The sequence below is a fragment of the Rhodococcus sp. MEB032 genome (genome assembly GCF_030208925.1).
Lineage (GTDB): Bacteria > Actinomycetota > Actinomycetes > Mycobacteriales > Mycobacteriaceae > Rhodococcus_F > Rhodococcus_F qingshengii.
This window is the reverse complement of record NZ_JARVSY010000007.1, coordinates 114,199-229,096: the sequence shown is the minus strand read 5'-3', so window position 1 is coordinate 229,096 and position 114,898 is coordinate 114,199. Positions and strand designations below refer to the sequence as shown.

Below are 114,898 nucleotides of genomic sequence, written 5' to 3'. Positions count from 1 at the left end.
GGTGCTGCATACGCAGCGGGCCTCGCCATCGGTTATTGGGCCGATACCGAAGACATCCGCAACAACTGGGCCGTCGGCAAGACGTGGGAACCGGCGATGGACGAGTCCGAAAGGTCACGGCTGTACGCGGAGTGGAACAAGGCCGTCGAGCGGACGTACAACTGGTCCGAGTAATCACCCCGATCCTTCCATACCGGAAGAGCTGATCATGGTCGCCTATTGATACTCCTGAGGTATCAATAGGCGACCAAGTTGGTATTGGACGTGACCTACACCACTCTGCGAATCTCATTCAGGCACGCCACGTTTCGGCGCCGCGAATGTTGCAGAGAAAGGTCGCCACGCATGAGTTCACCCACTCGCAGTTCCGAGGAGATCAACGCCAAGGCGCGAAGAGCCGGTATCGCTTCGTTCATCGGAACCACTATCGAGTGGTACGACTTCTACATCTACGGCACTGCCGCTGCCCTGGTATTCGGCGACATCTTCTTCTCCGACACTCTCCCGAACGGAGTCGGAACTCTCCTCGCCTTCATCACACTCTGGGCAGGCTTCCTCGCCAGGCCGATCGGCGGGATCATCTTCGGACACCTCGGCGACCGGATCGGACGCAAGAACACTCTCGTCATCACCTTGATGATGATGGGTGTCGCCACGGTCGGCATCGGACTCCTCCCCACCTACGCACAGGTCGGGATCTGGGCGCCGATCGGTCTGGTCACCCTTCGCGTCATCCAAGGAGTCGCGGTCGGTGGCGAGTGGGGCGGCGCAGTGCTCATTGCCAGCGAAAATGCACCGAAGGGCAAGAGCATCCTCTACTCCGCGTTCGCCCAACAGGGCTCACCCGCCGGAAATCTGTTGGCCACCATCGCGTTCTTCCTTCTGTCCTCGATGCCGACGCCGTCGTTCCTCCTGTACGGATGGCGCATCCCGTTCATCATCTCGGCGGTGCTGGTCATTCTCGGGATGATCATTCGCCTCAAACTCGAAGAGTCGGACGAGATGAAGGCCGTTCTCGCACGCAAGAAGGTCGTCAAGCTTCCGCTCGCCGAAGTCTTGCGCAAGCATTGGGTACTGGTTCTCCTCGGCGCCGGCGCACTTCCCCTCGCCCAGGTCACCTATTTCAAGAACACCTTCGCATTGTCCTGGGCTACAAAAGAACTCGGATACGATCGAGGAACCTTCCTGGCCGCCATCGCGATCGCGCTCGTCGTGCAGTTCATCGTCCAACCTTTCGGTGCCGTCCTGGTCTCCAAGATCGACATGCGAAAAGCCATGTGCCTGATGGTGATACCGGAGTTCGTCCTCATGCCCGCCATGTTCTTCGCGATCCGAACCGGGAACTTCACCATCGCAGTCGTCGCGATGTGTCTGGCCACGATCCCGCACTCGATGTTCTACGGCGCCATCGCCGGCGTTCTCGCTCGGGCCTTCCCCGCCAACATCCGTTATACCGGTCTGTCGACGGCGTACCAATTGTGTTCCCTTGTCGTCGGCGGCGGAACTCCCGTACTGGCGCAGTGGATGCTCAACACGTCAGGCAATATCGTCGGGGTCGCGATCGTATCCGGGCTGTACGCCCTTGTCTCGCTGATCTGCACCCTGCTCCTGCTCCGACGTACCGGCTACAACGCGGGCGAACTCTCGACGGCCGAACAAGCGGACTACGACGAACTCGAACTCGAAAACACTCTTGTCGATATTGCGAACTCGCCGAAGTCCGAAGCGGGTGAGATTCCTACCGGTCGGGCAACCGTCTAGGCCAGGGACGGCAGCGCCTGCTCGGACAATTTCAACACTTCGAGAAGTGCAGGTCTGTCGTCTCCCTCTCGCCAGGCGATACGCAGTTGAAGAGGAGGAGGTGGGTCCATGACCGGAACAAAGACAACATCAGGATTCACGATGCTCTGGGCCACCGAGGAAATGGTCAACGAGCATCCGATTTCCGCGGACACCAGCGCGATCAACGACATCGAATCCGGTGCCGTCTGCACGATGCGAGCCAGGAACCCTGCGTTCTTCGAGGCAGTGAGCAGAGACTCCCGCAGAATCGAACCTGGCTCCGCCGGAAGCGTCACCCAATTCTCGGACTCCAATTCGATCAACCGAACCGAGTCCCTCGACGCCAACGGGTGGTCTTTGGACATGGCCACCAGAAAGTTCTCCTCGGCGATCAATCTCGACGTGATCCCGAGCGGCGGTACGGTCCACCGCACCATCCCGATGTCGAGTCGTCGATCGAGCAGCATCAACAACGCCTCGTTCGCGAAAGCAGAACTGTCGAGCACGAATTCGATACCGGGATTGGTCTTTCTCACCAATTTCGCCCACCGCCCGACGAGCAGATGCGAAGAAGTCCCCGCGAAACCCAGGCGAACGCGACCTGTCGTTCCCTTGCCTGCCGCAGACACCGCGATCTCGGCCATCCGGCACGCGTCCAGAATCTCGCGCGCCGGAAGCAGCAGCGCTTCACCGGCAGCAGTGAGCCGCACAGTTCGAGTGCTCCGATCGAACAACGGCGAACCGAGCTGTTTCTCGAATTGCCTGATCGTTCGACTCAGCGGCGGTTGCGCAATCCGAAGCCGCTGCGCCGCACGGCCGAAATGTAGCTCCTCAGCCACCGCGAGAAATGCGTTGATCTGATGAATTTCCACCCGACATTGTTGCGCCACACCGGCCGAACATGTCAAGTTCCGAAACCGACCGAGTGCGCGAAAGAACAAGAAGAGGTACACACGTGGACAAGACCCTCTCGATGAAAGAGGCCGTCGGCCGATACGTCGAAGACGGGATGACCGTTGCGCTGGAGGGATTTTCACATCTCATTCCTTTTGCCGCGGCACACGAGATCATCCGGCAGGGCAGAAAGGACCTCACGCTCTGCCGGATGACGCCGGACATCGTTTCCGATCAACTCGTCGCCGCCGGCTGCGTCCGAAAGCTGGTTGCCTCGTTCTTCGCCAGCGGCTCCGCAGGTTCTCTGTACGAGTTACGCAGACGCATCGAGAACCAGGACCCGCTCCCCCTCGAAGTCGAGGAATACAGTCATTACGGCATGGTGTGCCGGTATCAGGCGGGAGCGGCCAGGCTTCCCTTCTTCCCGCTGCGGTCGTACGCCGGTAGTGATCTACCCGCACTCAACCCACAACTGAGACTCGTCGAGGATCCGTACGGCGGCGGGAGCGTCTACGTTGTGCCGCCGTTGAATCCGGATGTGACGATCATCGGCGCACAGCGAGCGGACACGTCCGGGAACGCACAGATCTGGGGCATCGCCGGGGTGCAGCAAGAAGCCGTTTACGCCGCGAAGAAGGCGATCGTCGTTGTGGAAGAGCTGGTCGACGACGAGGTCATCAGGTCAGATCCGAGCCGAACTCTGATTCCCTCGCATGCAGTCGACGCGGTTGTCGTCTGCCCGCGCGGCGCGCACCCGTCGTACGCACAGGGATACTACGACCGCGATTGCGGCTTCTACCGACGCTGGACCGAGATTTCCAAAGACCCTTCGTTGCTGAGAAATTGGCTCGACGAATGGGTGTACACACTCGGCGATCACGACGAATATCTCGCCAAGCTCGGAGCTGACTACTGGTCGGATCTCGAGGTCGAATCAAAACTCTCCACACCTGTCGACTACGGGAGCAGACTGTGACCACCACGATTGTCAGCGGTAACACCACCTCCACCGAAACGATCGTCGCCGTCGCGGCACGCGAGTTGGCGGGTAAGCGCCGTGTTTTCGCCGGAGTCGGGCTCCCCACGCTCGCAGTCGATCTCGCGCGCCACACGTCGAATCCGGACGTAGAACTGATCTACGAATCCGGAGTGTGCGGCGCGCATCCGTCGGCGATGGCCGAAGGTATCGCCGACTCCGTCGTGGTCTCCGGTGCCGAATCCGTGCTCAGTATGGCCGCGCTCTTCGGTTATGTCCTGCAAGGTGGCAACGTCGACGTCGGATTTCTCGGGGCCGCTCAAATCGATCGAACGGGAAGCCTGAACACAAGTTTCATCGGTGACTGGAAGAACCCGACGGTCAGACTGCCCGGCGCAGGCGGGGCCGTCGAGATCATCGCGAACGCCGCCGAGATCTTCGTCGTGATGCGTCGCCACGACCTCAGTTCCTTTCCGGCCGAGCTCGACTTCTGCACCTCACCCAGCCCCGCCCGCGCCCACGCCAGCGGAAAGGGCATCATGCCGGCAGGTGCAGGGGTGACAAAGGTGTTCACCAACCTCGGTGTCCTGACACACCAGGGCCCCGGCGGCGAGTTGGAGCTGACCAGTGTCCACGAAGGCATCTCGGTCGATCAGGTGCGAGAGGCGACGGGATGGGATCTGGCCGTCGCCGACCACGTCACCGTCACCACCCCGCCGTCCGGTACGGAGATCGATCTGCTCCGCAACACTATCGACAAAGTCAGGCTGTACCTGCGGTGACACTGTCCCGGAGCCTGCCGACGGCGTCGACCAGCACCGCTTTGGGATACGTCGCGAAACACAGTCGAGCGCTTCGACCAAGGTCCGCTTCGACCGCGAAGGCCGAACCTGGGACAAATGCCACGCCATGCGCGAGCGCGGCACCCAGGAGTTCGGTGGTGTCGACGTCGTCGAGGAAATCCATCCAACAGAACATCCCGCCGCGGACCTCGGAAAAGCGTGCACGCCCACTCAATTCCGTCTCGGCGGCCGTGACCAACGTCTTCGCCCTCGCGCCGTACCCCGCTCGAAGCACGTCGAGATGCGCGTCGAACCATTCGACGTCGGAGAAGAGGTCTGCGGCGATCTGCTGGGTGAGCGAAGACCCGCACAGGTCAGCGCCTTGCTTGATCAGTTCGACCGCCTCGCAGACCTTTCGGTCGCCGTGCAGCCAGCCGACGCGCAGCGCCGGTGCCAACACTTTGGAAGCACTGGACAGCCGAATCACCCTGTCCGACAACGCCGCCAGCGGTGCGGGCGGTTTCTCGCCGAAGTACAGTTCGCCGTACGGGTCGTCCTCGAGCACCCAGAACCCGTATCGGTCCGCCAGTGCCGCCAAGTGCGCTCGCCGCTGCGCCGAAAGCACCGCGCCGCGCGGGTTGTGGAAATTGCTCACGGTGTGAACAACTTTGGGCCGAAGACCGGCGGCGAGTTTCGCCTCGAGCGCGTCGGTGTCCATTCCGTCCTCGTCGAGCTGGACGGGAACGAGACGGGCCTGCGCCGTTCGAAAGACCTGCAGCGCACCGGTATATGCCGGTTCCTCCACGACCACGACGTCACCGGCGTCGAGGAGGACCTGCGCGAGCAAGCTCAAACCTTGCTGAGAACCGTGGGTGATCACGACTTCGGACACGTCGAGTGTCCGCCCGATCTTGGATGATTCGCGCTCGGCGATCACCTCACGGAGGCGCCGCAGGCCTGACGTCTCGCCGTACTGGACGGACGAGGGGTCACCGAGTGCGTCGTGGGCTGCCTTCGAGATTCGCTCCCGCGGAATGAAATCGGGATCGGGCAGTCCGCCGGCCAAGCTGATGACGTCGGGCCGGGCAGTCAGGGTGAGCAGATCGCGAATTGCAGAACTACGGAGTCCGTCCATGCGAGCGGACAGCGCGGCGTGTGTCATATGAAGCTCCCAGGCACGCAGAATGAAGGTCAGAGGAAAAACACCCTGAGCCGTCCTGGGTCAACGGGGCGGGAGAGCGCCGAGATACCGACCCTTGATTCGGTCGGTACCTCGACTATCCCACCAATACTTCAGTATCTGAAACAGAGTTCCCACATTGTAAGAAGACTCTGGTCGGTTGTCAGTCCAGGTCGTCGTGACGCATGAGCTGACGAGCAGCCTCGGTGATCGATCCGGTCAGCGACGGGTACACCGAGAACGTCTGCGCCAGGTCGTTGACCGTCAGGTTGTTCTGTACGGCGATCGCGATCGGCAGGATCAGTTCCGAAGCAGTGGGTGCGACCACAACACCGCCGATGACCACGCCGGTAGCCGGGCGGCAGAAAATCTTCACGAATCCGCGACGCAAACCGGACATCTTGGCGCGCGGGTTGGTGTTGAGCGGCAACATGACGGTGCGCGCAGGCACCTCTCCGTTGTCGATCGCTGCCTGCGAAACACCCACCGTTGCAATTTCGGGGCGTGTGAAGACGGCCGACGCGACGGTCTTCAACTTGATCGGGCTGACGCCTTCACCCAGTGCGTGGTACATCGCGATACGTCCCTGCATCGCAGCCACCGACGCGAGCGGGAGCAGTCCGGTGCAGTCACCGGCAGCGTAGATACCGGAAACCGTGGTGCGCGAGACCCGGTCGACACGCAGGTATCCACCCTTGTCCAACTCGATGCCGACCCGCTCCAGGCCGAGACCGTTGGTGTTGGGGACGGAACCGACGGTCATCAGAGCGTGGCTTCCTTCGACCGTGCGGCCGTCGGAGAGCTTGACGACGATGCCCTTCTCGGTGCGCTCGACGGCGTCCGCGCGGGCGTGCTTGACGAGGGTGACACCGCGCTCGGCGAGGGCGTCCTCGAGCACGAGCGCCGCATCGGCATCCTCGCCGGGCAGAACACGGTCGCGACTGGACACGAGCGTGACCTTGACGCCCATCTCGGTGTACGCGGAGACGAACTCGGCACCGGTGACACCGGAACCGACCACGACCAGGTGCTCGGGAAGCTCGTCCAAGTCGTAGAGCTGGCGCCACGTCATGATTCGCTCACCGTCGGGCTCGGCTCCCGGGATGATGCGGGGGCTGGCGCCGGTGGCGATCAACACGACGTCTGCGTCGATGGTCTTCTGCTCGCCGCTTCCGAGCGTCGCGCGAACCTGGTGTGCTGCCATGCCGAGGAGTGGATCGGTCAGTTCGGCGGTGCCGGAGAGAACCTCGACGCCTACCGTCTGCAACCGTGCGCGAATGTCCGAGGACTGGGACAACGCGAGACTCTTGACTCGGGAGTGGATCTTCGGCAGTGACACCGAAGCCTGCTCCGGATCCAGAGTGATGCCGAGGTCGGATGCACGACGCATGTCGGTGCGGATTCCGGTGGACGCGATGAACGTCTTCGACGGGACACAGTCGAACAGCACACACGCACCGCCGACGCCGTCCGAATCGACCAGGGTGACCGTGGCCCCGTGCTGCGCGGCTACCAGTGCCGCCTCGTAGCCGGCGGGTCCGCCACCGATGATCACGATCCGGGTCATGTGTCCTCCAAGTCCTCGCGTGGCCGGCAGGGGTCTCCCGTCGACCAGTGTCACGCTATTCGAGCACCACGTGTCGCGCAGTGCTTGTACCAGATTACTTGCGTCCGGTGGTCCGCTTCGCCACACCCTCGGACCACGGTTTAGGCTTGCGCCCGTGTCGATTTATGCCGCCTACGGTTCCAACATGCATCCCGAGCAGATGTTGTTGCGCTGCCCACACTCCCCCATGTCCGGGACAGGGTGGCTGCGAGGCTGGCGCCTGACCTTCAGCGGCGAGGACCTCGGCTGGGAGGGTGCTCTCGCCACCGTGGTCGAAGATCCCGATTCCAGTGTTTTCGTGGTGCTCTACGACGTCCCGGAAGAGGACGAAGTGAGTCTGGACCGCTGGGAAGGTGCCGAACTGGGTCTGCACCGCAAGATCCGCGTGCGGGTCGACACCGCCGGCGACGCGGTACTTGCGTGGCTCTACGTCATGGATGCGTACGAAGGCGGACTGCCGTCGGCCCGCTACATCGGTGTGATGGCCGACGCCGCCGAGATTGCCGGAGCGCCGGCCGAGTACGTACGAGAGTTGCGGACGAGAAACAGCCGCAATGTCGGTCCGGGTAACGGTGTTACCGATTAGATAGCTGTCCTGCTCAAAGCAGCAGGAAATACGCGAGCACTGCCAGTGCTGCGAGCACCACCACAACCGTCACGCCGATGAGCACACGCTTGGAACCGCGCGACTCCGATTCGCCTGCGACAACTGCAGTTTCCGGCTCGGCGGTCGCCACCCCGGCAGCGGTTTCTGCCGCCACCTTCTCGCGTCCCAGGGTGCCGAACACCTCGGTCACGTCGTGTGAAGGCGGCAATCCGATCGGCACGATAGTGTGCGACGTCGAGGTGAATCCGGCAGCCAGAATTGCGGCTCCCAGCGCAGCCGACTGCTCAGGTCCGGGACCGAGTTCACATCTGACACCGAGCTTTTCGGCGATTCCGGCCGCTATGGACATCATGGCCGCTTTGTCTGTCGCCGGTTCTCCGTCACCGGTGACGACTACGGCGTCCAGGTTCTCCGGCATCCAACCGAACGCACCCAGTGCCGTCGCGAGGCGTGAACTCGGCGAACTCCCGTCGCCGGCAAAGCCGAATGCACGGCCGGCCGCGACACCAGAACGCACGAGGGTGACCGCTGCCCCGGTGTCGTCCACGTGATAGATGCCGATGAGCGTGCCGGCGAGTGCCGCGATTTCCGACTCGAACCACGCCGACACGGCCTCGGCATCCGAGACGAGTGTGACCCGTTCGAGGCCCGCGTAGACCAGCGAATCCTGCATGAGGGCCGCTGTCGACGAGTCCCAGCGTGACGGGTAGGTCGCGACGATGTCGGGCGCTCCCCCGCTTCGACCACCACGATCGGGCAGCGGCTCGCATTCCTGCAACAGACAGCGAATCGAGGTCGCCACCAAATCCTCGGCGCGGTAACGAGTATCGGCAGTTCCCGCGACGCCACTCGGGTCCCCGACGCGACCGACAAAGCCCGACCAGCTCTCGGCGAACTCACGGCCGGCACCCAGTTGCTCGGTGCCACCGAGCACCGTCGTTCCGTCCTTGCGTTGATTGAGGATCGTGTCCCGAACCAATACCACCGGATCGGCCGAACCCGGATCGTTCGACGCAACGACAGCCGTCGACACCAATGTGCCGATTCGCACTCCCACACCTATGGACATGCCCGTACCTTCACTCGAACGACACGAAAAACGGTACCCCCGACGGGAACCGGAACTATCCCAGAACCAGGCTCGTCAGAACCTTCACACCGACGCCGAGTGCTCGCTCGTCGAGATCGAAAGTGGGTTGGTGGATGTCGAGCTGATCGCCCTCACCCGACCACACGCCGAGCCGCGCCATGGCACCCGGCACGGTTTCGAGGTACCACGAAAAGTCTTCGCCACCACCGGATTGCGGGGTGTCCGCCAAAGCATCTTGTCCGACGGTCGCGATGGCGTCCTCGAACATCCGAGTGGACACCTCGTCGTTGACGACCGGAGGCACTCCGCGACGATAGTTGAGTTGGTAGCGAACTCCGGTGGGTGCGAGCAGTCCGTGGACGATTTCTTCCACGAGCGGTTCGAGCAACTCCCAGGTGTCGTGATCGCCGGTACGTACCGTGCCCGTCATCATGCCGGTCTGCGGAATCGCGTTGGGCGCCTGACCTGCACTGACCGCGCCCCACACCATGACGGTTCCGGTACGCGGATCGATACGACGGCTGAGCATTCCCGGCAGCCCGGTCACGACGGTGCCGAGCGCGTAGATCAGATCCGTGGTCAAATGCGGCCGCGACGTGTGCCCACCCGGAGAGTCGAGGACGACCTCGATCGTGTCGGCAGCAGAGGTGATCGCACCCAGGCGCATTCCCACCTGGCCTGCCTCGAGTCGCGGATCGCAGTGCAGAGCAAAGATTCTGGACACACCGTCGAGCGCGCCCGCGGCGATGACGTCGAGTGCTCCGCCAGGCATGACTTCCTCGGCGGGCTGGAATATCAGCCGAACCCCGACGGGAAGTTCGGGCAGCGTGGCCAGAGCCAGTCCGGCGCCGAGCAAGATGGTGGTGTGGGCGTCGTGGCCGCACGCATGGGACACACCGGGGACCGTGGACGAGTACGTCGCTCCGGTCGCCTCCTGCATCGGCAAAGCGTCCATGTCGGCGCGCAGTGCGATTCGTGGACCCTCCGGTCCGATATCGCACGTGAGACCGGTGCCACCGGGAAGGATCTTCGGCGACAATCCAGCGGCAGTGAGGCGGGTGGCGACGAATTCGGTGGTCGCGTATTCGCGGCGAGCCAACTCCGGGTTGGCATGGATGTGTCGACGCCACGCGACGAGGTCGTCGGTGTGCGCGTGAATCCACGTGTCGATTGCCGCGTTCACCGGCGATCTACCCCTTCCAACAGACGGGCGCGTTGTTCTGGATCGGACGCTACCCGGACAGCAGTGCGGGCCAACGCAATTGCACCGTCGACTACCGCTCGATCTGCGGAGGTGGTGATACACGCAGCCGCGAACTCCGGCTGATGTGTCACTGCCCCCGATGAATCCAAGCCTATGACCGGGTGAATTCCCGGAATCACATTGGTCACATTACCCATATCCGTACTACCCAGTGGACGGGAGCGCTCCCATTCCGCTGCCAGTGGCACCCGCCCGAGATCGACGATCTGTTCACGGTACGCCGCCGCCAGCCACGGATCGGGGGTCAGCTCGGTGTAAGTAGGCGATACCGTGCGGATTTCGTGGGTGCACCCGGTGCCGAGTGCACCCGAGGCGAAGCACGCGTCGGCACGCTCGGACAGATTGGCCAACGACGCGGCCGTTTCGGCACGCAGGTAGTAGAGCAATTCGGACCGAGCCGGAACGATGTTGGGAGCCGTGCCGCCGTCACTGACGATTCCGTGAATCTGCTGACCTGGCTGCAGGTGCTGACGCAACAGTCCGACCGCCACCTGAGCGAGCGTCGCTGCGTCGGCGGCGTTACGACCGAACTCCGGCGCAGCAGACGCATGCGCCTCGCGACCGTGATAACTCACGGCGATGTCCGCCAAGGCCAGCGAGGTCGCACCGATGATGTCGATCGGCCCTGGATGAACCATCATGGCCGCGCCGACGCCGTCGAAGGCACCACGCTCGAGCATCAGGACCTTGCCGCCACCGGTTTCCTCCGCCGGAGTACCGATCACTCGGACGGTGATCCCCAGTCCGTCGGCCACGGTAGCCAACGCGATGCCGGCCCCGACCGCGGCGGCGGCAATGATGTTGTGCCCACAGGCATGACCGATCTCGGGCAACGCGTCGTACTCGGCGCAGATCGCGATGACCAACTCTCCGCTGCCGTAGGTGGCATCGAAGGCCGTCGGCAGATCGACGATCCCGCGAGTGACCGCGAAACCGTGCTGCGCCAGCAGGTCCGACACTTTGGCAGCGCTGCGGAACTCCTCGAAGGCGAGTTCCGGGTCGCTGTGAATCGAATGCGACAGCGCAATCAGATCGGCCTCTACGGACCTGACTGCGCTGTCGACATTCTGGTTCACGCGATCATTGTCTCACCCGAAGGAGAAGTTGCTCTTGTCAGTCACCTGAGCGAGGTCTGCAAGAGCATCGCGGTGGATGCCTGCCTTGATTCCCGCCAAGTTCTTGCCGTGAGTCGACGTCAGTGCCGACGCCTTGGCCACAGCAGCGGCGAGCACTCCGTCTCCATCGACCGTTTCCTGCACGATGCCCGCAGCGAGTGCGTCGGCGCCGCCGAAGCGACGCCCCGTCGTCATGGCATCGACTGCCGTCTGCTTGGGCAGACGACTGTTCAGCAGTGCAGACATCCCGACAGTGAACGGCATGTTCAGTCCCACCTCGGGCAGGCAGTAGAAGCCGCGGTCCGCGCGCATGATCTGGAAATCGTGCGAGGACGCGAGCATGGCGCCGGCGCCGAACGCGTGCCCCTGCACGGCCGCGACCGTGGCCATCGGGAAGGTCAGCAAACGGCTGTAGATGGTGTGGACCTTGTCCAGGTAGCCGGGCAGACCGTCGAGATTGCCGAAGATCCACGTCGTGTCCAGGCCGTTCGTGTAGAACTTGCCCGTCGCCGTCGTCACCAGGGCTGCGGGCCCCTCGTGCGCTTCGATCTCGTCCAACTTGCTGTGAACAGCGTCGATCCACTCAGGGCCGAAGCGGTTCTCGTTGTCCGTTTCGCCCTCGTTGCCGAGGTACAGGATGAATACGTCGCCGTCGCGTTCGAGATAAGGCATGGATGGGAGAGTAACGCCCGCCAACTCACCCGGCGAACCGACCCGACTCCTCAGTAGGGTTGCTCACATGGGAACGATCGCCGAGGCCGCCGCCGCTGCTCTGTCCGCCATGACTGGCTCTTCGTCACCGTCAGTCGCCATCGTGCTCGGGTCGGGGTGGACCGATGCCGCAGACGTGTTCGGCGACGCCGGTGCGGACGTGACAGCCGAAGTCTCGATGGCGGATCTTCCTGGCTTCGCCCCACCGTCGGCGCTCGGGCACGCGGGCACCATTCGTTCGGTGCGCGTCGGGAATACCGAAGTCCTGCTGCTGCTCGGGCGCGCGCATGCGTACGAGGGCCACGATCTCGCCACCGTCGTCCACCCGGTCCGGACGGCCATCGCTGCCGGCGCCGACACCGTCATCCTCACCAACGCGGCCGGCGGTATTGCTGAAAACTACACAGTCGGTCAACCGGTGCTGATCAGTGACCACCTGAACCTCACGGCCCGCTCTCCCCTCGTCGGCGCAGAGTTCGTCGACCTGGTCGACGCCTACTCGCCGGAACTGCGTGCGCTGGCTCGCTCGATCGACCCGGACCTTGCCGAGGGTGTTTACGCCGGGCTTCCCGGTCCGCACTACGAGACTCCAGCCGAGATTCGAATGCTTCGTACACTCGGCGCCGATCTGGTCGGCATGTCGACGGTTCACGAGACCATCGCGGCCCGCGCGCTCGGCGCCCGCGTTCTCGGCATCTCCATGGTCACCAATCTGGCCGCCGGAATCACGGGCGCCCCACTGGACCATCAGGAGGTGCTGGCGGCAGGCAAAGCTTCGGCGGCCCGGATGGGAGTGCTGCTGCGCCAACTGGTCGAGCAGCTGTGACACCGCTGAACGTCAACGAGTGGATCGACGCCGATCCGGACCCGGTTACCCGCGCAGAATTAGCCGCCCTTTCCGAACATGAACTGGCCGAACGCTTTTCCTCACCGCTGACGTTCGGCACTGCTGGGCTTCGCGGGCCGGTACGCGGCGGACCCAACGGCATGAACCTCGCGGTCGTCATCCGGACCACGGCCGGTCTGGCGGCCTGGCTGACAGCTCGCTGCCAGGGCGGGTCCCGCGTTGTGGTCGGCCGCGACGCCCGGCTCGGTTCAGAGGCATTTGCTCTGGCCGCCGCCGAGGTCATGGCAGCCGCCGGGTTCGAAGTGACCCTGCTCCCCCGCCCACTGCCGACACCGCTGGTGGCGTTCGCGGTGCGCAGGCTCGGGGCAGCGGCAGGTATCCAGATCACCGCCTCCCACAATCCTGCCGCCGACAACGGTTACAAGGTGTATCTCTCGGGCGGAGCGCAACTCGTCTCCCCCGCCGATCGTGAAATCGAGAGCGAGATCGCTCGCATCGGTAGTGCCGCCGACGTCGCGCGAGCATCGGTGATTCCGGCCGACGATTCTCTGGTCGAGGAGTACATCGCCCGCATCGCGACCCTCCCGCACGGCGACGCCCGCTCGATCCGGATTGCGCTCACGGCAATGCACGGCGTCGGCGGCGAGACTGCGGCCGCGACTCTGCGAGCAGCAGGATTCGAGGACCTGCACGTCGTGGCGGAGCAGTTCGATCCCGACCCCACGTTTCCGACCGTCGAGTTCCCCAATCCCGAAGAGCCCGGCGCCGCAGACCGCCTGCTCGCCCTTGCCCGACGTGTCGACGCGGATCTGGCGATCGCACTCGACCCGGATGCCGACCGCTGCGCCGTCGGAATTCGCGACGGTGATCAGTGGCGCATGTTGCGCGGCGACGAAACCGGGGTGCTCCTGGCCGACCACGTACTGAGCACGGCGCCCGAAGATTCGTTGGTGGCGACGACGATCGTCTCCTCGACCCTGCTCTCGAAGTTGGCGAGAGCCCGCGGAGCCAGGTTTGCGCAGACACTCACCGGTTTCAAGTGGCTCACGCGTGCCGGCGACGGACTCGTCTACGCCTACGAGGAAGCGATCGGGCACTGCGTCGATCCGGATGTGGTGCGGGACAAGGACGGAATCTCGGCTGCCGTGCTGGTGGCCGACTTGGCTGCCACCCTCGCGGTCAGCAACAGAACCCTGCTGGACGTTCTGGGCGACTATGCCGTCGAATTCGGACTGCATCGTGGGGACCAAGTATCCCGCCGCGTCGAGGATTCGAGCGACATCGCCGAAATGATGAAACGACTACGCACCGATCCGCCAAGCCAACTCGCGGGCGAGCCGGTCACCGTCGAGGACTTGGCCGAGGTTCGCGGTGGTATGCGCACGGACGCAGTGATATTCGACGGACCGTCGATCCGCGTGGTGGTGCGACCGTCCGGAACCGAGCCCAAGCTCAAGTGCTATCTCGAAGTTGTCGTCCCGGTGGCGAACCGCGACGACCTCGCGAACGCAGTAGAGCCGGCGAAGGCCCGGCTGGCCGAACTCCGAACCTTCGCCCTTTCGCTCTAGCGGGGTCCGAACTGCCGATCGCCGGCGTCACCGAGACCGGGGACGATGAAAGCGTTCTCGTCGAGTCCGTCGTCGATGCTCGCGATGACCAGACGAACCGGGTGGCCGGACGCTGCCAGCGCGTCGACGCCGGCCGGAGCGGCCACGACGCACACTGCCGTGACATCCGTCGCGCCACGCGCAACCAGCAAGTCGATGGTGTGCACCATCGAACCACCGGTGGCGAGCATCGGATCGAGCACGAACACCGGGATCCCGGACAGATCCGCCGGCAGGGATTCGAGGTACGGAACCGGCTGATGAGTCTCTTCGTCACGTGCCATTCCGACAAAGCCGACGCCGGCCGACGGAATCAGCGCACTCGCCTGTTCGACCATGCCCAGACCGGCCCGCAGCACCGGTACCAACAACGGCGGCTTCGCGAGCCGGATGCCCGTCGTCGCTGCTACCGGGGTATCGACCGGAAATTCCTCGACCTCCGCGTCACGCATGGCCTCGTAGACCAGCATGTGCGTGAGCCTGCGAAGTGCGGAACGAAAAGTCGCGTTCTCACTGCGTGCGTCACGCATTGTCGTCAAGAGGGCCGCCGCGAGCGGATGGTCGACTACGTGCGTTTGCATGACCATCAGAATAGTTCCTCGGGAACCGGAGCACCCCGCGCGGCGTCCAAGAAGGAGTAAGCGCAACGGGGGGAAGACAAGTTGACAAATCTGGATCTGGACACTGAAAGCATCGCGGAGTTCGCCACGCGGTTGGGCACTGTTGCCGACAACGTCGCGCAAGCTCGACAGGACGCGGCGGGTGGCGATCACTTGGCTCTGTCCACTGTGCTGGGGCTGATCGGCGGCGACTTCGTCGATGTCGCGAGCCGAGCACAGCAAGCGCACATCGACGACATCGATCGACTGTCCGCTGTGATCTCCAGCGTCCAGTCAGCCACCCGCGACGCTCACGCCGTCTATCTCGACTCCGAGGAATCGGTAAGAAGGACTCTCGCTGAAGCCGCACGCTCATGATCGACGTCGACGCACTCGCACGACCGATCATCGACCTGGTCGACACTGTCGGGACTGGTGTCCCCAGCACAAATGGACCTGATGTCGGCATCCGAATCGCCACGGACGCCCTCGAGATCGCCTACCAACTGGGAAGCGCGGCACTGAGCGAACTGGCGTCCTCTCAGAGTTCGTCCACGGCACTCACTGCTGCGGTGACCAAAACCGAGCAGACGCAGACGTCGACGCGAAACCTCGCCGATCGCGGAAACGACATCGCCGGCGTCGTGGACGAAGCGACAACGTCCGTGTACGCGGGAATGACCGAACTCGGTGAGATTCTCCAGTCCTTTCTGACACTCGCGATCAAGGCCGGGCCGACGCTGATGACACCGACGGGCCAATTGATGTTGTTGTCGGCCGCGTTGGAGCACCTCGGACGCGCGGTATCGGTTATCGAGCGGGTACGCGGTGAGCTGGCCGGGTCGACCGACAAGATGTCCGCACTCGTCCCGTCCGTCCCGATACCGGATCCCGCACCTGGAGTCTCCGAGTCGGCGGGTGGTTCCGGTTCCGTCGGTGGTTCCGGTTCCGCAAGTGGTTCCGGTTCCGCAAGTGGTTCCGGTTCCGTCGGTGGCGTTGAGGTCGAACTTCCCGACGGTTCGATTGCCACCGCACCGAACGCCGAGGCCGCTGCTGCCGTACGCAACGCGCTCACTCAACAGGGTGTCCCGTACGCCTGGGGAGGCACGACACCCGGAGTCGGTCTGGACTGCAGTGGTCTGACGCAATGGGCGTACGGCCAGGCCGGAGTCGATATTCCGAGGTTGGCTCAGGAACAGGGAATCGGGAACCAGGTCGATCAGAACAATCTGATGCCGGGCGACCTCGCGGTCTGGGACGGACACGTCGCCATGGTGATCGGCAACGGTCAGATGGTCGAAGCCGGCGATCCTGTCGAGATCAGCGCCATCCGAACCACGAACAGCGGCATGGACTTTCACGGCTTCTACCGTCCGACGGAATGACAGGGAATCATGCCCGAGAACAAGCGCGAATCACCGCCGATCATCACAGCCGTAGCCGTCAACCGCGCCGGAACCATCGCGGTCCGCGCCACGGAGCACGCCGTGCCCGTGGACCTGCGGATCAGCCAGGACGAACTGCGGTACGGCGGGCAGCGGTTGGCGCAACAGATACTCACGCTGTGTTCGAAAGCAGCAATCGAAGCCGGCGCCCGCCATCGTGTGGAGCTCGAGGAGACCGGAGTCCCGGCAGCGATCCTCGATCGGCTCGGTCTACCGACCCGAGACGAACTGGCCGATGTCGACGCCGCCGAGGGCCAGAACCTTCCGTCGAGCTGGATGCGTTCGATATGAGCGAGATTGATCGAATCATGGAGCTGGCGAAACACCGGACGGGACTCTTGCAGGACGCCGTCGACGGGGTCGGCGCTCTTCGGGTAGTCGTCTCGAGCGAGGGTGGGATAGTCACGGCGACTGTCGACGGGCTGGGCGCTCTGGTCGACCTACGGATCACCGACGCAGTCACCGCGATGAATTCTCAGACGGCGGCCGCATTGACGGTGGCCACGATTCACCAGGCAGTTCAACAGTCCAACGACGAACGCGAGCGACTGGTCAGTGAGCTCCGAGTAGCCCTGAAACAAACGTGACGAACCCCCGCTATGCCTTTCGCGCTGCGGTGGATAGGCTTCCGCCCATGGCTGGAGACATCGTCCCTATCGAAATCGGACTCACCGACGGAGACCTCGTCACTTTGTGGGCACCTCGCTGGCGCGAGGGCGACGACGAGTGGGAAGCGTTTCTCGGCCATGAGGAAGACCTCTACGGGTTCTCCTCCGTCGCGGAACTCGCGGCCTTCATCCGAACGGACTCCGACAACGACCTGGTCGAGCATCCGGCGTGGGCCGTCGTCTCCGGACTGTCGGCAGCCGAGTTGGAACCGGAAGAGAACTTCACGTTCGACTTCGTCGGCGTGCCGGAACTGGCCGCAGGTGACCCTGAGGCACTGGTGGTCTCGGAACTCGAAGACACCCTGAACATGGCTCGCAACATCGGTGAGGTGTGCGAACTCGACGCGGTCATCCGCTTCTTCAGCGGCCATCCGGTACTCGGCGCGCTTGCCACCGGCGCCGGCACCTTCGAAGGCCGCGAAGGCCTGGAGCTGTGGGACCAGGTCGGCGCTGCGATCGTCAAGGACTGGGACGCCGTTCTCGACGCCATCGACAAGGTGGTCACCTCCCCGAAGGTCGATGCAGCCGCCGTCGCGGTCGCCGAAGCTGAACTGCTCGCTGCCGCCGAGAACACCGTCGACGCCGACGATGTCGCCGAGGAGGGCGAGGACGAGGAATTCGACGAAGACGACCTCGAAGAGGACGAAGACGAAGTCGAGACCTTCTGGGGCGAGGTCGGTGTCGACCCGATCCGCATCATCACCTCGGCCGAGACGTTCTACACTCTGCGCTGCTACATGGGAGATCAGGCGATCTTCCTCGGCAAGGACGGACTGATCACCGTCTTCCGTAGCGAGCGCGCACTCGCTCGCTACCTCGCCGACAACCACGAACACGATCTCTCGCAGGTCAGTACGTACGGCGAAATTCAGAATGCGGCCGTCGACGGTTCACTCGAAATCGAGGTCACGGACGAGAACGTCTACGTTCTGCCCGGTATCGCCGACGACCTCGCCCAGGGCCCGGACGTCGTAGATGCCGAGCAGCTGGAACTCGCAGTCGAATTGTTCACCGATGCAGCAGATTTCGCCGACGACGACTCCACCGAGGAGGCTCTGTCCGCGTCGAACGAGCTGGGTTGGTACGTCTCGTACCTCCTCAACCCCGATCCGTCGCGGATGGCTCCGAGTGCGCCGTTCACCAAGGAATCCGAGGCCTGGCGCGAACTCGAACGCGAGTTCGAGGCCCGGCTTCGATCTGAGTAGTCGGGCGCACGTCATCTAGCCGATGAGCACGGCGTAGCCCGGCTTGATGACGTCGTCGATCAACGCGAGGCGCTCGTCGAACGGGATGAAGGCCGACTTCATCGCGTTGATGGTGAAGCGTTCGAGATCGGTCCATCCGTAACCGAAGGTCTCGACCAACGCGGCCATTTCCCGGCTCATGGTGGTGTCGCTCATCAGCCTGTTGTCGGTGTTGACGGTCACTCGGAAGCGCAAGTCCGCCAAGAGTCCGAACGGATGGTCCGCCAGGGCGGCTACGGCTCCGGTCTGCACGTTCGAACTCGGGCACAGTTCCAGGGGAATGCGCATGTCACGGACGTAGTTCGCGAGCCGACCCAACTCTGCCCCACCTGGCACGCCTACGTCGATGTCGTCAACGATCCGCACGCCGTGGCCCAACCGATCCGCTCCGCAGAAGGCGATGGCTTCGTGGATCGACGGCAACCCGAAAGCCTCACCCGCGTGAATCGTGAAGTGGGCGTTCGCGTCACGCATGTACTCGAACGCGTCGAGGTGCCGGCTCGGTGGGTTTCCGGCCTCGGCGCCGGCGATGTCGAAACCGACAACCCCGCGGTCCCGGAATCGCACAGCGAGTTCGGCGATCTCCCGCGACCGCGCGGCATGCCTCATCGCCGTGAGAAGACAGCCGATGCGGATCTCCCGTCCCGCGACCCTGGCAGCGGATTCGCCGGCCCGGAAACCTTCGAGAACGTGCTCGACGACCTCGTCCAAACTCAGGCCTTGTTCCAGGTGCTGCTCGGGCGCAAAACGGATCTCGGCATAGACGACGTTGTCGTCGGCCAGATCCTCGGCACACTCACGTGCCACCCGTGCGAGCCCTTCGGGGGTCTGCATCACGGCGACTGTGTGCGCGAACGTTTCGAGGTAGAGCTCGAGCGATCCACTGTCAGCGGCAGTTCGGAACCATTGCGCCAGTTCGGATGCCGTATTCGCCGGCAGCTCGTCGTAGCCACATTGCTCGGCCAGTTCGAGAACGGTCTCGGGTCGGAGTCCTCCGTCGAGATGATCGTGGAGAAGAACTTTGGGTGCGCTGCGGATCGTGGTCAACTCCGGTGCGTTCATTCGCCAACGCTAACGCGAATCACCCACAATTCGCTCGATGAGCAACGGTCGCGAAACGGTGTCGGAATCGGTCCCGATCGACCATCCACCGCCGAGGCTTCGTCGCGCTGCATCAAATCTCTCGGGAGTGTCGGTGTGCAATGTCATCAGCTTCTGCCCGGCACGGACCACGTCGCCAGGCTTTGCATGCATCTCGATGCCGGCACCGGCCTGAACGGCTTCGCCCTGCCGTTCGCGTCCGGCTCCCAGTTTCCAGGCCGCGATGCCCACCGCCATGGCGTCGAGTCGGGTCAGTACGCCGTCTCGGTCCGCGGTGACGACGTCGCTGTGCCGGGCCACCGGCAGCGTCGCGTGTGGGTCCCCACCTTGTGCGGCGATCATCGCGCGCCACCGGTCCATTGCCGTGCCGTCGGCCAGTTTGTCGGCGGGGTCGATACCGTCGATCCCGGCCGCTGACAGCATCTCCCGAGCCAGGACCAGGGTCAGCTCGACGACGTCCGACGGCCCGCCGCCTGCCAGCACCTCGACGGATTCACGTACCTCGAGGGCGTTGCCCGCCGTCAATCCGAGCGGGGTGTCCATCCCGGTGATGAGAGCGCTTGTACGCACGCCGGCGTCGTTGCCAAGCTCGACCATCGTGCGTGCCAACTCTCGCGCGTCGCCGAGGTCCTTCATGAACGCTCCGGAACCGACCTTGACGTCGAGCACCAGGGCGCCGGTTCCCTCGGCAATCTTCTTGCTCATGATCGAACTTGCGATCAGCGGAATGGATTCCACCGTTCCGGTCACGTCGCGCAGCGCGTAGAGCTTCTTGTCCGCGGGGGCCAGATTCGCTCCGGCAGCGCAGATCACCGCGCCGATTTTCGGATCCGAGAGAATGTCGACCATCTCCGTCGCCGTGAGCTCGGCTCGCCAACCTGGAATGGCCTCGAGCTTGTCGAGAGTTCCACCGGTGTGGCCGAGTCCGCGGCCCGACAACTGCGGGACTGCAAGACCACAGGCAGCGACGAGGGGTGCAAGCGGAAGGGTGATCTTGTCCCCCACTCCACCGGTCGAATGCTTGTCGACGGTGGGCAGCGGCAAGTCCGAAAAGTCCATCCTCCCGCCGGATTCGATCATCGCCTCGGTCCATCGACCGGTCTCTGCTCGCGACATTCCGCGGAAGTAGATCGCCATCGCGAGCGCCGACATCTGCTCGTCACCGACGATCCCCTGTGTGAACGCCTGAACTATCCAGTCGATCTCGGTTCCCGACAGCTCGCGGCCGTCACGCTTGGCGCCGATGATGGAAACTGCGTCAAACATGGCGGAGCCCCTCTGCTTGTTCCGGCCCGAAAGCATCAGGCAACAGCTCGAGCAGCGGCTTGAACCCACTGCTCGTGTCGACAAGCATCTCACCCCCGCCGTGCTCGAGAAGAAGCTGTCTGCACCTGCCGCATGGCATCAGAATCGAGCCCTTCGCGTCGCAGCACGTGAAGGCAATCAGCCGCCCGCCCCCGGTGGCGGCCAAGTTACCGACGAGTCCACATTCGGCACACAGGCTCAAACCGTATGAGACATTTTCCACATTGCATCCTGAGACGATCCGACCATCGTCTACCAGGGCAGCTGCACCCACTGCATAGCCCGAGTACGGTGCATAAGCCTGCCGCATGACCACTTGCGCGTTGTGCCGCAACAACTTCCAGTCGATGTCACCCATGGTTCGTTATCCAATCACGCCGACTGAATGGATGCAGAAACCACGCCGAAACCGTCTCGGCGAGATTGGAAAGGCAAACCTTACAAAGAGTTTGGTACGCGTACGAATCCCGCATCTGATTAGTTCCCGGTTTCACATAGGTTTAGAGTCTGAGTCAAGTCGGTTCAGGATCCCGTCGAGCCCGGGCTGAGGTACATCGAAGCTCTCTGCAGGCTCGACGCGTCCACCAATGACGTTGGAGGCACAGCACTCGATGAGTACTACGACTGAAGCCGCTCCTCAGAAGGAGCGCACGAGGTCGCTTTACCGGGGCGACCCCGGAATGTGGTCCTGGGTTCTACACCGGATCACAGGCGTCGCTACTTTCTTCTTCCTATTCGTACACGTTCTCGATACGGCACTCGTTCGGGTCAATCCCGATACGTACGACGCCGTCATCGACACGTACAAGAACCCCCTCGTCGGCCTCATGGAGATCGGCCTCGTCGGCGTAGTCCTCTACCACGCCCTCAACGGCGTGCGCGTGATGTTGGTGGACTTCTGGTCGAAGGGCCCGAAGTACCAGCGCGTCATGCTCTGGACCATTCTGACGATCTGGTTCCTGGTGATGATCCCAGGCGCCGGACGCATCCTCATCAACATGTTTGCGGAGCACTGACATGGCGACTACTCACGGACCCGAAGCCAAGAGCCTGGGCACCTCATACGACCGTCCCGCAAGCCTGGACAACCCGCGGTCCCCGCGCGCGAAGGCTCGGAACAACTTCGAGTTGTACGCATGGCTCTTCATGCGCTTCTCCGGCGTCGCCCTGATCGTTCTGGTCCTGGGCCACATGTTCATCATGCTGATGCTCGACGGTGGCGTTCACCGTTTGAACTTCGCGTTCGTCGCAGGTCGCTGGTCCAGCCCGTTCTGGCAGTTCTGGGATCTGACGATGTTGTGGCTGGCACAGCTGCACGGCGGTAACGGTCTGCGCACGGTCATCGCGGACTACTCCCGCAAGGACTCCACGCGCTTCTGGCTGACCACGATCCTCGTTCTCTCGATGATCCTGATCATGGGCCTGGGCACGTACGTCATCTTCACCTTCGACCCCAATATCTCGGCGAGCTAGGGGAGCACAGACTTCATGCAGGAACATCGTTATGACGTGGTCATCGTCGGCGCCGGTGGCGCAGGCATGCGTGCGGCAATCGAAGCTGGCCCCCGTGCCCGCACGGCCGTACTGACCAAGCTCTACCCCACCCGCAGCCACACCGGCGCGGCCCAGGGCGGCATGTGTGCCGCACTGGCGAACGTGGAGGAAGACAACTGGGAGTGGCACACCTTCGACACCGTCAAGGGCGGCGACTACCTCGCCGACCAGGACGCCGTCGAGATCATGGCCAAGGAGGCCATCGATGCGGTGCTCGACCTCGAGAAGATGGGTCTGCCGTTCAACCGCACGCCCGAAGGCAAGATCGACCAGCGTCGATTCGGTGGCCACACACGCGACCACGGCAAGGCACCCGTCCGCCGTGCGTGTTACGCCGCCGACCGCACCGGTCACATGATCCTGCAGACGCTCTACCAGAACTGCGTCAAGCACGACGTCGAGTTCTTCAACGAGTTCTACGCGCTCGACATCGCCATCACCGAGACCGAGGACGGCCCGGTTGCCACCGGTGTCATCTGCTACGAGCTCTCGACCGGCGAGCTGCACATCTTCCACGCCAAGTCGATCGTCTTCGCGACCGGCGGCTCGGGACGCATGTACAAGACGACGTCCAACGCGCACACCCTCACCGGTGACGGCATGGGCATCATCTTCCGCAAGGGCCTGCCCCTCGAGGACATGGAGTTCCACCAGTTCCACCCGACAGGACTCGCCGGTCTCGGCATCCTGATCTCGGAAGCCGTTCGCGGTGAAGGTGGCATTCTCCGTAATGCCGACGGTGAACGCTTCATGGAGCGTTACGCACCCACCATCAAGGACCTCGCTCCGCGTGACATCGTGGCTCGTTCGATGGTCCTCGAGGTTCTCGAAGGCCGCGGCGCCGGCCCGAACAAGGACTACGTCTACATCGACGTGACGCACATCCCCGAGGAAGTTCTCGACGAGAAGCTCCCCGACATCATGGAGTTCTCGCGCACCTACCTCGGCGTGGACCCCGTCAAGGAGCCCGTGCCCGTCTACCCGACGTGTCACTACGTCATGGGCGGTATCCCCACCAAGATCAACGGTGAGGTGCTGCGCAACAACGACGAGATCGTCAAGGGTCTGTACGCGGCCGGCGAATGCGCCTGTGTCTCCGTACACGGTGCAAACCGTCTCGGTACCAACTCGCTCCTCGACATCAACGTGTTCGGCCGCCGCGCCGGCATCGCTGCCGCCGAGTACGCGAACTCCACCGAGTTCGTCGACATGCCGGAAACCCCGGCCGCCATGGTCGAAGACTGGGTCGGCGTCATCCTGTCCGATCACGGCCACGAGCGCGTTGCGGACATCCGCACCGAGCTGCAGCAGTCGATGGACAACAATGCCTCCGTCTTCCGCACCGAAGAGCGCCTCACACAGGCACTCAAGGATGTGCGTGCTCTCAAGGAGCGCTACAACCACATCACGGTCCAGGACAAGGGCAAGCGCTACAACAGCGACCTGCTCGAGGCCATCGAGCTGGGCTTCCTCCTCGAAATGGCAGAGGTCACCGTCGTCGGCGCCCTCAACCGCAAGGAATCGCGCGGCGGCCACGCTCGCGAGGACTTCCCGGACCGCAACGACGCCGAGTACATGAAGCACACGATGGCGTACAAGGAGGGTGACGGCCTGCTCTCCGACATCCGTCTGGACTACAAGCCGGTGATCCAGACCCGCTACGAGCCGATGGAGCGTAAGTACTGATGTCTGCGCCTGCTGTAGATGCACCCAAACTCCCCGCTGTTCCCGAGGGGGCCGTCATGGTCACTCTCAAGATCGCGCGGATGAACCCCGAATCGGGCGAGGGCCAGCACTGGGACAGTTTCCAGGTCCCGGCACTGCCCACCGACCGTCTGCTCAACCTGCTCCTGTACGTGAAGGGTTACCTCGACGGCACCCTCACGTTCCGTCGCAGCTGCGCACACGGAGTCTGTGGATCGGACGCGATGCGGATCAACGGTGTGAACCGTCTGGCCTGCAAGCTGCTGATGAAGGACATGCTGCCCAAGGACGGCAAGCCGGTCACCATCACGGTCGAGCCCATCAAGGGCCTGCCCGTCGAGAAGGACCTGGTTGTCGACATGGAGCCCTTCTTCGACGCATTCCGCGCCGTGAAGCCGTTCCTCATCACCAGTGGCAACGAGCCCACTCGTGAGCGCATCCAGAGCCAGCACGACCGTGCTCGTTTCGACGACACGACGAAGTGCATCCTCTGCGCATGCTGCACCACGTCGTGCCCCGTGTACTGGAGCGACGGCAGCTACTTCGGTCCCGCTGCCATCGTGAACGCACACCGGTTCATCTTCGACAGCCGTGACGAGGCCGCTTCCGAGCGTCTCGACATCCTGAACGACAAGGACGGCGTGTGGCGTTGCCGCACCACGTTCAACTGCACCGACGCGTGCCCCCGCGGCATCCAGGTGACAAAGGCTATTCAGGAAGTCAAGCGAGCACTGCTCTTCGCTCGATAGTCAGGCCTTCGGCCCTGTGCGCGGTTAGGGAGTCTCCGGACTCCTTGACCGCGCACAGCTATGTCGGGGGCATGTTGAGCGGTGTCACGACTTGAACCGGTGACGTCGTAAAGCCGAAGTGAGCGCCCATGGCGCCGTGTTCCTTCATGACCACCTGACAGGCAGTGCGAACATCCGCACGCAGATCGTGGTGGAGCACCGCTGATATTCGCCTCTCCCCCAGCAACTTTCGATTGTCACCGTCGAGATCGTGGGCGATGAAGACACTGCACTCACGGTTCAGTTCGTCGAACGCGTCGACCGTGGCCAGGTTGCCACCACCGATCGAATACACGGCACGGATCTGCGGATCGGATTCGAGTGCCGCTCGCACCAGTTTCCTACTCGTCTGATCCAGACCGTCACTGTTCGGAATGTCGATCAACCGTCGATGCGGAGCCGAGACTCGGATGGCGGAGCGAAATCCCATCTCCCGTTCTTCCTCCCCGCGGAAGAACCCACTGCTCATGCTGACCAGCACGTTGCCTTCCCGATCCCCCAGCCACTGATCTATCAAGTACGCGGCGGTGGCTCCAGCGGCTCGGTTGTCGATGCCGATGTAGGCGGCTCGCCTGCTGCCGGCAACGTCGGTCACCAACGTGACGACCGGAATCCTTGCCGCCACCAACCGGTCGATCGCCGCCACGACTTCCGGAGTGTCGGGAGCCTTGACGATGACTCCGTGGGAGCCACGCCGGCGAATCTTGTCGAGCGTCGACGTCATCGCTTCTACCGAACCGGTTTCACGAAAGTGAAACCTGGAACGAACTACAGCGGGTGCAAGGGTGGGCAGTTCGGCCTCGAGCGCGTCACGGACGGCGTCGGAAAACCTTGCAGGAGTTTGCAACACGACGTCGACGATGAACGTGCGACCGACCAGTTTCAGTTGCGAGCGTTGACGTTCCAGGTCCGTGATCGCCTGGCGAACCTCCGATCGTGTGCCGTCGCGAACTCCAGGACGGTCGTTGAGCACCCGGTCGACGGTGGCCTCACTCAGGCCCGACTGCTGAGCGATCTCCCGTACTTTGAATCGATGCGCCACAACTACCTCACAATGATGGATATTTGATGGTTTTTTGCTGTTGCTCGAGGTCTTCGTCACAGCCAGACTAAACCCATGACTTCTACGCCGGGCGTAACCAGGCCCGCACTCCTGGCCGACACCGTCTTACTGGTCAGTGGCGGCTCGCAAGGCGTCGGCGCCGGAATCGTACGCGCCGCAGTCCGTGAGGGCGCTCAGGTGGCTTTCACCGGCCGACGCCCGGACGTCGGAAAGGCTCTCGAGACAGAACTTCCGGGAACTCACTTCATCGAAGCCGATGTGGCACAAACGGATTCCGCGCTCGACAGCGTGGCCGAGACGATCTCTCACTTCGGCCGCGTGGATGCTCTGGTCAATTCCGCCGGGCTCACTTCACGTGGAACGCTGCTCGACACCACCGAAGAACTCTTCGACCAGCACATCGCGGTGAACCTTCGCGGTCCGTTCTTCACGATGCAGGCAGCAGTCAAAGACATGCGCGAGCGTGCGGTCCCCGGGTCCATCGTCAACATCATCTCCACGTCCGAACTCGGCGGGCAACCGTATCTCGCGCCGTACGTGGCAGCGAAGGCCGGGCTGGCGGGGCTGACCCGCAACGCCGCCCATGCGCATCGCTGGGATCGTATCCGGATCAACGGTCTCGACATCGGGTGGACACAGACCGAGGGTGAAGACCTCACGCAGAGAGCTTTTCACGACGCTGGTGACGACTGGCAGGAACGTGCGGGCAGCACCCTCCCCATGGGCAAGCTCGGACAGGTCGACGAAATCGCCGACTTCGTCGTCTTCCTGCTCTCCGATCGCAGCGGAGTCGTGACGGGTTCGATCATCGACTGGGACCAGAACGTCTTCGGAGGGCTGGACTGATGGGCGCTCGTATCGGAGTCGTCGGCCTCGGACGAATCGGCAGCTACCACGCCCGAAACCTGCTGACGCTAAACGGCGTCGACGCGCTGGTTGTCACCGATGTCGACGCACGTCGAACCTCGGACGTGGCAACCGAACTCGATGTGCAGTCCGCTACTGACCCGGCGGCTCTTCTCGCGTCGGGCATCGACGGCGTTCTGATCGCCGCGTCGTCGAGTTCACATGCCGAATTGATCGAAGCCGCTGTCCGCCTAGACATCCCGACGTTCTGCGAAAAGCCGGTAGCCGACTCCATCGAATCCTCCGTTCGTGTACTCGCGACTGCCGAACAGACGTCGGTACCAGTCCAGATCGGATTTCAGCGCCGATTCGACCCGTCATTTGTGGCGGCGTACGACGCGGTTCGATCTGGAGAACTCGGTTGGATCCACACTCTCCGATCGACCACCCTCGACCCCGCTCCCCCGCCGATCTCGTACATCGAACACTCAGGCGGCATCTTCCGCGACTGCTCGATCCACGACTTCGACATCGTCCGGTGGATCAGCGGCCGCGAAGTCACCACTGTTTTTGCCACCGGCTCGAATCAGGGTGATCGCGGGATCGCCGATGCCGGTGACGTCGACACCGCCGCAACGGTTCTCACTTTCGAAGGCGGAACCATCGCGGTCGTGTCGAATACCCGCTACAACGGCCGCGGCTACGACTGCCGACTCGAGGTACTCGGCTCGGCGGACTCCGTCGTTGCCGGGCTGGACGACCGCTTGCCACTCCGCTCTCTCGACCCCGAAACATCGTTCCCCTCGAAGGAGCCGTACACGTTCTTCATGGACCGCTTCACGTCCGCCTACCGTGCGGAACTCGAAGCATTCCTCGGCGTTGTCGCCGGGCGTCGGGAATCACCGTGCACGCCCGCAGATGCGGTCGAGTCGGCCTGGATCTCCGAAGCTGCAACGCACTCTCTGCGCGAGGGTCGGCCCGTCACGATCACCGAAGTCAAAGATCTGTTCCTTCACGACAAGAATGAGGCACACACATGAGCACTCCTCGCATCGCCGGCGCACCGATCTCCTGGGGCGTGTGCGAAGTCCCGGGCTGGGGCTACCAACTCGACCCTGCGCAAGTCCTCCGGGAAATGCGCGAAGTCGGTCTGGCGGCAACGGAAATCGGACCGGAGGGCTTTCTGCCGACTGCACCCGCCGAAATGGCCAAGGTGCTCGCGGATCACGATCTGAGCGCAGTCGGCGGGTTCGCACCGGTACTGCTGCATGATCGCGATCATGATCCGGTTCCCGGCATCTCCCCCATCCTCGATGGTTTCGTCGCCTCGGGTGCCGAAGTTTTGGTCCTGGCCGCCGCGACGGGTTCCGACGGCTACGATTCACGCCTGGAACTGGACGAGCAGAGTTGGAAAACCCTGCTGCACAATCTCGATCGCCTCACCGACGCCGCGGCCGAGCGCGGAATCAGGGCAGTTGTCCACCCTCACGTCGGAACGATGATCGAGCAGCGCGACGAGGTCCTGCGAGTGCTCGACGGCTCGGCCATCCCCCTGTGCCTGGACACCGGCCACCTGTTGATCGGCGGCACCGATCCGGTCGACCTGGCGCGTCAAGCTCCCGAGCGCATCACCCACGTGCATCTCAAGGACGTCGACGATGCCCTCGCATCACGCGTTCGCAGAGGTGAGCTCACCTACACCGACGGCGTGAAGGCGGGAATGTACCGTCCACTCGGTGGCGGCGACGTCGACATCGCCGGTGTCACAGCCATATTGCAGCGCCACGGTTTCGACGGGTGGTACGTGCTCGAGCAGGACACCATTCTGGCCGAAGCGCCGTCGGACGAGGGACCGGTGCGCGATGTGCGAGCGAGCGTCGAGTATCTGCGGTCGGTTCTGTGACACCTCCTACCCCGCTGCGGATAGGCATTCTGGGAGCCTCACGCATCGCCGAGAACGCGATGATCAAACCTGCAACGGCCACCGGGCACCGCCTGGTGGCCGTTGCCGCACGCGACCCCGAGCGGGCCAGAGCCTATGCGGCCCAGCACGGGATCGAACGGGTGGTCGGTTCGTACGCCGAGCTGATCTCGGATCCGGAGGTGGATGTCGTCTACAACGCGCTGCCCAACAGCCTGCACGGACCGTGGAATCTCGCCGCCGTTCAGGCCGGCAAGCACGTGCTGACGGAGAAACCGTTTTCGAGCAACGCGGTGGAAGCGCGTGCTGTAGCCGAGGCAGCACGCGTGAGCGGCGTGACGCTGCTCGAGGGGTTCCACTACCTCTTTCATCCGGTGAACCGGCGCCTGCTGGATCTGGTTCGAAGCGGCGCCGTCGGCGCGGTCACTCGGGTGGAAACCGTACTGCGGATGCCCACACCATCCGAGAACGACCCGCGGTGGGAGCTCGCCTTGGCAGGCGGGTCACTGATGGACCTGGGCTGCTACGGGTTACATGCTTCCCGGACGCTGAGTGACGTCTGTGGTGGTGCGCCAGTGGTGACCGAGACCCGCCACGAGGAATATGCTCCGAGGGTTGATTCGTGGTTCGACATCGAACTCGAATACCCCAGCGGCGCCACGACATCCGTGGTGACCACGATGTTGGACGAGCGGTATCACTTCACCTTCCGAGTATTCGGCACTGAAGGAGACGTCCTGGTACACAACTTCCTGCAGCCGGACATCGACGACCGTGTCTCCGTCACGGCCGGTGGGCGCACGAGCGTCGAGCATCTGGGCACGAAGTCGTCGTACACCTATCAACTCGAAGCGTTCGCCGATCATCTGTCCGGGGTCTCGGCGCTGCCGATCGGGCCGGGCGACGCGGTAGCCAACATGACGATGATCGACGAGGCGTACATGCATTCCGGCCTCGGGGTTCGGCCGACGACCATCCTGTGACGAAACGACTACAGCCTCGGTTCGATTCGAACCGAGGCTGTAGTCGCGAGGTTCTGATCTAGCGGCGAAGCTCGTGGGTCAGCGTCTCGAGCTCGTCACCGCCCGCCATCTCCTTGGTCAGTTCTTCGAGTGAGATGTCGTCGTACTTGGCGTCGAGCTTCTGCCTGCCTCGGTTGAGGAGCACGAAGTGATCGCCGACCATGTACGCGTGGTGCGGATTGTGCGTGATGAAGATGACGCCGAATCCCTGTTCCTTGGCAGCGGTGATGTAGCGCAACACCATTCCCGACTGCTTGACGCCGAGCGCTGCTGTCGGCTCGTCGAGAATCAGCACGCGCGCGCCGAAGAAGATGGCGCGGGCGATGGCAACACACTGACGCTGACCGCCCGAGAGACTACCGATCGGTGCGTCGACGTCAGGTAGTTCGATGCCCATCTTCGACAGTTCCGAAAGAGTCGTCGCGCGCATGGCGTTGGCGTCGAGCGACTTGATCAGACCACCCTTGCGCAGTTCCTGCCCGAGGAAGAAGTTGCGCCACACCGGCATCAACGCAACGACGGCGAGGTCCTGATAGACCGTCGCGATGCCTTTGCCGAGAGCTTCTTTCGGCGAGTGGAACGTTGTCGGTTCGCCGTCGACGAGTAGTTCACCTTCGCTCTGCTGGTGCAGACCCGCGATGATCTTGATCAGCGTGGACTTGCCTGCACCGTTGTCACCGAGCACGCCCGTTACTTCACCCGCACCGACGCGCAGGTTGATTCCCTTGAGCGCGATGATGTTTCCGTATTGCTTACCGACGTCCTTGAGCTCGATCAGTGGCACGTTGCCGCCCGAGTTCGAGAGAGCGGGAACTTCAGCTGTGGTACTCATGTGTCACCTTTTCGCAGCGTAGTTGCGGAATGCGTTGTTGGCGATGACCGCGAAGAGCAGCATGGCGCCGAGGAAGAACTTGAACCAGTCCGGGTTCCAGCCTGCGTAGACGATGCCCTGGTTGGTCATACCGAAGATGAATGCACCGATCGCAGCGCCGATCGCGGTTCCGTAACCACCGGTGAGCAGGCAACCGCCGATGACTGCGGCGATGATGTACAGGAACTCGTTACCGACACCCTGACCGGACTGAACGGTGTTGAACGAGAACAGCAGATGCATGCCCACGAACCAGGCAGCAAAGCCGACGGTCATGAACAAGCCGATCTTGACTGCGGTTACCGGCACACCGATCGCGCGGGCACTGTCCTGATTGCCGCCGACCGCGAAGATCCAGTTGCCGATCTTGGTCTTGAACAAAACAAATGTTGCAATCGCGGTGAACAGCAGCCACCACACGACCGTGATCTTGACGGACACCCCGAAGACCGAGAACGACGACGCGAATACCTTTTTCGCGGAATCGAATCCGGCCATGTCGGAGACGCTGGGTGTGGCCACCTGACCACTCACGAGCTTGGTGACGGCCAGGTTGATGCCGGTCAACATCAGGAACGAACTCAAGGTGATGAGGAAGCTGGGAATCTTCGTCTTCATGACGAGGTAGCCGTTGAAGAATCCGACGGCGAGCGAGACGACCAGCGCCAGAATCGCGCCCACCCACAGGTTGAGGTGCAGGTTGTAGGCGATCATCGACGCGGCGAGCGAGGACGTGGTGACTGCGACGCCGGCGGAGAGGTCGAACTCGCCGCCGATCATGAGCAGGGCGACCGCGCAAGCCATGATGCCGATCGTGGAGCTGGAGTAGAGCACTGTCGCAAGCGCTTCCGGCGTACGGAACGGTGCCGCGACGATACAGAAGAAGACGAAGATGGCGATGGCGCCGACAAGTGAACCCATCTCCGGGCGGAGCAGCAGACGCTGAATGCGCTTTTGCTCCTTCACCCGTTCATCGGTCACGACTTTATGGGCGGCAAGGTCGAGATCTGCCTGAGTGGACATGATTTCCCTTCCGTGCTGGACAGGCGCACGGAGGGCGGACTCTCAGCCCTCCGTGCGCCCGGATCAGCGAGTTCCGTTCTTGGCGTACTCGGCGACCGAGTCGATGTTGGTGTTGTCGATGAACGCGGGTCCGGTCAGGGTGGGCAAGCCACCACCGATCACGTTGCCGTTATTGAGGTAAAGCCACAGCGAATCGATGGCGAGGTAGCCCTGCAGGAAGGGTTGCTGGTCCACTGCCCACTGCACGTCACCGGATTTGATGGCGTCGACGAGCGCCGCGTTGGTGTCGAAGGTGACGACCTTCGCCTTGCTGCCCGCATTGCCGACCGACGTCACGGACGTCAATGCGAACGGCGCACCGAGCGCGAGAACTCGATCGATTGCCGGGTCCTGTTGAAGTTTCGCGGTGATGGTCGACTCCACCGACGGCATGTCCTTGCCGTTGACGTTGAGAATCTCCGTCGTTCCCTTGAACGACTTCTTCACACCGGCGCACCGTGATTCGAGGCTCACGTTGCCCTGCTCCTGAATCACGCACAGCACCTTGGTGGCACCTTCGGTGTTGAGTCGCTCGCCGGCAGCTTCACCGGCAATCGACTCGTCCTGACCGAAGTACTCCTTGACGCCCATGTCCTTCCAGGTTTCGAGGCCCGAGTTGAGGGCGACCACCGGAATGCCCGCGGCGGTGGCACTTTGGACCGCGGCAACCATGGCGTCGGGCTTCGCGAGGGTGACGGCGATCCCGTCGACCTTGCTGTCGATCGCACTCTGAACCAAGTTGGCCTGATTCGGCGCCTCGGGATCGGCGGAGTACCGAAGTTCGATGTTGTCCTTGGCCGCTGCGGTTTCGGCGCCCTTGCGCACCAGATCCCAGAACGTGTCACCGGGAACTTCATGGGTGATCATCGCAATGGTGGCGCGGGGCGTGTCCGCCGTACCCGCGCCCATTCCGGATCCGGAAGAATCCGGCTTACCGCCGGTGCTGGAACAGGCGGCCAGACCCAAGACCACGACTGAGGCTCCGGCCAGTACGGCAACGCTCTTGCGTCCCGTGAGAAACGACATGTGAACTCCCTCTCGACATCAACCAACGGCCCGCGAACGGATGGTGCTCGGTTGTATGTGAAAGATGTAATACCCGTCACAGTCGAATGTCAATAGTTTGTTCTGACATTAGGACTGCTTATCAAAGACCGGACAACCTAGTTTAGGTCGAAACGCCAGGTCAACGCCCTACGAGTCCAGTTGAACCTCGAACTACAAGTTGTGGTTGCGCGACTATGTCCCTGCCCAAGAGTCCACTTCCGGCGTCGAGACGTTCGGAGATTCGCTCCACCGCGGCGCCACCCAGAAACGCCGTGTCCTGCCCGACACTGGTCAGATCGATGTGCGCCAAACCTGCCAATGCACTGTTGTCGAATCCGATCACGGAGACGTCGCCGGGCACCGAGACTCCCGCACGCAAGAAGACGTCCAGGACTCCTAGCGCGCAACGATCATTGAAAGCGAAGACCGCACCGGGAATCCCTTGTTCGACCATCGACCGCGCGGCGTCCGCGCCGAACTCCTCCGTGAGGCCGCCGGGAAGTATCCGCGATTCCAGCCCGGCCGCCCGCATGGCCTTCCGGTAGCCCTGACGCCTCTCCTGGGCGCCCGGACCGCGTCCGCCGTCGACATGGACAATCGAGCGGTGCCCGAGTCCGACGAGATGATTCACGGCCATCACGGCGCCCGCCTCGTCGTCCGTGCGGACAACGTCCACCTGTGCTGAGGGCATCTTCCGGGCGAGCACGACGACGGGAACCTTGGCCGCCAGGTCGACGATCTCCGATTCCGGCGCCTGCGAACCCAACAGCAAGATCGCCTCGCATCGGTCGTCGAGCAGGGTGCGCACGGCGCGCGAGCCAGGCCTGCGGTCCGAGACGGCGCTGAGAACGACGTCGTAGCGCAAGCGTTCGGCTGCGTCGTAGATCTCGTCGAGCAGCTCCGCGTGAAAGGTTTGCGCGGCAACATAACTGACACCGATCAGGCGGCTGCGATGCTGGCGCAGCAGTCGCGCCGCGTTGTCGGGTCGATAGCCGAGTTCGTCCGCGGCCGCCTTGACCCGTACCCGCGTCGCATCGCTGGCACCCGGGACATCGCGAATGACGATGGACACCAGTGCGCGTGACACACCGGCCAGGTCTGCTACGTCTTGCAAGGTGGGGCGTCGACTGTTCACCTCCACAGACTAGATCGTTCCAGCGAATACACGCCGAAACGTTGACGCACGAGGCAACCAGCGCTTTACTGACACGACTAGAACGATCTAGTTCCTCATCCTCACTCCGAACGGAGCCCCCATGTCTGCCTCTGTTGCAGTCGGTCTGATCGGCGCTGGATGGATCGGCCGTTTCCACGGCGAGTCCGTCGCGCTGCGTATCCCCGGCACCCGTCTCGTCGCCGTCGCCGATCCTGCGCCCGGCGCTGCGGCGTCGTTGATCGAACGTGTCAGTCCCGACGCCCGTGCGTACGCCGACGCCCTTGAGCTGATTGCCGATCCGACCGTCGAAGCGGTGCTCATCAGCACGCCCGCATCAACTCACACCGATCTCGTGGTAGCAGCAGCGGAGGCCGGCAAGCATGTCTTCTGCGAAAAGCCGATGGCTTTGACACTCGAGGACGCCGATCGCGCAATCGGCGCATGCGCCGCGAACAATGTTGCGCTGCAGGTCGGTTTCAACCGGCGCTTCGCCGCCGACTTCGCCGCGGCACACGACGTGATCACCTCCGGTGGGATCGGGACACCGCAGCTACTTCGCTCTCTGACTCGCGATCCGGGAATCACCGCCGACGTCGCCTCTCGAGTCAAGCCGTGGACGATCTTCAACGAGACACTGATTCACGACTTCGACGCCCTGCTCTGGCTCAACCCGGGGGCACGCGTCGTCGAGGTGTTCGCGCAGGCCGATGCTCTCGTCCATCCGCAGTACAAGGAGCAGGGGTACCTCGATACGTCGATGGTTCAGTTGCGGTTCGACAACGGCGCCTTCGCGTCGGCCGAGGCCAACTTCCAGGCCACCTACGGTTACGACGTTCGCGGCGAGGTTTTCGGTTCCGGTGGAATGGTGAGTGCAGGCGAGGTCACGCGGACCGCGATGCGTCATTACAGCTCACCGGGCGTTCGGGCCGACACACCTCGGGTGAACATCGAACTGTTTCACGACGCCTATGTTGCCCAGCTAGCGCACTTCGCAGACTGCATCCGCTCCGGCAGCGCGCCGTCGGTCGACGGTCTCGATGCTCGCAACGCCCTGGAAATCGCACTGGCTGCAAAAGAATCCGTGGAAACCGGACTGCCCGTATCGCTGCTGTCGGTGCCGCAGTGAGCCCCTTCGATTTGGCGGTCTCTGCCGAGATGACGTTCACCGAACTCCCTGTCGTCGAACGCATTCGGCGGATCTCGGAGGCGGGGTTCGCAGCCGAGATCTGGAGTTGGCAAGACAAGGACCTCGATGCTCTGGTCGCCACCGGGGCTCGGTTCTCCTCGATGACCGGCTATCTTCACGGCGATTTGTTCGACGAAGCGGGCAGCGCCGAACTCGTACGTACAGCGGCGCTATGCCTCACGCCGGCAGCGAAACTCGGCGTTCCTCGGCTGAACTTCCATACCGGCGAGCTGATCGACGGACAGGCCGCGCGCCCGCAGTATCGAACTACGGGAGCGATGTGGCTGACGGCCCAACGCGCTCTCGAGAAGATCGCGCGACTGGGTGAAGACGCCGGAGTCGTCTTCTGCCTCGAGAATCTCAATACGATCGTCGATCACCCTGGCGTACCGATGGCCAGAGCCAAAGACACTCTGGCACTGGTGGAATCCGTCTCACACCCCAACCTCAAGATGATGCTCGACCTCTACCACGCACAGATCGGCGAAGGAAACCTCATCGAACTCGTGCGGCGTTGTGGTGACAACATCGGCGAGATTCAGGTGGCCGACGTACCCGGCCGATGCGAACCCGGAACCGGCGAGATCAACTACCCAGCCATCGCACGCGTTCTCGCCGAGCAGGGTTACACCGGCACGATCGGATTGGAGGGCTGGGCATCCGGAGACAGTGACACCGCACTCACTGCTTTCCGGAACGCCTTCACTCTCTAACTCTCACCCAGGAACGTGATCCCGTCGTAGCGCGCAGATCTTCCGTCACCGGTCGAGTCCACGGGGAGCGCTTCCTGAGGTCTTTTTGATGGATTTCAGGGGTAGTTTCGATGGCTTTTCCTTGGCAGTCTTTGAGTCACAGCACATCGTGAACTCCGCAGGAAGGCCCCCGAATGACTCCAGCACTGACCGACCACACCGTGCCGTTCGCGGGTAGATTGCACCGAGAAGATTGCAACATCGAAGACTTCGCCGCTCTGGTCGCACACGAGACAGACCCCGTCGATTACCCGTACGCCCATTCGGTGGCCGACGGCGTTCTTCTCTACCGCTCGGATGCTCTGGTCGACAAATTGTCGAATCCTGAAATCCGGGCGGAGATTCAGGACGAGATCGCCCGGGCGTTACTCACCGGTCCAGGCATCACGGTCTTCCAAGGCGCGTTCGACGCGGAGGTATTGGATCGCGCCAGTGCGGTCTTCCGTGAACTCATTGCGCGCCAACACGAAGCCGGCGCGGTGTCCGGAGATCACTTCGCCAAACCCGGAGCCAATGACCGGATCTGGGGAGCACAACTGAAGTTGGCGCTCGAAGATCCCAAGGCTTACGTCGACTACTACGCAAACAGCATTGTCGCTTTGGCTTCGGAAGCCTGGCTCGGCCCCATGTATCAGGTGACGTCGGACGTCAACGTCGTCAATCCCGGTGGCGCCGCACAGAATCCACATCGCGACTACCACCTCGGTTTCATGTCGAGCGACGTCGCTGCGAAGTTCCGAGCGCACGTTCATCGCTTGACCCCCGCCCTCACCTTGCAAGGTGCAGTCGCCCATGTGGACATGCCGGTCGAGACGGGCCCGACGAAATATCTGCCTTACTCCCAACAATTCGAATCCGGATACCTCGCGTTCGAGCGTCCCGAGTTCAAGGAGTTCTTCGAGGCCAATTACGTCCAATTACCTTTGGAGAAGGGAGATGCCGTCTTCTTCAACCCTGCACTGTTCCACGCCGCCGGGCACAACAAATCCGCCGACGTCCTGCGCATGGCAAATCTTCTTCAGGTGTCGTCAGCCTTCGGTCGCGCCCTCGGAACCATTGACCGGGAGGCGCTCGTCAACGCGATCTATCCGGCACTGCTCGCCCTCAGCGAAGCAGGTTCCGACGAGTCCGTTCGCTGTGCCGTCGCCGCTTCCGCTGAGGGCTACGCCTTCCCGACCAATCTGGACCGAGACCAACCGATCGACGGCCTCGCGCCTCAGACGCAGGCCGAACTAGTGATGGAGGCGGTTCGCGAGCGGATCTCGCCTGACCATCTGGCCGAGTTGCTGAAGGCACAGTCCGAGAGACGAATGGCCTGAGGGACGACAGCGCTGACGAGACTTGGACCGCCCAATGCCGGTCAGTCGGTACGCTCGTGGCATGGGGTGGGACTTGTTAGTGCTGTTCGCCATGATCGGCCCGTTGGCGGTGTTCGGGTGGGCGGCTGTTCGGGCAAGGCGCCGCGGGCTTGGGGGGTCGTTCGTCGGGCCGTTTCAGGAGATGTTCGATCCCGGTGCGGCGCGAGCACAGACTGTCATCGAACAGATCGCGGAACTTCCGGATCCTGCGGACTCCGGCGACCCGGACAACGACGACGATGTGCCGTACACAGTCGCCTACGAGGGTGTTCGGCTCCACATCAACCCCGGTAAGGCTCGACAGCGCGGAGGCGACGGGACCACCAAGCGAGCTCAGTGAAAGTCGGACCGGATACAACGCGAGGGAGAACTGGTTCAGTCAGGGCCGGCGAAGTTGATAGGTGACACCGTTCTCCAACTCATCTGAGCTGAAGGACTCCGGAGAGAAGTGGCCCAAGCTCACCTCATAGTTTCTCTGGTTTGCGGGGACGGCATCAAAATGTGCGGTGTAGGAGCAGGTGCTCATTCCGTCGGGAAGTTGATCGATTGCCTCGACCTCGAGTGCCGACCTTGTGGATGCAGCGCCGCTGCCCCCGAAAATCTGAATCTGGTCGTTCGGAGCAACACGAATCATGTCGATCACGCACTCTCCAGAGACCGTCTCGGCCTGCTCTGCCTGACCGGTCACCGTTATCGTGGCGGCAAAGGTTTTCGGCACATCGACATTGGTCGTGCAGCTTGTCAGCATCAGCGCTCCCACAGAGCCCGCTGCCGCAGCCGCAACCTGTGCTGACCTTCGCCTCATAGTCGTCAACGGTAGTGCGTCCGAGTCGCCACGGTGCTCGGTTGCCGAATCCGAAGAGTCACACGGGGCCCGTCGCCGGCCGGCCGAACCACGTGGACAGCTGAGTATCCAACTCCGCCTGCGAATCCCCGACCCATGCCACATGACCGTCCGGCCGAAGCAGGACAGCCGGAGCGTCCAATTCAGTGCTTGTGTCAACGATGTGGTCGGCGCGATCGCTCCAACCATCGACGGACAGTTGGCCACCCTGGTCGAGAAGAAGTCCGCGGCCGGATCGCATCAGGTCGTACAGGTTGCCGCGCGTCAACGCGATGTTCCGCAGCCGCCGACCGAGTAGGTCGTCACCTTCGCCGAAGTCGTAGCGAATCGAGATCGCAGTGATCTTCTCGGTCAGATAACGCATGACGTCTTCGAAGTCCATCAACTCGGAGATCAAGCGTCGCACAGCTTGTGGACCGGCTGCGGTGGAGATCAGCTCCGCCTGCGCGCGCGTGTTGTCGAGAACGTCGGCAGCCACCGGACGCCGTTCCGATTCGTACGTGTCGAGCAGGACGTCCGGTGCCCAGCCGTTGATCTCTGCGGCGAGCTTCCAGCCGAGGTTGAAGGCATCTTGGACACCGAGATTGAGGCCTTGTCCGCCCATCGGTGGGTGGATGTGTGCGGCATCGCCGGCGAGGAACACCCGGTCACGCCGGTAGTGCTCCGCCAGACGGGTGGCGTCACCGAAGCGCGAGAGCCACCGCGGTGAGTGCACACCGAAGTCGGTGCCCGCAATGGCCAGTAGCTGTTGCTTGATGTCGTCGAGGGTGGTGGGAACCGCGCGACCGTCGGCAACTTCGGCCGCGGGTACCACGACGCGAAAAGCACCATTGCCGGCGGGACCGACTCCGAATCGTTTGTGCGTTTCCCGGATTTCGGCGACAACGGCGGCCAGTTCATCAGCCGGCATGGTCACGTCCATTTCGCCGATCAACGTGTCGGCGCTCGACGGCTCGCCGGGAAACCCGACGTCGATCAGCTTCCGAACAGTGCTGCGGCCGCCGTCGCAGCCCACGAGATAACGCGCGTGAAGTGTTGTGCCGTCGGACAATTCCGCTGTGACGCTATCGGTATCTTGACGGATCGCGACGACGCGCTTCCCTCGCTGAATGTCCGCACCGACTTCGGTGGCATGTTCGGCAAGAATCCTGTCGATCTCGGGCTGAGGAATGCCCAGTACGTACCCGTGCGCAGTATCGAGGTGCGCCGGTGCCGGTTTGCTGATCCCCGCGAAGAATCCACCGAGCGGATATTTGCGGCCGTGCGCGAGGAACTTGTCCAGCAACCCGCGCTGCTCCATGATTTCGATGCTGCGCACATGGATACCGAGGGCACGGACGAACTGAGTCGGCTCCTCGTCCTTGTCCACGACGACGACATCGACGCCCTGCAGCCGGAGCTCACCTGCCAGCATCAATCCAGTTGGTCCAGCACCGACAATGATGACATCACTCATGCGATCCCCTCCTTCGGGCAAGGCTTTTGCTTGCTCGCAGCAGACGAGTGTGCACCATCACCGGGGCCTTGCCGCAAGCCCCGGGTCCCGCGTTATGATGAAAGTGGCGGAAGACGCTTCATCAGCGCACCAACACCACAGCACCCGTATCGCGTGGGAGCCGCCAACTCTCGATCACCGTCGGCACCAGCATGGCCCCGAGAACACCCAGCGTCAGAGAAAACGGCACTCCGCCGCTCAGATCCTCCGACTCCGCCAACGGTGTACAGAGCGTGATCACCAAAGCGGACAGTGCAATACCCAGACCGGACGCCAACTCTTGCAGCGTTGCATGCAGAGTATTGGCATCGGTCAGCTCACCCGAGTCGACGTCGGCGAACGCCAAGCTGTTGTACGCGGTGAACCCGATGGATCGCAACGCGCCACTGACAAACAGTGCGACAGCGATTACGACGTCCGGTGTCGTCGACGAGATCAGTACCAGCGCACCGAAGCACACCACCGACAGAACTCCGTTTCCCACCAGAACTAGTCTGATCCCGAACCTGCGCATGAGCGGAGTGGTGAGCGGTTTGATCGCGATATTCCCCGCGAACAGAGCCATCACCAGCAGACCGGCCTTGAACGCCGACATTTCGAATCCCACTTGGAACAACAACGGCAGCACAAACGGCACGCCCATGATCACGAGCCGGTACAGCGAGCCGCTCGACGCGACGAGCCGAAACGATCGAAGTCGGAGGACGCCGAGCGCGATGAGCGGATGATCCGACCGGACGAGGTGAATGACGGCCAAGCTCAACAAGATCAGAGCCGCAACGATCCCGAGGCCCACTCGTAGCCAGTCGGTTCCGGCACTGTGCACGTTATCGAGCGCCACGACAAGCACTGCGACGCCTGCTCCGATCACCACCAATCCCAGCCAGTCGAGGCTCCGTTTCTGCGCCTCCCGAATGTCGGGCACCATGCGCAACGCCAGCAGAAACCCGACGATCCCGATCGGAACGTTGATCAGAAAGATCCAGCGCCACGAAGCGATCGACACGATGGCTCCACCCACAGCGGGCGCAAGAACCGGCGCTGTGAGCGCCGGCCACGTCAAGTAGGCGATAGCCCGTACGAGTTCCGCCTTCGACGTCACCCGCAATACTGCGAGCCGCCCCACCGGCACCATCATGGCGCCGCCTACCCCTTGTAAAGCACGCATTCCCACCAGCATCGGGAGGGAGGTGCTCAGTGCACATCCCACCGACGCCACCGTGAAAACGACTATGGCAGAGATGAAGACACGTCGCGTTCCGAATCTGTCGGCCATCCATCCGCTCGCCGGGATCAGGACGGCCAACACCAGGAGGTACGAAGAAACGGCGACATTGACGTCGACGGCATCAACTCCGAAAGATTGGGCGATCGACGGCAGTGCCGTTGCGAGAATCGTCGCGTCCAGCATCTCCATGAACAGCGCTGCTGCCACGAGCAGCGCCAGTCCGCGGGGAAATGTCACTGCACCAGAGCCTTTCGGAGGAGCTGTCGATCAGCCGAGAGAAATCCAGCTGCCGGAGGTCACCGAGGCGACCATCGCGTCCAGAGCCTGTGCGGACGCGACTGCATCAGCGATGGTCGCGCCCTGCGGCGCTCCGTCCACGATCGAGGCGATGAAATTGCGAGCCTCGATCACTTTCAGGTCGTCGTAGCCCATCGCGTTGGCCGCGCCAGGCTGGAAGCGGCCGAACTCACCGGACTCGGGGCCGACCAGAACCGTCGTGACGGATTGGTCCTGGTACTTCGAGCCGAGGCTGGTGCCCAGTTCACCCATCCGGCGGTAGTCCCAGAACACGGCACCTTTCGTGCCGTGAATCTCGAATCCGTAATTGTTCTGCTCTCCCACGGCGACGCGGCATGCTTCGAGGGTGCACCGGCCACCCGACCCGAGGCGCAGCAGTGCGCTGACGAAGTCTTCGTTCTCGACAGCCCCCATCTCCCCACCGCTGGCCCGCGCATGTCCACTGGTAGCGGCGGACGGACGCGCACGCTCCGGGATGAAGATCGCAGTATCCGCAACGAGAGCGTCGACGTCACCGAGAAGATGACGAATCAGATCGATGCCGTGCGAAGCCAAGTCGCCCAGGACGCCGGCGCCGCCGCGCTCCCGCTCGTATCGCCAACTCAAAGCACCTTCAGGGTGGGCCGCATAGTCGCTGAGGAAACGAAAACGCGAGTGCGTGATCGTGCCCAACTCCCCTGAGTCGATCAGGCTCTTTGCCAGGGCCACAGCCGGCGCGTTTCGGTAGTTGAAGCCGACGGTCGACTGCACACCGGCCTTCGAGACTGCTACGGCAACAGCTTTGGCGTCTTCCGTGGACAAGCCGACGGGCTTCTCGATCCAGATGTGTTTGCCGGCCTCTGCCATTGCGACGCCGATTTCACGGTGCAAGAAGTTCGGGGCCGTGATGCTCACCGCGTCGATGGCCGGATCGGCTGCGATATCGCGCCAATCCTGGGTGAAAGCTTCGAAACCGAACTGGTCCGCTGCTTCCTCCCCTCTGCCAGGCACCTCGTCGGCGACGGCGGCCAGGCGGATCACGGGAAGCTGCGGATAGTGCTGCCGCAGACGCAGATACGCCTGCGTGTGGACGCGGCCCATCCATCCGAATCCGGCAACTGCTACTGAAATGCCTGTCATGAGGCTCCGTTCGGGTCAAATGATCGAAGGATCGCAGAAATGCTGGGATCACAAATCACCCCCACTGACTCGGTCAGGCGGGTACTCGTGTCACCGGGATCGAGATCTAGCGGTCGACCACGGTGGTGTCGAAGTAGTAACGCGACGCTCGGTAGCAGTGGCTGCCGTACTCGACGGCGCTACCTGAATCGTCAAATGCAGTGCGGCTCATGGTCAAGAGGGCAGCACCCACTTTCTCGTCGAGCAATCCTGCTTCTTCGCGAGTCGCCGCCCGAGCGCCGATTCGCTGCCGCGCGACACGGATGTGAACGCCGCGAGTTCGCAAGGTTTGGTACAGCCCCTGCGTCTCCAACTCCTCGGGATCGGGTGCGATGTCCACCGGAATGTAATTGGTCATCACTGCAAGCGGTTCGCCGTTGGTGCTTCGCAGACGCCTGATGGTGGCCACTTCTGCGTCAGGTTCGAGGTTGAGTTCCGCGGCAACGTCCTCGGCGGGAACTCCCACCGTGAACTCGAGCAGCTTGGTCGTCGGCGCCTGGCCGGCCCTCGCAAGGTCGTCGAACAGGCTGGTGAGCTCGACCGGGCGGTGCACCGGACTTTGCACCACCTGAGTTCCGACTCCCCGCTTACGAACAAGTAGTCCCTTGTCCACCAGTTCCTGGATCGCGCGTCGAGTGGTCGGACGTGAGAGATTGAGCCGTTTGGCCAACGCCAGTTCATTCTCGAAGCGATCACCTGGGGCAAGTTCGCCACCGAGAATAGCGCCCTCGATTGCCTGTGCCAGCTGAAAATACAGCGGCACCGGGCTCGAGCGGTCCAACTCGACGGCGAGTGCTGCGACCACGGCCAACTCCGATCTGTCTTGGGAAGGCGCCGTATCGACGCTACTTCTCTCGGCAGTGTATGCGAACACTAACATTCACTTGACCGCAAGTCATAATGTCCAGACAAACTATTGACAATCGCTGTGTCGCGGCGCACAGTTTCAGTCATACATCGGTGCCCTGCGTGGGCAACCCACCACGAACTCTCGGGAGTCAGTTTTGACAAGCATCAACACTCACCAGAGCGGGTCACACATCCCTGACACACCCTTCGACGTGCTTGCCATCGGCCGATCGGGTGTGGACATCTACCCACTTCAGACCGGTGTCGGACTCGAGGACGTCGAGACGTTCGGCAAGTTCCTCGGCGGCAGCGCAGCCAATGTCTCGGTGGCGGCCGCGCGCCTCGGCCGGCGAGCAGCACTGATCTCCGGCGTAGGCAGCGATCCTTTCGGGAAGTTCGTCACACGCGAGTTGGCACGTCTGGGCGTCGACAACAGGTTTGTCGTCACCAATTCCGAGTACCCGACACCGGTGACGTTCTGCGAGATCTTCCCTCCTGACGACTTTCCGCTGTACTTCTACCGCAAGCCGCATGCGCCCGATCTTCGGATCACCCCGGAAGACATCGACCTCGACGCCGTTCGAACGGCGTCCCTCTACTGGTCGACTGTGACGGGGCTGTCCGAAGAACCGAGTCGCAGTGCACACTTCGCGGCCTGGGAAGCCCGCGAACGACGCCCGCTGACGGTTCTGGATCTGGACTACCGTCCGATGTTCTGGTCGACGCCCCAGGAAGCAACCAATCAGGTGCAGCGCGCTCTGGCGCACGTGACTGTGGCCGTGGGAAACCGTGAAGAGTGCGAGATCGCGGTCGGTGAGACCAACCCGAACAAGGCGGCCGACGCACTTCTCGACCTCGGCGTCGAACTGGCCATCGTGAAGCAGGGCCCGAAGGGCGTTCTCGGAAAAACGCGAAAGCAGTCGATCACCGTGCCGCCCAACGCCGTCGACGTGGTCAACGGGCTGGGAGCAGGCGACAGCTTCGGCGGATCACTGTGCCACGGACTGTTGGCCGGGTGGCCGCTGGAGAAGGTACTGCGGTACGCCAACGCGGCCGGCGCGATAGTCGCATCTCGGCTCGAATGCTCCACTGCGATGCCGACCGCCGAAGAAGTCCACGATCTCGCCGAAGCCACAGCCACGGAGGCAGTCAATGTCTGACAAGCTCGCCGCCCGCCCCCTCGCCACCACCTACGCCGAAGTGACGGAACTGCGTGCGAGCGATCCGCAGATCATCGAAAAGGCCTGGGCAGCGCGAACTCCTCGCGCCACTGTTCGAGGCAATGGCCGGCTCATGATCGTCGCGGCCGATCATCCGGCGCGTGGGGCGCTGTCTGTCGGCGGCAAGCCGACAGCGATGAACAGTCGTACCGATCTGCTGGACCGGTTGCGCACTGCTCTCGACAATCCTGGAGTCGACGGCGTTCTCGGTACTGCGGACATTCTCGACGATCTGCTCCTCCTCGGCGCCCTCGACGACAAGGTCGTCTTCTCGTCGATGAACCGCGGCGGCCTGGCAGGCGCGAGCTTCGAACTCGACGACCGCATGACGGGATACACCGCGGCGGGCACCGCGAAGTTCGGAATGAACGGCGGAAAGATGCTGCTACGCATCGCACTCGACGACGCGGGCACACTGCCCACCATGACGGCATGTGCCGAAGCCGTGGACGAACTGGCCGCGGCCGGACTGATCGCGATGCTCGAGCCGTTTCTCTCCAGCCGCGTGAACGGCAAGGTCGTCAACGATCTCAGCCCCGACGCCGTCATCAAATCCATCCACATCTCCCAAGGTCTCGGCTCCACCTCGGCGTACACGTGGATGAAACTGCCGGTCGTCGACGAGATGGAACGCGTCATGGATGCGACCACCCTCCCGACGCTCCTGTTGGGCGGCGATCCGCAGATCGCGCCGGAAGAAACGTACGCAAAGTGGGACGCTGCACTTCAGCTGCCGTCCGTGCGCGGACTGATCGTCGGACGCGCGCTGCTATACCCACCCGACGGCGACGTGACCGCGGCCGTCGACACCGCAGTCAAGCTCGTCCACTAGAACCGACCTGGCAGGAGCAAGATGTTCAGCAAGTACTACGTCCCCGCCGGATCGTCCGCCGACGGTGATTTCACGACAGTGGTCACGCCGGAGTCTGCCGGGTGGACCGAATCCAGCTTGTGGATACTCGAACTCGCCCCGGGTGCGAACGTCCACCTGCGGTCCGGCGAGAACGAAATCATCGTCGTTCCACTTGCGGGTTCGGCCGTGGTTGTTGCCGAGGGGACGGAGATTCCCCTCACTGGCCGCGCATCGGTTTTCGACGGCCCGAGCGATTTCGCGTACGTAGGACGCGACGCCGACTACTCGGTCAGCAGCGCTGACGGGGGCCGCTTCGCTCTGTGCGGAGCGCGCGCCGGCGCAAAGCTCCCCCATCGCTACGGTCCGGCTTCAGGAGTTGCGGTCGAGCTCCGCGGTGCCGGGAACTGCAGCCGACAGGTTCACAACTTCGCCACCGCAGACACTTTCGAGGCCGACTCCATCATCGCGTGTGAGGTCATCACCCCCGGCGGGAACTGGTCGTCGTATCCCAGCCACAAACACGACGAGAACAGCGACGTCGAATCGGCCCTGGAAGAGATCTACTACTTCGAGATCGACAGAAGCCCCACCGGGACCGAAGGTTTCGGCTACCACCGCGTGTACGGAACCGCCGCGAGACCTATCGAAGTGCTCGAGGAAGTCCGCTCGGGCGACGTCGTTCTCGTGCCGCACGGCTATCACGGCCCGTCCATCGCAGCGCCGGGCCACCACATGTACTACCTCAATGTCATGGCAGGTTCGGGCGAGATCCGGGCGTGGAACATCTGTGACGATCCGCAACACACCTGGCTACGTGGAAGCTGGGATCACCAGGACATCGACCCTCGACTGCCGTTGCAGTCCCACAACTGACGGAAGTGAAAGCTGTGGCACCCACCAACAACGCAACCGGCAATCGTCCACCTCGCGACGAGCCGACCGTATACCTCACCGTTTCTCAAGCTGTCGTCCGCTTCCTCGCCAACCAGTACACCGAACGCGACGGCCAGCGCACCAAGCTGTTCGCCGGCTGCTTCGGAATCTTCGGGCACGGCAACGTCGCCGGACTGGGGCAGGCACTCTTGCAGGCCGAGATCCAGGATCTCGACGCCGGCCGTGAGCCGACACTCCCCTACGTGCTCGGCCGCAATGAACAGGCGATGGTGCACTCGGCTGTCGCGCACGCCCGCATGAAGGACCGCCTGCAGACGTGGGCGGTCTCGTCCAGCGTCGGCCCCGGTGCCACCAACATGATCACCGGCGCGGCACTGGCCACCATCAATCGTCTACCTGTATTACTCCTTCCCGCAGACACTTTCGCGACCCGCGCCAGTGCCCCCGTCTTACAGGAACTCGAACTCCCGTCGAGCGGCGACGTCACAGTCAACGACGCTTTCAAACCCGTCTCACGATACTTCGATCGGGTATGGCGCCCGGAGCAGTTGCCGAGCGCTCTGCTCGCCGGGATGCGCGTTCTCACTGATCCCGTCGAGACCGGCGCGGTCACCATCGCCATCCCGCAGGACGTGCAGGCCGAGGCTTTCGACTGGCCCGAGTCCTTCTTCGCCGAACGGGTGTGGCACGTGGCCCGCCCGCTCCCCGAACGATCGGTGATCGAACGCGCCGCCGCGATCATCCGCTCGGCTCGCAAGCCACTGATCGTCGCCGGCGGCGGCGTGATCTACAGCCAGGCCACCGACTCTCTGGCAGCGTTCTGCGCGCAGACCGGAATCCCCGTGGGGCAGAGCCAGGCCGGCAAGGGTTCATTGGTCTACGACCATCCACAATCCGTCGGGGCGGTGGGGTCCACCGGCACTACGGCTGCAAACGCACTGGCCACCGAGGCTGACGTCGTCATCGGAATCGGTACGCGGTACAGCGATTTCACGAGCGCGTCCCGCACCGCGTTCACCAATCCCGACGTTCGCTTCGTCAACATCAACGTCGCATCACTGGACTCCGTGAAGCAGGGCGGAGTCAGCGTTGTCGCCGACGCACGTGAGGCACTCGACGCGCTGGCACTTGCACTGAACGACTACCGGGTGGACGACGAATACGCGTCCAGGATCGGTGACCTCGCTCGCGATTGGGATGCGATCGTCGAATCCGTCTACAACCCAGCCGAACCCGCTGCCGACGGGTCACTGAATCAGAATCAGGTGATCGGCCTGGTCAACACACTGTCCGATCCACGTGACGTCGTGGTGTGCGCTGCCGGGTCCATGCCGGGTGACCTCCACAAGCTGTGGCGAACCCGTGATTCCAAGGGGTATCACGTCGAATACGGGTACTCGTGCATGGGATACGAAGTTGCCGGCGGTCTAGGCGTCCGCATGGCGTGCCCCGATCGCGACGTGTTCGTGATGGTCGGCGACGGTTCCTATCTGATGATGGCCACCGAATTGGTCACCGCCGTACAGGAACGCCTCAAGGTCATCGTCGTCCTGGTGCAGAATCACGGATTTGCCTCCATCGGTTCACTGTCCGAGTCGCTGGGTTCCCAGCGCTTCGGCACGCAGTACCGCTACCGCTCGAATGACGGACGTCTCGACGGAGGGGTTCTCCCGGTCGATCTGGCCGCGAACGCCGCCAGCCTCGGTGTCGACGTCATCCGCGCCAACACCGCTGCAGAGTTCGCCGACGCGATCAAAGTTGCCAAAGCAAGCGACACCAGCACCGTCATCCACGTCGAAACCGATCCGCTGATCGGCGCCCCGGACAGCGAATCCTGGTGGGATGTACCGGTATCGGCCACCTCCGAACTCGAGTCCACCAAGAAGGCACGGACAACTTACGAGTCCTGGAAGAAGATTCAGCGACCCTACCTCCGTCCATCCGAATGAAAATTCCGCACAACCACACCCCATAAAGCTTGCCCGCGAAAGGAATTTAGACATGAGCGCGATTCGCGTCGGATCAGCCCCCGACTCCTGGGGCGTGTGGTTTCCGGACGATCCACAGCAGACCCCTTACACACGATTCCTCGACGAGGTATCCGCGTCGGGATACGAATGGATTGAACTCGGCCCGTTCGGATACCTTCCGACCGATCCAGCCAAGTTGACGGACGAACTCGGCGCCCGCGGCCTGAAGCTTTCGGCCGGTACCGTTTTCGAACACCTGCACCAGGACGATTCCTGGGATGCCGTCTGGAATCAGATCAAGGACGTCGCCAAGTTGACCGCAGCCGTCGGCGGCAAGCACGTGGTGGTCATCCCTGAGATGTGGCGCGACCCTTCCACCGGAGCGGTACTCGAAGACCGCAATCTGACGCCCGAGCAGTGGCGTAAGAAAACCGACGGCATGAACGCTCTCGGGAAGGCAATGCTCGAGGAGTACGGCGTCATGGCGCAGTACCATCCTCATGCCGACAGTCACGTCGACATCGAAGACAACGTCTACAAGTTCCTCGAAGGGACCGACGAGCGTTTCGTGAATCTGTGTCTCGACACCGGCCACATCAGCTACTGCGGCGGCGACAATCTCGCAATTATCAACAAACATCCGGAGCGCATCGGGTACCTACACCTCAAACAGGTGGATCCGGCGATAGTCGCCAAGGTTGAGGCGGAGGACCTGCCGTTCGGTGAGGCCGTCAAACTCGGTGCCATGATCGAACCGCCGCGCGGAATCCCCGACATGCCGCCGCTTCTGGAGGCCATCGAGAAGCTCGGCATCGACGTGTTCGCGATCGTCGAGCAGGACATGTATCCCTGCCATCCCGACACACCGCTGCCCATCGCAGCGCGCACTCAGAAATACCTGTCCACCTGTGGCGTCCCCGCCGTCCGTTTCAACTGAGCAACACAATCGAGGAGTACCACCGCATGTCTGACAACCAGGATCTCCGGATCGCAGTGCTCGGCGTCGGCATCATGGGGGCCGATCACGTCGACCGCATCACCAACAAAATCGGCGGTGCCCGCGTCACCGTCGTCAACGACTACTCTCTCGCCCGCGCCGAGGAAATCGCAGCACTGACGCCAGGGGCGCGCGTCGTCGTCGATCCGTTCGATGCCATCGCAGCCGAGGACGTCGACGCCGTTGTTCTCGCAACCCCGGGCCCGACCCATGAGAAGCAGGTTCTTGCCTGCCTCGAAGCGGGCAAGCCTGTTCTCTGCGAAAAGCCGCTGACCACCGACGCGGACAGTTCGCTCACGATCGTCAAAGCCGAAGCAGCGCTGGGAAAAAGACTGATCCAGGTTGGTTTCATGCGCCGGTTCGACCACGAATACACCCAGCTCAAGGATTTGATCGACAGCGGCGATCTCGGTCGCCCTCTCGTTGTGCACTGCGCGCACCGCAATCCTGCGGTTCCGAACGGCTTCGACAGCGCGATGATCGTCAAGGACTCACTCGTCCATGAGGTCGACGTGACACGATTCCTGCTCGACGAAGAGATCACCTCGGTGCAGATCATCCGACCGGCCGCGAATTCGTTTGCTCCCGAGGGCATTCAAGACCCACAGATCGCGATATTCGAGACCGAGTCCGGTAGACACGTCGACGCCGAGGTGTTTGTCACCACCGGAGTTGCCTACGAGGTGCGCACCGAAGTTGTCGGCGAACTCGGAAGCGCGATGATCGGACTCGACGTGGGACTGATCCGAAAGACCAAGCCCGGCAACTGGGGTGGGCAGATCACCCCAGGATTCCGCGAACGCTTCGGGCAGGCATACGACACCGAGTTCGCCCGGTGGATCAAGGCAGTGAAGACGGGCGCCGGCACCGGCAACTACATCGACGGACCAGGTGCCTGGGACGGGTACGCCGCGGCCGCTGTCTGCGCCGCCGGTGTGATGTCTCTGGAGACGGGTCAGCGCGTCGCCGTGGACATGGTTGCGCGCGACTCTGTGGCCGGAGCTTAGCGATGAAGGTCGCACTCGACCCCACACCTTTCCATCACGATTACTCACTACTCGAGCTTCCTCAGGTTGTTGCCGATCTCGGGTACGAGTACCTGCAGCTCACACCGCACGTCGACATGATCCCGTTCTTCAATCACCCGAAAGCCGACGACGCGCTCGTCGCCAAATTTCGGAAAGCTTGCGCGAGTGCTGGAGTCGGCATCGCGTCGGTACTCCCGGTCCTTCGCTGGTCCGGCCCGGACGAGGACGCTCGCGAAGCAGCCGTGCGTTACTGGAAGCGGGCCATCCAGATCACGGTCGATCTCGGTGTCAATGTCATGAACACCGAATTCTCCGGCCGCCCCGAGAAGGCCGAAGAGTCCGAGCGTGCGTTCTATCGTTCGATGGAGGAACTGGTTCCGATCATCGAACGCGAGGGAATCGACGTCCTGATCGACCCCCACCCGGACGATTTTGTCGAAGACGGACTAGCCGCGATCCGCACGATCCGTGGTGTGAACTCCAAGAACCTCGGCATGGTGATCGTGGCGTGCCACCAATTCCACATGGGTGGGGACCTTCCCGCCATCATGGAGGCCGCCGGCGACATGGTCCGACTCGTTCACGTGGCGGACACCATGGATCATCACCGTTCCCACGGACTGCGCTACATCACCAACCCGCCAGGCAATGCCGTTCGAGTGCATCAGCATCTCAAAATCGGTGACGGAGACGTCAACTGGGACGAATTCTTCGGCGGTCTCGGCAAACTCGGCTTCTACGAACGTGAGAACGCCGTGATGGTGTCGAGCGTCTTCGCCGAGAACGAAAACGCGCACGAGGTTTCCCGGTACCAGCGCGAGACGATGAACGACTACGTCGCCAAGTACACCTCCCCCGAACTCCTGAGTCACCAGACCACTAGGAAATACCATGACCAGCACTGATACTCGTGTCATCGCGCACTGGCTGGACGGCAAGCCGTTCGCCGGAACGTCCGAGGACACCGCCCCCGTCACCAACCCCGCCACCGGACAGATCACCGGCCGACTGGCCCTGGCGAACCTCGAGGACGCCCGCGCTGTCATCGACGCGGCTGCGGCGGCCTTCCCCGCCTGGCGTGACACCTCACTGGCCCGGCGCACACAGGTACTGTTCAGCTTCCGCGAACTCCTCAATGCTCGCAAAGGTGAACTCGCCGAGATCATCACAGCCGAGCACGGCAAGGTTCTCTCCGACGCCCTCGGCGAAATCAGCCGCGGGCAGGAAGTTGTCGAATTCGCTTGCGGAATACCGCATCTCCTCAAGGGCGGATACACCGAGAATGCATCGACCAAGGTCGACGTCTACTCCATCCGCCAACCCCTCGGCCCCGTCGGCATCATCTCGCCCTTCAACTTTCCCGCGATGGTCCCCATGTGGTTCTTCCCGGTCGCCATCGCCGCCGGGAACACCGTGATTCTCAAGCCCTCGGAGAAGGACCCCACCGCGGCGATCTGGCTCGCCGAACTCTGGGCCGAAGCCGGTCTGCCCCCCGGCGTCTTCAACGTCCTCCAAGGTGACAAGCTCGCCGTCGACGAACTTCTGGAAAACAAAGCAGTCAAAGCGATTTCGTTTGTCGGATCCACCCCCATCGCCCAGTACGTCTATGCCACCGGCACCGCCAACGGCAAACGCGTGCAAGCACTCGGCGGCGCCAAGAACCACGCCATCGTTCTGCCGGACGCCGACCTCGACCTCGCCGCCGACGCAATGGTCAACGCGGGATTCGGCTCCGCGGGCGAACGATGCATGGCGATCTCCGCCCTGGTCGCAGTCGGCGACATCGCCGACGAACTTGTTGCCAAGATCGTCGAACGCACCACTACCCTCGTCACCGGTGACGGCACCAAGAACTCCGACATGGGTCCGCTCGTCACCAAGGCCCATCGCGACAAGGTCGCGTCCTATGTCGATGCCGGGGAGAAGGACGGTGCCACGATCGTGGTCGACGGACGCACAGTTCAGGCCGATGGTGGACCGGACGGCTTCTGGCTCGGGCCCACCCTCATCGACCACGTCACCACCGACATGTCGATCTACACCGACGAAATCTTCGGGCCTGTCCTCTCCGTCGTGCGTGTCGATACCTACGACCAAGCCCTCGAACTGATCAACAACAACCCGTACGGAAACGGCACCGCCATCTTCACCAACGACGGCGGCGCTGCCCGACGCTTCCAGAACGAGGTGGAGGTCGGCATGATCGGCATCAACGTCCCCATCCCGGTTCCCATGGCCTACTACAGCTTCGGCGGCTGGAAGAACAGCCTCTTCGGTGACACCCACGCTCACGGGACAGAAGGTGTTCATTTCTTCACGCGAGGTAAAGCCGTCACCAGTCGCTGGCTCGACCCCAGCCACGGCGGCATCAACCTCGGCTTCCCCGAGAACAGTTAGCCGGCAAGACATCTGTGGCCGAGACTCTCGAAGAGTCTCGGCCACAGATGTTTTCGAGAGGTCTACGTGACCGTGGGGTGGTACGTCAGTACTTGAACTCCGGATTCGTACCGACGATCGTCCTTCAACTCGAGGACGATCTTGTCGGCCGATTCGGGGAACACTCTCCCGCCGGACCCGAGAATGACCGGGAAGACCATCAGACGAAGCTCGTCGACCAGACCGGCCAGCAACAACGCGTGGACGAGCGTCCGACTTCCCGCGACCAGGATTTCGCCGTCGATCTGCTCCTTCAGCTTCGGAACGGCTTCCTCGATGGGACCGTCGAGTGCCGTCGAGTTGTTCCATTCGAGCGGTTCGGTCGAACTCGTGACGACGTACTTGGGCATCTCGTTCATCTTGTCCGCAAAGCCTTGGTCGTCTTCGCGCTCAGGCCAGGCACCGGCGAAGCTCTCATAGGTCCGCCGCCCGAGTAGAAGGACGTCCGCGGCGAGGGTTTCGTCGAGTTTGAACTTCATCTGATCGCCCTCCTGGTACGGAAAGACCCATCCAGTGTGCGCATAACCCGGTTCGCCACCGGGAGCTTCCATCACCATGTCCAAGGACACGAATTCTGTCACCACGATCTTGCCCATACCGATCCCCTGTCGTCAGTGCGTGTGCGCCATTCGAGTAGCCGACTACCCCACTGTTACAGACTCTGAGTGGTGGTGGAACTCATCGGCGGCGATCTCCGATTGTCACCACATAAAGACGTCAGCACACAACCCAGGCACCGTTCTCCTTGATCAACGTGATGTCTTCGCGCATCATCTCGGACGGATCCTCGGTGCTGTAATGGCGAGTGTTGGCTGTCGCCGAATCCCCGTTCACGACGATGTTCTCCACTCCGTCCAGCCTCAGACTGGCAAGTGCGTCGTCGAACGGCGACTCTTCGACTCGCGGACTCTCGCTGCGCATCGAACTGCATTGAGTGCTGTCCACTGCCTCCCAGTCCCTTTCGGCCATGAATTCGAAACCCTGACCGACGACCGCAGAGATTTGGCTCTCGGCCGACGGTTCCGAATCGCCGGAACATCCGACGACAGCGGTCAATGCTCCAACGAGCGTCATTGCCGCGAGCGTCTGGCGTCCACGCGTGCCTGCGAAGTTCATCCGTCCACTATGACCGATGTACAAACCGAATCGCCTGTTTTCGATCCCTCTGCTTGCGTGGCGATTCGGACGTTCCCTCACGTTCGCATACCCTCGTATATCGATGATGTGGCGTCGAAAGTGTGCAGTGGCAGTAGCCGGAACAGTGCTCTCAGGGAGCATTGCGTTTACCGGTGTCGTAGGGACCTCGGGAGTGGCCGGCGCCCAACCGGCCCCGCCGCCGCCCACCACCACCGAAGCGCCGTTCACAACACCCAACACCGACAGCTGCCCTTTCACGAGTAGCCCGGCACCGGCGATCGATCTCTCCGAAGCACCCGCGCCCGGATCTACGGCCCCGACTGCTGTCCCGATTCCGGAAAGCCCTGTCGGTGGAGACAAGCTCGGCGAGTGCGGTGTTGTACTCCCTGACGGCGCTCCCCCGCTCCCGGCGGATATCGCGGCATCCGGATGGGTACTCGCGGACGCCGAAACCGGTGAGGTCCTCGCCGCGAAAGATCCGCACGGTCGCTACCGACCGGCCAGCACCATCAAGATGCTCTTGGCTCTTGTCGCGCTCGACGAACTCGATCTCGACACCGAAATCACCGCAACGGCCGAAGACGCGGACGCTGAAGGTAGCGCTGTCGGCATCGGCAAGGGCGGCAAGTACACCAACCGGCAACTGATGCAGGGTCTGGTCATGGCGTCGGGAAACGATGCCGCGCATGCTCTTGCCCGCCAACTCGGCGGTGACGCTGCAGCCGTGTCGAAAATGAACGCGCTCGCGGCCGAACTCGGCGCCCTCGACACTCGCACGGCAACTCCATCCGGACTCGACGGCCCGGGGATGAGCAGCTCGCCGTACGACCTGGCCGTGATTTTCCATACCGCCCTGCAGAATCCGACGTTTGCCGGTCTGATCCATACCGAGACCGTCGAATTTCCCGGCTTCCCCAAGGATCCGACGATTCCCGACGATCAGGACCGCCCCGGATTCACTCTCGCCAACGACAATCAGCTGCTCTACAACTACGACGGCGCATTGGGCGGCAAGACCGGCTTCACCGACGACGCCCGCCACACGTATGTGGGTGGCGCGGAGCGTAACGGCCGGAAACTACTGGTGACATTGATGGGCGGCGAAGCCAAGCCGATCCGTCCGTGGGAGCAGGCTGCCCGTCTACTCGACTACGGATATGCACTCCCAGCGAGCACAACCGTCGGCTCGTTGACGGACCGATCCACCGACGATTCCAGTCCCGATGTCACTCGCACACCGTCTGCCGCTGCACCTGGCTCGATCTCGGCAGCACCCACCGCCACCGACAGCGAGTCGGACACCACTGACCGCATCCTCATCGGAGCGGTCGGTGGCGTGGTGGTGATCGCGTTGGTGGCGGGAGCAGTCGCCCTCAACCGTCGACGGCGCTAGCGCGGCCGACGACGCAGGAAGCCCGAAAGACCCAAGCCGGCAACCGCATCCGTAGCTATTGGCAACTACCGTCGAGTTGCACATTCGGCCTCGATTTCCTCAAAAGCCAGACACCTCGCGCGCTGGCGTGTTAATTCAGATTCGTTCGCCGCAACTGGCGTGATCTCCATGTAAACGACGGCGACCATCACTCCGCCTAACCGGCCGCTGGATGGTAATCTCGAAATTCGACGCAAACTAAAGGAGAGAGATTTGCGGCTCATTAGTGCCACCATAAATGGTTACGGACGCATTGCAACTGGGAAGATCAACCTCGACAGCAAAGTAATTGCAATCGTGGGACCCAACGAGGCCGGAAAAACGAGTCTCCTGCGAGCCCTAAGGTATCTAGATGAAACCGAAGAGCTAGCATCCAAATACCGTTCGCGATCAGTGAAGTTCACCGATGAGACGAAGGTTGTCACGGTTGATTTTTTGCTAGACATCGAGGACGAAGAAGCAGTCTCACATCTAAATCTTGAATCGCCACCAAAGAGAATGGTGTTGTCCAGAAGGGCGGATGGTCATATTGAAAATATGATTATCCCTACGCCGAAGAAATCCAGAAAGAAACTAGACGACTCATGGGAAATTATCAGCAGATACTTCAATTCACAATCTGGAAAGAAATTGCTGGATTCCATAAGGCAGAGCAATCTTGCTGAATCAAAACCAAAGAGCGTACCTTTAGATCTTCTGCCCAATTTCCTAGAAGAAATCCATCGAAATAATGAAGTTGTTGAGTCGCTTGAAATCAACAGAGTAAACCTCTTTATTGAGCTGTGCACGGAACTTGAGAACGAAAAAGCGCTTCCCCTAAGGGTGTTACGCGCGTTGCAGGAATTACTCTTATGGCACAAGACGAAGAGCCCGATAAGTGATGCACGCAAGATCCTTTGGAGCAGATCACCAAATTTCGTATTCTTCGACGACGAAAGCAGAACCATTTCGTCTAACTATGCGCTGGACGATTCCTTGATGCAGGAAGTTCCTCCACCCCTGCAGAACCTTGCAAATCTGGCGGGCCTCGATATCGAATCTTTATGGGAAAACATCACAGCCGGAAGGACAGGGCTGATACAAACGCAGCTACGACTGGCAAACAATGAATTGAAGAGAAGGTATACGGATTCGTGGTATCAATCAAACTTAACCGTTGAATTCGATGTTCAGAATCATGTACTTCACATACTTATTGTCGACGACAACGAACAAGTCACGGTTTTCGACGAAAGAAGTGCTGGTCTAAGGATGTTCGTCGCATTGTCAGCATTTCTAGCAACGCGGGAGATCAATGCGCCGCCAATATTACTCATTGACGAAGCGGAAACACATCTTCACTACGATGCGCAGGCAGATCTCGTAAACACTTTCATGAAGCAGAAGCAAGCAGCCAAAATCATCTATACTACTCACTCTCCAGCTTGCCTTCCTCCCGACCTTGGATCTAGTGTCCGCGCAGTTCTCCCTAAACGAGATCAACCCTCTATTAGTGAAATCCACAATAGCTTCTGGCATGGAGCTGCGGGATTCTCGCCGCTGATGCTGGCGATGGGAGCTGGCGCGGCGGCCTTTACACCCGCGCGATTTGTCGTTCTCGCGGAAGGCGCGTCGGAAATGATTCTTCTACCCTCTCTTATAAGAAATGCCATTGGCGCAAATGATCTTGAATATCAGGTAGCACCCGGTCTCTCCGAGACCCCTCATTCGATGTACAAGGAACTTGACCTCGAAGGCGCACGCGTAGCGTACGTTGTCGACGGGGACGAGGGAGGAATGCGATTAAGAGCCAATCTAATTAGCGGCGGAGTCGACAAGAACCGCATCGCAGTGATTGGAGCGACCACACTGGAGAATGTCATCGAGCCAGCGCTGTACCGCGAACGAATGCGTCACCTGCTATCGATCTGCAATACGGGATTCTCCGTTCCGGAACTTCCACCCCTTCCCCGTATCGATGGACTAGCGTGGCCGAATGTTATTCAGAAGTGGGCCGAAGGGTTAGGAATGAAGTTCCCATCAAAGGTTGCATTCGCCAACTTGTTAGTTGAATCAGATTCCGCCAAAGTGAGCCACGAAGGTCGCGAGGCGCTTGCAACCCTCGATAGCGAAGTTCGAAATATCCTTGGAATCAAAACCGAAATGAATTCCCGATAAGAATGCGAAATCAGTCCATAGGTTGGATTATCTCCCAGGACTGACGCATATCAAATGGTTTTCAAAAGGAGGCGAAACCTCGCTCAATTATCGGGCGCCGACGAAGCTGTCTAGCGGTTGAGCGTTTCGGCGCCTGAGTTTGACGCTTCGACCGCGAGCGAATATCACGAAATCGTGAACAGAAAACGCATCGATAGACCGGAGAGAACGACTTCATGGCAGCGTAACCCCACTACCGAACGCCATCAGCGAGCAGCCAAGGCGAAATCTGCAGACCACTGGCCGCATATTCGCGCCGCATGTGAACTCCGAATGACGGTCCGCGGGCGACGCAGTAGGACGACGTAAACAAGGTAGTAACGACTTCTGCATTGGAGCAGTCGCCCTCAACCGTCGACGGCGCTAGCGCGGCCGACGACGCAGGAAGCCCGAAAGACCCAGGCCGGCAACCGCACCCGTGGCGATCAGCGCAGCCACGCGAGACGGTGAAGCACCGTCACTGACAACGATTCGCGGCGAGATCACGGCGGGATCCGGCGGCGGAACGAACGCCAGGGCCATACTTTCCTTGGTCGTCGCCGCCCACGCCGTGCAGAACAGCAGCATCCGTGACGCCGTGAACACGAACACGAGCAAACCGATGATCGGACCGAATGCCACGCCCGCTGGTCCGTTGGTGACGGCAGCGAGGTAGATCGCACCCACCTGCTTGAAGATCTCGAACACAACTGCGGCGATAAGCGCTGCCTGCGCAGCGCTACGCAGCGTGACAGGCTCGCGCGGCAGCCGGGCGATCACCCACAGGAACACCGCCCACGTCGCCAGGAGTGAGAGCAACAGTGAAATGACTCTGAGCCCCACGCCGACACCGGTGATGTTCTCGAGGTTGAGCCATTTCACGATCTGAGTCGCAACCGGCCCACTGCTCAGCGCCGACATTCCCAGTGAGACGACCATGGCGAGAGCCAGACCGACGAGGGCCCCCGCGTCACCAAGTTTGGTACGTACGAAACCCTTCGGCTCGCGCTTGCTCTCCCACATCGCCGTCAGCGCGTCGCGAACGTTTGCCATCCAACCGAGACCCGCGTACGCGGCACCCAGGAGACCGAAGATTCCGACGCTCGCGCGCGAGTCGATGGCCGAATCGATCAGCGTGTTGATGGTGTCACCCAAGCTGCCCGGAATGCTCTTGGTGATCTGCTCCTGAATCGACTCCAGGTACTCGGGATGCCCGGCCAATACGAAACCGGCCACTGCAAACGCGACCATCATGATCGGAATCAACGCGAGAACGCTGAAGTACGTGATACCAGCAGCGTAATAGTCGCCTTTTTGCTCTTGAAACCGTCCGGCCGCGCGAACCAGATGATCGAGCCAGGGTCGCGCTGCCCGTTGCTTCTCGAGAAAGCTCGGTGCGTCGTCGTCCGTGTCAGCCATTGCCGTCCCCCTCATGTTCGGTCAGGCGTCGTGAGTCCGAATTCGCGTAAGTCAGCCCTTCGGTGCCAGGAATCCGACCTTGTCATAGACAGCGGCGAGAGTGCGTGAAGACACCTCACGGGCGCGGTGCGCTCCAGCCGCGATGATGCGATCCAGCTCTGCCTCGTCGGCAAGGTAACCGTCGACCTTCGCCTTGAGTGGGGTGACGAACTCGGTCAGCACGTCAGCGGTATCGGTCTTGAGGTCGCCGTACCCCTTGCCCTCGTAACCGGCCACCAGAGTCTCGATCGGTACTCCCGAGAGAGCCGACTGAATGGTGAGCAGGTTGCTGACGCCCGGCTTGGCCTGCGGGTCGAAACGAATCTCGCGCTCGTTGTCGGTGACGGCCGACTTGATCTTCTTCGCCGACACCTTCGGATCGTCGAGCAGATTGATCAGTCCGGCCGCACTGGCAGCGGACTTGCTCATCTTCGCGGTCGGATCCTGCAGGTCGTAGATCTTTGCCGTGCCCTTGATGATCTGCGGCTCGGGAACGACGAACGCCTTGCCGTAGCGGGTGTTGAACCGTCCGGCCAGATCGCGTGCGAGTTCGAGGTGCTGACGCTGATCCTCACCCACGGGGACTCGCTGCGGGCGGTACAGAAGGATGTCCGCGGCCATCAGAACCGGATACGTGAACAAGCCGACACTGGCGTTGTCGCTGCCTTGCTTGGCGGACTTGTCCTTGAACTGCGTCATACGGCTGGCTTCACCGAAACCGGTGATGCAGTTCAGGACCCACGCCAACTGTGCGTGCTCGGGAACCTGACTCTGCACGAACAGCGTCGCCCGATCCGGATCGATCCCCACCGCAAGGAGCTGAGCGACCGCAACCTTGGTGCGACGACGCAATTCCTTCGGGTCCTGCGTCACCGTGATGGCGTGAAGATCCGGAATGAAGTAGAAAGCGTCGAAATCGTCCTGCAACGGAACCCACTGCTGCAGCGCACCCAGGTAGTTGCCGAGGTGGAAAGAATCCGACGTCGGCTGGATTCCGGAAAGCACGCGAGGCTTTGCGGTGGGCTTCTGTTCTGCAGGGGTCGACATGGTTCCGATCTTTTCACGAGTGGAAATCAGTGCAGTGGCGTGGTGCCCGGGTAGTCGAGTTCGACGAGGTCTTCACCGTGGGCGGTGAGGTCCTCCGCACCGAACTGGTAGACGGTCCGGAAAACGACGGGTTCCCATTCTTCGGCGTAGAAGTCCATCGTTTCGCAGAACCACTCCAACTGATCCTGTTGCTCGGACAGTAGAGAACCCGCGCCTCGGACCACAACTACATATCCGGCGCCGAGTCCGAGGACGTCGTCGAGATCGCGCATGACATCGTCGAAAGCGTCTTTATTTCGCCCGAAGTGGGACGGAAACTGGAAGGCTGCCGCAAACTCGTCGAAGACCTGCGCCGTTGTCCGCATGTTCTCTCCGCGAACCACCCGAACGACAAAATTCTCGGCACGGAGTTGACGTGCAAGATCATCTGCAACGGCCGGGTCGCTCTGCAGCGCCACCGAAGCCACATCCGAAGACGGATCCAGCCACTGCGCCACGCTGACCGTAGACGAATCGGACATCAGCGAATCCTCACAAACGTGTCGTAGTGATCGAGGGTGTACCACGCCGAACCGTCGTTGCCGGTGACGATTCGCTCGGCGTCGCGTCCTTGGCCGTTCTTCTTCGGGTTCACGTCCCATTCCTGATAGACGACACGTCCGCCACCGGCACCGACAGCGGGTAGACGTCCTTCGCTGTTGCGGAAGGTGATGCCGCCCTTGGTGCCCGGCGCATTGGCGGAATCCGGCCACCTCCCGGCGTCGATCTCCACCAGCGTGGCGAGCACTCGCGCCGGCGCATCGCTGTTCGTCTGCTGCGTTGTCTTGACAGCGGAGCTCGAGGGCACGGAACTCGACGGCGCGGAACTCGACGGCGCAGCCTTGGTGGTGGCGCCAGGCTTGGCTTGAACACTCGAGGACTGGGCACTCGAGGACTTCGTCACCGACGACGCCGAACTGTCGGAGTCACGTGAAGAAAGGGTGACCGCCAGCACGAGCGCAACCACCGCCACCACGACGGTGATGATGGCGTTGCGCGTCTTTGCGCTCGGCATTTTCAGACCTTCAGACATACGCGTCTCTATCGGTACGAGACGGTGACAGGCGCATGATCCGACCAACGGAGGTCGTAGGACTCAGCGCGTTCCACGAGCGCGACCTTGGCCCGCTCGGCGTATCCGCGAGTGGCAACCTGGTAATCGATACGCCAACCCGAATCGTTGTCGAATGCCTTTCCGCGGTACGACCACCACGAGTACGGGCCGTCGACACCCGGATGGAGGGCGCGGAAGACGTCCACCCACGCGGAATCTTCGGCGAACAGCAGATCCATCCAGGCGCGCTCCTCGGGGAGGAATCCCGAAGACTTCTTGTTGGTCTTCCAGTTCTTGAGGTCGAGTTCGGTGTGCGCGATGTTCCAATCGCCGCTGACCACCACGTGACGATCGGCAGCCTCGGCCGCCGCAGCGGTGGTAGCGAGGTGAACTGCTAAGGACGCCATGAACCGCTCCTTCTCCTCCTGCTTCGGCGTGAGCGCCTCACCGGAGGGCAGGTACAGGCTCGCGACGGTCAGATCGGCGAAGTCGGCTTCGATGTATCGACCGGCGTCGAGAAACTCGTCGTCCCCGTGACCGATCCGCACCGCGTCAGGTTCCGTGCGTGAGAGCACCGCGACTCCGTTGCGTCCCTTCGCGGACGGCTCGGCGGAGACGAGGAACCATCCGTTGCCGAGCGCTGGTTCGAGAGTCTCGCGAAGCTGATCGTCCGACGCACGCGTTTCCTGAAGGCAGATGAAATCCGCCGACGTCTTCTCCAGCCAGTCGAGCATGCCCTTGCGGGCAGCTGCTCGAACGCCGTTGACGTTCACGGACGTGATGGTGTGGGGCGCAAGAATGTGGGAGTCAGCAGTTTGTGGCACGGCAAGCACCGTAGCCGATTCCACCGACGCGGATGGGCGCCCAGGTCAGCGCGCGGCCCTACGCTGCAGAATCACCGCTACCGCCAGCACGACGAGACCCGCGACGGCCAGCAACGACCCCACCGCTGCCGGCGCGGTGTACCCGTAACCGGCTGCGATGACGACGCCGCCGATCCACGCTCCGAAGGCGTTGGCGATGTTGAGTGCGGCGTGATTGAGAGACGCGGCCAAGGTCTGAGCATCCTCGGCGACATCCATCAACCGTGTCTGGAGGCCAGGCACCATCGACGACCCGGCGAGCCCGATGAGGAAGACGAAGATCAGTGCCGTGTACGGATTGCGCACGGCGATCACGAAGACCGCGAGGATCACAACGAGGGATCCCATCGACAGGAACAAGCCCTTCATCAGTGCGCGATCCGCGAGGTATCCACCGACGAAGTTGCCAGCCACCATGCCCAGTCCGTACAGCATGAGTGCGAGGGGAATGAACGAAGCGCCAAGCCCGGACACGTCGGTGAGAGTCGTACTGATGTAGGTGTAGACGGCAAACATCCCGCCGAATCCGACCATGCCCACGATCAGGGTCATCCACACCTGAACGCGGCCCAGTGCCCCGAGTTCGGTGATCGGATTCGTCACCGGCATGCCGTCCAACCGCGGAATCCAGACGAACAGCGAAGCAACCGTTGCCACTCCGATCACCGCAACCAAGGCGAAGGCGCTGCGCCAGCCGAGTGCCTGGCCGATCCAGGCCGCGACCGGTACCCCGATCACGTTGGCCACGGAAAGACCCATCATCACCATGGCGACGGCCTTCGCGCGTTTTCCCGGTTCGGCCAGGTGAGCTGCGACCAGAGCGGCGACTCCGAAATACGCGCCGTGCGGCAATCCGGCGACGAAGCGGGCCATCATCAGCGTCGTGTACGAGGGCGCGAAAACCGAGGCGGCATTGCCGACGGTGAACGCGACCATGAGTGCGATCAACAGGGTGCGGCGCGGTACTCGTGCGGTGAGTGCAGCGATCAGCGGAGCGCCGACGACAACCCCGAGCGCGTATGCCGAGATCACGTGACCCGCGACGGGTTCCGAGACGCCGAGTCCGGATGCCATTTCCGGGAGCAACCCCATGGCGACGAACTCGGTTGTGCCGATACCGAAACCACCGAGAGCGAGAGCGAGCATCGCCGGACCTCTGGCGGAACGAACCCCGGGTGTCGAGGTGTCAGAACGGGAGAGGGTAGACGAAGTCACTGATCAATTGTGGTCTCACACCTGGTTGAACTTCCAAGTGAGAGCGGGTGAGTTCACTCACGTGAGACCGTGAACACAAATGGGACGCCCGGTTTCCCAGACGTCCCATTCGACAGGTGAAGCGGTGAATCTACTTCGCGGCCATGGCCTTCTGCAGGTTCACGTCGAGCGCGCCGAGGAACTCCTCGGTGGTCAGGTAGCCCTGATCGCCGCCGACCAGCATCGAGAGGTCCTTGGTCATCTGGCCGCTTTCGACGGTCTTGATGACAACGTCTTCGAGCGCCTGCGCGAAGCCGATGACCTCAGGGGTGCTGTCGAGCTTGCCACGATGCTCGAGCCCGCGGGTCCACGCGAAGATGGACGCGATCGGGTTGGTCGAGGTGGGCTTGCCCTGCTGGTGCTGACGGTAGTGACGCGTCACGGTGCCGTGAGCAGCCTCTGCCTCACAGGTCTTTCCGTCCGGTGTCAGCAGAACCGACGTCATGAGGCCGAGCGAGCCGAAGCCCTGGGCCACGGTGTCGGACTGGACGTCGCCGTCGTAGTTCTTGCATGCCCAGACGTATCCGCCCTCCCACTTGAGTGCGGAAGCGACCATGTCGTCGATGAGGCGGTGCTCGTAGGTCAGACCTGCAGCATCGAACTCAGCCTTGAACTCGGTCTCGTAGACGTGCTGGAAGATGTCCTTGAAGGCACCGTCGTACGCCTTGAGAATGGTGTTCTTGGTGGACAGGTACACCGGGTAGTTCTGCTGCAGTCCGTAGGTGAGCGACGCGCGAGCGAAGTCACGGATGGACGTGGTGAAGTTGTACTGCCCCTGGACGACGCCGCCCTCTTCGGGGAAGTTGACCAGTTCGTGCTCGATCGGTGCGCTGCCGTCCTCAGGCGTGTAGGTGATCATCACCTTGCCGGGGCCGGGGACCTTGAAGTCTGTGGCGCGGTACTGGTCGCCGAATGCGTGACGGCCGATGATGATCGGCTTGGTCCAGCCCGGAACGAGTCGCGGAACATTGGAGATGATGATCGGTGCGCGGAAGATCGTGCCGCCGAGAATGTTGCGGATCGTTCCGTTCGGGGAACGCCACATCTTCTTGAGACCGAATTCCTCGACACGTGCCTCGTCCGGCGTGATCGTGGCGCATTTGACGCCGACGCCGTGCTTCTGGATCGCGTGCGCTGCGTCGATGGTGACCTGGTCGTCGGTCTCGTCGCGGTACTCGATACCGAGGTCGTAGTACTCGAGGTTCACATCGAGATACGGATGGATCAACTTGTCTTTGATGAACTGCCAGATAATGCGCGTCATCTCATCGCCGTCGAGTTCGACGACGGTGCCCTCAACCTTGATTTTGGACATGGGTGCTTCGCGTCCTCCTAGGAAGTTTCCCTGGTTACACGGTTGCGGTCACACTTTGTGAGTGGGTCCGCGAACGGTTCGATTATCAAACCTAGACGGTGTGGACTGATCTCGGGAGATGAGTCCCAAACAAGACAAGCGTACTGCTAACCCGTGAGGCCGCAACCGGCAGGTCCACTCATCGGTCTCTACTCGCGAGTAACTTTTGCCTGCTAGTGGGCTGCGTCGCCCTGCCTCGCGTGCGGTTGCGGCTCACATTTCGCCCCGTGTCAGGACTGCGCTCACTTCCCGGTAGAATCCGACTTGGTCATGAGTGCCAGCGTCAAGCCCCGGCTCGCTGGACGGCAACCCTCCAACCGCGGTGGGGTGCCCCGGGTGATGACCAGGTTTCCCGACGTGGATCTGCTCGCGCAGTTCCACCGCAATTCGGGTGACAAGCGCGGGTCCGACAGGGACGGACCCCAGACCGGGCCGAGCCCCACGGAGGTATTTCAGTATGTGTCGCACTTGTAGATAGACCCCAGCACGGGGCGGCGATCATTCGCCCCCGTCCGACATCTATCCGTCAGACCACTGGAGTGAACAAATCATGACCGACAACACAGCCGACGCCGCAGCAACTTCGGATCCGACCGCGAACTGGTCGTTCGAGACCAAGCAGGTGCACGCCGGACACACAGCGGACACCGCCACCAACGCGCGCGCTCTGCCGATCTACCAGACCACCAGCTACGTCTTCGACAGCACCGATCACGCTGCGGCACTGTTCGGCCTCGCCGAGCCGGGCAACATCTACACGCGGATCATGAATCCCACACAGGACGCCGTCGAGCAGCGCATCGCTGCCCTCGAAGGCGGAGTCGCCGCACTCCTCCTCTCCTCGGGTCAGGCCGCCGAGACCATCGCGATCCTCAACATCGCCGAGGCCGGCGACCACATCGTCTCCAGCCCGTACCTGTACGGCGGCACGTACAACCTCCTGCATTACACCCTTCGTAAGCTGGGCATCGAAGTCACGTTCGTCGAGGATCCCGACAATCTCGAGCAGTGGCGCGAAGCCATTCGCCCGAACACGAAGGCGTTCTACGGCGAAACGATCGCCAATCCGAAGAACCACATCCTCGACCTACCCGGTATCTCGTCACTGGCCCACGAGAACGGTCTTCCGTTGATCGTGGACAACACAGTCGCGACGCCGTACCTGCTTCGCCCACTCGAACACGGCGCCGACATCGTCGTTCACTCCGCCACCAAATACCTTGGTGGACACGGCACCGCGATCGCCGGCGTCATCGTCGACGGTGGCACTTTCGACTGGACGCAGGGTCGCCACACGAACTTCACGACGCCTGATCCCAGCTACCACGGCGTCACCTTCGCGGACCTCGGCGCGCCGGCGTTCGCACTCAAGGCCCGCGTCCAACTGCTGCGCGATCTCGGTTCCGCCGTGGCGCCGTTCAACGCGTTCCTCATCGCGCAGGGTATCGAAACCTTGAGCCTGCGCATCGAGCGCCACGTATCCAATGCACAGAAGGTCGCCGAATTCCTCGACGGTCACGTCGAGGTCGCCTCCGTTTCCTACGCGGGACTTCCCTCCTCGCCATGGTTCGAACGTGGAAAGCAGCTGACGCCCAAGGGAACCGGCGCAATCGTCACCTTCGAGCTGCCCGGCGGTATCGATGCGGGCAAGACGTTCGTCAACGCCCTGACGCTGCACAGCCACGTCGCCAACATCGGTGACGTTCGCTCACTCGTCATCCACCCCGCCTCGACGACACACTCGCAGCTCACCCCCGAAGAGCAGCTCGCCTCCGGTGTCACCCCCGGGCTCGTCCGCCTCGCGGTCGGCATCGAAGGAATCGACGACATCCTCGCCGATCTCACCGTCGGCCTGGCAGCGGTGGCAAACTCGTGACCGTGAACGAATTGGAGCCCAGGATCGACCTCCTGCCCCCACCCGACGGCCAGGTGGGGTTCGTCGACATCGGTGCCTTGGAACTCGAGAGCGGCGCGGCAATCCCATCGGTTTCGCTCGCCGTTCAGCGGTGGGGTGAGCTTTCCCCGAACCGCGACAACGTCGTACTCGTCGAGCACGCACTGACCGGAGACTCACACGTCACCGGACCGATCTCCGCGAATCAGCCCTCCCCCGGCTGGTGGAACGGGATGGTCGGCCCCGGCGAACCGATCGACACCGGCGAATGGTGCGTCATCGCAACCAATGTCCTCGGTGGTTGTCGCGGCACGACCGGTCCCAGTTCGCCGGCCGACGACGGCAAGCCGTGGGGCAGCAGGTTCCCGGAGATCTCCATCCGGGATCAGATCGCGGCGGAGAAGAAGCTCGTCGATCTCCTCGGGATCGACCAGTTGGCCTCGGTAGTCGGCGGATCCATGGGGGGCATGCGCACCCTCGAATGGGCAGTTACCTACCCGGACGGCATTCGCTCCGCGTTGGTTCTCGCAACCGGTTCACGGGCCACTGCAGATCAGATCGGCACCCAGACGACGCAGATCGCTGCCATCGTCTCCGATCCGGATTGGCAGGGCGGTGACTACCACGGAACGGGGCGGGCACCTCGCGCCGGACTCGGCATCGCCCGTCGCATCGCGCACCTCACGTACCGCACCGAGGCCGAACTTGACGCACGCTTCGAGAACTCCGCTCAGAACGACGAAAATCCTTGGAACGGTGGACGATACGCCGTACAGAGTTACCTGGAACATCAGGCAGACAAGCTGGTCGACCGCTTCGACCCGAGCACGTACGTCCTCCTGACCGAGGCCATGAACCGGCACGACATCGGTCGTGGACGCGGCGGTGTTGCGGCGGCGTTGGCATCGATCACGGCACCGGTCGTGGTGGGCGGCGTCGACTCGGATCGGCTGTATCCCCTTCGCTTGCAGGAGGAGATCGCCGACGGAATTTCCACGTGCAGCGGCCTCGAGATTCTCAAGTCCAAGGACGGCCACGACGGCTTCCTGACGGAGGCGGACGCCGTCGCCGGACTGCTTCGCCGAACGATGGAGTTCGCGCGTACGGCTCGCTGATTCGGCACAGAGCCACGTTTTCAGGATTCGTCAATGTCGGGAAAACCACAGCTGATCTGCGGGTTTTCCCGACATTCTCATTGGCGAACGTGAGCCGGCGCGGCTAGCATCGGCGAACGTGAATCAGCCATGCTCGACGCGCCTGCAGGCTACGTACATTCCCGAGCACATGTCCTTCGCGTTCTGGGGTGACGCAGACCCGGCAACGCGGCTGTCGGCACTGGGGATGCCGACCGGGTCGCCGGGCGTGTGCAGGCTTGCGATCCCGGTCGACGAGTCGATCACAGCAACCGACGTCGAAGCGCAACTGCTCGACCTCACCACCGCGATCGACGCCTTCCACAACCTCGATGCTGGTCGCGGCGACCTCGGATCGTCGCTGCTCGCATGGAAGCGCGTCATCGACACCGGCGCACATGACATTCCGACCGCAGCGCATGCCGCGATCGAGCGCGACGACACGAAGATCCGAAGCGCCGCGTCCACGGTGCGGTTGTTCACGGAAGCGCGCGCGGCCATCGAGAGTCTTCGCCGAGCAAAGATTCAGGCGACTCTGCGCCCGTATCAAATGCAGGGAGTTGCCTGGCTGACGGCTCTGTCGGGTTCGGGTGGTGGGATCTTGGCCGACGAGATGGGTTTGGGTAAGACACTGCAAGCGATTTCGATGATCGCGATCCGCGCCGACGACGGTCCGCATCTGGTTGTGTGTCCCACCTCGGTCATAGGAAACTGGCGCCGCGAGATCGAGCGATTCGCTCCGCATCTGCCACTGCACGTTCATCACGGGGCCGCCCGTGCACTTCCCACTCGTATCCCCGCCGGCACTACGGTTCTGACCAGCTACAGCGTCTTGCGTTCCGACGCAGCCCAATTGGCCCCGGTTCATTGGAGTTCAGTGGTCTTCGACGAGGCGCAACAGATCAAGAACCCCGCTTCCCTCGCCGCGAAAGCAGCAATGCAGTTGTCGGCGGACGTCAAGGTAGCGATGACCGGCACGCCGGTGGAGAACCGCCTCGAAGAATTGTGGTCACTCTTTCGCGTCGCCAACCCCGACGTCCTCGGAACTCGCGCACGGTTTCGTCAACGCTTTGCCGTCCCGATCGAATCCGGTCGATCGGCCACCGCGGCGACCAGACTTGCCGCGGTGATCGATCCTTTCATTCTGCGCAGAACCAAAGACATAGTGGCCAAGGATCTTCCGCCCAAACAGTTCTCCACGGTCTCGTGCACTCTGACGTCGGAACAGGCGCGCATCTACCGGTCGGCAGTTGCCGATGCGTTCGACTCCGGATTGGGCACGGGAATTGCCCGGCGTGGCAACATCCTTGCGCTTCTGACCACTCTCAAGCAGGTATGCAATCACCCGGCGCAGGTCACCGGCGATACGGACGACCTCTACGGAAGATCCGGAAAGCTCGACCGCGCAACGGAAATGATCGCCGAGATCGTCGACGACGGCGATCGCGCGCTGATATTCACGCAATACCGGACGATGGGCGAGATGCTCTCGCGACACCTGGGAGCCGAACTGGGAATCGGCGCCGTGCCTTTCCTCCACGGCGGCCTGAACACCGACAAACGAGACGCGATGGTCGACGCGTTCCAGAACGAGACGGATTCACCACCGGTTCTGATTCTGAGCTTGCGCGCCGCCGGCTTCGGCCTCAACCTCACGCGCGCAAGTCATGTCGTGCACTACGACCGGTGGTGGAACCCAGCCGTCGAGGATCAAGCAACCGACCGGGCACACCGCATCGGCCAGAAACGCACCGTCAACGTCCACACCTTGGTGACGGGCGGTACCGTGGAGGATCACATAGCAGCGATGCACGAGTCCAAACGAGTTGTGGCCGATGCTGTCTCCGGGAACGTCGAGGCCGCGCTGGCCGATCTCCCCGACACCGAACTGCGTGAACTTCTCGAACTCGACGGCGCGGTGATCATCTGATGGCCAACGAATTCGGCGTCACCGCTTGGGGTCGAGCGTGGCTGCGCACGGTGGAGCGGACCGCGGCGTCCGGTCCGAACCCGTCCCTGCCGACGGCTCGCACCCTGGCACGCAACGGTTCCGTGGAGTTCTCCGTCGTCTCGTCGGGGACCGTCGTCGCCGAGGTGAGCACCAAGGCAAAAACTTCGTCAGTGACGATTGGTGTCCCGCTCTGGACCAAATCCGAGATCGCTGCAGTGAAGAGCCTTCTCCGTTCGGCTGGAAAGGCGAACAGATCCGTCTCCACCGGCGAACTGCCGGACAGCATCGTCACCGAACTGCAGGCTCGAAATATCGCAGTAGCCGTTGATCTTTCGGAGTGCACTGCCAGCTGCGACTGCTCAGGTAGACGCTCGCCGTGCGTTCACCATCTCGCCGCGATCTACGCCCTCGCCGGGCGAATCGACGAGGAACCTGCACTTGCGGTGACGTTACGGAGTGCACCGGTCAAGGCTGGAAAGAAGTCGACATCCGCACATTCACCGGAGTGGATCCCTTTGAGTGATATCGATATTCGCTCGTTCTACGGGGGCTGATCTTCTCAGTCGGTACCGAGCGGATCGATGGTCAGGGCGAGCGTCGCGATCAGCACACCCATAACGCCCATCGCCGCGGTGTCGAAGACCCTTCCACGCACCGCGAGCAACCCCACACGGTTCTCGGGAACGAACCACCGAGCGGCAGCTCCGATGATGACGGCAACACCGAAGACGAGGGCGCCGCGACGCCACCGGTCGGCCAGCACGAGAACCACGGCCGCCGCAATCACGGCGAGGACCGCGAGCATGGGCAGATTCTTCTTCGCGAGGCCGACCAGTGAGGACATCGGACTCAGACTCCGGCCAGAACCCGCTCGGCGCGCTCGACCACGTTGGTGATCAGGAACGCGCGGGTCAGCGGTCCGACACCACCGGGATTGGGTGAGACGAAGCCGGCGACCTCGTTGACGTCGGCTGCGACGTCGCCGCGCAGGCCGTCGTCGGTGCGACTGACGCCGACGTCGAGGACCGCTGCCCCGGGCTTGACCATGTCTGCGGTGATGAGGCCGGGAACGCCTGCGGCAGCGACGATGATGTCGGCGCGGCGAACCTCGGCCGCGAGATCGCGGGTACCGGTGTGGCAGAGCGTGACCGTCGCGTTCTCGCTACGACGCGTCAGCAGCAATCCGATCGGGCGACCGACTGTGACGCCTCGTCCGACTACCACCACGTGTGCGCCTGCAATAGGGACCTCGTAGCGGCGCAGGAGATGCAGGATTCCACGCGGGGTGCACGGCAGCGGGGCTTCCTTGCCCAACACCAGTCGACCGAGGTTGACCGGGTGCAAGCCGTCGGCGTCCTTGTCGGGGTCGATGCGCTCGAGGGCTGCGTTCTCGTCAAGGTGCTTGGGAAGCGGCAACTGCACGATGTAGCCGGTGCACTCGGGATTGGCATTGAGCTCGTCGATCGTCGCGTTGAGCTGCTCCTGCGTGATGTCGGCAGGCAGGTCGCGTCGCAAAGAATTGATACCGACCTTGGCGCAGTCGTTGTGCTTGCCGCGCACGTAAGCCGCGGATCCGGGGTCGTCGCCCACCAGGATGGTGCCCAAGCCGGGTGTGATGCCCTCTGCCTTCAGAGCGCTCACCCGCACCTTCAGGTCTTCGAAGATTTCGTCGCGGGTAGCTTTGCCGTCGAGGATCGTTGCAGTCACGGCGACCATTGTTCCAGGTTAGGGTCGATGAGTGACAACGGCTCCGGAACTACGCGGCCCGAGGGTGCTCCTCTCCCCCGTCGCGCCCGATCATCACGCCCGTCTGCGGGCAATTCACCTGCACCCGGACGTCGTGCACTGGTGGCAAAATCCCGACGACGACTGGCCTGCAGCGCCGGAGGCTGGCACCACGCGCTACAGCATCTTCCACGGCGACCACCTGATCGGCTTCATCCAGTGGTATGAGGCGGAGGACAACCCCGACTTCCGCCACGCCGGGCTCGACTTGTTCCTCGATCCCGACTTCCACGGCCGAGGGTTCGGTCGCGAATCGATTCGCGTGCTGTGTGCCCACCTGATCGACGACCTCGCATTCCACCGTCTGGTCATCGACCCGGAGGTCGACAACTCCGTCGCCATCGCGTGCTACCGATCGGTGGGGTTCAAAGACGTCGGGGTGATGCGCGAGTATTCGCGAGATCGCCATGGTGTGTGGAAGGACGGACTGCTGATGGATCTGCTCGCACGGGAATTCATCCGCTGATCGACTGGGACGAGTTCGAAAGGACCGACATCATGTTGCTGGACAAGGAATTCACGGCCACCCTGCAGAAGAGCGACGCCAAGGGCGGGTGGACTTATGTGATCTGGCCGGAGTCCGCCGAGTTCTTCGGCACCCGCGGCCTGGTCAAGGTACGCGGGACGATCGACGGACATCCGTTCCAGAGTTCGTTCATGGCGTTGGGAGACGGTAACCACAAGCTGCCGGTCAAAGCCGATCTTCGCAAAGCCATCGGCAAGGAGACCGGCGAGCTGGTGACGGTGCGCCTCGAGGAGCGCTTGGAGAGCTAGGCGCTGCTACTTCATGTCGACGACAAGACCGTGCGCCGACGCGTACGCCACCGCCTGCATCAACTCGATCTGCGCGTTTCCGACCGACGCGGACGTCCACAGGCTCGGATCGATCCGCGCACCGCGCAGGTCTGCACCTTCGAGTTTGAGTCCACCCGTGCGAGCACCGGACAGATCCGCGGACGCCAGCACCGCGCCCCGCATGTCGGCCCGAACCAGGTTCGCTTCACGGAAGCGGCACGAGGTGAAGTCGATCTTTCTCAGGTCCGCCCCGCCGAGTGAGGTCAACGAGAAGTCGACTTCGTCGAGCGTCAACGGCCGGATGCGGCAACCGTCGAACGTCGACCCGAGCAGACTGCAGTTTCGGAACGTGCTGTGCCACAGGCTGGTCCGGGCAAAATTGCACGAGCGGAACGCAGTTCCCGTGTGCACGGACTCCCCCAGATCGGTGCCGGTGAAATCACAATCCGTGAACACCACCGACTCCGTCGTGAGTCCGGTGAGGTCGGCGTCTCGGAAATTGCAGTTGGTGAAAGTGCGCTGACGCCACTTCTGCCCGGCCAGCCGCGCGTCTGAATAGTCTTCGCCGACGACATCGTCGGATTCTTCGGGGAGCATGCCGTCCATACTGCCCCGCCGCACCGACACCGGTTCGATCGCCTAGGTCTCGCAGGCCACGCCGTCACCGTCACGATCAAGCTTGGACGAATAGCCGGGATCGCCGCGGTAGATCGGGGCAGCACCGGCCGCTCGCACGGCTGCACAGTTGGCGTAATACACCCCCGCGTCAGGCACCTTGGCCGGCGGCGGAACGTAGGCGGGTTCCGTTGTCTTCGGGGGCGTGTACGCCGGAGCGGGCGGAACGTACGGCGTTGTCGTGGTCTCCGGAACCTGAGGCACCAGCGGCACGATTGCCACGGTGGTTGTCGTGGTCGGCAGCGTCGTCGCGGTAGTCGTGGTCGGCGGGGCGGACGACGTTGTGGTCTTTGTCGTCGACGGGACAGTGCTCTTGGTTGTCGTCGCTGCAGCTGTCGCCGAAGAGGTCGCAGCAGGCGTCGTCGATTCTTCCGACTTGCCCGCTCCCGTCGCCGCGGCGATGGCAACCAGCCCCACGACTGCCGCGCCGGCGATCCACGGCCACTTACGCCGCGTCTTGCCTTCCTCGGCGTTAGTGTCCGGCGCCGCCGATCCGGGTGCGCCGAAGACCTGCGTGGGAGTGCCGAAAGCCTGAGTGGGTGCGTCGACGCCCTTGGGCCGTGTCTGCGCGGTCCACTGCTGACCGTCCCAGTAACGGTCGATCGTGGGGTCGAAGGGGTCGGGGTTCCAACCGGCGGGAGGGTTCATCAAAATGTCCGTTCTGCGAAGAGTGCCGGAAATAGATTCGCACGGACTGGCCGGTTTGTTACCAAATCGCCCACACTTACCTACCGGTCTTCTCACGGACGTGGGCACCGATACGTCGCCCGGTACAGTTCCTCGAGTGTTCCGAGTGATGTTCCACGAGCCCCGCATCCCACCCAACACCGGAAACGCGATCCGCATGGTCGCGGGCACCGGTTGCGAACTCCACCTGGTCGGCCCTCTCGGGTTCGACTTGTCGGAGCCGAAGCTCAAGCGCGCAGGCTTGGACTACCACGACCTGGCGACTGTCACGGTCCACGAAAACCTGACCGCTGCCTGGGAAGCCGTCACCCCCGCTCGCGTATTCGCCTTCACCGCGCACGCGACCACGTCGTATGCCGATATCGCCTACCAACCCGGCGACGTCCTGCTGTTCGGGCCCGAACCCACCGGACTGTCCGAAGAAGTATTGGCGGACGAACACGTCACCGAGCGCCTGCGTATCCCGATGCTGCCCGGACGCCGGTCCCTCAACCTGTCCAACGCTGCCGCCCTCGTGACGTACGAGGCCTGGCGTCAGCACGGTTTCAAGGGCGCCGTCTGATCGACGTCAGTAGACGTCCCGGACATAGCGCTTCTCCGCCGAAAGAGCCTTCACGTACGCCTCGGCACTGCGAGGTGCCAGTTTTCCGTGCTGAGCGACCACCCCGTTGAGGGCACTGTCGACGTCCTTGGCCATCCGGTTGGCATCGCCGCAGACGTAGAAGTGCGCTCCCTTCTGCAACCACTCCCACAGCAGTGCACCCCGCTCACGCATCCGGTCCTGCACGTAGACCTTGTCGGCTTGATCCCGGGAAAACGCGAGGTCGAGTTCGGTGAGGAAGCCGTCTTTCCGCAATTCTTCGATTTCTTCGCGGTAGTAGAAGTCGGTCGCGGCGTGCTGTTCTCCGAAGAACAGCCAGTTCGGGCCCGTGTGCCCCAATGCCCGCCGCTCATGCAGGAAGGCACGGAACGGTGCAATGCCGGTCCCCGGACCGACCATGATCATCGGGGTCTCGGGATCGGAAGGTGGCCGGAAGTGGGTCGACTTCTGCACGTAGATACCGATGTCGTCATCGTGAGCGTGGTCGGCGAGGTAAGTCGAGCACACTCCACGCCGTGGGACACCCGCAACGTTGTATCGCACCGCGGACACCGTCAACTGCACTTCGCGTGGGTTCTCCTTCGGACTGGAAGATATCGAATACAGCCGCGGCTGAATCGGTTTGAGCAGCGAGAGCCATTCGTCTGTCGAGGCACGAACGGGCGACTGCGCGAGAATGTCGACGGACTGTCGTCCCCACGACCAGTCTTTGAACGTGGAGACATTCTCCGGCTTCAACAACTCGGCCAGGTCCGAATCGCGGGTTCGTTGATGCACGAATCGAATCATGTCGGTCGAGATTCGAGTGATCTCCAGGCGCTCGGTGAGCGCGGTACGCAGCGTCATTTCCCCGTACTGCCCCAGTTCGACGGTCTCGTCACCGTCGAGGCCAGTAAGGGTGAGCCACTCGTCGACAAACGGAGAGCTGTTTCGGGGCCAGACTCCGAGAGCGTCGCCGGCTTCGTAACTGACCGTGTCACCTGGAAGGTGAAAGCCCAACTGCCGCACGTCTTTGGAAGAACCCGGACGGTTGAGCACGACATTGCGCGTCAAGGCTGTGGTCAGTGGCGCCTTCTTGTTGTATCGCAGCGGCGGCGACATCGCCGGTGAAATCGGCTCGGCTGCAACGGTTGTCCCAGAATTCTTCTTTGCAACGAGGACGTCGGTCGTCTCGCCGGCCACCGAGCTCCGAAGCTCAGCCGTGACCGCCTCCAGCCATCCAGCAGCGGTGTCCTCGAAATCGGGCTCGCAGTCGGCGCGATCGACGATACGACTGGCTCCCAGTTCGGCAAGGCGGGCGTCGAGCTTTCGTCCGTGTCCACAGAAGTCGGCATAGTTCGAGTCGCCGAAAGCGATTACTGCATAACGTGTCTCGGACATGCGGGGCGCCGTGTCAGCAGACAACGCATCCCAGAAACCGCTGCCGTTGTCCGGGGATTCGCCGTCACCGGAGGTACTGGTGATCAGCAGGACCTCTCTGGTAGCTGCCAGGTCGGCGGCGGGGAACTCGTCCATCGCGTGCATCACCACGGGCAAGCCGATTCCCCCGAGACGAGTGGCGCACTCAGCAGCGAATTCTTCCGCGTTTCCGGTCTGGGATGCCCAGAGCACCACGATCGGCGCGCGCTCGGATCCAATACTCGGACTCGATGACAACGCAGGCCCGTCGGTGTCAGGAAGTGAGATCCGCGAGTACAGGCCGGCCAGAACACCGTCGACCCACATCCGCTTTTCGGCATCGAAGGGTGCCGTCGACGGCAAGGTAGGTACCCCGGCAGTGCGATCGGCGTCCGCACGCAACGCAGCGAGAAGGCCGGCCAGGTAGCTCTGCTGGAGCGCATCGAATACCACTGCAGGTGTTCCTGTTTGACCGAGGACATCTGCGAGGACATCGGTTCGCGACAAAGCCCGATCAGCTGGCGCGGGAGCCACCAGCGCCGCCTCGGCGAGCACTGTTTCAGGTGTGTTCACGGCGACCTTCGTCATAGTGACAGCGCAGGCTTTGAACTCCGGTTGCTGCGAGGCAGGGTCGATGGCGTCGTTGGTGACGGCGTTGATGGACAGATATTCACCGAAGGCGTCGTTCCAGTGAAATGGGGCAAAGCAGTTCCCCGGACGCACTCGGTCGGTGACAACAGCCGGAAGCACAGCGCGACCGCGGCGTGAGGCAACCTCGATCGCATCCTGGTCGACGATGCCGAGCCTGGCGGCGTCGTCGGGATGGATCTCGACGAAGGGACCTGGGTTGAGCTTGTTCAACTTGGCCACCTTGCCGGTCTTGGTCATGGTGTGCCACTGGTGCGCGAGACGACCGGTGTTGAGCAGGAAGGGGTAGTCGTCGTCGGGCATTTCGGCGGGAAGCATGTGCGGCCGTGCGAAGAACATCGCACGGCCAGTGGCGGTGGGAAATGCGAGCCTCGGAGTGCTGCCGTCCTCGCGGATCAGGAGCCCTTGACTGACACCGTCATTGACGTATCGGATGGGATGACGGTCCTGATCACTGTCTGGCGGGCATGGCCACTGGATCGATGTCTTGCGGAGGCGCTCGTAGGTGACGCCGCGTAAGTCGTAGCCGGTCTTCGGATTCCAGAACTGCTTGATCTCTTCGAACACCTCTTCGGCACAGGTGTAGGTGAACGCTTCGGCGTACCCCATCTCGCAGGCGATCCGGGCGATGATCTGCCAATCAGGCAGCGCCTGCCCGACCGGATCCAGTGCCTGCTGAAAGAGCGTCAGGTTGCGTTCGGAATTGATCATCACTCCGTCGGACTCTGTCCACAGCGAAGCAGGCAGCAGAACATCGGCGTATTCGTTGGTCTCGGTGCCCAGGAAAGCATCCTGGGTGATGACGAGGTCGGCCTTCTCCAATCCGTCGATGACGGTCTTGCGGTTGGCTACCGTCGCAACGGGATTGGTGCAGATGATCCAGCACGCTTTGATGTCGCCCGCCGCCATTCGGGAGAACATGTCGATGGTGCCACCGCCGATGTCGGTGCGCAGCGAGCCCTGCGGGATCCCCCATCGCTCCTCGACGAAGTCGCGATCGGCGTCGACCATCACGGCGCGCTGACCTGGCAAACCTGGCCCCATGTAGCCCATTTCGCGCCCACCCATGGCGTTCGGCTGCCCGGTCAACGAGAACGGACCGCTGCCGGGCTTGCAGATCGCACCGGTCGCAAGGTGAAGGTTGCAGATGGCGTTGGTGTTCCACGTGCCGTGGGTGCTCTGGTTCAGACCCATTGTCCAACAGCTCATCCAGTTGGCGGCCTCACCGATCCACTGCGCTGCAGTGCGGATGTCGGCCTCGGGGATACCGGTGATCTCACTGACCTTCTCCGGGGTGTACTCCGCGAGGAAACTGGGCATCACCTCCCAGCCTTCGGTGAAGTCGGCGATGAAGTCCGGATCTGTGTGGCCGTTTACGACGAGCAGGTGGAGTAGTCCGTTGAGTAGCGCGAGATCGGTGCCGGGAGCGATCTGCAGGAACAAGTTCGCCTTGTCGGCGGTGGCGGTGCGTCGAGGATCGACGACGATCAACTTCGCGCCTGCCTTGATCCGCTCCTGCATCCGCAGAAAAAGGATCGGATGGCAGTCCGCCATGTTCGCGCCGGTCACGAAGAACACGTCGGCGTGTTCGAAGTCCTGATAGGAACCGGGCGGTCCGTCGGCCCCGAGTGACTGCTTGTAGCCGGTGCCGGCACTCGCCATGCACAAACGGGAATTCGATTCGATCTGATTGGTCCCGATGAAGCCCTTGGCCAGTTTGTTCGACAGGTACTGAGCTTCGAGTGACATCTGCCCGGACACGTACAACGCAAACGCGTCGGGACCGTGCTCGTCGATTATTGCCCGCAGGCGCTGGGCGGTGTCAGTGATGACTGCGGCCATGTCCGCCGCTTCGATCGCATCACCTCGGCGCGGACGGCGATATGCAGATTCCATGCGCCCCGGGCCGGCGAGCATGTCTGCGGTCGTGGTGCCTTTGGTGCACAGACGCCCGAAGTTGGTGGGATGTGTCTTCAGACCGGAAGACTTCGCAGCCTTCCGACGCCCCGTCTCGGGATCGGTGATGATGTCGAGGACAAGACCACAGCCCACCCCGCAGTATGCGCAGAGTGTGTCGACACTGGTGGTGGTGAGTTGAGCGCCCATCGATTCATGCATCCCTTCGACCGAGGATCAAGGTCGACTTCTATCTTCGGATGCAGTTGTTTCGGGAGTTCATGCCCGATGTTGCGTATCAATCACTCTTTCCTCACCGCGACCTTCGGACCGATGTGCGGTCCCGGGACCAGCGGTCGTCGACGTGCAGCTGTACGCGAATGCCCAGTTCTACACTCTGCCGCCGAATCGAGCGATGTAGTGCCAAACCTTCTTGACGTCCTGCGGATCGAAGGATGCACCCCGTGCGAGCCCCAGGACGGCAGGCGTCAGCCGCCTGCCGTGCGCAATTTCTCGGGCAAGGTCGATCACGGCCGCACCCCGGTATTCGGGATGTTCGGCTATCTCGTCGACATCGACCGCGTATCCCTCGTGCCACAGCACCGGGCACGTGAGCGAGTGGGCGATCTCTTCGATCCGTGTGCCCCGGTAACTCGGATCCAGAACGAGCGCCTCGACGTCCGTCCCGATGTCGACGACGCCGTGGACGTGCGCCTCGATGTAGTGGTCGAGCGGATCGTCGAGCTCGGCAGCCCGTGCGGCGCCGACCAAGCTCATCGCTTCGGCCGTTCCGAAATGATCAGGCTCGAAGACGCTGTCGGGAAAGCAGAAAGTGGTGCGGTCGAGCGTGTGCTCGGCAAGCCGGAAGTAGGACGAGCCGAACCGAGGGGATGCCCCGTAGGGATCGGCGGAGAAGTTCAACGATCCGTACTTCGGCCGTTCCGAGGGCTCTCGCTCGTCGTAAGCTCCGCCGAATATCCGACTCTCCCAACGCCAACGATCGCCGCCGTGATGCGCCGTCAGTCCGCCGTTGCTCGTTCGAGACTCGAACTGGGTCACATAGGTGCCTTGACGTGCGATCGAGGCCAATGTCAGACCACGTTCAGACGGGAGGTCCGGATGAAAGTGCAACGTCACCCGGTGATTTCGATCCAACGGGCCGCCCTTCGAGAGACCGCTCACGTGCGCAATCGCGGCAGACCAAGGAGTGGAATCAACAGGCATTCGCCCATTATCCGAATATGGAAGCAGCGCCGGTGAAGAAATCGACCAGTGAATACGGTGCGCCTTCACCGAGGCAGAGATCAAGGATCACGTGCGAGTCCGCGGCCTCGGATGCGCTGCGCACGAACATCGCTTCTTCGTACTCGGCGAGTGCCCCTTCGATGTCGTCGGGGTGCGCGGCGATCGCCTTTCCCAGTTCGGCGCCGTCGAACATGGCCAAGTTCGCACCCTCACCGGACGGGGCCATCAGGTGCGCCGCGTCACCGAGGAGCGTCACCCCAGGCACGCGATCCCATCGGTGCTCGTCGGGAAGTGCATGGATCGCGCGCGGAATCGGAGCGGTTTCGCCATCGGTGATCAGCGCCGTGAGTTCCGGTGCCCAACCGTCGAACTCGGCGGCGACCCGCGCTGTCGCAGCGGCGGCGTCGGTGAAATCGATACCGGCAAACCACTCCGCCGGACGGTTCAGCTGAACGTAGGTGTGCACGATGTCTCCCGCCTCTCGATGCGCGGCGATCGCTTTTCCTGGTGCGGGCGCGTACATCGCCCCGTCCCCGACGGCTTCGGCTGCAGCCGAATGCTTCTCGTCGACGTCGTGGAGGTAGGTCTCGACGAACGTGGTGCCGACGTATTCCGGCTTCGCATCGGAGAGCAGCGGCCGGATCTTCGACCAGGCACCGTCTGCACCGACGAGAAGGTCGGTGGTCACTGTCGAACCGTCGACGAAGGTCAACTCGTGGCGATCATCTCCGAGCGAGCGCACAGTGTCGACTTTGCGTCCCCATTCGATCGTGTAGTCCGGAAGGGAATCAATCAGGATTCGACGGAGGTCGCCGCGCAGCACCTCGGGACGTGTTCCCGTGCCGTCGTCGGGTTCGTCGAGGAGCACGGCGGCGTGTTGATCGAGTACGCGCGACGCGGCGCCGCCCGCGTGGATGATCGCGCGGAACTCGTCGGTGAGGCCGGCAGCGTCGAGCGCGGCCTGACCGTTGTGTTCGTGGATGTCGAGTTGGCCGCCCTGCGTGCGAGCTTCTGCCGACGGTTCCGCCTCGTAGATCTTCGAGGGAATTCCGTGAACGTGGAGTACACGCGCGAGAGTCAGACCGCCGAGGCCCGCCCCGATGATCGTTATCGAGTTGCTCATGTTTGTTTCCTTTCAGGCTTCGATTGGAACGCCGTTCCAATTACCATCTTGGAACGACGTTCCAGATATGTCAAGATGGTTCGCATGGCGACCAGGAATCAGCGGACCGAACGACGTACGGATGCGCTCTCGAAGGAGCGAATCGTCGAGGCTGCGATCGAGATCCTCGACGACGAGGGCGAAGCCGCGCTGACATTTCGCGCACTCTCCGCACGCCTGGCAACAGGTAGCGGGGCGATTTACTGGCACGTTGCCAACAAGAGCGAACTGCTCGCCGCGGCGACCGACGACGTCATCGCCCGCGTGACAACCGGTGCAACCGAAGGCGCAGCCCCACGGGAGGCGATCCGGACCATCACCCTCGGCGTGTTCGACGCGATCGACGCCCACCCCTGGGTCGGCACCCAACTCTCACGTGAACCGTGGCAATCAGCGGTGATGCAGATCTTCGAAAGTCTCGGCGAGCAACTCCAGGCGCTCGGCGTTCCCCAACCGGCGCAGTTCGACTGCGCGTCCGCACTCCTGAATTACGTGCTCGGCCTCGCCGGGCAGTATGCCGCGGGGGCCCGCCTCCTCCCCCGCGAGACAGATCGATCCGCTTTCCTCGCGGGCGTCGCCACGCGATGGGAAGAACTCGACTCTGCGAAGTACCCGTTCCTCAATCAGGTGACGGCGCAGTTGCGCGACCACGACGACCGAGAACAGTTTCTGGCAGGCATCGAGCTCATCCTCGCGGGGATCGACACCGTCCGATAGCGGCCGTAGCCGTCAGCGTGAATGAACAGCGGCGTTGGATCCGAGCGCTATGTCGAGGAAATCTCTTGCCGCACCGCGCAATCCGCGATCGGGATCCCAGACGGCTTGGAGTCGACGCGGCATCCGCAAGCCGTCGACGTTGACCGCGACCAGTCGGCCGTCCGTCAGGTCGGCGGCAACTGCCAGCGACGACAGAACAGCCGGGGCGTTGCCTGCCACCACCGCAGCCTTGACAGCGGTACACGAGGTGAGCTCGAGCAGCGGCGGCACACAATCGGGAACAGCATTCTCGAGCGTCAGGCGCGTACCGGACCCTGATTCTCGCTGAATCAGCGGTGTGCGTGCGAGTTCCTCGACCGGAACGGGCACACCATTCGCCCAGTCGTGTCCCGGCGGCACAACCACGACGAGGTGATCACGCGCTACTTCGCACGACGCGAGCGCCGACGGCACATCCGGCCCTTCGACAAATCCGATATCGGCCTGGCCGGCCTGAACTTGAGCAGAGACGTCCGAGGAATTGTGCAAGCTCACCGACGCCACGACGTTGGGGAACTTGTGCCGCATCGCGACCGTCCATCCGGGAACCAGATACTCGGCGATGGTCATGCTGGCGGCAACCGTGACGGCAGCATCACGTTCACCGCGAAGTGCGGCAACTCCCGATGCCATTTCCTCGGCACTGACGAGGATGTGACTTGCCCACTCGAGAATCAGACCGCCCTCGGCGGTGGGACGAACACCGGTCGCCGCTCGATCGAACACCTTGATTCCGAGTTGGCGTTCGACCGAACGCACCCGGGCGCTGACCGCCTGCTGACTGAGTCCGTGCTCCCGGCCGGCAGCACCCATGCTGCCCAGACGCCCTACGGAAAGGAGGACGTCGAGGGCACTGAGTTCCGGCACCCGAGGAGACAACGACATAGTCCCAAGATTAGACCCACAAGGCGAGTTTGTGGGCATTCAAGAACAACCGGTCTACCGGTACGGACCGGATGAGACGACAGTGAAATACATGACCACCACAACGAGTTCCACCTTCACCCACATCACTCCGAACTGGTTCGCGGCAGCGATGGGAACGGGAATCGTGTCGGTGGCCGCCGCTTCGCTCGAACCGGAGATCGAGGGCTTGAAACTGGTCTCCGAGATCTTCTGGGTTCTGGCGGTTCTCGTACTGTGCGCCTTGATCGGAGCATTTGCCACCCATTGGTCACAACATCGATGTCAGGCCCTCGCCTACCTGCACAGCCCCGCGATGTTCCCCTTCTACGGCGCCGTCGCAATGGCACTGCTGACCGTGGGATCCGCAACCGGCATCACCGGCCCGGACTTCCTCGGCCACGACGTGGCGATCACCGTGTCGCTGACACTGTGGACACTCGGCACGGCACTCGGCCTGGTCACCTACGTCGTGATGATGATTCGACTCGTTCGAGATGCCGGGATGGCGACGGCAATGCCGTTCTGGCTCATGCCCGTCGTACCTCCGATGGTCTCGGCCACCACCGGCGCAGCGGTCAGCACCCACATGCCCGAAGGCGCTCCACGCATCGCGGTACTGGTTTTCTGCTACATCCTGTTCGCTCTGGCGCTGACCGCCGCCATCGGCATTCTGGTAGCCGTCGCCAGGCAGTTCGCACGCAACCGTTCGGCCGGCGTCGACGTGATCCCGTTCAATGCCATTCCCTCACTGTGGATTCCGTTGGGCGTGATCGGACAGTCGATCGCGGCATCCAACCTGTTGGCCGCCGCCTCACGGCATGCACTCAGCCCCGAGCATGCCGACACCCTGCACGAATTCGGGATCGCCTACGGAACCGTCGTCGGAATCATCGGCGTGATCGCGTTTGTCACCGTCACCGTCGTCACCATCCACGCACTGCGCCGCGGCTTGGACTTCTCGCTCGGCTGGTGGAGCTTCACCTTCCCCATCGGAGCATGTGCCGTCGGAGCGAATGCCTTCGGAGTCGCCACCGGTTCCACCCTGATCCTGGGAATCGCACTTGCCCTGCTGACCGTACTGATCCCCATCTGGGCAACCGTCGCGGTCAGGACCGTCCGGTCGATCCGCAGTGGAGTTCTACCGGCGGCTGCATGAATTCGCACCGATGAGTTTTGGCTCGCCGTACGGTCTGTACTCACGTAGACCATTGTCGAGAGCAGGAGTACACGGTGAGTCAGTTATTGCGAGTGCAGAATTTCGGCGTTTCGAGTGACGGAATAGCCTGCGGTCCGGACCAGAGCTTCGAGAGCCCGTTCGGCCTGGACCACGGTGAAATGTTTGCGTGGGCAGGAGCTACGGCCAGCTGGCCCAATCGCACCGATCCCGGCGGCAGCCGAGGCCTCGACGACTATTTCACGCGGGACTTCTCCAATAACATCGGCGCCGAAATCATGGGCCGCAACAAATTCTCACCGTACCGCGGCCCTTGGGAGAATCTCGAGTGGCAGGGCTGGTGGGGCGACGAGCCACCGTTCCACACCCCGGTTTTTGTCTTGACCCACCACGTGCGGCCGTCGTTCACGCTATCGGACACGACATTCCACTTCGTCGACGCCGACCCCGCGACGGCCCTCGCGCAGGCACGTGAGGCAGCGCAGGGCAAGGACGTTCGACTCGGCGGCGGAGTCAGCACTATCCGTGAATTCCTCGACGCCGATCTGGTCGACACGATGCACATCGCTGTCTCCCCGATCGAATTCGGATCCGGTCTACGACTGTGGGAGACACCTGACGAGTTACTCGACCGCTTCAACCTCGACGTTGTGCCGAGCCCGAGCGGCGTGACGCACCACCTGTTCTGGCGGAAGTGACGTGTTGGGGCAGCTCCGTAAACGGGAGCTGCCCCAACAGTTACGCACTATTCGCCGGTCTCGACCTGGCGCCCCGACTGGTACCACGCCATCGTTCCACCGGCCACCGAAACGGCATTGATGCCGCGAGCCTGCAGATACTCAGCGGCTTGCAAGCTCCGACCACCGACGGCGCAGATGATGTACACCGTTTCCGCGTCCGGAATTTCACCCACGCGAGAGACGAATTCGCTGAGCGGAATGAGCGTCGCACCGGGAACTCGGACCTGAGCGAACTCGTCGGCCTCACGGACGTCGATCAACGGCTCACCCGCTGCCAAAGCCGTGTCCAGTGCATTCAAATCGACTTCCAACATTTCTTCTGCGCCTGCCTTCGTGTTCGCTGCTGTCCGAATAGACGGTACCCGCGCGTTTTCGTGCAGCTCCCTTTACGATCTGACAATGACCAATACGGTTCCCGAAAAGTCCGGTTTTTGGAGTCGCCCCACCGTATGGAAAGTGCTCCTGCTGATCGCCGTCTACCTGGCGTTCTATCTCGCTGTCGGGCAGGTTACCTCCAGGGTTTTTGCAGACCAGATCGACACGGACAATGTCGTGGCAAGCGCCTCCAGCATCCTCCTCGGCGTCGCATTGCCCATCGCGATCGGCGGGATCGCCCTGCTGGTTTTCACGACAAAGGTCGGCTGGCTGCGCGGCGTCTTCGGCCCACAACCCATTCGTGGGCGCGGTTGGATGTGGATCGGTCCGATCATCGTGGTCGCCGCCATTGTTGCGCATCTGGCGGGAACCGATTGGAGCGCCTGGACCACCGGCGAGGTAATCGCCCTGCTGGTGCTCGGTGCGTGCGTCGGCCTGACCGAGGAATTGGCCACCCGTGGCCTGGCAGTGAAGATGCTGCGCGACGCCGGCCACCGCGAGCGCTTTGTCGCCGTCGTGTCTTCACTGGTGTTTGCACTCATGCACACGGTCAACCTGATCGCCGGGATGAAGCCGTCGACCGTCCTTGTCACCGTGGTCTACACCTTCGGTTTCGGTATGTGCATGTACCTGACAATGCGTGTGACGGGCACGATCTGGGCCGCAATCGTGTTACACGGCCTCACCGACCCCACCACAATTCTCTCGACCGGCGGGCTGGACACTTCGGTGACCACGGAAGTGAGCGGCGCCGCCGCCATCACCTCTCTACTGACGGTCCTCTTGGTCGTCTTCGGGGTGATCGCCGTCTTCCTCATCCGAGATCGAATCGGCGAAGAACGGCACACACCCGTCTCGGCCTGACCGACCGCGACCGTACAAGACATACTTGTGCCCATGCCTTCTCGAACCAAGTACTCGTTCGCCGTCGTGACTGCATCGTGTGTGCTGGCACTCTCCGGTGCCGTCACTCATGCCACCGCGGGGGTTCCGACAACTCCCGAAGTCGCGACCACCGAATCCATCGCGTCGGAATCGATCAGCGATCTGTATGCAGCCCAGGGCGCGCACGAAGTGGCTGCCGATTCAGTTCCCGGGTACCAACTGTTCTACCCAGCCGACTTGTCGTCTGATGGCAATCGGCATCCCGTCGTCACCTTCGGCAACGGCAGCTATGCGACTTACGAAGAGTACGAAGCGCTCCTGCAGCATCTCGCTTCTTGGGGTTTTGTCGTTGTGGTGGCCGACAGCAGCGTCACCGGCGACGGGACGGAGATCTTGGGGGCTGCCCAGTACGTCGTCGATCAGAACACCAACGCTGAGAGCATTTTTCACCAGCGGATCGACACCGACAACATTGCCTCGGTCGGACACTCCCAGGGCGCCGGTGGCGCGATCAACGCGGCAACCCAGTCCGCGAATCTGATCACCGCCACGGCGGTACTCGATTTGCCTGACCCGTGGTGGGCCTCGCGACCTGTCGACGTGATCGACGTGGCCCAGTTGACCGGACCGACGTTCTTCATGACCGGCGCCGACGACCCGGTCTCCACCGCCGATCCGCAAGCCGAGTACTTCGACAAAACCGCCGGACCGGCGGTCCGCGGCAGACTGCTTGGCGTCGGCCACAATTGGGCCGCAGATGGCGAAGGATTCCGGGGCTACCTCACCGCATGGCTGAGATTCACCCTCAGCGGCGACCAGACTGCCGCAAGTGCATTTGTCGGCGACTCGGCGGCAATCCTCACCGATCCCCGTTGGGACCGGCAAGCGATCAAGGGTTTGTGATGACGATCTTGCCGTAGGCCTGCCCGGATTTCTGCTGCTCGAAAGCGTCAGCGAGGCGGTCGAGGCTGTAGGAAGAATCTATGACGGGACGAAGCGCCAGGCTCTCCAGCCCGGCGACCATCTCCTCCTGATGTGCACGACTGCCCACCAGAACACCTTCGATGGTGACCTGTTTGGTCAGTAGCGAAGTCAGGTCGATCGACGACGAGGGGCCGTTCATGATGCCAAGCGCGCAGATTCGCCCGCCTGGTCGGACTGCCGCCAGAGATTGGCCGAGGGTGGACGGCCCGCCGACGTCGAGGACGAGGTCGATCCCGCCGCTGAGCCGCATCGCTTCCGAACCCCAGTCCGGGCGCTCACGGTAGTTGACCACGTGATCGGCACCGAGCTCGACCAATCGTGCCATCTTGTCGGGGGCCGACGACGTTGCGATCACCTGAGCTCCAACAGCTTTGGCCAGCTGGACGGCAAACAGCGCCACCGTGCTGGTCCCAGGGATCAACACCGACGACCCCGGGATGATCGGGACTCCGGCAAATAGTGCGCGCCACGCTGACAAACCTGCGGTGGGCAAGGTAGCGGCTTCCTCGTAGGTGTAGTTTCGCGGCATCACTGTCACAGCAGATACCGGCACGGTGACGGTGTCGCGGGCGAACCCGTCGACACCGTCACCCGGCGAATTTCCGAATCCGTCGAAATCCGGTGTGCCGCTCCGCCAATGCGGCAAATAGGTGCTCATCACGCGATCTCCGACGCTGAACTGCGTTACGCCGTCTCCGACCGCAACGACCTCCCCGGCAGCATCGGACAACAGGATCCGCGGACCGTCGGTCGCTATCTCTCCGGTCGCCACGAGGTAGTCATGGTGGTTGAGCGAATTCGCGTGGATCGCGATCGTCACCTCACCCGCACCCGGGCCCGGGGTCTCGATCGTCCTCGATTCGAGGTTGTTCAATCCTCCAGGCGGGAGTACGTACACGGCGCGGTTGGTCATGGTGTGGATCCTCGCACGAATGGTGATCGGGTGATGTTCGGAAAGGGTTCTGCTGCTCAGAGGAGAGAAGCGGTGAACCCTCCGTCGAGAACCAGGCTGCTGCCGTTGCACCACGACGACTGGTCGCTCGCAAAGAACACTGCGGCGGCGGCAACTTCCTCGGTCCGGCCGTAGCGCGTCTGCTTAGTGACCATCAGGTCGTCGAATCCCCCGGACTCGAGGCCGAGGGCATTCTCGAAATCCTGCTGGTGACTCTTGACCAGGTCTGTGTCGATGAATCCGGGCAGCAATGCATTCGCGCGGATTCCATGGAAGCGAAGTTCGGCTGACAGGGTTTCGGTGAGATTGCGGACTGCTGCTTTGGCGGCGGCATAGCTGCCGATCAAAGGCGAGCCGGTGGTCGACGAGATCGACGAGATGTTCACGATCGAACCGCCACCGGATGCGACGAGAGCGGGCAGCGAATGACGCACTGTCAAGAACACTCCATCGAGGTTGACCGACATGACTTTCCGCCAGTCCTCGAACGAGGTCTCGATCAGCGGGGTCGTGGTGGCGATACCGGCGTTGGGTACTACGACGTTCAGTCCGCCGAACTCTTCGACCGCTCTGGCGACGAGATCCTTGACCTGCTGTTCGTCGGTGACATCAATGGTGACAGCAATGGCTCCGTCGATCGAGTCCGCCACTGCCTGTGCTGCGCCACCGTTGATGTCGGAGACCACGACCCTCGCGCCCTCCGCCCCGAATGCCTGGGCAATGGCGGCGCCGATTCCGGCACCTGCGCCGGTGACAATTGCAACTTTGTTCGCGAGAAGATCGGACATGTCAGCGTTCCCCTTCAGTTCTCGGTCGGGACGTAGAAAAGCAATTCGGGTCCGGTGTCGCCGGTGGTCGCGATGGCCTCGGACATGTCGAGAGTTCCGTCGCCCAAAGCACTTCCCAACGCCTGCGCGGTGCCCGCGAGATCTTCCGTGTCGAGTTGATAGATGCTCAGGTAGCGGCGCGCGGGCAATGCATCCTCGGGCAGCAACTGCACATCCGCCAGGAAGAATCTGGAGGCGGAGACAACTCCGGGCACTCGTTCGACGACCTGCGGAATATGCACGTCGTCGTACCAGCGGTTGAACGCATCCTCCGAAGACGGATCGGCGGGGTGTACGTGTGCGACGAGAATCGCTGTGCTCATGAAGTTCCTCTTCGACTCGAAGTGCTTTTGGTTCAGCGCGTTTGGAAGGCGACGATATTCACGCGCAAGGCAACTGACCGCGGCTGCGTGTGGTGAATCGATCGCGCTCAAGCGACAACCCTAGGGAGCAAATGTGACCCGCACCATATGCTCGGAGGTCAGAGTTGAGCTCCACATTTGTCCTCTCGGCACAAAACTGTCTCTCGGCACTAACACGGTGGCCAGAATCAGGCGTTAACGGAAGTCTCGCGATTTGGCCGTGACTCGCAGATCCATCAGCTGCATCCGGTCTGCCACGACGGTGACAGCGCCTTCTGCATTCTGCACCTTCCCTCGAATAAGCAACGCCGGCGCCGTATTTGCCAATTTTCGGTACTTTGCCCACAACCCCACCGAACACACGACGTTGACCATGCCGGTTTCGTCCTCGAGGTTGATGAACGTGACGCCCGCAGCTGTGGCCGGACGCTGCCGGTGTGTGACTGCTCCCCCCACCAGCACACGGTCACCGTCCGGGATGTCGAGAAGTCTCGACGCCGGCACCACGCCGAGCGCGTCGAGCTGTGGGCGGAGAAACTGTGTCGGGTAGGTGTCGGGAGATACTCCTGTCGCCCAGACATCCGCTGCCGCCAATTCGACGTCGCTCATGCCGGGCAGGGTGGGAGCTGTGACCGACGCACCGATACCGGGCAAGCGGTCGGGGCGCTCCCCCGCCGCAGCGCCCGCTGCCCACAGCGCTTCTCTACGCGAGATACCGAAGCTGGCTAGCGCACCGGCGGTCGCCAGCGATTCAGCTTGTGCGGTAGTCAGTTCCACCCGCCCGGTCAGATCGAGAAACGACGTGAACGGTCCACCGAGGTCGCGCTGTTCGACAATTTTCTCGGCGAGTGCATCGCCGATGTTGCGCACTTCCCCCAGCCCCAGCCGAACCTCGAATCCACCTGCCTCGACGGTGGCATGCGCGAGGCTGACATTGATGTCTGCACCGTGTACCTGCACTCCGTGCCGGCGCGCATCGGCAACCAAGGACTGCGGCGAGTAGAAACCCATGGGCTGCGCGCGCAGAAGTCCGGCGCAGAACGCAGCGGGATGATGAAGTTTGAACCACGAGGAGTAGAAGACCAGCGCGGCAAAACTCTGTGAATGGCTTTCCGGGAAACCGAAATTAGCGAATGCATACAGCTTTTCGTAGATCCGGTCGGCAACCTCGTCACCGATGCCGTGTAGGTCTCGCATGCCCTGATAGAACCTCGCGCGCAGTTGTTCCATCTTCTCGGTGGAGCGTTTCGATCCCATTGCCCGACGCAATTGATCGGCCTCGGACGGCGTGAAGCCCGCAACGTCGACGGCCATCTGCATCAACTGTTCCTGGAACAGCGGAACCCCCAACGTGCGTTCGAGTGCCTTCTCGAGCGACGGATGGTCGTAGGACACAGGTTCGAGTTTGTTGCGCCGACGAATGTACGGATGCACTGATCCGCCTTGGATCGGCCCCGGACGGATGAGCGCGACCTCGACTACCAGGTCGTAGAAGTTTCGAGGCTTCAGACGCGGCAGTGTCGCCATCTGCGCACGTGATTCCACTTGGAACACACCCACCGAATCTGCCCGCTGCAACATCTCGTACACCGCTTTTTCCGACAGATCGAGTTGCGCCAAATCGACTGTGATGCCTTTGTGTTCGGCTACCAGGTCCATCATGTAGTGCAAAGCTGAGAGCATGCCGAGGCCGAGCAGATCGAACTTGACCAGCCCAGCGGCAGCGCAATCGTCCTTGTCCCATTGCAGGACACTGCGATTGGCCATCCGCGCCCACTCCACCGGGCAGACGTCGGCGATGGGACGATCGCAGATGACCATGCCGCCCGAGTGGATACCGAGGTGCCGCGGATAGCCTTCGATCTGCGCCGCCAGTTCGAGTACCGGACGCGGAATATCGGTATCCGCATTCTTGTCGATACCACCCCACCGGCCGACCTGCTTACTCCACGCATCTTGCTGTCCCTGCGAAAAGCCCAGCGCCCGAGCCATGTCCCGCACCGACGACTTTCCTCGATAGGTGATGACATTGGCGACCTGCGCGGCATACGTACGCCCGTACTTCGCGTACACGTGCTGGATCGCCTCTTCCCGGCGGTCGGACTCGATGTCCACGTCGATGTCCGGCGGGCCGTCACGTTCAGGCGCAAGAAACCTCTCGAACAACAATTTGTTGCGAACCGGATCGACATTGGTGATGCCGATCGCGTAACACACCGCCGAGTTCGCAGCGGAACCTCTTCCCTGACAGAGGATGTCGTTGTTCTTGCAGAACGACACGATGTCATGCACCACCAGGAAATATCCGGGAAAGTTCAATCCCTCGATGATGGCAAGTTCATGTTCGAGCTGTTTGTATGCCTTCGGTGCACCTTCCGGCGGTCCGTAGCGTTCCAGCGCCCCCACCATGGTGAGCTCACGCAACCACGACGCCTCGGTATGCCCGGCTGGCACGTCGAACGGTGGCAATTTGGGCGCGATGAGCTTGAGATCGAAAGCGCACTCACGACCAAGATCGGCGGCACCACTGACAGCCTCGGGATAGAGCGAGAACAGTGCCGCCATCTCCGCGCCGGACCGCAGGTGCGCTCCGCCGGTAGGGGCCAACCATCCTGCTGCCTCGTCCAAGCTTTGACGCGACCGCACAGCCGCCATTGCCATGGCGAGGCGTCGACGCGGAGGAGCGGCGAAGTGCGCGGCGGTGGTCGCCACCGTACGTAGTCCATGCTCTCTCGCCAATTCGGCCAGAACGGCATTGCGCTCGTCGTCCTCCGCCAACCCATGATGAGTGAGTTCCACCGACACTCGCTCCGCCCCGAAACGCTCGACCAGATCCTGCAAAGCCTCCGTCGCCGCGTCGCGACCACCCGACGTCAAGGCTTGCCGCACATGACCTTTCCGGCACCCGGTCAGGATCTGCCAGTGGCCACCGGCCGCTTCGGTCAATACGTCGTAGTCGTACTGCAGTTTGCCCTTCTCGCCGCCCGCCAGATGCGCGGCGGCGATCTCCCGCGAGAGCCGGCGATACCCTTCCTGCCCACGGGCAAGTACCAGGAGGTGCGTTCCACCGGGATCTGCCGTGCCGGTTCTGGGTACCGAATCCAGAGACAACTCGGCCCCGAACACGGTGCGCATTCCCCATTCACGTGCGGCTTCCGCAAACCTCACCACGCCGTAGAAGCCGTCGTGATCGGTGACGGCGATAGCTTCGAGCCCGAGACGCACTGCTTCCTCGACCAGCTCTTCCGGCGGTGATGCACCGTCGAGGAAACTGAAGGCCGAGTGAGCGTGCAGTTCTGCGTAAGGAACTACACCGGCACCACGGGTGAGCTCGCCCGCGTGGTACTCGCCGCGCTTTCTTGACCAGGCGGGGCTGTCGCTTCCATCGCCCGGAAACAAATCCTCGTGTTCCACACGGCCGGGTCGTCCGGAAAGCACCCGTTCCATCTCGGACCACGTCGGCGGCCCATTTCCCCAACCCACACTGACCTCGCACCTGATCGAGTCGGCCGTCAGGGACGACCGACTGCTCGAGGATGCCGAAAGGGAAGACGCACCACATGCATCGAACTGATGTTCGATGCAGATTCAGTCTGACAGGTCACTCACCCACAGTCAACAGAGCGAATCTCAACCCTCACCGTCTCGTCACATTCAGATGTACGCATGTCTGCACTCCGTTCACTTTCGCCCCAGATCATTAGCGGCGTTCATAATCTCCATCCATACTGTTTCCAGGAGTACTACTCGTATGTCGTTCTCGCGCAACACACGTAGGTTGACGGCCGTCGCCGGCGCCGTCGCCGTTCTGGCCGCTGCCGGCTGCAGCAGCAGCGCCGACGAGGCCACCGGCTCGAACGGCGCGACCGTCGATCGCGCCGCGACCGGCGAACTGTCCTCGAACGGTGGCGCTCGTCGCATCGACGGTGATCAGTCGGCCGCAGTGCGCGACGCCGTCAATGCCTCCGGCGCGAAGAACGTCATCCTCCTGATCGGGGACGGCATGGGCGACTCGGAGATCACCGCCGCACGCAACTACGCCGAAGGCGCTGCGGGCAGCTTCCCCGGCCTCGACGCCCTGCCGATCACCGGCCAGTACACGCACTACGCACTGACCAAGGACGGCAAGCCCGACTACGTCACCGACTCCGCAGCCAGCGGATCGGCATGGTCCACCGGCACCAAGACCTACAACGGCGCGATTTCGGTCGACATCAAGGGGCAGGCCCAGTCGACCGTCCTCGAGATCGCCAAGGCGAACGGCAAGGCCACCGGCAACGTCTCCACCGCCGAGGTGCAGGACGCCACCCCCGCAGTGCAGGTCGCGCACGTCAGTGGCCGCAAGTGCTACGGACCGGAGGCGACGTCCAAGTCCTGCCCGGAGAACGCCCTCGAGAACGGCGGCAAGGGATCGATCAGCGAACAGCTCCTCGACACCCGCGCCGACGTCACCTTTGCCGGCGGCGCCAAGTCCTTCGCCGAGACTGCGAAAGCCGGTGACTGGCAGGGCAAGACACTCAATGAGCAGGCCGCCGCCCGTGGCTACCAGCTGGTGAAGAACGCCGCCGAGATGAACGAGGTCGGCAAGGCCGATCAGGATGCACCCGTGCTCGGCTTGTTCGCCGACGGCAACATGCCCGTCCGCTGGGAAGGCTCTGTCGCCACCCGTGACGGTTACCTGCAACCCGCCGAAACCTGCGTCGACAACCCCAAGCGAACCTCCGACGTGCCCAAGCTCGCGGACATGACTCAGAAGGCCATCGACCTACTGAAGGTCAACGACAACGGATTCTTCCTCCAGGTCGAAGGTGCCTCGATCGACAAGCAGGATCACGCAGCCAACGCATGCGGTCAGATCGGTGAAACCGTCGACCTCGACGAAGCTGTGCAGAAGGCACTCGAATTCGCGAAGACCGACGGAGAAACCCTGGTCATCGTCACAGCCGACCACGCTCACACCAGCCAGATCGTCACCAATGTCAGCGCCGACGACATCGCCACCATCGCCAAGGACCAGAACATCCCGGTCGAGCGCGCCCAGGAAATCGTCTACCCCGGCCTTACCCGCAAGCTGACCACCAAGGACGGCTCGGAGATGACGATCAGCTACGGAACGTCCGAGGATCCGGCCGTCGAGTCCGAAGGACACACCGGAACTCAGTTGCGCGTAGCAGCTTTCGGCCCGCATGCGGCCAACGTCAGCGGTCTCACGGACCAGACCGACCTGTTCTTCACGATGACCGACGCGCTGGGACTCGACCGTTCCAAGGTCGCAGCTCACTGATCCGATAACACCTGAATCCACCCACCCACAGTCACACCAGAGCAGCCAAGGCGCGCACCCGATCTTCGGGTGCGCGCTTCGGGCAACTGGTGCATTTGCCTTCACCGGGTACCTCGTAGATCAGGCAGCACGACGCCCGCTGCGTGAATCTGCGTCGCCCGAATGCCACCGGCGTCAATGGATTACTTACGCGCACAGCAGATTCTCTGCGATCCACGTCCACGAAACGCGGGACCGGAATGCCCGGGTTCTCACCGCGGAGAACTTCGATCAGACCGGCCGCAAATGCACTTCCGCGCTCCCGCGCATTACCGGCGGCATCGAGGCTGCGATTGGCGATGGAGTCCGTCGTGATCGCCCACAGCGCCTGCTGCCGAACGCCGGACACCTCGGCGAGTACCTCGATCACGGGATTGAGCGAGCGGAACATCGCGTGGCCCAACTCCGCCACACTCCGCGAGATCGGAATGACCGATCCGGCAGCAAAACCGCCCAGATAGCCGTTGTCACGCAAGAAGATCCGCCCACCGTCCAACGATGGATCGGCCGCGAACCCGGTGACCATCCCGGTTCCGATCGGAATGCCGGTCAGCGTCGAGCTGGCCGAGTACCACCACAACGTGCCGTTCACTCGACTGTCCGCACTCCCCCATCGCTCTGCCGTATCGGCGACACGTGCTGCCAACCACTGGGGGTCGGTCATCAACACCGCGGGCACCGTATCCGGATACGCGCTCAGGTTGTCGAAGAACGGCACAGCTACTGCCATACGGGCGTAGATCCCGGCCACCGATTCCGTCATGCCAGCCCCAATATCTCCATCCGCGGACGTACTCCGCGTTCGACTCGCGCCCTGATGCCGAAAACCTCGGCCAACAACGGCTCGTCCAACACCTCGACCGTAGACCCACACGCGCGGAGTTCACCTTCGGTGAGCACGGCAAGGTTGTCGCAGTACTCGACTGCCAACCGTAGATCGTGCATCGTGACCACAACTGCGAGCCCCGCCGACGCAAGTTCGGTAAGCAGTTCCATCACGATCAACTGGTGACGAAGATCGAGATGATTGGTCGGCTCGTCCAACAACAGAACCTTGGGCTCCTGAGCCAATGCGCGAGCTATCGAGACACGTTGCCGCTCACCACCCGACAGGGTCGATACGTCTCGTCCGGCAAGCTCGACCAAACCGACCTGCTCGATGCACCGGTCCACGATGGTGGTATCGCGCTCCGTGCTTCGGTCCAACCAGCTGCGGTGCGGAGTTCGTCCGAGCGCGATCGATTCACGAACCGAAAGTCCTGCCGAGACAGTGGGTTCTTGAACACTTGCCGAGACAGTTCGGGCGATGTCCTTACGCGAGAGCGTCGTCGAGTCGACTTGATCGATCAGAACTGCGCCACCTGTCGGCGTCAAAGCGTTGTAGCAGCAGCGCAGCGCCGTCGTCTTGCCACTGCCGTTCGGCCCGACCAAGCCCAATATTTCACCGGACTTGACTGCGAAAGTGATGCCGCGCAACACTTCGCGATTTCCGAGCCGCGCCCGGGTCTCGACGAGTTCGAGCAGGGGCGCAGTTTCGGAGTCTTTCGGGAGTGTCACTGTTCTGGCCTGTGTCACTGTTCGAGCCTCCGATACTGCCGGTAGAGCATCCAGACGAAGATCGGTGCACCCACGAGGGCCGTGATCACTCCGACCGGAACTTCAGTGGATTGTGCCACCGAGCGCGCAGCGGTATCCGCGGCAACCATCGCGACGGCGCCCAGCAGGGCTGCAGCAGGGAGCAGTCGAATTGCTCTGGTGCCGACGATGAAGCCGGCCAGATGCGGGATCAGCAGACCGATGAAACCGATTCCACCGGCAACGCTGACTGCTGCGCCCGCCAGTACGGAGACCGCGAGCAAGGACAACACACGGAACCGTCGGACGTTCATACCGAGTGCAGCAGCCCCGTCGTCACCGGTCTGCAAAACGTCCATCCATCGCGAACTGAACAGAAGGGCTGTGCCGACGACGGCCAGTGTGATCGTCGGGAAGATCAGCGTCGACCATCGTGCATCACCGAATCCGCCGGCGAGCCAATGCATAACTCCAGTGATGTGACGCTCGTCTGCAATCACCAAGAGACAAAAAGTGATCAATGCCGAAAATATCTGTCCGAGCGCAACACCCACAAGAATGATTGCAGTCGGCTGCGGATATCTACCACCAATCAGCAACGCGAGGAACAACGGAATCATCGCTCCGATGAACGCGGCAACAGGAATCGTGAATACGCCGAGCATTCCGGCTCCGATCCCCAGAACCGTAACCAAAACCACCATGAATCCTGCGCCCGACGAGACTCCGAGCAGATACGGATCGGCAAGCGGATTACGGGTGACAGCTTGAGCAACTGCACCTGCCATGGCCAACGAAGCACCCACTACCGCGGCAGTGAGTGCACGTGGCAGGCGGGAGTCGATCACGATCGACTCCCGCGCCGCGGTCCACCACGTCTCGAAAGTCCCTGGCGCCAAACGGGCTCCGACTATCGCCCAGACGTCACCGACGGGAATGCGGACCGACCCGAAAGACACCGCCAGCCCCATGACCACGGCAAGCGCAACACACAGGACTGCAAGCAAAGCGGTATAGCTGGAACGAGATCTGGTCACTGTGCCGGAACTACGCCCGGATGCAGACCCGCCGCGATGGTCTGGGCCGAGCGCACCAGACGAGGGCTCTCGAAGAAGTCGTCGAGAGGAATGACCACGAATCGATTCTGTTGGACGGCGGGAGTGGTGGCCATGACGGGATGTGACTTCAGGAAATCGATCTTCGCTTGGGCGTTCTCAGATCCGTAGTCCAGAACGACGATCGCCTGGGGCGCACGCTCACCCACGACCTCCCATGTGGTCTTGACGTATGGGCGCTCGCCCTCGGAGTAGATGTTCGTCGCTCCCGCGTAGCCGGCGACGAGCTGACCGACACCCACTCCGCCGATCGTCGTCGGAACGTCCTTGCCGCCGTCATAGAAGAATGTCGGCACCGGCGGTGCATCTCCGACTGCCGCCTTCACCGCATCGAGCCCTTGCGTTACCTGATCGGTGACCTCGGCTGCTTCACCTTCGACGCCGAGGATTCTCCCCAACTGCTCGTAGTCGTTTTCCAGCATCGAGATGTCGGGGAATCCCTGGCCGCAGTACTCGGAGAACAGGAACGTGTTGATTCCGCGTTCGGCGAACAGGTCCCGCGAACGGCCTTCCTTCTCTTGAAAGGCGCTGCTCATACCTCCGACGACAAAATCGGGATCGAGATCGAGAATCTGCTCGGTGGTCGGGTATTCCTTGGCGAGGTTGGTGATCTTCGCGAACTGCTCGGCGGTCTCGGGGGTTGGTGTGCTGTCGCCGTATCCCATCCCGACGATCCGGTCACCGACGCCCATCTCGATGAGTACTTCGGTGACGTGATCGTTCATGGTGATGATCCGCTGGGGTGGCGAATCGAATGTTACTTCTCGATCGCAGTTCGTGATGGAAACCGGCTGCGTAAAGGATTCGGTGGTTGAAGAACCACCAGCCGCTTCGCCTTTGGAACAACCTGCCGAAACCAAGGCGACCGCGATGAGAACAGCGGCGGCGCGGGACGGGGAGAACTGAAGTGACACGGGGACCTCGTAAGGGCTCTGAGCCACGAATGAGAATCCGACAGACAACTCCGCCCGCACGCTGATCCTCGGCCAGAGCTCCTGCTGGACTTCCTTTTCGTAGACCACGACGAATGGATGTCGCACACCGCGCGGCGGGTAATCGGGCTTGCCGACACTCGGTGACTACCGAGAATCGACCTACCGTTGCGGGTCAGCGCCGGATTCGGACCGGCTTCCCCCACACGCGTGGCTTGCAAGTGCTTCGAGCAGTATGCATGACGTTTCCGATTCAAGACCAAACGCCCACTACAGTCGATCTGGCCAGACGCCCCCACACACCGGAGTTGATACATGACACGCTGGGCCCAAACCGTCGTCGCCCGGAAATGGTGGGTACTGAGCCTCGCGGTTCTGATAGTTCTCATCAGTGGGGTGTGGGGACTCGGAGTGTTCGGCAAGCTCAGCCAGGGCGGCTTCATCGATCCGGGCAGCGACTCCGCGAAGGTCGCCGACATCATCGAAGACAATCTCGGACCGCAGACCCCGGACATCATCGCGATCTACTCGCCCACGGACGGCAAGACTCTGGACGACATCGGGCCGGCAGTGACAGCCGCCGTCGACCAGTTCAAAACCGAAGTGCCGACCGCTTCGGTGAAATCGTATTGGGGAACAGACGCCGCAGCGAAGGCCAGCCTGCTCTCGAACGACGGATCCATGGCGGCCGTCGCGATCACGTTGGCACCGGACTCGGGCATCACGCCGGCCACTTTCGCCGATCTCTTGCCGAAGCTCGAAGTCGAAGGTGCCGAGGCACAATTCGCGGGTAACACCGTCGTCGGCGTCGCATTCAACACCAAGCTCGAGAAGGACCTGGTGGTCGCCGAAGCCATCGCCATTCCGATCACTCTGGTGCTGTTGGTCTTCATCTTCGGCGGCATCGTCGCTGCTGCCGTGCCCGTGTTCGTGGGTGTACTCAGTGTCCTGAGCGCTTTGGCCGTTCTGCGAATCCTCACGCTGATCACCGATGTGTCCTCGTTCTCGATCAACGTCGCTTCTCTTCTCGGGTTGGGACTGGCCATCGACTACGGACTGTTCGTGGTCGGTCGGTTCCGTGAAGAACTGAATTCGGGCTCGGACCCGGGAGCGGCTGCTCAGCGGACAGTTCTGACGGCGGGTCGCACCGTCATGTTCTCGGGTCTACTGCTGATCTGTGCGTTCAGCGGCATGCTCGTATTCCCCCAGGCCGTCATCCGGTCTCTGGGCTTCGGCGCGATCGCCGCAGTATTGAGCGCGGCCGTCCTGTCGCTGACCGCTGTGCCTGCGCTGCTTGCCATTCTGGGGCATCGCATCAACGCCCTGACGTGGCGCAAGGATGCGGCGCAACGCGGCGAGGAACGCTCGCGCAAGTTCTGGGGCCGCGTCGTCACGTGGGTGATGAAGCGTCCGGTCGCAGTCTCGGTGACGATCGTGGCCGTGCTGCTCGTGATGGCCTCGCCGCTGCTCGGCGCCCGGCTGGGAGAACTCTCGTACACCGCACTACCGGACAACGACCCCGCTCGCGTTGCAATGGACACGTTGGTCAACGACTTCCCGCAAACCGGAAACGGCGCAACGATGATCCTTCAGGCCGAGGACGGGAACACTCTCACCCCGGCCGAAGGTGCAGCGATCGCCGAGTCCGCCGGTCAAGTCGAGGGCATCGGTCAGGCGACCGTCGTCGCGAGCACCAATCAACTCGTCGCGGTTCAGGCTCTCTACAGCGAGGGCTCTACACCCCAATCACAGAGCGCCGCAGTGACAGATCTGCGTGCGATCTCCGCTCCCGACGGAACGGTGCTGCTTGTCGGCGGCGGTCAAGCCATGGTCGACGACGGCAACAACGCCGTCCTGCACTGGCTACCGGTGATGATCCTCATCATGGTCGGATCCACCCTGATCCTGTTGTTCCTCGCGTTCGGTTCGGTGGTGCTGCCGATCAAGGCGGTGCTGATGGCAGCCCTGAGTCTCGCGACCACCTTCGGTGTCCTCACCTTCGTCTTCCAGGACGGACACGGCGTCGAACTCCTCGGGGTCAGTCAAACTCCGCTGGAGGCGACGTTTGTCGTGCTCATCCTGGCGGTGGTCTTCGGATTGTCCACGGACTACGAGGTTTTCCTGATGTCACGGATGGTCGAGGCCAAGAACGCGGGAGCGACGACAGAGGAAGCGGTCAAGTTCGGAACCGAGCGCACCGGCCGCATCGTGACGGCTGCCGCCTTACTCCTGATAGTGGTGACGGGGGCCTTCGCAATGTCAGGGCTGTCAGTGATGAAGTTCCTGGGCGTCGGCATGATCGTCGCGCTGATCGTCGACGCGACCATCATCCGCATGTTGCTCGTGCCCTCGCTCGTGAAGTTGATGGGCGAAGCGAACTGGTGGGCTCCTGTGTGGATGAAAAAGGTTCACGCGAAGGTCGGCATCGGCCACTGATCGCGACTGGATCATGTCGCTGAAGAGTGCCTGGGATCCTGCGGAGAGCCGTGTTTGACTAGGGGTCGTGGATGACTTACCTGAGAGTGTTGTGGTCGGCTCAGCAGTGTTTTCGCGTGTCGACTCGGACGATTCGTTGGCGTGCTGGACATCGATCATCGATGTCCAGGGGGTCGGTGACTCCAGGCCGGTGAGTCTGGTTATCGAGCCGGCCACCGTGCCGGAGTCTGCGGTGTGTGCGCTCGCTGCGACCGTGATGGCCCGGTTCGGTGAGTTTGCCGAAGTCGCCGCCGATTACCTGCGTCAACAGCTGCGTGGGCCACAGTTCGGCCTCCGCCACTCCGAACTCGTGGAGTTGGACGCCACGGAGTCACTGTTCGGCGAACCTGAGGCGGTGATCTGGGCTGACGGAACCTGGCTGCTGCGGTTCGCTGAGTCAAGGCTCGAGATGGCCTATCCTTTCGGGATCGGTGTTCTGTTCGAAGGAACGACCCCGTATGCGGTCGAGGACTTGTCGGGCGCTGAACCGGCCTAGGGTTTGCCGGCCTGGCCACTCCATCGCCTCGACGATGGTGCGCCGGTCTACTGGCGGACGGCGCATGGCCTTCACACCCTCGGAACAACGGCCGCCCACATCTCATCCGAAATCAGGTCACGCGACGCAAGGACGAGCGCGCACCCCACTGCGCCCGAAACTCTTCAGCAACAGACCTAGTGGATTTCCCTGATCGGGCAGTCGTCCTCGAGGATGACTGCCCGATCGTCTAAATCGCTCCGCAGGGCGATGTTCTCCGAAGCTGATTTCGTCAGACTTGGAGCATGACAATTTTCGAATGGATCCTTGCAATCCCCGCTCTTGCGCTTGCCGTCGCGTTCTTGTTCTCCGGAATCATCTCCGCGGGCATCGACTTCGACGCCGAGGACGGGGTCATGACGCATTGATGTTCGTTTCCCTCTAGCCGCTGATCTTACTTTGGAGTAAGTTACCGACTATGGCCACATACATCGTCACTGGCGGTACCGGATTTCTCGGACGAGCTGCACTGCCACTCCTGCTCGAGCGTGATCAAACTGCTCAGATCCATGTGCTGGTCAGAGCCGGTTCTGTCGCCAAACTCGAAGAACAGGTGTCGGCAATTCCCGGCGGCGATCGCGTGCATCCGCTCATTGGAGATCTGACCGAGCCTGGGCTGGGCATCGATTCTCCCCCACCTGCCGACCACGTCCTTCACCTCGGCGCGATCTACGACATCACGGCCGGAGACGAGCAGGCTTCGACGAATGTCGACGGCACACGCTCCGTGGTCGAACTTGCTGCGAAACTGGGAGCCACCCTTCATCACGTGTCATCGGTCGCAGTCGCAGGCGACTATCCGGGCACGTTCAGCGAGACCGATTTCGATTGCGGCCAAGGCTTTCCGACGCCCTACCACCGAACCAAGTTCGAGGCCGAGAAGCTCGTTCGAGAACGAGAAGGCCTCACCTGGCGTGTTTATCGGCCGTCTGCCGTGGTCGGCAACTCCGTCACCGGGGAGATGGACAAGATCGACGGTCCGTACTACTTGTTTCCAGGACTGGCGCTACTCGCGAAACTACCTGCAGCACTCCCCGTCCCGATCCCCAACCTCGGCGCAACCAATGTGGTGCCCGTCGATTACGTAGCCGCCGCCCTCGTCGAATTGATGCACGCGCCCGGCCACGACGGCGAAGCATTCCATCTCGTGAATCCGAAACCTCAACCGGTACGCGAAATCTATGCCGGACTCGCCAAGGCCGCCGGAGCGCCCCGGCCCGCACTCAGCCTGCCGGGCGTGATCGCCAAACCCTTTGTCTCGCCATTGCCGATGGATTCGGCAGAATCGGCGCGGAAGGCCTTCCTCGATCGCATCGGCATGCCTGCAGCATTACTCGACAACATGACGATGGCGCCGAAATTCACCTCCGCGAGAACCGTTGCCGCCCTGGCCGGATCAGGACTGGCGGTCCCCGAGTTCGGGTCGTACTCCACTGTGTTGTGGAAGTACTGGCGCGCAAACCTCGATCCCAATCGCGCACGACGTAACAGTCCCGAAGGACCACTCGTCGGTCGGATCGTTCTGATCACCGGAGGCTCTTCCGGAATCGGCAAGGCATCGGCCATTGCCGCTGCTCAGAAGGGCGCCACCGTTCTCCTGATCGCACGCCGCACCGACGAACTCGATGCCGCAGTACAGGAGATTCGATCAGCCGGAGGCAAGGCGTTCGGTTACCCCTGCGACATCACCGACGACGAGTCGGTCCAGCACACGATCAAAAGCATTCTGACAGAACACGATCACGTAGACATGTTGGTAAACAACGCCGGCCGATCCATCCGGCGCGGCATTTACCACTCCACTGATCGTTTCCACGACTACGAACGAACGATGGCCGTGAACTACTTCGGCGCTGTGCGATTGGTGCTCGCCTTGTTACCGACCATGCGTTCTCGCCGCTTCGGCCACATCGTGAACATCAGCAGCGCGGGAGTCCAGGCGGCAACGCCTAGATTCTCGGCCTACGTGGCGAGCAAGGCCGCCCTCGACGGTTTCTCGGACGTAGCCGCCTCTGAAACCCTGGCGGACGGAATCACTTTCACGACCATCCACATGCCCCTGGTCGAAACACCGATGATCGCTCCGACCGGCGAATACAACAACGGCCCGATCACCAGCCCGGAAAAGGCTGCGGCAATGGTGATCCGCGCGCTGATCGACCGCCCCAAACGCATCGACGTACCACTCGGAACCCTGGGTGATCTGGGAACCCTGTTCGCACCGCACACCAAGGACCGAATTCTCAACCAGATGTACCAGGCCTTCCCCGATTCTCCGGCGGCAAAGGGTCAGGTAGACAAGGAAACTCCGGCAGACGCTTCGGCAACACCGACGCGACAGCACCACTCGCGCTCGCGCATCCGCAAACTCGGCCGTCGTGCCGCCCGACTCGTGCCCGGTACGCACTGGTGACCGGTGGTGTGACTTCGCCTCGGAGCGTTTCGGCAAGAGGAACGGATCTGTAGGTTCAGTCGGCGAATCCTCACCGGGTCACGCTGACAAAAGCAATCAACCGCCAGTTGCACAGGGTTCCGTATCGGTGCCTGACCCCGGGACCACCAGACCAGACTCGTAGGCGATGACGACAGCGTGCGTCCGATTCTGAGCACCGAGCTTTGCCAGCACGTTCCCGACATGCGTTTTCACTGTCTCCAGGCTCACAACCAGAACCTGAGCAATATCCGAGTTGCACAGCCCGGTGGCCATCAACCGCAATACCTCTTCCTCCTTTGCTGTCAGCGCTGCATTCGGGAACGCCTCAGCGGAGACCAACGGGCGGGGCGTAACCATCCGGCGTAGCGCGGCAGGGAACAGGATCACTTCGCCCGCCGCCACCACACGTACTGCCGCTGCGATCTGCGGGACTGGGAGCCGCTTCAGCACGAAGCCACTCGCGCCCGCACTGAGTGCGGCCGTGACGTAGCCATCGTTTTCGAAAGTGGTGATTACCAAGACTTTCGGCGGTTCGGTGCACTCGGCCTGGAGGTGCCGAGTTGCCTCTATTCCGTTGCGCAGCGGCATCCGCACGTCCATCAGCACCACATCCGGACGAAGTTGCCGCGAAAGCTCCACTGCTTCGATACCGTCGGAAGCCTCGCCGACGACCACAATCCCGGGCTGAGCTGCGAGCAGCATACGCAGGCCGCTGCGGGTAACGTCGTCGTCATCCGCAATCAGCAGGGTGACTGGCATGCTTGCAGGTTCGGCGGCGTCCTCACTCCAATTGGCTTCGGTCATCGTGCCACCCGTACCGGCAACTGAACACTCAATCGCCAGCCCTGGGCTCCGTCCGGTCCAGCCTTGAACTCACCGTTCAAGAGTCGCACGCGCTCGGCCAAACCTGCCAGGCCGCGCCCTGATCTTCGAACTACGTCTGCCTTTCCCCCGGTCACTGCCCCGATGCTGTTGACCACTCTGAGCTCGACGCTCTCCGAGCCGACTGCCACCGTGATTTCGATCGGCCCGCTGTCCCCGTGCCGCAGAGCATTGGTCGTCCCCTCTTGCAGGATCCGGTACGCCGCGCGAGAGAGTGTCCCCTGGATCTGTGAAAGGTCACCCGACAGGTTCACCTCCACAACCGCCCCCGCATGCCGCAACCGATCAATTAACGCGGGCAAGTCCGACAGCGTCCGAGAAGGTACAGCCCCAGGCCTCTCCTCGCGAAGTACACCCAGTACGTAGTCCAGGTCCTCGAGCGCTGCCCGTGTCGACTCCTCGATGCTACGCATGGCGGCCCTCGCTGCGGCAGGATCGGAGGCAAGCACCTCGCCGGCCACCGCCGCCTGGATCGTGGCGGCGGTGAGCGTGTGTCCGATCGAGTCGTGCAACTCGTGAGCGACCCGATTACGTTCGGCCAGTTGCAGTTCACGTTCTTCCGCCAGCGCGAGCCGTTCAGCCGTGGACGGCCCCAACAGTCGTGGCGCCAGCCATCTCAGCAGTGTTGCCACCAGGACACAAATTCCTACCGCAAGCAGGAGGCAGCCGGCCGCCACGATCCAGGTCCATCCACCCGTCACGTCAACCGACGTATCGAACAGACTGATTCGCGCCGTGCCGCCGAGCCAGTTCCCCGGGAGCGAAATCCCCATGATGAAAAGGACGCTGGTCGCGAGCGCCGCCAGCCAACCCACCATGACATGCAGGACAATCCAGAGCGGGGCCCGCCAGCGATCAATCTCCGAGAGGTTAGGAGTACGGTGTCCGAGCGCTGGACTCGGCAGCGACACCTGCAGCAGTCGGCGGGCAGTAACGATGAGCGCGCGTCGCACAGGATGCACCAGGCCGAGTGCTCCTACCAAAGTCACCCATATGAGCAGGACCGAAAGCACCCGGACGAACTCGGGTGCGGATTGCCACGCGAGAGCAGGCAACATCGCAACCACCAGAAGTGGCAGGCTTGCCAACACACCACAAAAGGCGAAAAGTACAGCTGAGTATGTAGAGCCCCGCATCAGCGGTCGTAGTCCGGTGATCATGATTCGACAAGTATGACTGGGCCGCTCGGCGATGGCCTCCCCCGATCGAGGGAGATGGTTTTCCCGCGTCGGAGCGATGCGCGAACAATCCTCCAGCAGACAGGATCGTGTCCAGACCGATCAATCTCTCCAAGGAGTTCTACTGATGCGCCGCCACAGTCGACAGGGCCAACCTCCCTCACCCCAAAGACAAAGCCGGAAACGGCACCGTGCCCTCTGTTCCGTCGCAATGACTCTCAGCGTGGTCACCCTCGGTGCGTGCTCGTCGTCCGCCGATACCGTCGCTGCGCGGCACGATGCGGTTCAACACTCACTCGACGCACTGGTGAGCGAGGACGGACTACCCGCCGCCCTCGCAAGCATCCAAGACCGAAACGGCAACTCCCACAACTACACCGCAGGAGTCGGTGACCTGACCACCGGATCAGAGGTACCCCCCAACGGCCAGATACGAATCGGCAGCAACACCAAAACCTTCACCGCAGTAGTGGTCCTGCAACTGGTCGCCGAAGGAAAGATCGAACTCGACACCCCCATCGAGACCTACCTACCCGGACTCGTCCGCGGAGACGGGATCGACGGCCACAACATCACCATCCGCCAACTCCTCCAACACACCAGCGGACTCCCCAACTACAGCAACTACCTGGAAGACGAAGTCCGATACTACGACCCACGCGAACTTCTCGACATCGCGCTCGAACATCCTGCCGACTTCGCCCCCGGAACGAGTTGGAAGTACAGCAACACCAACTACGTCCTCGCTGGCCTACTCGTACAGAAGATCACTGAAAAACCCCTCGCCGAGGAGATGAACCGGCGAATCTTCGCGCCGATCGATCTGCAGCACACATACTTTCCTGAACCATACGACGAGAAGATCTCGGAACTTCACCCCCGCGGCTACTACCGGGAGTCATCGGACGCGCCTCCCGTCGACATCACAGAGATAGACCCCTCGTGGGGATGGGCCGCAGGGCAATTGATCTCCACCACCTCGGACCTCAACCAGTTTCTCCACGCACTCCTCGACGGACGACTGCTCCCCGCAGCCCAACTCGACCAGATGCGCACTACCGTCCCCGCAGAGGAAACCTTCGGACCCGATGCCCGCTACGGACTTGGATTGGTCAGCCGCCCGCTACCGTGTGGCGGCCTGTCCTGGAGCCACGGCGGCAGTTTCCCTGGATACGAGACACGCGGGGGCGCTACCGACGACGGACGCGAAGCGAACATCGCGGTCAGCATGCAAGTAGTCGACGACGCCACCCGGAGAAAACTCGAACACGCGGTGGATATCGCCCTTTGTCGCTGAGGCCTCCTGTCAATCACCAAAGGCCGCCTACTCCGAAATAGCTCGTGAAACCGACAGTATCGGCCGCGAGACGCCGGACTCCGAGGTGCAGCCGGCTACACCCCGTACGCTCCGGCACGCACCACCGAGAGACTGCACTTCGCACCATGGAGGACGCGTACGCACGTCAATACTGTTCTCTGCATGTGGAACTCACCACGAGATTCGACGAACAGGAGACCACAACCAATGACCACCCTTCGACGTCGCCCCCTGCTCACCGTGCTTCCGGCAGTCACCGCTGCAGCCCTCATATTGGGCGTGAGCGGATGTGGTGACACCACTGACTCCACTGATTCCACTCGGCAAAGCGACGCTGCCGTGCAACAGGCGCTCGACGGCGTCATCGAGCAGGGGATCCCCGGCGCACAACTCGTGATCTCCGACCCGTCGCGGGGCACTCGCATCATTCGTGCAGGAATGGGAAACACCGCCACCGGCGAGCCTATCCCCGATGATGCGCGGGTCCGAATCGGCAGCAACACAAAGGCCTTCGTCTCGACCGTCGTCATGCAACTCGTCGACGACGGACTGCTCGACCTCGATATGAGCATCGAGCACTACCTGCCCGGAACGGTCGTAGGCAACGGGAACGACGGCAACCGAGTCACCATTCGAGATCTCTTGCAGCACACCAGTGGACTGACGGACTACCTCGCCGCCGGCGGAGCACGGCCGGAAGACATCAAGCCCGGCCAGCTGCTGGTGGGGACAAGCGCACAACCACCGGAGCACTCTCCCCCACTGAACTGGTCGATATCGCGATGTCTCTTCCACCCGGCCCGGCAGCCAAAGACAAGGCTGTCTATTCGAACACGAACTACATTCTGCTCGGGATGCTCATCGAGAAGGTCACAGGACGCCCTGCCGCGCAGGAGATCACCACCCGCATAATCGATCCGCTCGGACTGATGGACACCTATTTTCCCGCCTCCCGCGAGACACAGATCCGCGGTTCTCATGCACAGGGCTATCACCCGATTGACGGCATTCAGGTCGATGTCACCGATGGCGACGTGTCGTGGGCCGACACCGCAGGTGCGATGGTCGCAACGGGCGCCGACCTCAACACTTTCTTCACGGCTTTGCTCCGCGGCGATCTCGTCTCGAATGACAGGCTCGCCGAGATGAAACACACCGTGCCGTTCGACAGGAGCCCGCAGGACAGCTACGGACTCGGACTAGTCCGCGTGAACAGCTCCTGCGGGAAGGAGATCTGGGGTCACGGCGGCGGAATTCCCGGCTTCGGCACCTCGGGCGGAGTCGATACCACAGGACGCGCTGTGACTCTCACCCTCAATCACATCCCGATGAGCGAGGACGCCTTCGTAGCAGCACAGCGAGTTGTCGACGCAGCGATGTGCGAGAAGTGAAGGAAACATGTTCGTGCACGACTTCGCACGCAACATCGAACAACAATTCTTCCCGAGCGAACGATGTCCCGAACCTACCAATCCTCAGGAGTTCTACTGATGCGTAACAATATTCGAAAGGGCTTCCCTTCCTCAGATCGCCGGCAGGACCGCAAACGGCACCGGACCTTTTCGGTCGTTGCCGCGGCGGCCCTCGGTGCCATGACGCTGGCGTCCTGCTCGCCGTCATCCGCCCTCAGTCCCGATACCGTCGGTTCTTCCTCCACCGAGTCCGACGCGGTTCAACGCTCCCTCGACGCACTGGTGAGCGAGGACGGACTACCCGCCGCCCTCGCAAGCATCCAAGACCGAAACGGCAACTCCCACAACTACACCGCAGGAGTCGGTGACCTGACCACCGGATCAGAGGTACCCCCCAACGGCCAGATACGAATCGGCAGCAACACCAAAACCTTCACCGCAGTAGTGGTCCTGCAACTGGTCGCCGAAGGAAAGATCGAACTCGACACCCCCATCGAGACCTACCTACCCGGACTCGTCCGCGGAGACGGGATCGACGGCCACAACATCACCATCCGCCAACTCCTCCAACACACCAGCGGACTCCCCGATTACGGAATACACGTCAATGACGAAGAGATCAGATACCGCTACGCCGACCCCCACGATTTGCTCGACGTCGCGTTCCAACACCCCGCCGACGCACCGCCCGGAACGAGTTGGGGGTACAGCAACACCAACTACATTCTGGCCGGCCTACTCGTACAGAAGGTTACCGGCCGCCCCCTCGCCGAGGAGATGAATCGACGTATCTTCGCGCCGATCGGCCTGCGCGACACCTACTTCCCATCCCCGGGAGACATGACCATCCGGGGTCCCCATCCCAAGGGATACCACCGCACCGCACCAGACAGCCCACTGAGTGACGTCACAGAGATGGACCCATCGTGGGGATGGGCCGCAGGGCAGCTGATCTCCACCACCTCGGACCTCAACCAGTTCCTCTACGCGCTACTCGACGGACGACTGCTCCCCGCAGCCGAACTCGACCAGATGCGTACCACCGTCCACGTCGGCGGGCCCACCGGACTCGAGTACGGCCTCGGCCTCACCAGCAGGACTCTCTCGTGCGGCGGGGTCTACTGGGGCCATGGCGGCGACATAGTCGGTTACGAGACCCGCGGCGGCATCACCGACAACGGGCGCGCCGTAAACCTTGCGGTGACTGCTCTTCCCACGACTGCGTCCGCCACGCAACACGTCGTAGACACCGTGGACAGAGCTTTGTGCAGTTAAAGCTCTGGTGACATCGTCACCCGGAATCTCACCCGAGTGACGCTGTACCGCCCGACGAAACATTCGGTCGGTTATTGGCCGAACGGACCAATGCGGCCTACGTGTCCGCTGCCACACTTCATCAGTCCATGCGGCACAACGCAATTCAGGAGGCATGATGAAGTCGGAACGCGCCACAGTTGAGGAACCCTCGCATAGCGGCGGCAAGTCGATACAAAACATATTGGACAACAAGTCAATTCGTCGAACAACGACTATGACTGTTGGGCTGCTCAGTACGATCTGGATGATCGACATGATAGATCGCGTGATGATCGGGCTTGCACTGCCGATGATCGGAGACGAATTCTCCCTCAGTAATACGCAATTGGGCGGAGTCGTGTCGATCTTCGCCATCTTTTACATGCTCGGGCAGGTCCCCGGCGGCATGCTGGCCGACCGATTCGGACCCCGGCCACTGTTGATCGTTGCGTTGATCCTGTGGTCGGTGTTCACCGCACTGACAGGATTCGCCTGGGGACTCGTCTCGCTGATGGTCATGCGTGCGATGTTCGGGCTCAGCCAGGGTCTCTTCCCAGCAGCGTCGTTCAAAGCTCTGGCTGAGCGAACCCGTCCGAAAACTCGCGCCACGGCCATGGGCTTCATGATCGGTGCAAACAACCTGGGCCCCGGCATCGCACCATTGATCATCGCCCCAGTTCTCATGGCCGTCGGTTGGCGGGACGCATTTTGGCTGGTGGCCATAGTCGGCGCCGTGATCGGCACAGTCGTCTGGTTGGTGCTCCCGGCGCCGCTGGACACAGAGATCACGGAAGATCCGGAGGCCGCACTGCAACCGCTCGCCCGTGAACACTCACGCGCCGCGGTATTCAAGTCCGTTTCGGTCTGGAAGTTCGCACTTCTGTTCTGCCTGGCTAACATGGCCGGATATGGGCTGTTGACCTGGGTGCCGAGCTACCTCCTCAACGAAAAGGGGCTCTCGCTGATCGATACGGGAATCTTCGCGGCGATCCCGTTCATCGTCACGGCATTGGCCATCGTCGTCGGTGGACGTCTGGTGGACAAGTACTTTCACGACAGCGCGCGCATTCTGCTCGTTCCGTGCATGGCCACCTCCGCCATTCTGCTGTTCTTGATGACTACCACCGATACCGTCGCGATGTTCACGTTCTATCAAACCCTCGCGATGGGCGTCAGCGGACTGTGCTCGATGTCGATCTTCGCCCTCCCGTTGCGGGCATTGCCTGCCGAATTCCTCGGTTCCGGAATGGGTTTGATCAACGGTTGTGGACAGCTCGCCGGTTTCATCACCCCCCTCGTGATGGGATGGATGGTGGACCAGTTCTCGTACATGGCCGCGTTCGGAGTCCTGGTCGGCGCGACGGCTGCGGCGGCTCTGGTGGCCATGATCGTTCCGCAAACCCCGGCGAAATTCTGAGGGCTCTCAGGTGGTCCGGCGAAGTGGCCGCTGAAGGGTCGTTCCCGGCAGTGGCCGCTTCGCCGATCCGGAGCTGACCCCGGTGCCAGCTCGTCACCTCACTGCATCGAACCCGTTGCGCGAGCGCCGAAGTGCGCGCCCTGCAAGCATCCCCGTCGGCACCCCGTCCGACAGTGCCGGTTGCCCATTGACCACAACGTGCCGCATTCCGGTCGCATACACTCTTGGGTTGTCGTATGTCGCGAGATCCTCTACCTGCGAGGGGTCGAAGATCGCCAGATCGGCGTATCCCCCTGGCGCAATGTAGCCCCGCTTCGCCAAACCGAAGTTTTCAGCAGGAAGGCTGGTCATTCGGCGAACGCATTCCTCGACTGATTGCCCGCCAATGCCGCGGGTGTAGCGGCTCAGAATACGGGCGAAAGTTCCGAATGAACGGGGGTGGACGGGTTGCCCCGCGAAAAGGGTCTCCGTGCTTTGAGCATCGGCATCGGAACCAACCGAAACCCAGGGACGCTCGAAGGCAGTTCGCGTGTTGTCCTCCGACGCAATGAAATAGGCAGCCTCGGCTGTGGGGAGAGCGTCGAGAACAGCCAGTATGGTGTCTACCGGGTCGTGATGCCCCATCCTCCGAGCAATAGATCCCAGAGCTTCCCCCGCTCGGATCCCGAGTGCCGGTACCTCGGACAAGATCGTCACCCCATCGGCGCCTCCGGACGCAGCGTAGAGATTCTCCCAGTCCTCGTCCTCACGATGGATCCTCTCGCGGATCTGCTCTCGGACACCGGTCGAGTTCAGGTGCGTGCGCCCGGCCGTCGTGTCACGACACCGAAACTCCGGTGGCAACGCGGCACTGAGCAGCGTGTTCCCCGCCTCGTACGGATATACGTCCGCGGTGATTCGCACACCGTCCTCGCGAGCCGACTCAACCAATTGCAAGGCCTCGGACATTTTGTGCCAGTGCGACTTACCAGCAACCTTGAGGTGGTAGATCTCCCCGCGCGCTCCTGTCGTTCGAGCGATATCGACCAGTTCCTCGATGCTTTCGAGAAACCTCTGCCCTTCGCTTCGGAGATGGCAGATATGGACGGCATCGTGTCTGGCGAGCACCTGCGAAAATGCTCGCAACTCGCCGGAATCCGCATAGCTTCCGGGTGGATAGATCAGAGCCGAACCCACTCCGAGAGCTCCATTTTCAAGCTCCTCGTCGAGCAGGGCACACGCTTCGGCCAGCTCTTGTTCACTCAACAGGCGATTGTCCACACCCGCAACCACCATGCGCAGATTCGCCGCGCCGACGAAGCTCGCCACGTTGAAACCGACGCCGTTCGTCTCCAAGGATTCGAGAAAATCATGCAACCTCGGCCAATGTGATTGCACCCCAGTTGGAATCGCGCCCAATCCGAGCATCGCCGGAGTCATCGAACCCGTGACCGGTCCGAGAGACACGCCTTCACCGAAGACCTGGGTTGTGACCCCCTGATACAAGTCCGACAATCCTCGTGGGTCTTGCTGCAGCGTGAGGTAACTATGGCTGAGCACATTCACAAAACCGGGAGCCACCATGCAACCGCGAGCATCGATGTCGATCGCCCCCGGCACAGCACCGATCGTTCCGACTTCCACGATCGTGTCACCGGAGATCGCAACATCCGCTTTCCTGGGCGGGCTCCCTCTACCATCGAGCACAGTCCCGTCCCGAACGACGATTGTCGGCAGCATCACGTCTCCTCCACGGTGGCCTTGCTGTCGCGAGATGCGACCCTGTTCACTTTGCTGAATCGTGGAAGCGAAATCTTGTTCCAGACACACATACGCGATGCAAAATTGGTGCCGCCCTACCAAACTGGCCCATGGTTCCGATCATGCCATCGGTCAGCCGACGACCCTGCGGATCTCATTCTCGGAGGCATTGGCGCCCGTGCAGACAACAGCAACGCGCTCGCCAGCGAAGGTGTTCGGATGCGCATAGACCGCAGCAAGTGCGGCCGCACCGGCGCCTTCGCTCAAAGTGTGAGCGTCGTAGAGCAACGCCCGCTGCGCGAGGGTGATGTCATCGTCCGTGACGAGCAGGAATCCCCCGAGGCGTTCACGCAAGACACGTTGAGTGAGTGCGAACCCGGCACCGGTCGCAAGCCCTTCGACACGGGTGGTGTTCGGGCGCTCGACGCACGTGCCGGAACTCCACGAGTCATGTGCGGCTCGTGCGGCCTCAGACTGCACTGCGAACACCTCGAGGTGCGGTGCAAGCGCACTGGCGACGAGACACGCCGCCGCCGCACCGCTGCCGCCACCGACTGGGACCACCACCGCGTCCAGATCAGGTTGTTGTTCGAGGAGTTCGACGTAGGCCGTTGCAACACCGGCGAGGATTGCCGGCTCATTGGCGGCGCTCACGAGACGCAGGCCGTCACGTTCGCTGATGAAATCGGCATGAGCACGTGCCTCGTCGAAGTTCACACCGTGCTCGATGAGCTCGGCTCCGAGCATGCGGACAGCGTGAGCCTTGACTGGATTCGCCCCAACCGGCATGACGATCACACACCGCACGCCCGCACCCGCCGCGGCATACGCCAAGGATTGAGCATGGTTTCCGGTCGAGTAGCCGACAATCCCCCGCGCCCGCGTCGCCTCATCCAGTCCTGCCACCAGGTTCAGTCCGCCGCGAACCTTGAACGCACCCGTGGGGTGCACGTTCTCGTGTTTGACGAACAATTGGCTGCACGAGCCCGCACCCAAGGTCGGGTGCGATATCAGGGGCGTGACCGGTAGATGCCGACGGACGACCTGACTGGCACGCTCGATGTCTGCCCATACGGGTGGATGTAGCTGGTTTGATGCCGTGAGATCAGATGCCGGTGCCATGTGATTCACCCTGCCAAACACCGATTCATAGATCCAATACGTGTTTTCGTCCAAAGCATCGAAATCTTCTATGATTTTGGCATGCTCGATCTAATTCGGCTGAGGGTCCTGGTCGCTGTTGCACGGGAAGGATCGGTGACAGCCGCCGCCGATTCTCTCGGTTACGCGCAGCCCTCCATCAGTCACCACCTTCGACAGCTCGAATCGGAAGTCGGGGTTCCACTGTTCCAGCGAGCGGGTCGTGGACTGCGCCTGACGGACGCCGGCGCAGTGCTGGTTCGGCGAGCCACCGAGATCCTCGGCCACGTCGACGCAGCGGTAGCCGAAGTCCAGACGTACGCAGGACTGAGGGCCGGGCGGGTACGACTGGCCGCATTCCCGTCAGCCCTGGCGAGTTTGATTCCGCAGGCGATGGCAGCGTTCACGTCCCAGTACCCCGATGTGTCCATCAGCCTCGTTGATGCAGAACCACCCAAAGCACTTGCACTGCTTCGTAACAACGATGTCGACGTAGCTGTTGTCTTCGCGCACGAGGACACCCCTGAAGTCGGGCTCAAGCATGTCGCGCAGACGACTTTGCTGGAAGATCCGTTGTACCTGATCACCTCTACGCGGAATGCAGATGCCGCCAACGAGATCACGGACTACGCCGGTGAGACCTGGATTGCCGGTTGCCCGAGCTGCCGAGCCCACCTCCTCACCGCTTGCAATCGAGCTGGATTCATTCCGCGGATCGAGTTCGAGACCGACGACTACGTCGCCGTCCAAGCCCTGGTCGCCTCCGGAAGCGGGGTAAGCACCCTTCCGGCCCTCGCCCTCCAGGCACATCAGAACCCGAGTATCCGCGCACACCGCATACCCGGCGAGCGACGCACTGTCTCCGTCGCAACCTACGGCAAACCTCCACTTGCTCCCGCGATCGACGCGTTCGTCAGAACTCTGACAGCGATATCCGAATCCATGCGTGAGCGCGTCGAATTGGATGGGCACCAAGATAACCGGTGACCTCAGGTCCGGCCGACCACCGCGACTATCAGTGCGGCAAGTTCGCTTCGAGCATCGTCGGGCGAGAGCGCTCCCACTACCGCCGCATGCGAGAGTGCCTCTGCAGCACCGAATATTGCGGTCATCGAAGGTTGCGCAAGTCCTCCGCCCGCACCAAAGGGAGTCAGCACCTCCCGACATCGTTCGGAATAGGCGTGTTCCGATTCACGCTTGACCCGCTCCAGCTCGGGCGAACCCTCCAGCGCTGCAAGCACACCCGTCAGTTCACGCCCCTGCGCCAGCGAACATCCGACGTAGGAGTCGGCGATGGCATTCGCGCGTCCGTTCAGAGACTCATCCGCGGCATCGAGATACTCCTCGAGCATCACCGTCTGACGATCGTCGAATTCCTTGAAGAGGGCTGCCAACAACGCGGCGCGAGAGGCGAAATGGCTGTATACAACTGGCTTTGCAACGCCGGCACGTTCAGCCAACCGACCAAGGGTCAGCGCGTCCGCACCCTCCTCTCGCACCAACGCCCACGACACCTCCACGAGTTGTTCGTACCTGCCGGCTCGCGACAGTCTCGTACGTGCCATCGGACATCTCCTTGCGCTATATACCAATAGTAACCTACTCTTAGTACATAAGCGCACCATCTACCGAAGGACGCTCATGACCACACTCGTCGTAGTCTCCCACCCCGATCCCCAGTCACTTACCCAGCATGTCGCCCGTTCTACCGCCGACGCGATCCGCGACCTGGGCGGCGACGTCGACTTCGCGGACCTACATGCCGAGAGTTTCGATCCCCGATTCGCCGAAGCCGATGTGAACCTGTTCCGCGGCAAAGGGACTCCCCCGGCCGACGTTGTAGCCGAGCAGGACCGAATCGATCGTGCAGACGATCTGATTCTCGTGTTTCCGATGTACTGGTGGTCGATGCCCGCACTACTCAAAGGTTGGATCGATCGAGTCTTCGTCAGCGGATGGGCGTACGAATTCACCCCGGGAAGCGAATTCGTGAAGAAACTGGACCGACTCACCGTCCACCTGATTCCAGTCGCAGGTGACGACGCCGAGAGTTTCGACCG

Annotated in this window: 110 protein-coding genes, 1 pseudogene and 2 riboswitches (2 of these 113 running past the window's edge); of the genes and pseudogenes, 59 read left to right on the top strand and 52 right to left on the bottom strand. The window is 62.3% G+C overall.

What is annotated here, in order from left to right; all coding sequences use genetic code 11:
* Both glpK and QRN54_RS07925 read left to right on the top strand, forming a co-directional pair.
* Positions 1-174: the 3' end of a glycerol kinase GlpK gene (gene glpK / locus QRN54_RS07930; protein ID WP_007727296.1), read on the top strand. The gene continues 1,317 nt to the left of window position 1, outside the view; 174 of the gene's 1,491 nt are visible here — the last part of the coding sequence; its start codon lies off the left edge, out of view; the stop codon is at positions 172-174.
* 171 nt (positions 175-345) lie between these two features.
* Complete coding sequence (locus QRN54_RS07925; protein ID WP_042449618.1) at positions 346-1,761, top strand: MFS transporter; 1,416 nt, start codon at positions 346-348, stop codon at positions 1,759-1,761.
* Here the strand turns inward: QRN54_RS07925 and QRN54_RS07920 are convergent.
* Positions 1,758-2,654, bottom strand: coding sequence for a LysR substrate-binding domain-containing protein (locus QRN54_RS07920; protein WP_030535055.1), 897 nt, complete (start codon positions 2,652-2,654; stop codon positions 1,758-1,760). The two genes, QRN54_RS07925 and QRN54_RS07920, sit on opposite strands and share 4 nt — an antisense overlap.
* Before the next feature lie 83 nt (positions 2,655-2,737).
* Between QRN54_RS07920 and QRN54_RS07915 the strand changes: the two genes are divergently transcribed.
* Together QRN54_RS07915 and QRN54_RS07910 are read left to right on the top strand one after the other, a co-directional pair.
* Positions 2,738-3,652 carry a CoA transferase subunit A gene (locus QRN54_RS07915; RefSeq protein WP_007727305.1) on the top strand — a complete coding sequence of 305 codons (915 nt, stop codon included), beginning with the start codon at positions 2,738-2,740 and terminating at the stop codon, positions 3,650-3,652.
* Positions 3,649-4,434, top strand: a complete 786-nt coding sequence (locus QRN54_RS07910; RefSeq protein WP_063316654.1) for a CoA-transferase subunit beta — start codon at positions 3,649-3,651, stop codon at positions 4,432-4,434. The genes QRN54_RS07915 and QRN54_RS07910 overlap by 4 nt, the downstream gene beginning before the upstream one ends.
* Here QRN54_RS07910 and QRN54_RS07905 read toward each other — a convergent pair.
* Together QRN54_RS07905 and QRN54_RS07900 are read right to left on the bottom strand one after the other, a co-directional pair.
* Positions 4,415-5,596, bottom strand: coding sequence for an aminotransferase-like domain-containing protein (locus tag QRN54_RS07905; protein WP_285181834.1), 1,182 nt, complete (start codon positions 5,594-5,596; stop codon positions 4,415-4,417). The genes QRN54_RS07910 and QRN54_RS07905 overlap by 20 nt on opposite strands.
* A 181-nt stretch (positions 5,597-5,777) precedes the next feature.
* Positions 5,778-7,181 carry an NAD(P)H-quinone dehydrogenase gene (locus tag QRN54_RS07900; RefSeq protein ID WP_003940987.1) on the bottom strand — a complete coding sequence of 468 codons (1,404 nt, stop codon included), beginning with the start codon at positions 7,179-7,181 and terminating at the stop codon, positions 5,778-5,780.
* Positions 7,182-7,335: 154 nt separating this feature from the next.
* Between QRN54_RS07900 and QRN54_RS07895 the strand changes: the two genes are divergently transcribed.
* Entirely contained in the window at positions 7,336-7,806 is a 471-nt protein-coding gene (locus tag QRN54_RS07895; protein WP_003940753.1) for a gamma-glutamylcyclotransferase family protein, read from the top strand.
* Between the two features lie 13 nt (positions 7,807-7,819).
* On the opposite strand, the gene QRN54_RS07890 is transcribed toward QRN54_RS07895, so the two are convergent.
* Genes QRN54_RS07890 through QRN54_RS07875 form a run of 4 tightly spaced genes read right to left on the bottom strand, consistent with a single transcriptional unit; the run spans position 7,820 to position 11,968 of the window.
* Positions 7,820-8,896, bottom strand: a complete 1,077-nt coding sequence (locus QRN54_RS07890; RefSeq protein WP_285181833.1) for a hypothetical protein — start codon at positions 8,894-8,896, stop codon at positions 7,820-7,822.
* 55 nt (positions 8,897-8,951) lie between these two features.
* Positions 8,952-10,100, bottom strand: a complete 1,149-nt coding sequence (locus tag QRN54_RS07885) for a M20 family metallopeptidase (RefSeq protein WP_003940741.1) — start codon at positions 10,098-10,100, stop codon at positions 8,952-8,954.
* Positions 10,097-11,257, bottom strand: a complete 1,161-nt coding sequence (locus QRN54_RS07880; protein WP_209920927.1) for a M20 family metallopeptidase — start codon at positions 11,255-11,257, stop codon at positions 10,097-10,099. The genes QRN54_RS07885 and QRN54_RS07880 overlap by 4 nt, the downstream gene beginning before the upstream one ends.
* Positions 11,258-11,269: 12 nt before the next feature.
* Positions 11,270-11,968, bottom strand: a complete 699-nt coding sequence (locus QRN54_RS07875; protein ID WP_047271754.1) for an enoyl-CoA hydratase-related protein — start codon at positions 11,966-11,968, stop codon at positions 11,270-11,272.
* Positions 11,969-12,035: 67 nt separating this feature from the next.
* On the opposite strand from QRN54_RS07875, the gene QRN54_RS07870 reads away from it, so the two are divergent.
* Both QRN54_RS07870 and QRN54_RS07865 read left to right on the top strand, forming a co-directional pair.
* The gene (locus tag QRN54_RS07870; protein WP_047271756.1) at positions 12,036-12,833 is read left to right on the top strand and encodes a purine-nucleoside phosphorylase; all 798 of its coding nucleotides are present in this window, start codon (positions 12,036-12,038) and stop codon (positions 12,831-12,833) included.
* On the top strand, positions 12,830-14,422 hold the full coding sequence (locus QRN54_RS07865) for a phospho-sugar mutase (protein WP_285181832.1): 1,593 nt from the start codon (positions 12,830-12,832) through the stop codon (positions 14,420-14,422). Before QRN54_RS07870 ends, QRN54_RS07865 begins: the two co-directional genes overlap by 4 nt.
* Here QRN54_RS07865 and upp read toward each other — a convergent pair.
* Positions 14,419-15,042 carry a uracil phosphoribosyltransferase gene (gene upp, locus QRN54_RS07860; protein WP_007727319.1) on the bottom strand — a complete coding sequence of 208 codons (624 nt, stop codon included), beginning with the start codon at positions 15,040-15,042 and terminating at the stop codon, positions 14,419-14,421. The two genes, QRN54_RS07865 and upp, sit on opposite strands and share 4 nt — an antisense overlap.
* Positions 15,043-15,123: 81 nt before the next feature.
* On the opposite strand from upp, the gene QRN54_RS07855 reads away from it, so the two are divergent.
* Genes QRN54_RS07855 through QRN54_RS07835 form a run of 5 tightly spaced genes read left to right on the top strand, consistent with a single transcriptional unit; the run spans position 15,124 to position 18,378 of the window.
* Positions 15,124-15,438, top strand: coding sequence for a type VII secretion target (locus tag QRN54_RS07855; RefSeq protein WP_007727320.1), 315 nt, complete (start codon positions 15,124-15,126; stop codon positions 15,436-15,438).
* Positions 15,435-16,445 (top strand): C40 family peptidase, encoded by a 1,011-nt coding sequence (locus QRN54_RS07850; RefSeq protein ID WP_230359707.1) that lies wholly within the window; start codon positions 15,435-15,437, stop codon positions 16,443-16,445. Before QRN54_RS07855 ends, QRN54_RS07850 begins: the two co-directional genes overlap by 4 nt.
* A gap of 9 nt (positions 16,446-16,454) precedes the next feature.
* Positions 16,455-16,796 (top strand): hypothetical protein, encoded by a 342-nt coding sequence (locus tag QRN54_RS07845; protein ID WP_054188157.1) that lies wholly within the window; start codon positions 16,455-16,457, stop codon positions 16,794-16,796.
* Positions 16,793-17,092 carry a YbaB/EbfC family nucleoid-associated protein gene (locus QRN54_RS07840; RefSeq protein WP_285181831.1) on the top strand — a complete coding sequence of 100 codons (300 nt, stop codon included), beginning with the start codon at positions 16,793-16,795 and terminating at the stop codon, positions 17,090-17,092. Before QRN54_RS07845 ends, QRN54_RS07840 begins: the two co-directional genes overlap by 4 nt.
* Before the next feature lie 47 nt (positions 17,093-17,139).
* On the top strand, positions 17,140-18,378 hold the full coding sequence (locus QRN54_RS07835) for a SatS C-terminal domain-containing protein (RefSeq protein WP_003940713.1): 1,239 nt from the start codon (positions 17,140-17,142) through the stop codon (positions 18,376-18,378).
* A 15-nt stretch (positions 18,379-18,393) separates the two neighbouring features.
* Here QRN54_RS07835 and QRN54_RS07830 read toward each other — a convergent pair whose 3' ends face one another.
* The 3 genes from QRN54_RS07830 to QRN54_RS07820 are packed head-to-tail and all read right to left on the bottom strand — an operon-like array spanning position 18,394 to position 21,181.
* Positions 18,394-19,479 (bottom strand): adenosine deaminase, encoded by a 1,086-nt coding sequence (locus QRN54_RS07830; protein ID WP_007727325.1) that lies wholly within the window; start codon positions 19,477-19,479, stop codon positions 18,394-18,396.
* Positions 19,480-19,488: 9 nt separating this feature from the next.
* A complete protein-coding gene (locus QRN54_RS07825; protein WP_003940738.1) occupies positions 19,489-20,784 on the bottom strand; it encodes a thymidine phosphorylase in 1,296 nt (431 codons plus the stop codon).
* The gene (locus QRN54_RS07820) at positions 20,777-21,181 is read right to left on the bottom strand and encodes a cytidine deaminase (RefSeq protein ID WP_214925632.1); all 405 of its coding nucleotides are present in this window, start codon (positions 21,179-21,181) and stop codon (positions 20,777-20,779) included. Before QRN54_RS07820 ends, QRN54_RS07825 begins: the two co-directional genes overlap by 8 nt.
* A 253-nt stretch (positions 21,182-21,434) precedes the next feature.
* On the opposite strand from QRN54_RS07820, the gene sdhC reads away from it, so the two are divergent.
* The 4 genes from sdhC to QRN54_RS07800 are packed head-to-tail and all read left to right on the top strand — an operon-like array spanning position 21,435 to position 24,830.
* Positions 21,435-21,839: a succinate dehydrogenase, cytochrome b556 subunit gene (sdhC, locus tag QRN54_RS07815; protein WP_020969155.1), complete on the top strand. Its 405-nt coding sequence runs from the start codon at positions 21,435-21,437 to the stop codon at positions 21,837-21,839.
* Position 21,840: 1 nt separating this feature from the next.
* Positions 21,841-22,296 carry a succinate dehydrogenase hydrophobic membrane anchor subunit gene (locus tag QRN54_RS07810; RefSeq protein ID WP_003940699.1) on the top strand — a complete coding sequence of 152 codons (456 nt, stop codon included), beginning with the start codon at positions 21,841-21,843 and terminating at the stop codon, positions 22,294-22,296.
* Between the two features lie 15 nt (positions 22,297-22,311).
* Entirely contained in the window at positions 22,312-24,063 is a 1,752-nt protein-coding gene (sdhA, locus tag QRN54_RS07805; RefSeq protein ID WP_003941011.1) for a succinate dehydrogenase flavoprotein subunit, read from the top strand.
* Complete coding sequence (locus tag QRN54_RS07800) at positions 24,063-24,830, top strand: succinate dehydrogenase iron-sulfur subunit (RefSeq protein WP_003940925.1); 768 nt, start codon at positions 24,063-24,065, stop codon at positions 24,828-24,830. Before sdhA ends, QRN54_RS07800 begins: the two co-directional genes overlap by 1 nt.
* 58 nt (positions 24,831-24,888) lie before the next feature.
* Here QRN54_RS07800 and QRN54_RS07795 read toward each other — a convergent pair whose 3' ends face one another.
* Positions 24,889-25,911, bottom strand: a complete 1,023-nt coding sequence (locus QRN54_RS07795) for a LacI family DNA-binding transcriptional regulator (protein ID WP_228402116.1) — start codon at positions 25,909-25,911, stop codon at positions 24,889-24,891.
* Positions 25,912-25,986: 75 nt separating this feature from the next.
* On the opposite strand from QRN54_RS07795, the gene QRN54_RS07790 reads away from it, so the two are divergent.
* The 4 genes from QRN54_RS07790 to QRN54_RS07775 are packed head-to-tail and all read left to right on the top strand — an operon-like array spanning position 25,987 to position 29,682.
* Positions 25,987-26,778, top strand: coding sequence for an SDR family oxidoreductase (locus QRN54_RS07790; RefSeq protein ID WP_003940964.1), 792 nt, complete (start codon positions 25,987-25,989; stop codon positions 26,776-26,778).
* On the top strand, positions 26,778-27,818 hold the full coding sequence (locus QRN54_RS07785; protein WP_256520550.1) for a Gfo/Idh/MocA family protein: 1,041 nt from the start codon (positions 26,778-26,780) through the stop codon (positions 27,816-27,818). Before QRN54_RS07790 ends, QRN54_RS07785 begins: the two co-directional genes overlap by 1 nt.
* Positions 27,815-28,681, top strand: a complete 867-nt coding sequence (locus QRN54_RS07780) for a TIM barrel protein (RefSeq protein WP_285181830.1) — start codon at positions 27,815-27,817, stop codon at positions 28,679-28,681. Before QRN54_RS07785 ends, QRN54_RS07780 begins: the two co-directional genes overlap by 4 nt.
* Positions 28,678-29,682 carry a Gfo/Idh/MocA family protein gene (locus QRN54_RS07775; RefSeq protein WP_285181829.1) on the top strand — a complete coding sequence of 335 codons (1,005 nt, stop codon included), beginning with the start codon at positions 28,678-28,680 and terminating at the stop codon, positions 29,680-29,682. The genes QRN54_RS07780 and QRN54_RS07775 overlap by 4 nt, the downstream gene beginning before the upstream one ends.
* A gap of 58 nt (positions 29,683-29,740) precedes the next feature.
* On the opposite strand, the gene QRN54_RS07770 is transcribed toward QRN54_RS07775, so the two are convergent.
* The 4 genes from QRN54_RS07770 to QRN54_RS07755 all read right to left on the bottom strand — a co-directional run bounded on the left by QRN54_RS07770 (position 29,741) and on the right by QRN54_RS07755 (position 33,842).
* Positions 29,741-30,553 carry an ATP-binding cassette domain-containing protein gene (locus QRN54_RS07770; RefSeq protein WP_007727336.1) on the bottom strand — a complete coding sequence of 271 codons (813 nt, stop codon included), beginning with the start codon at positions 30,551-30,553 and terminating at the stop codon, positions 29,741-29,743.
* Positions 30,554-30,556: 3 nt separating this feature from the next.
* Positions 30,557-31,615, bottom strand: a complete 1,059-nt coding sequence (locus QRN54_RS07765) for an ABC transporter permease (RefSeq protein WP_285181828.1) — start codon at positions 31,613-31,615, stop codon at positions 30,557-30,559.
* Positions 31,616-31,678: 63 nt separating this feature from the next.
* Positions 31,679-32,680, bottom strand: a complete 1,002-nt coding sequence (locus QRN54_RS07760) for a substrate-binding domain-containing protein (protein ID WP_007727338.1) — start codon at positions 32,678-32,680, stop codon at positions 31,679-31,681.
* 160 nt (positions 32,681-32,840) lie between these two features.
* Positions 32,841-33,842: a LacI family DNA-binding transcriptional regulator gene (locus tag QRN54_RS07755; protein ID WP_285181827.1), complete on the bottom strand. Its 1,002-nt coding sequence runs from the start codon at positions 33,840-33,842 to the stop codon at positions 32,841-32,843.
* Between the two features lie 115 nt (positions 33,843-33,957).
* Between QRN54_RS07755 and QRN54_RS07750 the strand changes: the two genes are divergently transcribed.
* From QRN54_RS07750 to QRN54_RS07735, 4 genes are all read left to right on the top strand, one after another.
* On the top strand, positions 33,958-34,983 hold the full coding sequence (locus tag QRN54_RS07750) for a Gfo/Idh/MocA family oxidoreductase (RefSeq protein WP_285181826.1): 1,026 nt from the start codon (positions 33,958-33,960) through the stop codon (positions 34,981-34,983).
* Complete coding sequence (locus QRN54_RS07745; RefSeq protein ID WP_080726629.1) at positions 34,980-35,756, top strand: TIM barrel protein; 777 nt, start codon at positions 34,980-34,982, stop codon at positions 35,754-35,756. The genes QRN54_RS07750 and QRN54_RS07745 overlap by 4 nt, the downstream gene beginning before the upstream one ends.
* Positions 35,757-35,929: 173 nt before the next feature.
* A complete protein-coding gene (locus QRN54_RS07740; RefSeq protein ID WP_285181825.1) occupies positions 35,930-37,114 on the top strand; it encodes a phytanoyl-CoA dioxygenase family protein in 1,185 nt (394 codons plus the stop codon).
* Between the two features lie 61 nt (positions 37,115-37,175).
* Entirely contained in the window at positions 37,176-37,493 is a 318-nt protein-coding gene (locus QRN54_RS07735) for a hypothetical protein (protein WP_037125592.1), read from the top strand.
* Between the two features lie 39 nt (positions 37,494-37,532).
* On the opposite strand, the gene QRN54_RS07730 is transcribed toward QRN54_RS07735, so the two are convergent.
* From QRN54_RS07730 to QRN54_RS07710, 5 genes are all read right to left on the bottom strand, one after another.
* A complete protein-coding gene (locus QRN54_RS07730; protein ID WP_100245418.1) occupies positions 37,533-37,958 on the bottom strand; it encodes a hypothetical protein in 426 nt (141 codons plus the stop codon).
* Between the two features lie 58 nt (positions 37,959-38,016).
* On the bottom strand, positions 38,017-39,453 hold the full coding sequence (iri, locus tag QRN54_RS07725; protein WP_285181824.1) for a rifampin monooxygenase Iri: 1,437 nt from the start codon (positions 39,451-39,453) through the stop codon (positions 38,017-38,019).
* Positions 39,454-39,574: 121 nt separating this feature from the next.
* Positions 39,575-40,957, bottom strand: coding sequence for an MFS transporter (locus QRN54_RS07720; protein WP_021332508.1), 1,383 nt, complete (start codon positions 40,955-40,957; stop codon positions 39,575-39,577).
* Positions 40,958-40,987: 30 nt separating this feature from the next.
* Entirely contained in the window at positions 40,988-42,136 is a 1,149-nt protein-coding gene (locus tag QRN54_RS07715) for a Gfo/Idh/MocA family protein (protein ID WP_021332507.1), read from the bottom strand.
* Positions 42,137-42,242: 106 nt separating this feature from the next.
* On the bottom strand, positions 42,243-42,980 hold the full coding sequence (locus QRN54_RS07710) for a GntR family transcriptional regulator (RefSeq protein WP_003941006.1): 738 nt from the start codon (positions 42,978-42,980) through the stop codon (positions 42,243-42,245).
* A 199-nt stretch (positions 42,981-43,179) separates the two neighbouring features.
* Here QRN54_RS07710 and iolC point away from each other — a divergent pair, with 199 nt between their 5' ends.
* From iolC to QRN54_RS07670, 8 genes are read left to right on the top strand one after another with little or no spacing between them, the layout of a single operon-like run.
* Positions 43,180-44,184 (top strand): 5-dehydro-2-deoxygluconokinase, encoded by a 1,005-nt coding sequence (gene iolC / locus QRN54_RS07705; protein ID WP_021332505.1) that lies wholly within the window; start codon positions 43,180-43,182, stop codon positions 44,182-44,184.
* Positions 44,177-45,076, top strand: a complete 900-nt coding sequence (locus QRN54_RS07700; RefSeq protein ID WP_021332504.1) for a Cgl0159 family (beta/alpha)8-fold protein — start codon at positions 44,177-44,179, stop codon at positions 45,074-45,076. Before iolC ends, QRN54_RS07700 begins: the two co-directional genes overlap by 8 nt.
* A 21-nt stretch (positions 45,077-45,097) precedes the next feature.
* Complete coding sequence (gene iolB, locus QRN54_RS07695) at positions 45,098-45,970, top strand: 5-deoxy-glucuronate isomerase (RefSeq protein ID WP_021332503.1); 873 nt, start codon at positions 45,098-45,100, stop codon at positions 45,968-45,970.
* A gap of 14 nt (positions 45,971-45,984) precedes the next feature.
* Entirely contained in the window at positions 45,985-47,940 is a 1,956-nt protein-coding gene (gene iolD, locus QRN54_RS07690) for a 3D-(3,5/4)-trihydroxycyclohexane-1,2-dione acylhydrolase (decyclizing) (protein WP_030535076.1), read from the top strand.
* Between the two features lie 52 nt (positions 47,941-47,992).
* Positions 47,993-48,898: a sugar phosphate isomerase/epimerase family protein gene (locus QRN54_RS07685; protein ID WP_007727370.1), complete on the top strand. Its 906-nt coding sequence runs from the start codon at positions 47,993-47,995 to the stop codon at positions 48,896-48,898.
* 26 nt (positions 48,899-48,924) lie between these two features.
* Positions 48,925-49,965: a Gfo/Idh/MocA family protein gene (locus QRN54_RS07680; RefSeq protein ID WP_285181823.1), complete on the top strand. Its 1,041-nt coding sequence runs from the start codon at positions 48,925-48,927 to the stop codon at positions 49,963-49,965.
* A 2-nt stretch (positions 49,966-49,967) separates the two neighbouring features.
* Positions 49,968-50,891 (top strand): sugar phosphate isomerase/epimerase family protein, encoded by a 924-nt coding sequence (locus tag QRN54_RS07675; RefSeq protein ID WP_285181822.1) that lies wholly within the window; start codon positions 49,968-49,970, stop codon positions 50,889-50,891.
* Entirely contained in the window at positions 50,878-52,383 is a 1,506-nt protein-coding gene (locus QRN54_RS07670; RefSeq protein WP_285181821.1) for a CoA-acylating methylmalonate-semialdehyde dehydrogenase, read from the top strand. The genes QRN54_RS07675 and QRN54_RS07670 overlap by 14 nt, the downstream gene beginning before the upstream one ends.
* Positions 52,384-52,445: 62 nt before the next feature.
* On the opposite strand, the gene QRN54_RS07665 is transcribed toward QRN54_RS07670, so the two are convergent.
* A complete protein-coding gene (locus QRN54_RS07665) occupies positions 52,446-53,018 on the bottom strand; it encodes a dihydrofolate reductase family protein (RefSeq protein WP_007727376.1) in 573 nt (190 codons plus the stop codon).
* A 121-nt stretch (positions 53,019-53,139) separates the two neighbouring features.
* Positions 53,140-53,538: an Rv0361 family membrane protein gene (locus QRN54_RS07660; RefSeq protein ID WP_285181820.1), complete on the bottom strand. Its 399-nt coding sequence runs from the start codon at positions 53,536-53,538 to the stop codon at positions 53,140-53,142.
* Positions 53,539-53,641: 103 nt separating this feature from the next.
* On the opposite strand from QRN54_RS07660, the gene QRN54_RS07655 reads away from it, so the two are divergent.
* Both QRN54_RS07655 and QRN54_RS07650 read left to right on the top strand, forming a co-directional pair.
* Positions 53,642-54,952 (top strand): D-alanyl-D-alanine carboxypeptidase family protein, encoded by a 1,311-nt coding sequence (locus QRN54_RS07655; RefSeq protein ID WP_285181819.1) that lies wholly within the window; start codon positions 53,642-53,644, stop codon positions 54,950-54,952.
* A 252-nt stretch (positions 54,953-55,204) separates the two neighbouring features.
* The gene (locus QRN54_RS07650; protein ID WP_285181818.1) at positions 55,205-57,148 is read left to right on the top strand and encodes an AAA family ATPase; all 1,944 of its coding nucleotides are present in this window, start codon (positions 55,205-55,207) and stop codon (positions 57,146-57,148) included.
* Positions 57,149-57,550: 402 nt separating this feature from the next.
* On the opposite strand, the gene yhjD is transcribed toward QRN54_RS07650, so the two are convergent.
* From yhjD to QRN54_RS07615, 7 genes are all read right to left on the bottom strand, one after another.
* Complete coding sequence (gene yhjD, locus QRN54_RS07645; RefSeq protein ID WP_285181817.1) at positions 57,551-58,585, bottom strand: inner membrane protein YhjD; 1,035 nt, start codon at positions 58,583-58,585, stop codon at positions 57,551-57,553.
* Positions 58,586-58,636: 51 nt separating this feature from the next.
* Positions 58,637-59,671, bottom strand: a complete 1,035-nt coding sequence (gene trpS / locus QRN54_RS07640; protein WP_003941025.1) for a tryptophan--tRNA ligase — start codon at positions 59,669-59,671, stop codon at positions 58,637-58,639.
* A 26-nt stretch (positions 59,672-59,697) separates the two neighbouring features.
* Positions 59,698-60,192, bottom strand: a complete 495-nt coding sequence (locus tag QRN54_RS07635) for a barstar family protein (protein WP_030535081.1) — start codon at positions 60,190-60,192, stop codon at positions 59,698-59,700.
* Complete coding sequence (locus QRN54_RS07630) at positions 60,192-60,725, bottom strand: guanyl-specific ribonuclease (protein ID WP_073512455.1); 534 nt, start codon at positions 60,723-60,725, stop codon at positions 60,192-60,194. Before QRN54_RS07630 ends, QRN54_RS07635 begins: the two co-directional genes overlap by 1 nt.
* A 26-nt stretch (positions 60,726-60,751) precedes the next feature.
* The gene (locus QRN54_RS07625) at positions 60,752-61,597 is read right to left on the bottom strand and encodes an exodeoxyribonuclease III (RefSeq protein ID WP_285181870.1); all 846 of its coding nucleotides are present in this window, start codon (positions 61,595-61,597) and stop codon (positions 60,752-60,754) included.
* A gap of 36 nt (positions 61,598-61,633) precedes the next feature.
* Entirely contained in the window at positions 61,634-62,842 is a 1,209-nt protein-coding gene (locus QRN54_RS07620; protein ID WP_371714359.1) for an MFS transporter, read from the bottom strand.
* Between the two features lie 130 nt (positions 62,843-62,972).
* Complete coding sequence (locus tag QRN54_RS07615; RefSeq protein ID WP_003940772.1) at positions 62,973-64,196, bottom strand: NADP-dependent isocitrate dehydrogenase; 1,224 nt, start codon at positions 64,194-64,196, stop codon at positions 62,973-62,975.
* A 305-nt stretch (positions 64,197-64,501) separates the two neighbouring features.
* Positions 64,502-64,642, top strand: a riboswitch (SAM riboswitch).
* Positions 64,643-64,785: 143 nt separating this feature from the next.
* On the opposite strand from QRN54_RS07615, the gene QRN54_RS07610 reads away from it, so the two are divergent.
* The 4 genes from QRN54_RS07610 to QRN54_RS07595 all read left to right on the top strand — a co-directional run bounded on the left by QRN54_RS07610 (position 64,786) and on the right by QRN54_RS07595 (position 69,767).
* Positions 64,786-66,111: a bifunctional o-acetylhomoserine/o-acetylserine sulfhydrylase gene (locus QRN54_RS07610; protein ID WP_285181816.1), complete on the top strand. Its 1,326-nt coding sequence runs from the start codon at positions 64,786-64,788 to the stop codon at positions 66,109-66,111.
* A complete protein-coding gene (gene metX / locus QRN54_RS07605; RefSeq protein ID WP_083057711.1) occupies positions 66,108-67,244 on the top strand; it encodes a homoserine O-acetyltransferase MetX in 1,137 nt (378 codons plus the stop codon). Before QRN54_RS07610 ends, metX begins: the two co-directional genes overlap by 4 nt.
* A 118-nt stretch (positions 67,245-67,362) precedes the next feature.
* Positions 67,363-69,192, top strand: coding sequence for a DEAD/DEAH box helicase (locus QRN54_RS07600; protein ID WP_285181815.1), 1,830 nt, complete (start codon positions 67,363-67,365; stop codon positions 69,190-69,192).
* Entirely contained in the window at positions 69,192-69,767 is a 576-nt protein-coding gene (locus QRN54_RS07595) for a hypothetical protein (RefSeq protein WP_165638218.1), read from the top strand. The genes QRN54_RS07600 and QRN54_RS07595 overlap by 1 nt, the downstream gene beginning before the upstream one ends.
* Before the next feature lie 5 nt (positions 69,768-69,772).
* On the opposite strand, the gene QRN54_RS07590 is transcribed toward QRN54_RS07595, so the two are convergent.
* Together QRN54_RS07590 and QRN54_RS07585 are read right to left on the bottom strand one after the other, a co-directional pair.
* Positions 69,773-70,057, bottom strand: coding sequence for a DUF3017 domain-containing protein (locus QRN54_RS07590; protein WP_003940740.1), 285 nt, complete (start codon positions 70,055-70,057; stop codon positions 69,773-69,775).
* 5 nt (positions 70,058-70,062) lie between these two features.
* The gene (locus QRN54_RS07585; RefSeq protein ID WP_007727401.1) at positions 70,063-70,920 is read right to left on the bottom strand and encodes a bifunctional methylenetetrahydrofolate dehydrogenase/methenyltetrahydrofolate cyclohydrolase; all 858 of its coding nucleotides are present in this window, start codon (positions 70,918-70,920) and stop codon (positions 70,063-70,065) included.
* A 31-nt stretch (positions 70,921-70,951) separates the two neighbouring features.
* On the opposite strand from QRN54_RS07585, the gene QRN54_RS07580 reads away from it, so the two are divergent.
* Positions 70,952-71,464: a GNAT family N-acetyltransferase gene (locus QRN54_RS07580; RefSeq protein ID WP_063836256.1), complete on the top strand. Its 513-nt coding sequence runs from the start codon at positions 70,952-70,954 to the stop codon at positions 71,462-71,464.
* Positions 71,465-71,496: 32 nt separating this feature from the next.
* The gene (locus QRN54_RS07575; protein ID WP_007727403.1) at positions 71,497-71,772 is read left to right on the top strand and encodes a DUF1905 domain-containing protein; all 276 of its coding nucleotides are present in this window, start codon (positions 71,497-71,499) and stop codon (positions 71,770-71,772) included.
* Between the two features lie 6 nt (positions 71,773-71,778).
* On the opposite strand, the gene QRN54_RS07570 is transcribed toward QRN54_RS07575, so the two are convergent.
* On the bottom strand, positions 71,779-72,399 hold the full coding sequence (locus tag QRN54_RS07570) for a pentapeptide repeat-containing protein (protein ID WP_003940770.1): 621 nt from the start codon (positions 72,397-72,399) through the stop codon (positions 71,779-71,781).
* A 33-nt stretch (positions 72,400-72,432) separates the two neighbouring features.
* Complete coding sequence (locus QRN54_RS07565; RefSeq protein ID WP_058039043.1) at positions 72,433-73,116, bottom strand: excalibur calcium-binding domain-containing protein; 684 nt, start codon at positions 73,114-73,116, stop codon at positions 72,433-72,435.
* A 136-nt stretch (positions 73,117-73,252) separates the two neighbouring features.
* On the opposite strand from QRN54_RS07565, the gene QRN54_RS07560 reads away from it, so the two are divergent.
* Complete coding sequence (locus QRN54_RS07560) at positions 73,253-73,717, top strand: tRNA (cytidine(34)-2'-O)-methyltransferase (protein ID WP_007727408.1); 465 nt, start codon at positions 73,253-73,255, stop codon at positions 73,715-73,717.
* Positions 73,718-73,723: 6 nt separating this feature from the next.
* On the opposite strand, the gene QRN54_RS07555 is transcribed toward QRN54_RS07560, so the two are convergent.
* The 3 genes from QRN54_RS07555 to QRN54_RS07545 all read right to left on the bottom strand — a co-directional run bounded on the left by QRN54_RS07555 (position 73,724) and on the right by QRN54_RS07545 (position 80,066).
* Positions 73,724-77,908, bottom strand: a complete 4,185-nt coding sequence (locus QRN54_RS07555; RefSeq protein ID WP_285181814.1) for a bifunctional nitrate reductase/sulfite reductase flavoprotein subunit alpha — start codon at positions 77,906-77,908, stop codon at positions 73,724-73,726.
* 180 nt (positions 77,909-78,088) lie between these two features.
* The gene (locus QRN54_RS07550; RefSeq protein WP_285181813.1) at positions 78,089-78,922 is read right to left on the bottom strand and encodes a DUF3626 domain-containing protein; all 834 of its coding nucleotides are present in this window, start codon (positions 78,920-78,922) and stop codon (positions 78,089-78,091) included.
* A 7-nt stretch (positions 78,923-78,929) separates the two neighbouring features.
* A complete protein-coding gene (locus QRN54_RS07545; protein WP_285181812.1) occupies positions 78,930-80,066 on the bottom strand; it encodes an FAD-dependent oxidoreductase in 1,137 nt (378 codons plus the stop codon).
* Positions 80,067-80,141: 75 nt separating this feature from the next.
* Between QRN54_RS07545 and QRN54_RS07540 the strand changes: the two genes are divergently transcribed.
* A complete protein-coding gene (locus QRN54_RS07540; protein WP_003940897.1) occupies positions 80,142-80,822 on the top strand; it encodes a TetR/AcrR family transcriptional regulator in 681 nt (226 codons plus the stop codon).
* Positions 80,823-80,834: 12 nt separating this feature from the next.
* Here QRN54_RS07540 and QRN54_RS07535 read toward each other — a convergent pair whose 3' ends face one another.
* Positions 80,835-81,746: a LysR family transcriptional regulator gene (locus QRN54_RS07535; protein WP_285181811.1), complete on the bottom strand. Its 912-nt coding sequence runs from the start codon at positions 81,744-81,746 to the stop codon at positions 80,835-80,837.
* 91 nt (positions 81,747-81,837) lie between these two features.
* Here QRN54_RS07535 and QRN54_RS07530 point away from each other — a divergent pair, with 91 nt between their 5' ends.
* Together QRN54_RS07530 and QRN54_RS07525 are read left to right on the top strand one after the other, a co-directional pair.
* Complete coding sequence (locus tag QRN54_RS07530) at positions 81,838-82,923, top strand: TDT family transporter (RefSeq protein ID WP_285181810.1); 1,086 nt, start codon at positions 81,838-81,840, stop codon at positions 82,921-82,923.
* Between the two features lie 74 nt (positions 82,924-82,997).
* Positions 82,998-83,639: a dihydrofolate reductase family protein gene (locus tag QRN54_RS07525; protein WP_003940771.1), complete on the top strand. Its 642-nt coding sequence runs from the start codon at positions 82,998-83,000 to the stop codon at positions 83,637-83,639.
* A gap of 47 nt (positions 83,640-83,686) precedes the next feature.
* Here the strand turns inward: QRN54_RS07525 and QRN54_RS07520 are convergent, their stop codons facing one another.
* Positions 83,687-83,995, bottom strand: a complete 309-nt coding sequence (locus tag QRN54_RS07520) for a rhodanese-like domain-containing protein (RefSeq protein ID WP_003940684.1) — start codon at positions 83,993-83,995, stop codon at positions 83,687-83,689.
* An 85-nt stretch (positions 83,996-84,080) separates the two neighbouring features.
* Between QRN54_RS07520 and QRN54_RS07515 the strand changes: the two genes are divergently transcribed.
* Together QRN54_RS07515 and QRN54_RS07510 are read left to right on the top strand one after the other, a co-directional pair.
* Positions 84,081-84,920 (top strand): CPBP family intramembrane glutamic endopeptidase, encoded by an 840-nt coding sequence (locus tag QRN54_RS07515; protein WP_285181809.1) that lies wholly within the window; start codon positions 84,081-84,083, stop codon positions 84,918-84,920.
* 33 nt (positions 84,921-84,953) lie between these two features.
* Positions 84,954-85,844, top strand: a complete 891-nt coding sequence (locus tag QRN54_RS07510) for a dienelactone hydrolase family protein (protein WP_234551588.1) — start codon at positions 84,954-84,956, stop codon at positions 85,842-85,844.
* Here QRN54_RS07510 and QRN54_RS07505 read toward each other — a convergent pair.
* From QRN54_RS07505 to QRN54_RS07490, 4 genes are all read right to left on the bottom strand, one after another.
* Positions 85,831-86,838, bottom strand: coding sequence for a zinc-dependent alcohol dehydrogenase family protein (locus tag QRN54_RS07505; RefSeq protein ID WP_007727420.1), 1,008 nt, complete (start codon positions 86,836-86,838; stop codon positions 85,831-85,833). The two genes, QRN54_RS07510 and QRN54_RS07505, sit on opposite strands and share 14 nt — an antisense overlap.
* Before the next feature lie 56 nt (positions 86,839-86,894).
* Positions 86,895-87,665 (bottom strand): glucose 1-dehydrogenase, encoded by a 771-nt coding sequence (locus QRN54_RS07500; RefSeq protein ID WP_285181808.1) that lies wholly within the window; start codon positions 87,663-87,665, stop codon positions 86,895-86,897.
* Positions 87,666-87,679: 14 nt separating this feature from the next.
* Positions 87,680-88,027 (bottom strand): hypothetical protein, encoded by a 348-nt coding sequence (locus QRN54_RS07495; protein WP_007727425.1) that lies wholly within the window; start codon positions 88,025-88,027, stop codon positions 87,680-87,682.
* A gap of 234 nt (positions 88,028-88,261) precedes the next feature.
* On the bottom strand, positions 88,262-91,549 hold the full coding sequence (locus tag QRN54_RS07490; RefSeq protein WP_285181807.1) for an error-prone DNA polymerase: 3,288 nt from the start codon (positions 91,547-91,549) through the stop codon (positions 88,262-88,264).
* A gap of 268 nt (positions 91,550-91,817) precedes the next feature.
* On the opposite strand from QRN54_RS07490, the gene phoA reads away from it, so the two are divergent.
* Entirely contained in the window at positions 91,818-93,350 is a 1,533-nt protein-coding gene (gene phoA, locus QRN54_RS07485; protein ID WP_003940796.1) for an alkaline phosphatase, read from the top strand.
* 31 nt (positions 93,351-93,381) lie between these two features.
* Here the strand turns inward: phoA and QRN54_RS07480 are convergent, their stop codons facing one another.
* Genes QRN54_RS07480 through QRN54_RS07465 form a run of 4 tightly spaced genes read right to left on the bottom strand, consistent with a single transcriptional unit; the run spans position 93,382 to position 96,804 of the window.
* On the bottom strand, positions 93,382-94,152 hold the full coding sequence (locus QRN54_RS07480) for a (2Fe-2S)-binding protein (protein ID WP_003940787.1): 771 nt from the start codon (positions 94,150-94,152) through the stop codon (positions 93,382-93,384).
* Positions 94,149-94,964, bottom strand: coding sequence for an ABC transporter ATP-binding protein (locus tag QRN54_RS07475; protein WP_372452363.1), 816 nt, complete (start codon positions 94,962-94,964; stop codon positions 94,149-94,151). The genes QRN54_RS07480 and QRN54_RS07475 overlap by 4 nt, the downstream gene beginning before the upstream one ends.
* Positions 94,961-96,001, bottom strand: a complete 1,041-nt coding sequence (locus tag QRN54_RS07470) for a FecCD family ABC transporter permease (protein WP_065455169.1) — start codon at positions 95,999-96,001, stop codon at positions 94,961-94,963. The genes QRN54_RS07475 and QRN54_RS07470 overlap by 4 nt, the downstream gene beginning before the upstream one ends.
* The gene (locus tag QRN54_RS07465; RefSeq protein WP_502944043.1) at positions 95,998-96,804 is read right to left on the bottom strand and encodes an ABC transporter substrate-binding protein; all 807 of its coding nucleotides are present in this window, start codon (positions 96,802-96,804) and stop codon (positions 95,998-96,000) included. The genes QRN54_RS07470 and QRN54_RS07465 overlap by 4 nt, the downstream gene beginning before the upstream one ends.
* On the opposite strand from QRN54_RS07465, the gene QRN54_RS33730 reads away from it, so the two are divergent.
* The 5 genes from QRN54_RS33730 (at position 96,803) to QRN54_RS07445 (ending at position 102,434) form a co-directional block, all read left to right on the top strand.
* Positions 96,803-96,985 (top strand): hypothetical protein, encoded by a 183-nt coding sequence (locus QRN54_RS33730; protein WP_502944042.1) that lies wholly within the window; start codon positions 96,803-96,805, stop codon positions 96,983-96,985. The genes QRN54_RS07465 and QRN54_RS33730 overlap by 2 nt on opposite strands.
* Before the next feature lie 124 nt (positions 96,986-97,109).
* A riboswitch (cobalamin riboswitch) is annotated at positions 97,110-97,255 on the bottom strand.
* A gap of 71 nt (positions 97,256-97,326) precedes the next feature.
* The gene (locus QRN54_RS07460; RefSeq protein ID WP_125050554.1) at positions 97,327-99,447 is read left to right on the top strand and encodes an MMPL family transporter; all 2,121 of its coding nucleotides are present in this window, start codon (positions 97,327-97,329) and stop codon (positions 99,445-99,447) included.
* Positions 99,448-99,514: 67 nt separating this feature from the next.
* Positions 99,515-99,982 carry a hypothetical protein gene (locus QRN54_RS07455; protein WP_285181806.1) on the top strand — a complete coding sequence of 156 codons (468 nt, stop codon included), beginning with the start codon at positions 99,515-99,517 and terminating at the stop codon, positions 99,980-99,982.
* Positions 99,983-100,266: 284 nt separating this feature from the next.
* Positions 100,267-100,389 carry a hypothetical protein gene (locus QRN54_RS07450; RefSeq protein WP_003940840.1) on the top strand — a complete coding sequence of 41 codons (123 nt, stop codon included), beginning with the start codon at positions 100,267-100,269 and terminating at the stop codon, positions 100,387-100,389.
* A gap of 50 nt (positions 100,390-100,439) precedes the next feature.
* Entirely contained in the window at positions 100,440-102,434 is a 1,995-nt protein-coding gene (locus tag QRN54_RS07445) for an SDR family oxidoreductase (RefSeq protein WP_285181805.1), read from the top strand.
* A gap of 96 nt (positions 102,435-102,530) precedes the next feature.
* Here the strand turns inward: QRN54_RS07445 and QRN54_RS07440 are convergent, their stop codons facing one another.
* Entirely contained in the window at positions 102,531-103,259 is a 729-nt protein-coding gene (locus tag QRN54_RS07440) for a response regulator transcription factor (protein WP_073512447.1), read from the bottom strand.
* Entirely contained in the window at positions 103,256-104,428 is a 1,173-nt protein-coding gene (locus QRN54_RS07435; RefSeq protein WP_231917257.1) for a sensor histidine kinase, read from the bottom strand. Before QRN54_RS07435 ends, QRN54_RS07440 begins: the two co-directional genes overlap by 4 nt.
* A gap of 298 nt (positions 104,429-104,726) precedes the next feature.
* Between QRN54_RS07435 and QRN54_RS07430 the strand changes: the two genes are divergently transcribed.
* The 5 genes and pseudogenes from QRN54_RS07430 (at position 104,727) to QRN54_RS07410 (ending at position 109,958) form a co-directional block, all read left to right on the top strand.
* The gene (locus QRN54_RS07430) at positions 104,727-105,812 is read left to right on the top strand and encodes a serine hydrolase domain-containing protein (protein ID WP_230359678.1); all 1,086 of its coding nucleotides are present in this window, start codon (positions 104,727-104,729) and stop codon (positions 105,810-105,812) included.
* A 183-nt stretch (positions 105,813-105,995) separates the two neighbouring features.
* Positions 105,996-106,544, top strand: a pseudogene (locus QRN54_RS33585) (serine hydrolase); the annotation flags it as partial.
* A 71-nt stretch (positions 106,545-106,615) separates the two neighbouring features.
* Positions 106,616-107,224, top strand: coding sequence for a serine hydrolase domain-containing protein (locus tag QRN54_RS07420; RefSeq protein ID WP_245361423.1), 609 nt, complete (start codon positions 106,616-106,618; stop codon positions 107,222-107,224).
* 99 nt (positions 107,225-107,323) lie between these two features.
* Complete coding sequence (locus QRN54_RS07415) at positions 107,324-108,520, top strand: serine hydrolase domain-containing protein (protein ID WP_230359677.1); 1,197 nt, start codon at positions 107,324-107,326, stop codon at positions 108,518-108,520.
* Between the two features lie 286 nt (positions 108,521-108,806).
* Complete coding sequence (locus tag QRN54_RS07410) at positions 108,807-109,958, top strand: MFS transporter (protein WP_228232544.1); 1,152 nt, start codon at positions 108,807-108,809, stop codon at positions 109,956-109,958.
* A gap of 93 nt (positions 109,959-110,051) precedes the next feature.
* Here the strand turns inward: QRN54_RS07410 and QRN54_RS07405 are convergent, their stop codons facing one another.
* The gene (locus QRN54_RS07405) at positions 110,052-111,677 is read right to left on the bottom strand and encodes an N-acyl-D-amino-acid deacylase family protein (RefSeq protein WP_007727452.1); all 1,626 of its coding nucleotides are present in this window, start codon (positions 111,675-111,677) and stop codon (positions 110,052-110,054) included.
* A gap of 153 nt (positions 111,678-111,830) precedes the next feature.
* Positions 111,831-112,820, bottom strand: coding sequence for a threonine ammonia-lyase (locus QRN54_RS07400; protein WP_165638205.1), 990 nt, complete (start codon positions 112,818-112,820; stop codon positions 111,831-111,833).
* 81 nt (positions 112,821-112,901) lie between these two features.
* Here QRN54_RS07400 and QRN54_RS07395 point away from each other — a divergent pair, with 81 nt between their 5' ends.
* A complete protein-coding gene (locus tag QRN54_RS07395) occupies positions 112,902-113,825 on the top strand; it encodes a LysR family transcriptional regulator (protein WP_217018644.1) in 924 nt (307 codons plus the stop codon).
* A 2-nt stretch (positions 113,826-113,827) separates the two neighbouring features.
* On the opposite strand, the gene QRN54_RS07390 is transcribed toward QRN54_RS07395, so the two are convergent.
* Positions 113,828-114,403, bottom strand: a complete 576-nt coding sequence (locus QRN54_RS07390; protein ID WP_285181804.1) for a TetR/AcrR family transcriptional regulator — start codon at positions 114,401-114,403, stop codon at positions 113,828-113,830.
* Between the two features lie 76 nt (positions 114,404-114,479).
* Between QRN54_RS07390 and QRN54_RS07385 the strand changes: the two genes are divergently transcribed.
* Positions 114,480-114,898 carry the 5' portion of an NAD(P)H-dependent oxidoreductase gene (locus QRN54_RS07385; RefSeq protein WP_042923456.1) on the top strand. Its footprint extends 196 nt past the window's final position, so 419 of the gene's 615 nt are visible here — the first part of the coding sequence; the start codon lies at positions 114,480-114,482; the stop codon falls past the right edge of the window.

Bases quoted from the DNA above. Each gene is read 5' to 3' on its own strand.
- QRN54_RS07925 (WP_042449618.1), top strand. From the start codon at position 346: ATGAGTTCACCCACTCGCAGTTCCGAGGAGATCAACGCCAAGGCGCGA.
- QRN54_RS07905 (WP_285181834.1), bottom strand. From the start codon at position 5,596: ATGACACACGCCGCGCTGTCCGCTCGCATGGACGGACTCCGTAGTTCT.
- QRN54_RS07900 (WP_003940987.1), bottom strand. From the start codon at position 7,181: ATGACCCGGATCGTGATCATCGGTGGCGGACCCGCCGGCTACGAGGCG.
- QRN54_RS07890 (WP_285181833.1), bottom strand. From the start codon at position 8,896: ATGTCCATAGGTGTGGGAGTGCGAATCGGCACATTGGTGTCGACGGCT.
- QRN54_RS07875 (WP_047271754.1), bottom strand. From the start codon at position 11,968: ATGCCTTATCTCGAACGCGACGGCGACGTATTCATCCTGTACCTCGGC.
- QRN54_RS07870 (WP_047271756.1), top strand. From the start codon at position 12,036: ATGGGAACGATCGCCGAGGCCGCCGCCGCTGCTCTGTCCGCCATGACT.
- upp (WP_007727319.1), bottom strand. From the start codon at position 15,042: ATGCAAACGCACGTAGTCGACCATCCGCTCGCGGCGGCCCTCTTGACG.
- QRN54_RS07850 (WP_230359707.1), top strand. From the start codon at position 15,435: ATGATCGACGTCGACGCACTCGCACGACCGATCATCGACCTGGTCGAC.
- QRN54_RS07845 (WP_054188157.1), top strand. From the start codon at position 16,455: ATGCCCGAGAACAAGCGCGAATCACCGCCGATCATCACAGCCGTAGCC.
- QRN54_RS07840 (WP_285181831.1), top strand. From the start codon at position 16,793: ATGAGCGAGATTGATCGAATCATGGAGCTGGCGAAACACCGGACGGGA.
- QRN54_RS07835 (WP_003940713.1), top strand. From the start codon at position 17,140: ATGGCTGGAGACATCGTCCCTATCGAAATCGGACTCACCGACGGAGAC.
- QRN54_RS07830 (WP_007727325.1), bottom strand. From the start codon at position 19,479: ATGAACGCACCGGAGTTGACCACGATCCGCAGCGCACCCAAAGTTCTT.
- QRN54_RS07825 (WP_003940738.1), bottom strand. From the start codon at position 20,784: ATGTTTGACGCAGTTTCCATCATCGGCGCCAAGCGTGACGGCCGCGAG.
- QRN54_RS07820 (WP_214925632.1), bottom strand. From the start codon at position 21,181: ATGGGTGACATCGACTGGAAGTTGTTGCGGCACAACGCGCAAGTGGTC.
- sdhC (WP_020969155.1), top strand. From the start codon at position 21,435: ATGAGTACTACGACTGAAGCCGCTCCTCAGAAGGAGCGCACGAGGTCG.
- QRN54_RS07810 (WP_003940699.1), top strand. From the start codon at position 21,841: ATGGCGACTACTCACGGACCCGAAGCCAAGAGCCTGGGCACCTCATAC.
- sdhA (WP_003941011.1), top strand. From the start codon at position 22,312: ATGCAGGAACATCGTTATGACGTGGTCATCGTCGGCGCCGGTGGCGCA.
- QRN54_RS07800 (WP_003940925.1), top strand. From the start codon at position 24,063: ATGTCTGCGCCTGCTGTAGATGCACCCAAACTCCCCGCTGTTCCCGAG.
- QRN54_RS07790 (WP_003940964.1), top strand. From the start codon at position 25,987: ATGACTTCTACGCCGGGCGTAACCAGGCCCGCACTCCTGGCCGACACC.
- QRN54_RS07785 (WP_256520550.1), top strand. From the start codon at position 26,778: ATGGGCGCTCGTATCGGAGTCGTCGGCCTCGGACGAATCGGCAGCTAC.
- QRN54_RS07780 (WP_285181830.1), top strand. From the start codon at position 27,815: ATGAGCACTCCTCGCATCGCCGGCGCACCGATCTCCTGGGGCGTGTGC.
- QRN54_RS07770 (WP_007727336.1), bottom strand. From the start codon at position 30,553: ATGAGTACCACAGCTGAAGTTCCCGCTCTCTCGAACTCGGGCGGCAAC.
- QRN54_RS07765 (WP_285181828.1), bottom strand. From the start codon at position 31,615: ATGTCCACTCAGGCAGATCTCGACCTTGCCGCCCATAAAGTCGTGACC.
- QRN54_RS07760 (WP_007727338.1), bottom strand. From the start codon at position 32,680: ATGTCGTTTCTCACGGGACGCAAGAGCGTTGCCGTACTGGCCGGAGCC.
- QRN54_RS07750 (WP_285181826.1), top strand. From the start codon at position 33,958: ATGTCTGCCTCTGTTGCAGTCGGTCTGATCGGCGCTGGATGGATCGGC.
- QRN54_RS07740 (WP_285181825.1), top strand. From the start codon at position 35,930: ATGACTCCAGCACTGACCGACCACACCGTGCCGTTCGCGGGTAGATTG.
- QRN54_RS07735 (WP_037125592.1), top strand. From the start codon at position 37,176: ATGGGGTGGGACTTGTTAGTGCTGTTCGCCATGATCGGCCCGTTGGCG.
- QRN54_RS07730 (WP_100245418.1), bottom strand. From the start codon at position 37,958: ATGAGGCGAAGGTCAGCACAGGTTGCGGCTGCGGCAGCGGGCTCTGTG.
- iri (WP_285181824.1), bottom strand. From the start codon at position 39,453: ATGAGTGATGTCATCATTGTCGGTGCTGGACCAACTGGATTGATGCTG.
- QRN54_RS07715 (WP_021332507.1), bottom strand. From the start codon at position 42,136: ATGACAGGCATTTCAGTAGCAGTTGCCGGATTCGGATGGATGGGCCGC.
- QRN54_RS07700 (WP_021332504.1), top strand. From the start codon at position 44,177: ATGTCTGACAAGCTCGCCGCCCGCCCCCTCGCCACCACCTACGCCGAA.
- iolB (WP_021332503.1), top strand. From the start codon at position 45,098: ATGTTCAGCAAGTACTACGTCCCCGCCGGATCGTCCGCCGACGGTGAT.
- QRN54_RS07685 (WP_007727370.1), top strand. From the start codon at position 47,993: ATGAGCGCGATTCGCGTCGGATCAGCCCCCGACTCCTGGGGCGTGTGG.
- QRN54_RS07680 (WP_285181823.1), top strand. From the start codon at position 48,925: ATGTCTGACAACCAGGATCTCCGGATCGCAGTGCTCGGCGTCGGCATC.
- QRN54_RS07675 (WP_285181822.1), top strand. From the start codon at position 49,968: ATGAAGGTCGCACTCGACCCCACACCTTTCCATCACGATTACTCACTA.
- QRN54_RS07670 (WP_285181821.1), top strand. From the start codon at position 50,878: ATGACCAGCACTGATACTCGTGTCATCGCGCACTGGCTGGACGGCAAG.
- QRN54_RS07665 (WP_007727376.1), bottom strand. From the start codon at position 53,018: ATGGGCAAGATCGTGGTGACAGAATTCGTGTCCTTGGACATGGTGATG.
- QRN54_RS07660 (WP_285181820.1), bottom strand. From the start codon at position 53,538: ATGAACTTCGCAGGCACGCGTGGACGCCAGACGCTCGCGGCAATGACG.
- QRN54_RS07655 (WP_285181819.1), top strand. From the start codon at position 53,642: ATGATGTGGCGTCGAAAGTGTGCAGTGGCAGTAGCCGGAACAGTGCTC.
- yhjD (WP_285181817.1), bottom strand. From the start codon at position 58,585: ATGGCTGACACGGACGACGACGCACCGAGCTTTCTCGAGAAGCAACGG.
- trpS (WP_003941025.1), bottom strand. From the start codon at position 59,671: ATGTCGACCCCTGCAGAACAGAAGCCCACCGCAAAGCCTCGCGTGCTT.
- QRN54_RS07635 (WP_030535081.1), bottom strand. From the start codon at position 60,192: ATGTCCGATTCGTCTACGGTCAGCGTGGCGCAGTGGCTGGATCCGTCT.
- QRN54_RS07630 (WP_073512455.1), bottom strand. From the start codon at position 60,725: ATGCCGAGCGCAAAGACGCGCAACGCCATCATCACCGTCGTGGTGGCG.
- QRN54_RS07615 (WP_003940772.1), bottom strand. From the start codon at position 64,196: ATGTCCAAAATCAAGGTTGAGGGCACCGTCGTCGAACTCGACGGCGAT.
- QRN54_RS07610 (WP_285181816.1), top strand. From the start codon at position 64,786: ATGACCGACAACACAGCCGACGCCGCAGCAACTTCGGATCCGACCGCG.
- QRN54_RS07595 (WP_165638218.1), top strand. From the start codon at position 69,192: ATGGCCAACGAATTCGGCGTCACCGCTTGGGGTCGAGCGTGGCTGCGC.
- QRN54_RS07590 (WP_003940740.1), bottom strand. From the start codon at position 70,057: ATGTCCTCACTGGTCGGCCTCGCGAAGAAGAATCTGCCCATGCTCGCG.
- QRN54_RS07575 (WP_007727403.1), top strand. From the start codon at position 71,497: ATGTTGCTGGACAAGGAATTCACGGCCACCCTGCAGAAGAGCGACGCC.
- QRN54_RS07570 (WP_003940770.1), bottom strand. From the start codon at position 72,399: ATGGACGGCATGCTCCCCGAAGAATCCGACGATGTCGTCGGCGAAGAC.
- QRN54_RS07565 (WP_058039043.1), bottom strand. From the start codon at position 73,116: ATGAACCCTCCCGCCGGTTGGAACCCCGACCCCTTCGACCCCACGATC.
- QRN54_RS07555 (WP_285181814.1), bottom strand. From the start codon at position 77,908: ATGGGCGCTCAACTCACCACCACCAGTGTCGACACACTCTGCGCATAC.
- QRN54_RS07550 (WP_285181813.1), bottom strand. From the start codon at position 78,922: ATGCCTGTTGATTCCACTCCTTGGTCTGCCGCGATTGCGCACGTGAGC.
- QRN54_RS07545 (WP_285181812.1), bottom strand. From the start codon at position 80,066: ATGAGCAACTCGATAACGATCATCGGGGCGGGCCTCGGCGGTCTGACT.
- QRN54_RS07540 (WP_003940897.1), top strand. From the start codon at position 80,142: ATGGTTCGCATGGCGACCAGGAATCAGCGGACCGAACGACGTACGGAT.
- QRN54_RS07535 (WP_285181811.1), bottom strand. From the start codon at position 81,746: ATGTCGTTGTCTCCTCGGGTGCCGGAACTCAGTGCCCTCGACGTCCTC.
- QRN54_RS07530 (WP_285181810.1), top strand. From the start codon at position 81,838: ATGACCACCACAACGAGTTCCACCTTCACCCACATCACTCCGAACTGG.
- QRN54_RS07520 (WP_003940684.1), bottom strand. From the start codon at position 83,995: ATGTTGGAAGTCGATTTGAATGCACTGGACACGGCTTTGGCAGCGGGT.
- QRN54_RS07515 (WP_285181809.1), top strand. From the start codon at position 84,081: ATGACCAATACGGTTCCCGAAAAGTCCGGTTTTTGGAGTCGCCCCACC.
- QRN54_RS07510 (WP_234551588.1), top strand. From the start codon at position 84,954: ATGCCTTCTCGAACCAAGTACTCGTTCGCCGTCGTGACTGCATCGTGT.
- QRN54_RS07505 (WP_007727420.1), bottom strand. From the start codon at position 86,838: ATGACCAACCGCGCCGTGTACGTACTCCCGCCTGGAGGATTGAACAAC.
- QRN54_RS07500 (WP_285181808.1), bottom strand. From the start codon at position 87,665: ATGTCCGATCTTCTCGCGAACAAAGTTGCAATTGTCACCGGCGCAGGT.
- QRN54_RS07495 (WP_007727425.1), bottom strand. From the start codon at position 88,027: ATGAGCACAGCGATTCTCGTCGCACACGTACACCCCGCCGATCCGTCT.
- phoA (WP_003940796.1), top strand. From the start codon at position 91,818: ATGTCGTTCTCGCGCAACACACGTAGGTTGACGGCCGTCGCCGGCGCC.
- QRN54_RS07480 (WP_003940787.1), bottom strand. From the start codon at position 94,152: ATGACGGAATCGGTGGCCGGGATCTACGCCCGTATGGCAGTAGCTGTG.
- QRN54_RS33730 (WP_502944042.1), top strand. From the start codon at position 96,803: ATGGTGATGATCCGCTGGGGTGGCGAATCGAATGTTACTTCTCGATCG.
- QRN54_RS07465 (WP_502944043.1), bottom strand. From the start codon at position 96,804: ATGAACGATCACGTCACCGAAGTACTCATCGAGATGGGCGTCGGTGAC.
- QRN54_RS07460 (WP_125050554.1), top strand. From the start codon at position 97,327: ATGACACGCTGGGCCCAAACCGTCGTCGCCCGGAAATGGTGGGTACTG.
- QRN54_RS07450 (WP_003940840.1), top strand. From the start codon at position 100,267: ATGACAATTTTCGAATGGATCCTTGCAATCCCCGCTCTTGCGCTTGCC.
- QRN54_RS07445 (WP_285181805.1), top strand. From the start codon at position 100,440: ATGGCCACATACATCGTCACTGGCGGTACCGGATTTCTCGGACGAGCT.
- QRN54_RS07440 (WP_073512447.1), bottom strand. From the start codon at position 103,259: ATGACCGAAGCCAATTGGAGTGAGGACGCCGCCGAACCTGCAAGCATG.
- QRN54_RS07430 (WP_230359678.1), top strand. From the start codon at position 104,727: ATGACTCTCAGCGTGGTCACCCTCGGTGCGTGCTCGTCGTCCGCCGAT.
- QRN54_RS07420 (WP_245361423.1), top strand. From the start codon at position 106,616: ATGTCTCTTCCACCCGGCCCGGCAGCCAAAGACAAGGCTGTCTATTCG.
- QRN54_RS07415 (WP_230359677.1), top strand. From the start codon at position 107,324: ATGCGTAACAATATTCGAAAGGGCTTCCCTTCCTCAGATCGCCGGCAG.
- QRN54_RS07410 (WP_228232544.1), top strand. From the start codon at position 108,807: ATGATCGACATGATAGATCGCGTGATGATCGGGCTTGCACTGCCGATG.
- QRN54_RS07405 (WP_007727452.1), bottom strand. From the start codon at position 111,677: ATGCTGCCGACAATCGTCGTTCGGGACGGGACTGTGCTCGATGGTAGA.
- QRN54_RS07400 (WP_165638205.1), bottom strand. From the start codon at position 112,820: ATGGCACCGGCATCTGATCTCACGGCATCAAACCAGCTACATCCACCC.
- QRN54_RS07395 (WP_217018644.1), top strand. From the start codon at position 112,902: ATGCTCGATCTAATTCGGCTGAGGGTCCTGGTCGCTGTTGCACGGGAA.
- QRN54_RS07390 (WP_285181804.1), bottom strand. From the start codon at position 114,403: ATGGCACGTACGAGACTGTCGCGAGCCGGCAGGTACGAACAACTCGTG.